105 protein-coding genes and 1 tRNA gene (2 of these 106 only partly in view) are annotated in these 113,550 nt (G+C 71.2%); 60 read left to right on the forward strand and 46 right to left on the reverse strand.

Annotated elements, in window-relative coordinates:
- From ACFY93_RS20295 to ACFY93_RS20315, 5 genes are all read left to right on the forward strand, one after another.
- On the forward strand, positions 1-1,682 hold the 3' portion of the coding sequence (locus tag ACFY93_RS20295; RefSeq protein ID WP_391360754.1) for a nitrate- and nitrite sensing domain-containing protein. The gene continues 1,432 nt to the left of window position 1, outside the view; only the last 1,682 of its 3,114 coding nucleotides appear in the window; its start codon lies beyond the left edge, outside the window; the stop codon is at positions 1,680-1,682.
- Positions 1,679-2,179 (forward strand): roadblock/LC7 domain-containing protein, encoded by a 501-nt coding sequence (locus ACFY93_RS20300; RefSeq protein WP_391360757.1) that lies wholly within the window; start codon positions 1,679-1,681, stop codon positions 2,177-2,179. Before ACFY93_RS20295 ends, ACFY93_RS20300 begins: the two co-directional genes overlap by 4 nt.
- 65 nt (positions 2,180-2,244) lie before the next feature.
- Complete coding sequence (locus ACFY93_RS20305; RefSeq protein ID WP_391361082.1) at positions 2,245-2,658, forward strand: DUF742 domain-containing protein; 414 nt, start codon at positions 2,245-2,247, stop codon at positions 2,656-2,658.
- Positions 2,639-3,277: an ATP/GTP-binding protein gene (locus ACFY93_RS20310; protein WP_391360759.1), complete on the forward strand. Its 639-nt coding sequence runs from the start codon at positions 2,639-2,641 to the stop codon at positions 3,275-3,277. The genes ACFY93_RS20305 and ACFY93_RS20310 overlap by 20 nt, the downstream gene beginning before the upstream one ends.
- A 102-nt stretch (positions 3,278-3,379) precedes the next feature.
- A complete protein-coding gene (locus tag ACFY93_RS20315; RefSeq protein WP_391360761.1) occupies positions 3,380-4,669 on the forward strand; it encodes a styrene monooxygenase/indole monooxygenase family protein in 1,290 nt (429 codons plus the stop codon).
- Here the strand turns inward: ACFY93_RS20315 and ACFY93_RS20320 are convergent.
- The 4 genes from ACFY93_RS20320 to ACFY93_RS20335 form a co-directional block, all read right to left on the reverse strand.
- Entirely contained in the window at positions 4,606-5,841 is a 1,236-nt protein-coding gene (locus ACFY93_RS20320) for an NlpC/P60 family protein (RefSeq protein WP_391360762.1), read from the reverse strand. The two genes, ACFY93_RS20315 and ACFY93_RS20320, sit on opposite strands and share 64 nt — an antisense overlap.
- 102 nt (positions 5,842-5,943) lie before the next feature.
- On the reverse strand, positions 5,944-6,324 hold the full coding sequence (locus ACFY93_RS20325; protein WP_391360764.1) for a hypothetical protein: 381 nt from the start codon (positions 6,322-6,324) through the stop codon (positions 5,944-5,946).
- Between the two features lie 10 nt (positions 6,325-6,334).
- Positions 6,335-7,060: a TetR family transcriptional regulator gene (locus tag ACFY93_RS20330; RefSeq protein ID WP_391360767.1), complete on the reverse strand. Its 726-nt coding sequence runs from the start codon at positions 7,058-7,060 to the stop codon at positions 6,335-6,337.
- A 50-nt stretch (positions 7,061-7,110) separates the two neighbouring features.
- Positions 7,111-8,040 (reverse strand): diiron oxygenase, encoded by a 930-nt coding sequence (locus tag ACFY93_RS20335; protein ID WP_391360769.1) that lies wholly within the window; start codon positions 8,038-8,040, stop codon positions 7,111-7,113.
- Between the two features lie 171 nt (positions 8,041-8,211).
- Here ACFY93_RS20335 and ACFY93_RS20340 point away from each other — a divergent pair, with 171 nt between their 5' ends.
- Both ACFY93_RS20340 and ACFY93_RS20345 read left to right on the forward strand, forming a co-directional pair.
- Positions 8,212-9,318, forward strand: coding sequence for a diiron oxygenase (locus tag ACFY93_RS20340; protein ID WP_391360772.1), 1,107 nt, complete (start codon positions 8,212-8,214; stop codon positions 9,316-9,318).
- A 105-nt stretch (positions 9,319-9,423) separates the two neighbouring features.
- The gene (locus tag ACFY93_RS20345; protein ID WP_391360775.1) at positions 9,424-10,029 is read left to right on the forward strand and encodes a Uma2 family endonuclease; all 606 of its coding nucleotides are present in this window, start codon (positions 9,424-9,426) and stop codon (positions 10,027-10,029) included.
- On the opposite strand, the gene ACFY93_RS20350 is transcribed toward ACFY93_RS20345, so the two are convergent.
- From ACFY93_RS20350 to ACFY93_RS20370, 5 genes are all read right to left on the reverse strand, one after another.
- Positions 10,026-10,556 (reverse strand): DUF3291 domain-containing protein, encoded by a 531-nt coding sequence (locus tag ACFY93_RS20350; RefSeq protein WP_391360778.1) that lies wholly within the window; start codon positions 10,554-10,556, stop codon positions 10,026-10,028. The two genes, ACFY93_RS20345 and ACFY93_RS20350, sit on opposite strands and share 4 nt — an antisense overlap.
- An 83-nt stretch (positions 10,557-10,639) precedes the next feature.
- Positions 10,640-12,115: a penicillin-binding transpeptidase domain-containing protein gene (locus tag ACFY93_RS20355; protein ID WP_391360781.1), complete on the reverse strand. Its 1,476-nt coding sequence runs from the start codon at positions 12,113-12,115 to the stop codon at positions 10,640-10,642.
- Complete coding sequence (locus ACFY93_RS20360) at positions 12,112-13,476, reverse strand: FtsW/RodA/SpoVE family cell cycle protein (RefSeq protein WP_391360784.1); 1,365 nt, start codon at positions 13,474-13,476, stop codon at positions 12,112-12,114. Before ACFY93_RS20360 ends, ACFY93_RS20355 begins: the two co-directional genes overlap by 4 nt.
- Before the next feature lie 26 nt (positions 13,477-13,502).
- Positions 13,503-14,087: an SH3 domain-containing protein gene (locus ACFY93_RS20365; RefSeq protein WP_391360786.1), complete on the reverse strand. Its 585-nt coding sequence runs from the start codon at positions 14,085-14,087 to the stop codon at positions 13,503-13,505.
- Between the two features lie 178 nt (positions 14,088-14,265).
- Positions 14,266-14,772: a protein phosphatase gene (locus ACFY93_RS20370; protein WP_391360788.1), complete on the reverse strand. Its 507-nt coding sequence runs from the start codon at positions 14,770-14,772 to the stop codon at positions 14,266-14,268.
- A gap of 94 nt (positions 14,773-14,866) precedes the next feature.
- Here ACFY93_RS20370 and ACFY93_RS20375 point away from each other — a divergent pair, with 94 nt between their 5' ends.
- Complete coding sequence (locus ACFY93_RS20375) at positions 14,867-15,670, forward strand: NERD domain-containing protein (RefSeq protein ID WP_391360790.1); 804 nt, start codon at positions 14,867-14,869, stop codon at positions 15,668-15,670.
- 61 nt (positions 15,671-15,731) lie between these two features.
- On the opposite strand, the gene ligD is transcribed toward ACFY93_RS20375, so the two are convergent.
- Positions 15,732-16,622, reverse strand: a complete 891-nt coding sequence (gene ligD / locus ACFY93_RS20380) for a non-homologous end-joining DNA ligase (RefSeq protein ID WP_391360793.1) — start codon at positions 16,620-16,622, stop codon at positions 15,732-15,734.
- 59 nt (positions 16,623-16,681) lie between these two features.
- Between ligD and ACFY93_RS20385 the strand changes: the two genes are divergently transcribed.
- Positions 16,682-17,902, forward strand: coding sequence for a Ku protein (locus tag ACFY93_RS20385; protein WP_391360796.1), 1,221 nt, complete (start codon positions 16,682-16,684; stop codon positions 17,900-17,902).
- Between the two features lie 36 nt (positions 17,903-17,938).
- Here ACFY93_RS20385 and ACFY93_RS20390 read toward each other — a convergent pair whose 3' ends face one another.
- From ACFY93_RS20390 to ACFY93_RS20415, 6 genes are all read right to left on the reverse strand, one after another.
- Positions 17,939-19,699, reverse strand: a complete 1,761-nt coding sequence (locus tag ACFY93_RS20390; RefSeq protein ID WP_391360799.1) for a beta-ketoacyl-ACP synthase II — start codon at positions 19,697-19,699, stop codon at positions 17,939-17,941.
- 451 nt (positions 19,700-20,150) lie between these two features.
- Positions 20,151-21,182, reverse strand: a complete 1,032-nt coding sequence (locus ACFY93_RS20395) for an asparaginase domain-containing protein (RefSeq protein ID WP_391360800.1) — start codon at positions 21,180-21,182, stop codon at positions 20,151-20,153.
- A 98-nt stretch (positions 21,183-21,280) separates the two neighbouring features.
- The gene (locus tag ACFY93_RS20400; protein ID WP_391360803.1) at positions 21,281-22,678 is read right to left on the reverse strand and encodes a glutamate synthase-related protein; all 1,398 of its coding nucleotides are present in this window, start codon (positions 22,676-22,678) and stop codon (positions 21,281-21,283) included.
- 55 nt (positions 22,679-22,733) lie between these two features.
- Positions 22,734-23,207, reverse strand: a complete 474-nt coding sequence (locus ACFY93_RS20405; RefSeq protein WP_391360806.1) for a PCC domain-containing protein — start codon at positions 23,205-23,207, stop codon at positions 22,734-22,736.
- Positions 23,208-23,240: 33 nt separating this feature from the next.
- Positions 23,241-25,439 (reverse strand): caspase family protein, encoded by a 2,199-nt coding sequence (locus ACFY93_RS20410; RefSeq protein ID WP_391360808.1) that lies wholly within the window; start codon positions 25,437-25,439, stop codon positions 23,241-23,243.
- A gap of 16 nt (positions 25,440-25,455) precedes the next feature.
- On the reverse strand, positions 25,456-25,815 hold the full coding sequence (locus ACFY93_RS20415) for a hypothetical protein (protein WP_391360810.1): 360 nt from the start codon (positions 25,813-25,815) through the stop codon (positions 25,456-25,458).
- A gap of 752 nt (positions 25,816-26,567) precedes the next feature.
- Between ACFY93_RS20415 and ACFY93_RS20420 the strand changes: the two genes are divergently transcribed.
- Positions 26,568-27,656, forward strand: coding sequence for a SpoIIE family protein phosphatase (locus tag ACFY93_RS20420; protein WP_391360813.1), 1,089 nt, complete (start codon positions 26,568-26,570; stop codon positions 27,654-27,656).
- 206 nt (positions 27,657-27,862) lie between these two features.
- Here the strand turns inward: ACFY93_RS20420 and ACFY93_RS20425 are convergent, their stop codons facing one another.
- Positions 27,863-28,657 carry a helix-turn-helix domain-containing protein gene (locus ACFY93_RS20425; RefSeq protein ID WP_391360816.1) on the reverse strand — a complete coding sequence of 265 codons (795 nt, stop codon included), beginning with the start codon at positions 28,655-28,657 and terminating at the stop codon, positions 27,863-27,865.
- A 143-nt stretch (positions 28,658-28,800) separates the two neighbouring features.
- Between ACFY93_RS20425 and ACFY93_RS20430 the strand changes: the two genes are divergently transcribed.
- The 3 genes from ACFY93_RS20430 to folE all read left to right on the forward strand — a co-directional run bounded on the left by ACFY93_RS20430 (position 28,801) and on the right by folE (position 30,630).
- Entirely contained in the window at positions 28,801-29,361 is a 561-nt protein-coding gene (locus tag ACFY93_RS20430; protein ID WP_391360819.1) for a DUF2231 domain-containing protein, read from the forward strand.
- Between the two features lie 80 nt (positions 29,362-29,441).
- Complete coding sequence (locus ACFY93_RS20435; RefSeq protein ID WP_391360821.1) at positions 29,442-29,924, forward strand: hypothetical protein; 483 nt, start codon at positions 29,442-29,444, stop codon at positions 29,922-29,924.
- A 160-nt stretch (positions 29,925-30,084) separates the two neighbouring features.
- A complete protein-coding gene (gene folE / locus ACFY93_RS20440; RefSeq protein ID WP_391361084.1) occupies positions 30,085-30,630 on the forward strand; it encodes a GTP cyclohydrolase I FolE in 546 nt (181 codons plus the stop codon).
- An 86-nt stretch (positions 30,631-30,716) separates the two neighbouring features.
- Here folE and ACFY93_RS20445 read toward each other — a convergent pair whose 3' ends face one another.
- Positions 30,717-32,735 carry a chloride channel protein gene (locus ACFY93_RS20445; protein ID WP_391360823.1) on the reverse strand — a complete coding sequence of 673 codons (2,019 nt, stop codon included), beginning with the start codon at positions 32,733-32,735 and terminating at the stop codon, positions 30,717-30,719.
- A 685-nt stretch (positions 32,736-33,420) separates the two neighbouring features.
- Between ACFY93_RS20445 and ACFY93_RS20450 the strand changes: the two genes are divergently transcribed.
- The 3 genes from ACFY93_RS20450 (at position 33,421) to ACFY93_RS20460 (ending at position 37,248) form a co-directional block, all read left to right on the forward strand.
- Positions 33,421-34,071, forward strand: coding sequence for a MarR family transcriptional regulator (locus ACFY93_RS20450; RefSeq protein WP_391360825.1), 651 nt, complete (start codon positions 33,421-33,423; stop codon positions 34,069-34,071).
- 174 nt (positions 34,072-34,245) lie between these two features.
- On the forward strand, positions 34,246-36,924 hold the full coding sequence (locus ACFY93_RS20455; RefSeq protein ID WP_391361087.1) for a LuxR C-terminal-related transcriptional regulator: 2,679 nt from the start codon (positions 34,246-34,248) through the stop codon (positions 36,922-36,924).
- A 126-nt stretch (positions 36,925-37,050) separates the two neighbouring features.
- On the forward strand, positions 37,051-37,248 hold the full coding sequence (locus ACFY93_RS20460) for a hypothetical protein (RefSeq protein ID WP_391360828.1): 198 nt from the start codon (positions 37,051-37,053) through the stop codon (positions 37,246-37,248).
- Between the two features lie 184 nt (positions 37,249-37,432).
- On the opposite strand, the gene ACFY93_RS20465 is transcribed toward ACFY93_RS20460, so the two are convergent.
- Positions 37,433-38,866: a DUF2252 family protein gene (locus ACFY93_RS20465; RefSeq protein WP_391360830.1), complete on the reverse strand. Its 1,434-nt coding sequence runs from the start codon at positions 38,864-38,866 to the stop codon at positions 37,433-37,435.
- A 45-nt stretch (positions 38,867-38,911) separates the two neighbouring features.
- The gene (locus ACFY93_RS20470; protein WP_391360833.1) at positions 38,912-39,406 is read right to left on the reverse strand and encodes an ion channel; all 495 of its coding nucleotides are present in this window, start codon (positions 39,404-39,406) and stop codon (positions 38,912-38,914) included.
- Between the two features lie 279 nt (positions 39,407-39,685).
- Between ACFY93_RS20470 and ACFY93_RS20475 the strand changes: the two genes are divergently transcribed.
- The 3 genes from ACFY93_RS20475 (at position 39,686) to ACFY93_RS20485 (ending at position 41,149) form a co-directional block, all read left to right on the forward strand.
- On the forward strand, positions 39,686-40,183 hold the full coding sequence (locus ACFY93_RS20475) for an SHOCT domain-containing protein (protein ID WP_391360834.1): 498 nt from the start codon (positions 39,686-39,688) through the stop codon (positions 40,181-40,183).
- Positions 40,180-40,617 (forward strand): hypothetical protein, encoded by a 438-nt coding sequence (locus tag ACFY93_RS20480; RefSeq protein WP_391360837.1) that lies wholly within the window; start codon positions 40,180-40,182, stop codon positions 40,615-40,617. The genes ACFY93_RS20475 and ACFY93_RS20480 overlap by 4 nt, the downstream gene beginning before the upstream one ends.
- Before the next feature lie 106 nt (positions 40,618-40,723).
- Positions 40,724-41,149 (forward strand): hypothetical protein, encoded by a 426-nt coding sequence (locus ACFY93_RS20485; RefSeq protein WP_391360840.1) that lies wholly within the window; start codon positions 40,724-40,726, stop codon positions 41,147-41,149.
- Here the strand turns inward: ACFY93_RS20485 and ACFY93_RS20490 are convergent.
- Both ACFY93_RS20490 and ACFY93_RS20495 read right to left on the reverse strand, forming a co-directional pair.
- Positions 41,136-42,167, reverse strand: a complete 1,032-nt coding sequence (locus tag ACFY93_RS20490; protein WP_391360843.1) for a substrate-binding domain-containing protein — start codon at positions 42,165-42,167, stop codon at positions 41,136-41,138. The genes ACFY93_RS20485 and ACFY93_RS20490 overlap by 14 nt on opposite strands.
- Positions 42,164-44,680 carry a glycoside hydrolase family 2 protein gene (locus ACFY93_RS20495; RefSeq protein ID WP_391360846.1) on the reverse strand — a complete coding sequence of 839 codons (2,517 nt, stop codon included), beginning with the start codon at positions 44,678-44,680 and terminating at the stop codon, positions 42,164-42,166. Before ACFY93_RS20495 ends, ACFY93_RS20490 begins: the two co-directional genes overlap by 4 nt.
- Before the next feature lie 370 nt (positions 44,681-45,050).
- Here ACFY93_RS20495 and ACFY93_RS20500 point away from each other — a divergent pair, with 370 nt between their 5' ends.
- Both ACFY93_RS20500 and ACFY93_RS20505 read left to right on the forward strand, forming a co-directional pair.
- Positions 45,051-46,031, forward strand: coding sequence for an ABC transporter permease subunit (locus tag ACFY93_RS20500; protein WP_391360848.1), 981 nt, complete (start codon positions 45,051-45,053; stop codon positions 46,029-46,031).
- Positions 46,028-46,978, forward strand: a complete 951-nt coding sequence (locus ACFY93_RS20505) for an ABC transporter permease subunit (protein ID WP_391360850.1) — start codon at positions 46,028-46,030, stop codon at positions 46,976-46,978. Before ACFY93_RS20500 ends, ACFY93_RS20505 begins: the two co-directional genes overlap by 4 nt.
- 202 nt (positions 46,979-47,180) lie before the next feature.
- Here the strand turns inward: ACFY93_RS20505 and ACFY93_RS20510 are convergent, their stop codons facing one another.
- On the reverse strand, positions 47,181-47,372 hold the full coding sequence (locus ACFY93_RS20510) for a DUF397 domain-containing protein (RefSeq protein ID WP_391360853.1): 192 nt from the start codon (positions 47,370-47,372) through the stop codon (positions 47,181-47,183).
- Complete coding sequence (locus ACFY93_RS20515) at positions 47,369-48,259, reverse strand: Scr1 family TA system antitoxin-like transcriptional regulator (RefSeq protein WP_391360856.1); 891 nt, start codon at positions 48,257-48,259, stop codon at positions 47,369-47,371. Before ACFY93_RS20515 ends, ACFY93_RS20510 begins: the two co-directional genes overlap by 4 nt.
- A gap of 162 nt (positions 48,260-48,421) precedes the next feature.
- Between ACFY93_RS20515 and ACFY93_RS20520 the strand changes: the two genes are divergently transcribed.
- Positions 48,422-48,880, forward strand: coding sequence for an ATP-binding protein (locus ACFY93_RS20520; protein WP_391360859.1), 459 nt, complete (start codon positions 48,422-48,424; stop codon positions 48,878-48,880).
- Positions 48,881-48,977: 97 nt separating this feature from the next.
- On the opposite strand, the gene ACFY93_RS20525 is transcribed toward ACFY93_RS20520, so the two are convergent.
- The 4 genes from ACFY93_RS20525 to ACFY93_RS20540 form a co-directional block, all read right to left on the reverse strand.
- Complete coding sequence (locus ACFY93_RS20525; protein ID WP_391360862.1) at positions 48,978-50,447, reverse strand: DUF6177 family protein; 1,470 nt, start codon at positions 50,445-50,447, stop codon at positions 48,978-48,980.
- 125 nt (positions 50,448-50,572) lie between these two features.
- The gene (locus tag ACFY93_RS20530; protein WP_391360865.1) at positions 50,573-51,433 is read right to left on the reverse strand and encodes an Imm49 family immunity protein; all 861 of its coding nucleotides are present in this window, start codon (positions 51,431-51,433) and stop codon (positions 50,573-50,575) included.
- A 10-nt stretch (positions 51,434-51,443) separates the two neighbouring features.
- Entirely contained in the window at positions 51,444-54,047 is a 2,604-nt protein-coding gene (locus tag ACFY93_RS20535; RefSeq protein ID WP_391360868.1) for a hypothetical protein, read from the reverse strand.
- Positions 54,044-54,436, reverse strand: a complete 393-nt coding sequence (locus tag ACFY93_RS20540) for a DUF6507 family protein (protein WP_391360871.1) — start codon at positions 54,434-54,436, stop codon at positions 54,044-54,046. Before ACFY93_RS20540 ends, ACFY93_RS20535 begins: the two co-directional genes overlap by 4 nt.
- A 474-nt stretch (positions 54,437-54,910) precedes the next feature.
- Between ACFY93_RS20540 and ACFY93_RS20545 the strand changes: the two genes are divergently transcribed.
- Positions 54,911-55,042: a hypothetical protein gene (locus ACFY93_RS20545; protein WP_391360874.1), complete on the forward strand. Its 132-nt coding sequence runs from the start codon at positions 54,911-54,913 to the stop codon at positions 55,040-55,042.
- A gap of 41 nt (positions 55,043-55,083) precedes the next feature.
- On the opposite strand, the gene ACFY93_RS20550 is transcribed toward ACFY93_RS20545, so the two are convergent.
- The 3 genes from ACFY93_RS20550 to ACFY93_RS20560 form a co-directional block, all read right to left on the reverse strand.
- Positions 55,084-55,497, reverse strand: coding sequence for a type II toxin-antitoxin system VapC family toxin (locus ACFY93_RS20550; RefSeq protein WP_391360877.1), 414 nt, complete (start codon positions 55,495-55,497; stop codon positions 55,084-55,086).
- Positions 55,494-55,757: a CopG family transcriptional regulator gene (locus ACFY93_RS20555; RefSeq protein ID WP_391360879.1), complete on the reverse strand. Its 264-nt coding sequence runs from the start codon at positions 55,755-55,757 to the stop codon at positions 55,494-55,496. Before ACFY93_RS20555 ends, ACFY93_RS20550 begins: the two co-directional genes overlap by 4 nt.
- A 264-nt stretch (positions 55,758-56,021) precedes the next feature.
- Positions 56,022-56,093, reverse strand: a tRNA-Arg gene (locus ACFY93_RS20560).
- A gap of 120 nt (positions 56,094-56,213) precedes the next feature.
- Here ACFY93_RS20560 and ACFY93_RS20565 point away from each other — a divergent pair.
- The 26 genes from ACFY93_RS20565 to ACFY93_RS20690 all read left to right on the forward strand — a co-directional run bounded on the left by ACFY93_RS20565 (position 56,214) and on the right by ACFY93_RS20690 (position 85,090).
- Positions 56,214-56,747 (forward strand): response regulator, encoded by a 534-nt coding sequence (locus tag ACFY93_RS20565; protein ID WP_391360882.1) that lies wholly within the window; start codon positions 56,214-56,216, stop codon positions 56,745-56,747.
- Positions 56,748-56,933: 186 nt separating this feature from the next.
- Positions 56,934-58,004 carry an ArgS-related anticodon-binding protein NrtL gene (gene nrtL, locus ACFY93_RS20570; RefSeq protein ID WP_391360885.1) on the forward strand — a complete coding sequence of 357 codons (1,071 nt, stop codon included), beginning with the start codon at positions 56,934-56,936 and terminating at the stop codon, positions 58,002-58,004.
- Between the two features lie 16 nt (positions 58,005-58,020).
- Positions 58,021-59,412, forward strand: coding sequence for a diaminopimelate decarboxylase (lysA, locus tag ACFY93_RS20575; protein ID WP_391360889.1), 1,392 nt, complete (start codon positions 58,021-58,023; stop codon positions 59,410-59,412).
- 172 nt (positions 59,413-59,584) lie between these two features.
- Positions 59,585-60,883, forward strand: coding sequence for a homoserine dehydrogenase (locus ACFY93_RS20580; RefSeq protein WP_391361090.1), 1,299 nt, complete (start codon positions 59,585-59,587; stop codon positions 60,881-60,883).
- A gap of 6 nt (positions 60,884-60,889) precedes the next feature.
- Positions 60,890-61,948, forward strand: a complete 1,059-nt coding sequence (gene thrC, locus ACFY93_RS20585) for a threonine synthase (protein ID WP_391360892.1) — start codon at positions 60,890-60,892, stop codon at positions 61,946-61,948.
- A gap of 530 nt (positions 61,949-62,478) precedes the next feature.
- A complete protein-coding gene (thrB, locus tag ACFY93_RS20590; protein WP_391360895.1) occupies positions 62,479-63,411 on the forward strand; it encodes a homoserine kinase in 933 nt (310 codons plus the stop codon).
- A 377-nt stretch (positions 63,412-63,788) separates the two neighbouring features.
- Entirely contained in the window at positions 63,789-65,861 is a 2,073-nt protein-coding gene (gene rho, locus ACFY93_RS20595) for a transcription termination factor Rho (protein WP_391360899.1), read from the forward strand.
- A gap of 213 nt (positions 65,862-66,074) precedes the next feature.
- Positions 66,075-67,886 carry a trypsin-like serine protease gene (locus ACFY93_RS20600; protein WP_391361093.1) on the forward strand — a complete coding sequence of 604 codons (1,812 nt, stop codon included), beginning with the start codon at positions 66,075-66,077 and terminating at the stop codon, positions 67,884-67,886.
- Positions 67,887-68,090: 204 nt separating this feature from the next.
- A complete protein-coding gene (locus ACFY93_RS20605; RefSeq protein ID WP_391360902.1) occupies positions 68,091-69,302 on the forward strand; it encodes an LCP family protein in 1,212 nt (403 codons plus the stop codon).
- Between the two features lie 203 nt (positions 69,303-69,505).
- Complete coding sequence (gene rpmE, locus ACFY93_RS20610) at positions 69,506-69,727, forward strand: 50S ribosomal protein L31 (RefSeq protein WP_391360905.1); 222 nt, start codon at positions 69,506-69,508, stop codon at positions 69,725-69,727.
- Between the two features lie 182 nt (positions 69,728-69,909).
- Entirely contained in the window at positions 69,910-70,986 is a 1,077-nt protein-coding gene (gene prfA / locus ACFY93_RS20615) for a peptide chain release factor 1 (protein ID WP_391360909.1), read from the forward strand.
- A gap of 169 nt (positions 70,987-71,155) precedes the next feature.
- Positions 71,156-71,995 (forward strand): peptide chain release factor N(5)-glutamine methyltransferase, encoded by an 840-nt coding sequence (prmC, locus tag ACFY93_RS20620; RefSeq protein ID WP_391361096.1) that lies wholly within the window; start codon positions 71,156-71,158, stop codon positions 71,993-71,995.
- A 52-nt stretch (positions 71,996-72,047) separates the two neighbouring features.
- Positions 72,048-72,695: an L-threonylcarbamoyladenylate synthase gene (locus ACFY93_RS20625; RefSeq protein ID WP_391360911.1), complete on the forward strand. Its 648-nt coding sequence runs from the start codon at positions 72,048-72,050 to the stop codon at positions 72,693-72,695.
- A complete protein-coding gene (locus tag ACFY93_RS20630; RefSeq protein WP_391360914.1) occupies positions 72,692-73,366 on the forward strand; it encodes a protein-tyrosine-phosphatase in 675 nt (224 codons plus the stop codon). Before ACFY93_RS20625 ends, ACFY93_RS20630 begins: the two co-directional genes overlap by 4 nt.
- A gap of 224 nt (positions 73,367-73,590) precedes the next feature.
- Positions 73,591-74,889: a serine hydroxymethyltransferase gene (gene glyA / locus ACFY93_RS20635; protein WP_391360916.1), complete on the forward strand. Its 1,299-nt coding sequence runs from the start codon at positions 73,591-73,593 to the stop codon at positions 74,887-74,889.
- A gap of 111 nt (positions 74,890-75,000) precedes the next feature.
- Positions 75,001-76,386 (forward strand): MraY family glycosyltransferase, encoded by a 1,386-nt coding sequence (locus ACFY93_RS20640; protein ID WP_391360918.1) that lies wholly within the window; start codon positions 75,001-75,003, stop codon positions 76,384-76,386.
- 280 nt (positions 76,387-76,666) lie between these two features.
- The gene (locus ACFY93_RS20645) at positions 76,667-77,104 is read left to right on the forward strand and encodes a hypothetical protein (RefSeq protein ID WP_391360921.1); all 438 of its coding nucleotides are present in this window, start codon (positions 76,667-76,669) and stop codon (positions 77,102-77,104) included.
- A gap of 225 nt (positions 77,105-77,329) precedes the next feature.
- Positions 77,330-78,151, forward strand: a complete 822-nt coding sequence (atpB, locus tag ACFY93_RS20650; RefSeq protein WP_391360923.1) for a F0F1 ATP synthase subunit A — start codon at positions 77,330-77,332, stop codon at positions 78,149-78,151.
- Positions 78,152-78,220: 69 nt separating this feature from the next.
- Positions 78,221-78,445, forward strand: a complete 225-nt coding sequence (gene atpE / locus ACFY93_RS20655; RefSeq protein ID WP_142213658.1) for an ATP synthase F0 subunit C — start codon at positions 78,221-78,223, stop codon at positions 78,443-78,445.
- A gap of 43 nt (positions 78,446-78,488) precedes the next feature.
- Positions 78,489-79,037 carry a F0F1 ATP synthase subunit B gene (locus ACFY93_RS20660; protein ID WP_391360927.1) on the forward strand — a complete coding sequence of 183 codons (549 nt, stop codon included), beginning with the start codon at positions 78,489-78,491 and terminating at the stop codon, positions 79,035-79,037.
- Positions 79,034-79,849: a F0F1 ATP synthase subunit delta gene (locus ACFY93_RS20665; protein WP_391360930.1), complete on the forward strand. Its 816-nt coding sequence runs from the start codon at positions 79,034-79,036 to the stop codon at positions 79,847-79,849. Before ACFY93_RS20660 ends, ACFY93_RS20665 begins: the two co-directional genes overlap by 4 nt.
- A gap of 177 nt (positions 79,850-80,026) precedes the next feature.
- Complete coding sequence (gene atpA / locus ACFY93_RS20670; RefSeq protein WP_391360932.1) at positions 80,027-81,616, forward strand: F0F1 ATP synthase subunit alpha; 1,590 nt, start codon at positions 80,027-80,029, stop codon at positions 81,614-81,616.
- A 21-nt stretch (positions 81,617-81,637) separates the two neighbouring features.
- Entirely contained in the window at positions 81,638-82,579 is a 942-nt protein-coding gene (locus tag ACFY93_RS20675; RefSeq protein WP_391360934.1) for a F0F1 ATP synthase subunit gamma, read from the forward strand.
- A complete protein-coding gene (gene atpD, locus ACFY93_RS20680) occupies positions 82,579-84,021 on the forward strand; it encodes a F0F1 ATP synthase subunit beta (protein ID WP_391360937.1) in 1,443 nt (480 codons plus the stop codon). The genes ACFY93_RS20675 and atpD overlap by 1 nt, the downstream gene beginning before the upstream one ends.
- Positions 84,022-84,130: 109 nt before the next feature.
- A complete protein-coding gene (locus tag ACFY93_RS20685) occupies positions 84,131-84,505 on the forward strand; it encodes a F0F1 ATP synthase subunit epsilon (RefSeq protein WP_391360940.1) in 375 nt (124 codons plus the stop codon).
- A 138-nt stretch (positions 84,506-84,643) separates the two neighbouring features.
- A complete protein-coding gene (locus ACFY93_RS20690; protein WP_391360943.1) occupies positions 84,644-85,090 on the forward strand; it encodes a DUF2550 family protein in 447 nt (148 codons plus the stop codon).
- A 92-nt stretch (positions 85,091-85,182) separates the two neighbouring features.
- On the opposite strand, the gene ACFY93_RS20695 is transcribed toward ACFY93_RS20690, so the two are convergent.
- Both ACFY93_RS20695 and ACFY93_RS20700 read right to left on the reverse strand, forming a co-directional pair.
- Complete coding sequence (locus ACFY93_RS20695; RefSeq protein WP_391360945.1) at positions 85,183-87,039, reverse strand: glycosyl hydrolase family 18 protein; 1,857 nt, start codon at positions 87,037-87,039, stop codon at positions 85,183-85,185.
- Positions 87,040-87,288: 249 nt separating this feature from the next.
- Positions 87,289-87,861: a cob(I)yrinic acid a,c-diamide adenosyltransferase gene (locus ACFY93_RS20700; protein ID WP_391360946.1), complete on the reverse strand. Its 573-nt coding sequence runs from the start codon at positions 87,859-87,861 to the stop codon at positions 87,289-87,291.
- Positions 87,862-88,091: 230 nt separating this feature from the next.
- Here ACFY93_RS20700 and ACFY93_RS20705 point away from each other — a divergent pair, with 230 nt between their 5' ends.
- The 3 genes from ACFY93_RS20705 to ACFY93_RS20715 all read left to right on the forward strand — a co-directional run bounded on the left by ACFY93_RS20705 (position 88,092) and on the right by ACFY93_RS20715 (position 92,113).
- Positions 88,092-88,940 (forward strand): 3-hydroxybutyryl-CoA dehydrogenase, encoded by an 849-nt coding sequence (locus ACFY93_RS20705; RefSeq protein ID WP_391360948.1) that lies wholly within the window; start codon positions 88,092-88,094, stop codon positions 88,938-88,940.
- A 156-nt stretch (positions 88,941-89,096) separates the two neighbouring features.
- Positions 89,097-89,420, forward strand: a complete 324-nt coding sequence (locus ACFY93_RS20710; RefSeq protein WP_391360950.1) for an anti-sigma factor antagonist — start codon at positions 89,097-89,099, stop codon at positions 89,418-89,420.
- Between the two features lie 239 nt (positions 89,421-89,659).
- Positions 89,660-92,113: an ATP-binding protein gene (locus ACFY93_RS20715; RefSeq protein ID WP_391360953.1), complete on the forward strand. Its 2,454-nt coding sequence runs from the start codon at positions 89,660-89,662 to the stop codon at positions 92,111-92,113.
- A 77-nt stretch (positions 92,114-92,190) separates the two neighbouring features.
- On the opposite strand, the gene nucS is transcribed toward ACFY93_RS20715, so the two are convergent.
- Positions 92,191-92,862 carry an endonuclease NucS gene (gene nucS, locus ACFY93_RS20720; RefSeq protein ID WP_391360955.1) on the reverse strand — a complete coding sequence of 224 codons (672 nt, stop codon included), beginning with the start codon at positions 92,860-92,862 and terminating at the stop codon, positions 92,191-92,193.
- A 366-nt stretch (positions 92,863-93,228) separates the two neighbouring features.
- On the opposite strand from nucS, the gene ACFY93_RS20725 reads away from it, so the two are divergent.
- Positions 93,229-93,621, forward strand: a complete 393-nt coding sequence (locus ACFY93_RS20725) for an SCO5389 family protein (RefSeq protein ID WP_391360958.1) — start codon at positions 93,229-93,231, stop codon at positions 93,619-93,621.
- A 132-nt stretch (positions 93,622-93,753) separates the two neighbouring features.
- On the opposite strand, the gene ACFY93_RS20730 is transcribed toward ACFY93_RS20725, so the two are convergent.
- On the reverse strand, positions 93,754-94,848 hold the full coding sequence (locus tag ACFY93_RS20730) for an LLM class flavin-dependent oxidoreductase (RefSeq protein ID WP_391360960.1): 1,095 nt from the start codon (positions 94,846-94,848) through the stop codon (positions 93,754-93,756).
- A 220-nt stretch (positions 94,849-95,068) separates the two neighbouring features.
- On the opposite strand from ACFY93_RS20730, the gene ACFY93_RS20735 reads away from it, so the two are divergent.
- Positions 95,069-95,398, forward strand: a complete 330-nt coding sequence (locus tag ACFY93_RS20735) for an ATP/GTP-binding protein (RefSeq protein WP_391360962.1) — start codon at positions 95,069-95,071, stop codon at positions 95,396-95,398.
- Between the two features lie 33 nt (positions 95,399-95,431).
- Here the strand turns inward: ACFY93_RS20735 and ACFY93_RS20740 are convergent, their stop codons facing one another.
- The 7 genes from ACFY93_RS20740 to mce form a co-directional block, all read right to left on the reverse strand.
- Complete coding sequence (locus tag ACFY93_RS20740; protein WP_391360964.1) at positions 95,432-96,277, reverse strand: ABC transporter permease; 846 nt, start codon at positions 96,275-96,277, stop codon at positions 95,432-95,434.
- A complete protein-coding gene (locus ACFY93_RS20745; protein ID WP_391360967.1) occupies positions 96,274-97,548 on the reverse strand; it encodes an ATP-binding cassette domain-containing protein in 1,275 nt (424 codons plus the stop codon). The genes ACFY93_RS20740 and ACFY93_RS20745 overlap by 4 nt, the downstream gene beginning before the upstream one ends.
- Before the next feature lie 131 nt (positions 97,549-97,679).
- Entirely contained in the window at positions 97,680-98,450 is a 771-nt protein-coding gene (locus ACFY93_RS20750; RefSeq protein WP_391360970.1) for an ABC transporter permease, read from the reverse strand.
- A 2-nt stretch (positions 98,451-98,452) separates the two neighbouring features.
- Positions 98,453-99,520, reverse strand: coding sequence for an ATP-binding cassette domain-containing protein (locus ACFY93_RS20755; protein ID WP_391360973.1), 1,068 nt, complete (start codon positions 99,518-99,520; stop codon positions 98,453-98,455).
- 107 nt (positions 99,521-99,627) lie between these two features.
- Positions 99,628-100,563, reverse strand: a complete 936-nt coding sequence (locus ACFY93_RS20760) for a cellulose-binding protein (RefSeq protein WP_391360976.1) — start codon at positions 100,561-100,563, stop codon at positions 99,628-99,630.
- Between the two features lie 184 nt (positions 100,564-100,747).
- Entirely contained in the window at positions 100,748-104,596 is a 3,849-nt protein-coding gene (scy, locus tag ACFY93_RS20765) for a polarized growth protein Scy (protein WP_391360978.1), read from the reverse strand.
- A 232-nt stretch (positions 104,597-104,828) separates the two neighbouring features.
- Positions 104,829-105,269, reverse strand: a complete 441-nt coding sequence (gene mce / locus ACFY93_RS20770) for a methylmalonyl-CoA epimerase (RefSeq protein WP_391360980.1) — start codon at positions 105,267-105,269, stop codon at positions 104,829-104,831.
- A gap of 202 nt (positions 105,270-105,471) precedes the next feature.
- On the opposite strand from mce, the gene ACFY93_RS20775 reads away from it, so the two are divergent.
- The 3 genes from ACFY93_RS20775 to ACFY93_RS20785 all read left to right on the forward strand — a co-directional run bounded on the left by ACFY93_RS20775 (position 105,472) and on the right by ACFY93_RS20785 (position 109,326).
- A complete protein-coding gene (locus ACFY93_RS20775; protein ID WP_391360981.1) occupies positions 105,472-106,674 on the forward strand; it encodes an acetyl-CoA C-acyltransferase in 1,203 nt (400 codons plus the stop codon).
- Positions 106,675-106,720: 46 nt separating this feature from the next.
- Positions 106,721-107,692, forward strand: coding sequence for a methylmalonyl Co-A mutase-associated GTPase MeaB (gene meaB, locus ACFY93_RS20780; protein WP_391360984.1), 972 nt, complete (start codon positions 106,721-106,723; stop codon positions 107,690-107,692).
- A gap of 428 nt (positions 107,693-108,120) precedes the next feature.
- Complete coding sequence (locus tag ACFY93_RS20785; protein ID WP_391360986.1) at positions 108,121-109,326, forward strand: MFS transporter; 1,206 nt, start codon at positions 108,121-108,123, stop codon at positions 109,324-109,326.
- A 196-nt stretch (positions 109,327-109,522) separates the two neighbouring features.
- Here ACFY93_RS20785 and ACFY93_RS20790 read toward each other — a convergent pair whose 3' ends face one another.
- The 4 genes from ACFY93_RS20790 to ACFY93_RS20805 all read right to left on the reverse strand — a co-directional run bounded on the left by ACFY93_RS20790 (position 109,523) and on the right by ACFY93_RS20805 (position 112,174).
- The gene (locus ACFY93_RS20790; RefSeq protein WP_391360989.1) at positions 109,523-109,999 is read right to left on the reverse strand and encodes a MarR family transcriptional regulator; all 477 of its coding nucleotides are present in this window, start codon (positions 109,997-109,999) and stop codon (positions 109,523-109,525) included.
- A 93-nt stretch (positions 110,000-110,092) separates the two neighbouring features.
- Positions 110,093-110,893: an AIM24 family protein gene (locus ACFY93_RS20795; RefSeq protein ID WP_391360992.1), complete on the reverse strand. Its 801-nt coding sequence runs from the start codon at positions 110,891-110,893 to the stop codon at positions 110,093-110,095.
- The gene (locus tag ACFY93_RS20800) at positions 110,890-111,540 is read right to left on the reverse strand and encodes an AIM24 family protein (RefSeq protein ID WP_391361099.1); all 651 of its coding nucleotides are present in this window, start codon (positions 111,538-111,540) and stop codon (positions 110,890-110,892) included. Before ACFY93_RS20800 ends, ACFY93_RS20795 begins: the two co-directional genes overlap by 4 nt.
- A 1-nt stretch (position 111,541) precedes the next feature.
- Entirely contained in the window at positions 111,542-112,174 is a 633-nt protein-coding gene (locus tag ACFY93_RS20805; RefSeq protein ID WP_391361102.1) for an AIM24 family protein, read from the reverse strand.
- Positions 112,175-112,376: 202 nt separating this feature from the next.
- On the opposite strand from ACFY93_RS20805, the gene ACFY93_RS20810 reads away from it, so the two are divergent.
- The 3 genes from ACFY93_RS20810 to ACFY93_RS20820 all read left to right on the forward strand — a co-directional run.
- Positions 112,377-112,721 carry a DUF3817 domain-containing protein gene (locus ACFY93_RS20810; RefSeq protein ID WP_391360994.1) on the forward strand — a complete coding sequence of 115 codons (345 nt, stop codon included), beginning with the start codon at positions 112,377-112,379 and terminating at the stop codon, positions 112,719-112,721.
- The gene (locus ACFY93_RS20815; protein ID WP_391360997.1) at positions 112,718-113,011 is read left to right on the forward strand and encodes an MTH1187 family thiamine-binding protein; all 294 of its coding nucleotides are present in this window, start codon (positions 112,718-112,720) and stop codon (positions 113,009-113,011) included. The genes ACFY93_RS20810 and ACFY93_RS20815 overlap by 4 nt, the downstream gene beginning before the upstream one ends.
- Before the next feature lie 109 nt (positions 113,012-113,120).
- Positions 113,121-113,550: the 5' portion of a MarR family transcriptional regulator gene (locus ACFY93_RS20820; protein WP_391361000.1), read on the forward strand. 80 nt of this gene lie beyond the right edge of the window; only the first 430 of its 510 coding nucleotides appear in the window; the start codon lies at positions 113,121-113,123; the stop codon falls past the right edge of the window.

The following is a 113,550-nucleotide window of genomic DNA, read 5'->3' on the forward strand; positions in this document are numbered from 1 at the left end:
ACGGCACCTTCGTCAACCTGGCGCTGCGCACCCTCGGTCTGGTGGAGCGCCAACTGGGTGTCATCGAGGGCCTGGAGGAGCGCGAGCAGGACCCCGACCGGCTCGCCACGCTCTTCAAGCTCGACCACTTCGCGACCGTCATGCGGCGCCACAGCGAGAACCTCCTGGTCCTCGCCGACGCCGAGCACGGTCAGCAGCACGGCGGGCCGGTGCCGCTCGTCGACGTCGTACGCGCCGCGGTCAGCGAGATCGAGCGGTACGAGCGGGTGCGCATCGCCGCGCTGCCGCCGCACGCGCACGTCCCCGGGTTCGCCGCGGACGACCTGAGCCACCTGGTGGCCGAACTGCTGGAGAACGCCACGTCGTTCTCGCCGCCCGACGTGCCCGTCGAGGTCTCCGGATGGCTGCTGGAGAACGGCGAGGTCATGCTCTCCGTGCAGGACGAGGGCATCGGCGTGCCGGCGGAGCGGATGAGCCGCCTCAACTCCCTGCTCGCCGGTCCCGACGCCGAGTACGACCAGGAGGACGGCGAGGGACTCGGGCTCGGCCTCTTCGTCGTGGCCCGGCTCGCCCACCGGCACGGAGTGCGGGTCCAGCTGCGCGAGCAGAAGCAGGGCGGTATCGCGGCGGTCGTCGTGCTCCCCAAGGCCCTGCTGGCCACGACGCCCGCGGTCACCGTGCCCACGGCCACCCCGGTCCTCGGCGGCGCGCCCGCGCTGTCCCTGCCCGGCGCCGACGCCGAGGCCAACTCCAACGTGCTGGCCGGGCGCCCCGGCCGCGACCCGCTGATCGCGGCGGCGGAGGAGGCGATGCGCGAGGGCGGCACGGAGGGCCCGAAGGAGCGGTCCGCGCGCGACGCCGAGCCGCGGGAGGCCGCACGGGCACCGGACCCGGCCGCCGAGCCGGACCCGGCCCGGCCCGCCGACCCGGCGACCGCCGTGACCGACGAGCCGGCCCCGGACACGGAGCCCGAGGCGGCCCCGGACACGGAGCCCGACGCGGCCCCCGAGGCGGCGTCCGACGCGACGGACGAGGCGGCCCCCGGCACGGCGTCCCACGCGACGGACGAGCCGGCGTCCGGGCCGGCCCCCGAGCCGACCGCGGACCCGGCCCCCGAGCCGGCGTCCGGCGAGCTGGACGACCCGGCCCCCGAGCCGACTCCCGAGACCACGATGGAGCTCTTCGCCCCACAGCCCCCGGCCGACGAGGCCGGACCCGCCGCATCTCACGCCGAACCCGCTCCCGAGCCGGAGCCCCAGCCCGCACCCCCCACGCTTCCGGCTCCCGAGGTGAGGCTCCCCGTCCCGCCCGCTCCCCGCGACCCCTACGCCATCGGCCCCGACACCCACGACCGCGCCCCCGACGAGGCGGCCCGGGAGTCCGGTGAGGAGCCTCAGCGGGTCACCGACAAGGGGCTCCCCAAGCGCACCCCGAAGATCGCCGCCCCCGTGCCCGCGCCCAGGGCGAAGGCGGGCGGTGTGGACGCCGACGCCCTGCGCCGCAGGCTCGGCGGCTTCCACCGGGGCGCGAAAAAGGGCCGCCGCGACGTCGAGGCGGAGATCGCGGAACAGACTGCCGAACAGGCCACGCCCACCGGCCCGGCGCAGCCGCCCGCTCCGGCGAGCGGCACCGCACGTACCGCAGAGTCCACGGGGGGTCCTGTCGAGGAGGCAAGCAGTTGACCGCGCCCAGTACCTTCGGACTGAGCAGTGAAGCCCGCAACCTGCACTGGCTGCTGACGAATCTCGTCGAGGAGGTGCCGGGCCTCCAGTCGGTCGCCGTGGTCTCCTCCGACGGCCTGCTGCTGCTCTCCTCGGACCGGACGAGGAACGCGCAGGCACGGCAGAACACCCCGCGGCCCAGCGGCCCGAAGGGCTCCGCCGCCGACCTCGCCACCGTCGTGTCCGGCATCGGCAGCCTCACCATCGGCGCCGCGGGCCTGATGGACGGCGGCGGCGTCAAGCAGACGATGGTGGCGATGGACGAGGGCAGCCTCTTCGTCATGTCGATCAGCGACGGCTCGCTGCTCGGCGCGCACGGCGCACCGGACTGCGACATGAGCGTGGTGGCGTACCACATGGCGCTCTTCGTCGGCCGCGCCGGTCACGTCCTGACCCCCGAACTCCGTAGCGAGCTACGCCAGTCACTGGAGGCCGAGTCGATGGGGAGTGCCCAGTGAGCACGTCCAGCACACCGAGCACGCCGGGTACGCCGGGCGGTCCGGGCGCTTCGGGTGCGCCCAGACTGCCGGTCCGCGGCGGCGACCGGAAGCCCGCCCGGGTACGCCCGTACTCGCTGACCGGCGGCCGCACCCGCTTCGGGCACGTGCTGCTCGTCGAGACCTTCGTCGCGGCGCTGGAGGCACCGGAGGAGCGGAAGGAGCTCACCGGCATCCCCGCCCAGCCCTTCGGCTCCGGGCCAGGCGCCCTCGCCGCCCGGCTCATGCCCGAGATGCGGGCCATCATCGAACTCTGCCGCCGGATGCGCACGGTGGCGGAGATCGCCGCGCTGCTGAGCATGCCGCTCGGTGTGGTCCGGGTCCTCCTGAGCGACCTCGCGGACCAGGGAAAGATCCGTGTGTACGGAACCGGTCACGGCCCGGGACAGCCGGACCGCGCTCTGCTGGAAAGGGTGCTGAGTGGACTCCGCCGTCTCTGACGCCGCCCCTGGCGTCTCCCCGCTCCTCGACGAGGAGGAGCAGCTCCGTCCCTGGCAGACGGACCGGACGCGCGCCCCGATCGCCACGAAGATCGTGGTGGCGGGCGGCTTCGGCGTCGGGAAGACCACGCTGGTCTCCACGGTCTCCGAGATCAGGCCCCTCCAGACGGAGGCGCTGATGACCCGGGCCAGCGAGGACACCGACGACCTCAGCGCGACACCGGAGAAGCTGACCACCACGGTCGCCATGGACTTCGGCCGGATCACGCTCGACGACGACCTGGTGCTGTACCTCTTCGGCACGCCCGGCCAGCAGCGGTTCTGGTTCATGTGGGACGACCTCGCGCGCGGGGCGATCGGCGCGGTGGTCCTGGCCGACACCCGCCGTCTGTCCGACTGCTTCCCGGCGCTGGACTACTTCGAGAGCTGCGGCCTGCCGTACGTCGTCGCGGTCAACCACTTCGACGGCAGCGAGCGGTTCGAGCCCGACGACGTGCGCGAGGCCCTCACGGTGCCCGCACACATACCTGTCATGATCATGGACGCGCGGCGCCGGATCACGGTGATCGAGACGCTTCTCGCCCTGGTCGGCCACGCACTCGAAGTCAGCCCCGAATAGCCGTACCCATGGACAGCCGCGCCGGTGCACAGCCGCACCGGTGTACAGACGCACCGGTGTACAGACGTACGGCCACGCACGTACGCAGAGTTGAGGACCCGTATGCGGAAGATACTCGTCGTCGGAGCCGGTCAGTCCGGTCTCCAGCTCGCCCTCGGCCTCCAGTCGCACGGGTACGAGGTCACCCTGATGTCGAACCGGACGGCGGACGAGATCCGTTCCGGCCGGGTCATGTCGACGCAGTGCATGTTCCACACGGCGCTGCAGCACGAGCGCGACCTCCAGCTGAACTTCTGGGAGTCCCAGGCCCCGAGGATCGAAGGGCTCGGCGTCTCGGTCGCGGCCCCGGGCTCCTGGGCCGAGGGCCCCGCGGCGCGCGCCATCGACTGGGTGGGCAGGCTCGACGGGTTCGCCCAGTCCGTCGACCAGCGGGTGAAGATGGCCGGCTGGATGGAGACCTTCGTCCAGCGCGGCGGCCAGCTGGTGATCCACGGCGCGGCGGTCTCCGACCTCGACTACTTCTCCCGTACGTACGACCTCGTGCTGGTCTCGGCGGGCAAGGGCGAGCTGGTCTCCATGTTCGGCCGGGACGCCTCCCGCTCCCCGTACACGGAGCCGCAGCGCGCCCTCGCCGTCGCCTATGTGCACGGCCTCGGCCCCCGTCCCGAGCACCCGGACTTCGACGCGGTGCGCTGCAACCTGGTCCCCGGGGTCGGCGAGCTCTTCGTGATGCCGACCCTCACCACGTCCGGCCGCGCCGACATCCTCTTCTGGGAGGGCGTACCCGGTGGCCCGCTGGACGCCTTCAAGGGTGTCAAGGACCCGGCGGAGCACCTCTCCCTGACCCTGGAACTCATGGAGCGGTTCACGCCCTGGGAGTACGCGCGGGCCACCAAGGTCGAGCTGACGGACGCGGGCGGCACCCTCGCCGGACGGTACGCGCCCACGGTCCGCAATCCGATCGGCCGGCTGCCCGGCGGCGGCCTGGTGCTCGGCGTCGCCGACGTGGTCGTCGCCAACGACCCGATCACCGGCCAGGGTTCCAACTCGGCGTCCAAGTGCGCCGCCTCGTACCTGGACTCGATCGTCTCGCACGGTGACGGGGAGTTCGACGAGGCCTGGATGACGCGGACCTTCGACCGCTACTGGGACACCGCCCAGCACGTCACCAAGTGGACGAACGCGATGCTCGGCGTTCCTCCGGAGCACGTGCTCGGCCTGATCGGCGCCGCCGGTCAGCTCCAGCCCGTCGCCGACCGCTTCGCCAACGGCTTCAACGACCCGGCCGACTTCGAGAACTTCTTCTACGACCCCGAGAGGACGAGTGCCTACTTGGCCTCGGTGACCGGGGCGGCGGGGGCGTCGGACGCCGGGGGCGTCGTCGCGGAGTAGCCCTCGTCCAGCCCGTTCGCCGCACCCGGGGGGAGCGCCGGCGGCGTGTACTGCGCCAGGGGCTCCCCGTCGGGGTCGGGCCGGACCGCGCCCAGCACCGGGTTGGCCGCGATCGGCGACACCTTGACCTTCGCCCCGGGGCGCGGGGCCTGGATCACCATGCCGTCGCCCAGGTACAGGGCGACGTGCGTGGCCTCCGGGAAGTAGATCACCAGGTCGCCGGGCCGCAGCTCGTCCAGCGGGATCCGCGGCAGCCGGGCCCACTGCCCCTGGCTGGTGCGCGGGATGCTCAGCCCGGCGCTCCGCCACGCCTGCGAGGTGAGCCCGGAGCAGTCGTACGCCCGCGGCCCCGCGGCGCCCCACACGTACGGCTTGCCGATCTGCGCCACGGCGTACCGCAGCGCCAGCTCGCCCTGGCGTGACGGGTTGCGCCGCTCGCCGAGCGCGCCGGACGCCACGAACGCCCGCTGCGCTACGGCCGTCCCGGACCTCTCGAACGCGGCAAGCTCGGCGAGCCGGGCGGGACTGAGCGAGCCGAGCAGTTCCTCGACCTCCCGCAGCTTCCGCTCGACCTCCTCCTTGGCCTTCTTCTGCCGCCCGGCGAGGGCGACGCGCTCGTCCAGCGCCTTCCTGGCGGCCCGGGCCAGCGCGTCGCGGCGCCGCTCGTCGCTGGTCAGCCGCTGGACCGTCTCGGCGCGGCCCTGCGCCACCTGCCGGATCACATGCCCCTGGTCGAGGGCCTGCTGCGGATCACGGGCCAGCAACAGCCGTACGTAGGGGGAGATCTGGGTGCTGCCCTGGTACTGCTGGCGGGCGAGCCGGCCCGCCGCGCCACGGCTGTCGTGCAGCGCGAGGCGGACCGTCGCGAGTTCCCGGTCGAGCCGGCCGACCTTCTCGCGCTGGGCCCGCAGTCTCTCCTCGGTCGCGTTGTACGTCTCGGTGGCCCGCTCCGCCTCCTGGTAGAGCCTCCGCAGATCCGCGAGGAGGGCGGAGACGGACCGTTCGCCCGCGCCGTCCCCCGCGCCGTCGCCCGCGTCGGGTGCGGGGGAGGCCGCGGTGGTCGTGGGCGTGGGCCCGGGAGCGGCCGTCGCGGTCGCGGGGGCGAGCAGCACCCCGGCCGTCACGGTCGCCATGGCGGCCGTGCACACCTGTCGCAGAAGCCTTCCTGACACGTCATCACCTCCGGTGCGAGGCGGCCCCTCCACCCCGCACCGTGAGCATGGGACGGGTCCGGCCGGCCCGCGCGCGGGCGGTGGGCGTTCGGCCCAAGCGGATCACTCGTCTGCGGCATCCGGCTTGCGGTCCGGCGCGGCGCCGTGCGCCCCGCCACCCTCACCGTCCGCGGTGCCGTCCGCGGTGCCGGCCGTGGTCCCGGGGGCGGTGCGGGGGGCGTCCGGCCTGGACCACGGCCACTTCAGGCGCGCGGTCGGGGGCGCGTCGGGCGCGTACTCGTACTTCCAGCCCAGGTGCAGGCCGAGCCGCTTGCTGCGGCGTGCCTGGACCCGCCGGTACACGTACACGGTGGGCGGGCCGCCGTCCGCGTCCGGCACCGGGACCCGGTACATCTTCGGCGGATGCCCGGTCGGCCCGAGCAGCACGGGCAGGACCCGGCCGTCCAGCGGGCCGCCCTCGAACAGGGTGTCTTCGCTCTTCACCGGACCAGTGTCACAGCAGGTGCGCCGCGTCCCCGACAACGGGCAGCACGCGCCGGGCGAGCGCGCCCACCGGGCCGTCGGACGTCTCCAGGGCGAGCGCGGTGCGCACCACCGAGGCGGACTGCGGATCACGTCCCGCGGTCACCGCGAGGGCGGCCACGAACTGCTCGACGAGCCAGTCCCGCAACTCCTCCAGCGGGGGCTCCTTGCCCTCGTCGAGCCAGATCAGCGACGCGGCCTCCACCGCGGTGATCCACATCCGGACGGTCATCCGCAGGCGCGGTCCCGGCTCCGGGACGCCCAGGTGACTGAGGATGTGCTCGGCGGCGGCCCGCCGGACTCCGTCCACGATCGCCGTGGTCCTGGACGTCTCGACGACGCTGCCGCCCTGCAGGAGCGCGCTGAACCCGGCGTCGTGCTGGTCGACGAAGGCGAGATAGCGGTCGAGGGCGCGGACGAGGCGCTGGGTGAGAGGGCCCTCGGGAGGCTCGGCGAAGCACTGCCGCAGTTCCTGGGCGGCGGAGCGCAGGGCGGCCTCGTACAGCTGCTGCTTGCCGCCGGGGAAGTAGCGGTACACCAGGGGGCGCGACACCCCGGCAGCCTCGGCGACGTCGTCGAGGGAGACCTCCTCGGGCGGGCGGTGCGCGAAGAGCGACAGGGCGGCTTCGAGCAGCTGGCTGCGCCGCTCCTCGACGCTCAGCCTGCGATACGCGCGCGTGGGAGCCTCGGAGGTCATACCCCGCAGCGTAACCGGGAGCGCACCGCCGCGGGCCGCTCCCGGGGCGCCTAAGCGAGCAGCCCCGACGACTTCCACAGCCGTCGTCCGACGCCCCGCAGCACCCCGATGTCGTCCAGGAAGTCGGTCAGGCGCTTCGCCCCCGTCTGCATGACCTCCCGCCGGTGTCCGCTCGCCTGCGCCTGCGCGAGCGCCTCGCGCTTGTCGAGGCCGACGTTGGTGTACACGTCGGGGTTGATGAACGCGACGGAGAAGACCCGGGCGAACTCTCCCGAGGTGACCCGGGTGAACTCCTGCGACCAGCGCGGCGCCGTCACCATCTGGCGCCGCAGCTCCTCACGGGCGTACCGCACGTGCCGCGCCTCCTCCACGACGTGGATGCGCGTGACGCCCCGGATCAGCGTCTGGACCCGCTCGTCGGGGAACGTCAGCCGCTGCATCCAGTCGAGGATCTCCTCGCCGAGCAGCGTGGCCGTGAACGACCCGGGCGTGGTGGAGATGGTCTTGAACAGCCGGCCGAGGTTCTGGTGGACGCGGCTGACCGGGTAGTACGGGGTGCCGCCCCGGGTGATGAGCCGGGCGAACATCTTCGAGTGACGGCACTCGTCCTCGATCTCGGTGAGCGCGTACCGCACGTGCGAGCTCGTGGCCGCCTTGTCGTAGATGTGCCGGCACAGCAGCTGCATCAGGATGATCTCGAACCAGATGCCCAGCGAGGCGAGCGCGGCGGCCTCGTGCTGCGAGAGCGCGATCCGCTGCTCCTCGCCCATCCGCTTCCACAGCGGGGTGTCGTACAGCGACACGAGCTCCGGCGGCCAGAACCACTTGCCCTCCTCGAAGGGCGCGTCCCAGTCCAGCTCCTTGTCCGGGTCGAAGGAGTGCTTGGCGGAAGAGTCGAGCAGCCGCTCGGCCACCTGCTCCCGGTCCTTGAGCAGGCCGAGCGCGTCGCGCAGCACTTCGGCTTCCGTCACGGTCGTCATGACAGTTCCACCTTTTCGTACGGGTTCGAGGGGGCCTCGGGGCGCTCGGCACGCGCGCTCCCGCGAGCGTTACCGGTGGTCACCTCTTATGAGACTGCTTGTCAGCAAGACCGTCAATCCCTTGTGCACGACTTGTTGACCGCGCGTCTACCACGTAGGAGCCTGCGGGGTATGCCGACGTATGAGCTGTACGCCAAGGACCCGGGAGACCCCCACTGGCAGGTGCCCGCCACAGGCGCCGCGCGCTTCAGCTGGGAGTACGACGACGGCCGCGACCGGCTGCTGGCCCTCTACCAGAAGGGCAAGGACAAGCAGTGGGACGGTCAGCGGCGGATCGACTGGGACCTGGAGGTCGACCCCCTCGACCCGCTCGGGACGCCGGACGAGGCGATGACCCTCTACGGCACCCGCCACTGGGACAGGATGACGGAACGGGACAGGGGTGAACTGCGCAAGCACTACGCCTCCTGGCAGTTCAGCCAGTTCCTGCACGGTGAGCAGGGCGCGATGGTGTGCGCGGCGCGCATCGTGGAGTCCGTGCCCGACCTCGACGCCAAGTTCTACTCGGCGACCCAGACCATGGACGAGGCCCGGCACGCGGAGATCTACGGCAGGTTCCTGCACGAGAAGATAGGGATGCTGTACCCGGTCAACGACAACCTCCAGTCGCTGCTCGGCGACACCCTCCGCGACAGCCGCTGGGACATGCCCTACCTGGGGATGCAGGTCCTGATCGAGGGCCTCGCGCTCGCCGCCTTCGGCATGATCCGCGACACCACCGACAAGCCGCTGCCGAAGCAGATCCTCGCGTACGTGATGCAGGACGAGGCCCGCCACGTCGCTTTCGGGCGGATGGCACTGCGCGACTACTACGCACAGCTCACGGACGCCGAACTGCGCGAGCGCGAGGAGTTCGTCATCGAGGGCTGCTACCTGATGCGCGACCGGCTGCGCGGCGTCGAGGTCCTGGAGAACTTCGGCATCCCGAAGGCGGAGGCCGAGGAGTACAGCGAGCAGTCCGAGTTCCTGCACCTGTTCCGCAAGCTGCTCTTCAGCCGCATCGTCCCCTGCGTCAAGGACATCGGCCTGTGGGGCAAGCGCCTCCAGGAGGCCTACGTCGACATGGGCGTCTTCGAGATGGGCGACTCCAACCTGGACCTCCTCATGACCCAGGACGAGGAGATCGCCGAACGCCTGGACGCGGAACGCTTCGCCGAGGAGGAGAAGGCCCGGGTGGCGGAGGTGGAGGACGCCGTCGAGGCGGGCGCGGACGCCTGAGACCGGTCAACACGGCGCTGGGCGATCACTCCGCGGGGGAGGATATCGGCGTATTGCCTGAGTACGCTGGGCCTGTCAGGCAGACTCCGCCGCATGGGAGTGATCATGAGCGCCGCACGCGAGTACGGGCTGGACGAGCAGTACGAGTGGGCTCGTCCGCCGGCCGGCGGCTGGACGGCGGACGACCTGGACCGGCTCCCCAATCTTCCTCCGCACACGGAGCTGATCGACGGGAGCCTGGTTTTCGTGAGTCCGCAGACGGAGTTCCACATGCGCATGATGCGGCTCCTGGAGAACGCTCTGCTGGACCAGGCTCCAGCCGATTTCGAGGTCTTCCGTGAATTCACCGTGGAGATCGACAGCCGTAACCGTCCGGAGCCCGATGTCGCGGTCGTCCGTGCCGGCGCGGACACGGGCGCACGGCGGACGCGGCTGCGATCCGAGGACGTCGTCCTCGCCGTCGAGGTCGTCTCACAGGATTCCGTGGCGCGCGACCGGGAGGTCAAGCCCGGGAAGTACGCGAAGGCGGGTATCCAGCACTTCTGGCGGATCGAGGAGGACGGCGGCCTTCCCGTGGTGTACGCCTTCGAGCTCGACCCCGCCACATCCGCCTACGGTCCGGTGGGCATCTTCCACAACCGGCTCAAGCTGACGCTGCCGTTCCTCATCGACATCGACCTCACAGCGATCAACCGGCGGGGACGGCTCTAGGCTCCCGCGGGCTCGCCCGCCCCCGCCGGCTCGAAGGCCCCGGCCGGGAACGCCGTCCGCAGGGTGAACGCGTGTCCCGTCGGTCCGTGTTCGCGCAGGTGGAGGAGGCGGGCCTCCGCCTCGGCGACCGTCGGGCGGTGGCCGGACGGGACCCACCACAGCGCGGTGACCGCCTCCTCCAGGCGGTCGAACCACTCCCTCCTGCGGGCCAGCAGCTCGCGGTGCAGTCCCTGGTACATGAACGTGGTGAGCGCCTCGACGTCGCGCCACACCGACAGGTTCACGATCAGCCACTCGTCACCGAAGACCGGGACGTCCGTCGCGTTGCCCGAGTCGCTCTGGAGGCGCCAGACGAAGCCGTCCGAGGCGTCCGCCGCGGCGTTCACCGGGTCGAGGCCGTCCACGAAACCCTTCAGCACGGGGGAGTCCAGCGGAGCCTTGAGACGGGCGATGTTGACCTGGGCGAGTTCGTACGCGGTGGATCCCGCGGGAGGTGTCGGGGGCGTCGGGGCTGTCGAGGTCGTCATGAACCGAACGATAGGTCGGTCGGCGTACGCGTCCCACCCCCGTCTCACGTACCGGGCAGCGCGTCCGGCGCGAAGCCGCTCCCTCAACGCCCGTTTCCAGACGCGCTGTTGAGTACCGCCTCCATCACCGCCCGGGCGACCGGGGCCGCGTCGCCGCCGCCGCTGATCTCGCCCCGGTCGTCGTCCGCGTCCTCCACGACGACCGCCACCGCGACCGCCGGCTCCATGGCGTCGTCCGCCCGCGCCCACGAGATGAACCAGGCGTACGGGATACCCGAGTTGCCGAGTCCGTGCTGCGCCGTGCCGGTCTTGCCGCCCACCGTCGCGCCCCGGATCGCCGCGTTCTCCCCGGTGCCCTTCTCCACCACGTCCCGCATCATCCGGCGCAGCCGGACCGCGGTCGAGGGGCGCATCGCCCGGTGCAGCGTCCGCGGCGTCGTGGACCGGACCGTGGCGCCGTTCGCCGTCGTCGTCCGCTCCACCAGATAGGGCGCCCTGACCGTGCCGCCGCCCGCCACCGCCGCCGAGACCATCGCCATCTGGAGCGGCGTGGCCCGCGTGTTGAACTGGCCGATGGAGGACAGCGCGAGCTGCGCCCGGTCCAGGCCCGAGTCGAAGTTGCTCGGCACGACGGGGAACGGGACCCGCAGCCGCCGGTCGTTGAAACCGAAGGCCGCCGCCGTCCGCGCCATGTCCCGCATCCCCACGTCCACGCCCAGCTTGGCGAAGACCGTGTTGCACGACCAGGTGAACGCGTACCGCAGCGAGGCGTCCTCGCAGCCCTCGACCTCGTTCGTCATCCGCGTCCTGGTGCCGGGCAGCCGGTAGGGGTCGGGGGACCGGGTCTTCGCGTCGAGGTCCTTCACCACGCCCGAGTCCAGCGCCGCCGCCGCCGTCAGCACCTTGAAGGTGGAGCCCGGCGGATACGTCTGCCGGATCGCCCGGTTGAGCATCGGCTTGCCCACCGCGCCGTTCAGCCTGTTCCACGCCGCCGCCACCGAGGCGCCCGTCCCCGACAGCACCGCCGGATCGTACGAAGGGGTCGAGACCAGTGCCAGGATCCGTCCCGTCGACGGCTCCACCGCCGCGACCGCGCCCCGGCGCGCGCCCAGCCCCTCGTACGCCGCACGCTGCGCCGCCGGGTCGATCGTGGTCACCACCCGGCCGCCGCTGCTGTGCTCACGCGTGACGTCGTTCCACAGCGGGAGCGGCATGAGCATCGGGTGCGTCCCGGACAGGATGTCGTCCTCGCTGTGCTCCAGCAGCGACGTCCCGTACACCTGCGAGGAGTAGCCCGTGACCGGCGCGTACAACGGGCCGTCGGTGTACGTCCGTTCGAAGCGGAACCGCTCGCCCGTGTCCACGGACCCGGTGACCGGCCCGTCCCCGACCACGATGGCTCCCCGGGGATGGCTGTAACGGGCCATGGGGGAGCGGCGGTTGGCCGGGTTGTCGTCGTACGTCGACGCCTGGATGACCTGGACGCGGGCGGCGTTCACGAGAAGCGCGACCAGCAGCAGCGCGCACAGCGCGGCGGCCCGGCGGATGCAGCGGGTCATGGCGCCGGTGTCCCCCCGGGCCGGCCGGGCCGCTCCGGGTCCGGGGCGTGCCGACGGGCCGAGTCGCTGAGCCGGATGAGCAGGGCCACGATGATCCAGTTGGTGACGACCGAGGAGCCGCCCTGCGCCAGGAACGGCATCGCCATGCCGGTGAGCGGGATCAGCCCGGTCACCCCGCCCGCGATCACGAAGACCTGGAGCGCCACGATCGAGGCGAGGCCCGTCGCGAGGAGCCGGCCGAAGGGATCGCGCAGACGCAGCGCCGTGCGGAAACCGCGCTCCACGAGCAGCGCGTACAGCAGGAAGATCGCGCTGAGCCCGGCCAGCCCCAGTTCCTCGCCCGCCGTCGCCAGGATGAAGTCCGACTTGACGGCGAACCCGATGAGAACGGAGTGGCCCACGCCCAGGCCGGTGCCGAGGACGCCCCCCGCGGCGAACGCGAAGAGCGACTGGGCGAGCTGATGGGGCCCCTCGCCCGCCTCGATCGACGCGAACGGGTGCAGCCAGTCCTCGACCCGGCTGTGCACATGCGGTTCCAGGCGGCCCACGGCGAACGCGCCGAGGACCGCGAGCAGCAGGCCCATCGCGATCCAGCCGGTGCGGCCGGTGGCCACGTAGAGCATGATCACGAACAGGCCGAAGAACAGCAGCGAGGTCCCCAGGTCCCGCTCCAGGACCAGTACCCCGACGCTCAGCAGCCAGATCGCGACGATCGGTCCGAGGACCCGCCCCGGGGGCACCCGCAGGCGGCCGAACCGCCAGATCCGGCGGCCCGTGTACGCGAGCGCGGAGCGGTTGGCCGCCAGGTAGCCGGCGAAGAACACGGCGAGCAGCACCTTCGCGAACTCGCCGGGCTGGATGGAGAAGCCGGCGACGCGGAGCCAGATGCGGGCGCCGTTCACCGAGGGGAAGAAGATCGGCAGGATGAGCAGGGCGAGCGCCGCGACGACGCAGATGTACGTGTACCGCTGGAGCACCCGGTGATCGCGCAGCAGGAGCACGACCCCGGTGAAGAGCGCGACGCCGAGCGCCGACCAGACGAGTTGCGTGGTGGCCGCCTGGTCGTCGGGCGTCTCCAGGTCGAGCCGGTAGATCAGGACCAGGCCCAGGCCGTTGAGCAGCACGGCGATCGGCAGCGGCAGCGGATCGGCGTCCGGCGCCCGCAGCCGCACGGCGATGTGCGCGAGAAGGGCGAGCACGCCGAGCCCGGCGCCGTAACCAGCGGCGCCGGGGGGAACGGTGCCGTCGTGGGCGAGGCCCACGGCGCAGTAGCCGTACACGGAGAGCAGGACGGCCAGGACGAGGAGGGCGAGCTCGACGCCGCGGCGCCGGGGCGGCGGGGCGGGCGGATCCGCCGCCATCGGCGTGCCGGTGCTCTTCGCCCGCGTCAGCACCAGCGGGGGGCCGGACCGACGTTGTCGATGTAGCGCGCGGAGCCCCAGGCCCAGGTTCCGTCGGTCAGCAGGTACCACAGCGGGTTGCCGTCCACCCGCTGGCCGGGGGCCTTGCAGTAGATGTTGACGATCTCGCCGTGGTGCGCGGTACGGATCACGGCGCTGCGCTGCGTCGGCGCGCTGCGCAGGACAAGACCGCCGCGAGCGGTGATCCGGCCCCGGTAGACGGCGTTGTCGTCCTCGTGCTGGTCACCGTGCGCGCTGTTGCTGTTGCTGTTGCTGTTGCTGTGGCCGTTGGCGGTGCCGGTGTTCGGCGCGGTGCCGGTGTCGCCGTTGCCCGGCTGGGCGTCGTTCTGGTCGCGTCCGGGGGTGGCGGTGGAGCCGTTGTCGTCGCGTCCGGTGCCCGCACCGGTGCCCGAGCCGTTGTCGTCGCGTCCGGTGTTCGCCGGGGAGCTGCTGGGGTTCTGCGCCGGCTCCCAGTCGTCGTCGGCGAGGGAGGGCGTCGCTCCGGCCAGGGCGACGAGGCTGCCCGCGGCGAGAGTCACGGCGAGACGGGTGCAGGTGGTCCGCAGGGACATGGAGGGCTCCTCCTGGAAGAGGCGGTACACAGGTGGATATCTGACTAATCGCCACATTACGGTCACGCCTGGGCTCACGCAGATCACGCTGCGCCATCGGAGAGTCGCGCGATGCGGGCATCGGGGCAGATGGGAAGGCGCCGTGGAACCTGGCCGGGCCCGGCCGCGCACCGGCGCGTCAGTCCCGCAGCTCCTCCAGCAGCCGCGCCGTCGCGAGACCGGCCCGCAGATACTCCACGAACAGCTCGTTGTGCAGGGCCCAGGGCGAGCGACGGGCCCTGATCAGCCGGATCGCGTCGTCCGTGTCGCGCCCCGCGCGGACCAGGGCGTGCGCCACCACCAGCCCCGAGCGGTTGTAGCCGTGGAAGCAGCGGACCAGCACCCGGCGGTCCTCGTCCAGACCGTCGCCCGCCGCCTGCGCGAGTCGCATCACGCCCGCCAGCTGCGTACCGTCGAGAGGACCGTCCGGGATCGGCCACACGTGGTGCTCGACGCCCGGATCGGGGCCGTACCCCGGGAGCCGCAGCATGGTCAGGACCAGGTCGAACTCGTCGTGCACGACGGCGAGCTCCCGCCCGCCGGAACCATCGCGGTACTCGTGTCCGCCCATCCACAGGCCGGGCACGATCTCGCTCCACGGGTGGTCCGGGGCCGGTACGTCGGACTGTTCTCGGCGGGTCCGCAACAGCGCCTCCCCAGCTCTCCAACTCCTCCCCACGGTAGCCGGGTTCTTGCCCCACGAGCACCCTGCCTGCTCCCATGGACCGGGGTGATGGTGCATGAAGGGACTGCGCGTCGTGCCGGCCCGGTGGCACGGGCAGGAACGTCTGTACGTCTGCCTCACCGACGGGAGGAACGTCGCCTGGTACGACCGTGAGACCGCCCGGGTCAGCCTGCTCCGCGAGGACTGCCGCGAGGACGTCCTCCACGCCCTGGCCCCCTTCCTCACCGGCACCGTCACCGTCGGGCCGCCCCCCGTCCTCACCGCCGCCGGACTCGCCGGTCTCACGCTCCCCCCGGACGACGACCTCGCCCCGAACCGGCCCGGCGAGGCGCTGCTGATCGACCTCGACCGTTTCCCCGGCCCGGCGCGCCGCCTGCGCCCCGACCCGCGCCGCCGGGCGCTCGCCGCCGAGCAGGCGGTGGGGGAGGCCCTCGACCGCCTCGCGGGCGCCGGCTGTCACACGCTGCACTCCATCCCCCTGCCGGGCGGCGACCGCATCCACCACCTGCTCATCGGCCCCGGCGGCCTGTTCTGCGTCCACACCCTCCACGCCCGCCGGCAGCGCGTCCTCGTCGCCGGCCCGATGGTCACCGTGGGCCGTCGTGAGGCACGTCCCCTGCTGCGCCGGGTACGGGCGGACGCCGACCGTGCCTCGTACGCCCTGACGGCCGAGGTCCACCCGGTCCTGGCCCTGGTGGGCTGCGACGCCCCGGCCGTCACGGCACCGGTGGCGGACGTGCGCGTGGTCCGGGACACCGACCTCACGGCGCTGACCGGGGCGGGCGGGGTGCTGAAGCCGGCGGACGTGGAGGCGCTGCACACGATGGCCAGGGACCGCAAGGCGTGGCTGCGGGTGTGAAAGCCGGGGACAGCGGGGTGTGGCTGCGGGGGTGAGCGGACGGTGGCGGCCCCGCGATCGATCACACCGGCCGGGGCAGCGGGTGGGTACGGTCCGGGTCGAGGAGGGGCGCGAGCAGGTCACCGTGCTCCCGCAGTCGCGCGGCCATGTCCCCGGCCCGTACGGCGAGGGCCTCCGGCTCCGCGCAGTCCTCGACCTCGTCCCAGGTCACCGGCGCGGACACGGTGGGCTCGGGGCGTGCCCGGAGGGTGTACGGGGCGGCGGTGGTCTTCCGCGCGGCGTTCTGGCTGAAGTCGACGAACACCTTGCCGGGGCGCAGGCTGCGGGTCATCCGGTGGACGACGAGCCCGGGCAGCTCCCGCTCCGCCTCGACGGCGAGCCGCTTCGCGTAGGCGCTGGCCTCGCCCGACGGGACCGGCTCCAGCGCGGCCAGCAGGTGCAGCCCCTTGGACCCCGACGTCTTCGCGTACGCCTCGATGCCGTCCTCGGCGAGCCGGGTCCGCAGCCAGAGCGCCACCTCGCAGCACTCGACGACCGTGGCCGGCGCCCCGGGGTCGAGGTCGAAGACGAGGCGGTCGGCGATGTCGGCCGCCTGGGCCCGCCACTGGGGCGTGTGGAACTCGGTGACGAGGTTCGCCGCCCACATCAGGCTGGGGAGGTCCTGGACGACCACCATCCGGGCCGGACCCTCGGCGCGGGGCACCTCGGTCGTGGTGACCCACTCGGGCGTACCGGGCGGCACGTTCTTCGTGAAGAAGACCTGGCCGTCCGGGCCGTCCGGGTAGCGCAGGAACGAGACCGGCCGGTCCCGCAGATGGGCCAGCAGCGGGTCGGCCGTCGTCGCGTAGTAGTGCAGCATCTCGCCCTTGGTGAAGCCGGCCGCCGGGTACAGGACCTTCTCCAGGTTGGACAGGGCCAGCCGCCGCCCCTCCACCTCCGTGATCGGCGTCATACGATGAGAATCCCACGAAAACAGCCGGTATTGCCTGTTCCGAGCGAAGGGTGCGGTACGTGCGATCCATCTGGAACGGCGCCATCTCCTTCGGCATGGTCAGCATCCCGGTCAAGCTGATGACCGCCACGGAGAGCCACTCGGTCTCCTTCCGCCAGATCCACCTGGAGGACGGCGGCCGCGTCCGCTACCGCAAGTTCTGCGAGCTGGAGGACCGCGAGGTCACGCCCGGTGAGATCGGCAAGGGGTACGAGGACTCGGACGGCACGGTCGTCCCGATCACCGACGAGGACCTGTCCCACCTGCCGCTTCCGACCGCCAGGACGATCGAGATCACGGCCTTCGTGCCGGCCGAGCGGATCGACCCCCTCCAGATGGCCACCGCGTACTACCTGTCGGCGAACGGGGCCCCGGCGACCAAGCCGTACACCCTGCTGCGCGAGGCCCTGAAGCGCAGTGGGAAGGTCGCCGTCGCGAAGTTCGCGCTGCGCGGGCGCGAGCGGCTGGGGATGCTGCGGGTGGTGGGCGACGTCATCGTGATGCACGCTCTGCTCTGGCCGGACGAGATCCGTGCCACCGACGGAGTGGCCCCCGACACCGGCGTCACGGTGCGTGACAAGGAGCTGGACCTCGCGGACGCGCTGATGGAGACCCTGGGCGGGATCGACCTGGACGAGCTGCACGACGACTACCGCGAGGCCGTCGAGGAGCTGGTCGCGGCCAAGGCGTCCGGTGCGCAGGTGCCCGCCGCCCCCGCGGAGGAGGGTGGCAAGGTCCTCGACCTGATGGCCGCGCTGGAGCGCAGTGTGCAGGCGGCCAAGGGCGCGAAGGGAGCCGGCGGCGACGAGGGCACCGGCGCGGACGCCGAGGTCACCCGGCTGCGGAACCGGAAGACGCCGAGGCGCGGGACCTCGGCCGGGAAGCCGTCGCGTGCGGCTTCTGAGGAGACGGCGGCCTCGGAGGAGACGGCCGCGTCGGAGGGGACGGCCGCCTCGAAGAGGTCCACGGCGAAGAAGACGTCCGGGAAGCCCGCGCCCCGCTCCGGCACCGGAGCCCGCGCCTCCGCCGAGAAGACGTCCGCGGCGAAGAGCGGGACCGCCGGGAGAACGGCGGCGAAGAAGACGGCGAAGAAGACAGCGGCGAAGAAGACAGCGGCGAAGAAGACGGCGGCGAAGAAGACGGCGAAGAAGACCTCCGCGAAGGGGACGGCGGCCGGGAAGACGGCGGCCGAGAAGACGCCGGCCAGGAAGACCGCCGCCCGCAAGCGCACGTCGGCGTAGGAGCCCCCGGGCCCGGTCCGCCCCCCCCGGAAGGGACTACGCGGTGCGCCGCAGCGCCAGTACGGCGTTGTGGCCGCCGAAACCGAACGAGTTGCTGAGGGCCAGGTCACCCGCGGTGGGCAGGGCCCGCGGGGTGTCTGTCACGACGTCCAGGCCGATGGCGTCGTCCTGCTCGGCGCAGCCCATGGTGGGCGGGATGACCCCGTGGTGCAGCGTGAGGACGGCGGCGACGGCCTCGACCCCGCCCGCGGCCCCCTGGAGGTGCCCGAGGCTGCCCTTCAGCGCGGTGACGGGCACGCCGTCGCCCAGGACCGTCCGCAGGGCCGTCGCCTCGGCGAGGTCGCCGTCGACGGTGGCGGTGGCGTGGGCGTTGACGTGGACGACGTCCACGGCGTGGGCGCCGGCGTCCTGGACGGCGCGGCGCAGCGCGAGCGCGACACCGCGGCCGGACGGGTCGGGCGCGGCCATGTGGTGGGCGTCGGCGGACAGCCCCCAGCCGGCCGCCTCGCAGTAGATGCGGGCGCCGCGGGCGCGTGCGTGCTCCTCGGACTCGAGGATCAGGAAGCCCGCGCCCTCGCCGTTCACGAAGCCGTCGCGGTCCTTGGCGAAGGGCCGGGAAGGGGTGCCGGCATCCAGGCCGTGCGCGGACAGGGCGCGCATCGCGGCGAAGGAGGCCATGATCGCCGGGGTGACGACCGCCTCCGCGCCCCCGGCGACGGCGACGTCGACACGGCCGAGGCGGATGCGGTCGATGGCCTGCCCGATGGCCTCCGTCCCGGAGGCGCAGGCGCTGGTCACGGTCCGGGCCTCGCCGGTGATGTGCAGGTCCAGCGACACCTGGGAGGCGGCCTGCGAGGGCACCGTCATCGGCGTGGTGAGCGGGGACACGGCACGCGCCCCCTTGTCCCGAAGCTTGCGGTCGCCGCCGACCAGGACGGAGGCGTCGCCGAGGATGGCGCCCACGGACACGCCGACCCGCTCGGGGTCGAGCCCGCTCCCGTCCGTGCCGGACGCGTCGAACCCGGCGTCCTGCCAGGCCTCCCGCGCGGCGATCACCGCGAACTGGGCGGCGCGGTTCATCCGCCGCGCCTGCGGCCGGGGCAGCACCTCGGCCGGGTCGACGGGCACGGTCCCGGCCACCCGTACGGGCAGCCCGGCGAACTCCTCGCCCTCCAACTCCCGTATGCCGCAACGGCCTTCGCTCAGCCCCTGCCAGAGTGCGTCCACACCGACCCCCAGGGGTGTGACGGCGCCCACCCCGGTCACGACGACGCGGCGCGGCGCGTGGGCGTCCGGCCGCTGCTTCGGCCGGGGATGGTGGCGCACGACACACTCCCGGCCGCCGGCCCGCTCGGCCAGGGAGCGCATCTCGTCGTCCGTCAGCGGCCGCTCGCCCGGCTGGTCCAGATCCCGGTGCCACAGCCCCCACCGCCGTGTGTGCGACTCCGCCTCGGCCGCGGGGTCGACGACGCGCAGCGAGGTGACCCGGTCGCCCTCGTGGAACTCCACCGATCCGAGGTCGCTGGAGGTGACCAGCGGGATCTCCTGGACGTTCATCCGCCGCGAACCCACCGTCACGGCACTGGCGCGCCCGAGCACCTCGTCATGATCCGTGCCGCCGAGCGGCGGCCGCAGCGTCATCCGGATCGTCTCCGGAGTCTCCGGAAGCGTGTGTGTCACGACGTACCACGTGTGCTCGGTCACGTCCTTCTCGCGGAGGGCGAGAAGGTCACCGGGTACGACCTCGGCGGCGGTGACGACGTGCGGCTGGACGGGGATGTCCCGGGAATTGCTCATGTCGGTCGGTGCTTTCCGTGGTTCGAGTGCGGGGGGTCGTGGCCACGCGCGGCCTTCGCGCCGCACAGCGGGCACGACGACAACACGCGGGTGACGAGCGGGAATTCGACAGAACGGACGGAGGCCGGAAAAGGCCGGGAACGCCCTGCGCGCGCTCCGGGGAGAGACCCCGAAGGCGGTACGTCCCCGGACACGGGTGCCCGGCTCCGTTCAACTGTCGACGACAAACAAGACATTGCCTAGGCCTCGCACCCGAAGAGTGGGCGATGTCACCGAATGCGCCCGAATCGGATGTACCCCCACCAAAGATCGCTTTTCGCGGCACCGCATCGGCGGGCATGACGTGGATCACGGAAGGGGGAGTCGCACCGTCATCGCCGAGTTCGGCGCTTCCCCCGTGAGGCGCCGTCGGCCCGGCTCGGCGATGCGCCGAGCGGGTCGGCGGGAGACGTCAGCTCGGTGTTTCCAGTTCCGCGAATGCGGCGCGGATGTCCGTGGACCCCGACGGGCCGAAGCCGGTGAGCAGGTGGATGAGCAACAGGCGCGCCTTGTACGGGGAGAGGGATCCGGCGCCGATGAGCCCTCGGGTACGCAGGTCCTTCTCGGACCCGGGGAAGCCGTATGTCTCCTTCAGGACGGGACCGTCGCCCACGCGGGAGCAGAGGACGACGGGCATCCCGGCGGCCAGGCGCTCCAGTGTGCCGACCATGCTCCGTGGCACATGACCCACGCCGAAGGCCGCGACCACCAGTCCGTCGTACCCGCCGGCGAAGGACTCCAGATGGGTGCCGTCATCCCCCAGCGTGACGGTGTACAGCCCCACTTGGGCGGTGCCGGCCGAACTTCGGGCCAGGCGGGGGAGGCTGGGCAGCAGTGGGCGGCAGACCATCGTGGGCCGCCCTTCGTGCACGCGGCCCACCGGCCCGGCGCCGGGGGACGTGAAGGCGCCCGTGCTGGTGGTGTGGGACTTTCGCACCTGGACGGCGCTGTGGATCTCGTCGTTGAGCACGACCACGCAGCCGAGTTCTCGGGTGGCCTGGTCCGCCGCGACGAGCACTGCGGCGTGGAGGTTCGCCGGCCCGTCCGCCCCGGGCAGAGTGGGGTTGCGCATGGCGCCGGTGACGACCACCGGCTCCGGCCGGTCGTGCAGGAGATGGAGGAGGAAGGCGGTCTCCTCGATGGTGTCCGTGCCCTGCGTCACCACCGCTCCGTCCGCGCCCGCGTCCAGCTCGGCCCCGATGGCCGATGCGAGGTCCACGATGTCCTCGATCCGCAGGGAGGCACCCGGAAGCTGCCGGAAGTCTTGAACCCGTACGACGACTCCCGTCTCCCGCAGCGCGGGAACCGCGGTCAGCAGGTCCTTCGCGGAGAGTGCGGGCACCACACCGCCGGTGACCGGGTCGGTGGTCATGGCGATCGTGCCGCCGAGCGAGAAGACAGCGACGGTCCGGCCGGCGAGCGGAGAGTTCGGGGAGAACGTCATGAGAGAGATGTCCTGAGTTCGTGTCGGGGTCGGCCGATGGTGACGGCGTGGGGGCGGAGCGGGAACGACCGGCCGATGCGGGCGGACGGACGCGGGTGCTAGCTGTAGGGGTGCCCGTCGGGCCGTATGAGGCACGAGGCGTCGAGCTCGCTCACGGTCCGTCGGCCGCAGGCACGCATCAGTTGGGCCAGGCCGTCCGTCACCGTTCGGTGGTAGGCGGCGAGTTGACGGCCCTGGGTCGGCGGATGCACTGCGGAACGGGACCAGAGCGACTGTGCCGCGATGCCGGACGGGCAGGTGCCGGTGTGACACAGGCGGGCCTGGACACATCCCATGGCGATCAGCGGTGCCCTGGTGAAGAAACAGGCGTCGGCGCCCAGGCACAACATGGTGAACAGGTCGAAGCCGTTCTTGACACCGCCCGACACGAACAGCCGCACCCGCTCGCGCTGCCCGGACTGCCCGAGTTCCTCGTGCAGCAGCCGCAGCGCCTCGAACGCCGGCATTCCCGCGTGGTCCTGCAACTCGCGGATCGACGTCCCGGTGCCACCTTCGGCGCCGTCCACGGTGATGAACGCCGGGCTGATCCCGGTCCGGATGATGGCGCAGACCAGCGCACGAGCCGAACGGCGCGAGCCGACGCACAGTTTGACGCCGACGGGCTTGCCCCCGGAGAGCTCCGTCATCAGCGCCACATGTTCAAGCATGGACTCCGTCGAGTCGAACGCCGAGTGCTGAGGGGGCGACACGACATCCGTGAACGGGGCGACACCGAGGGCACGGGCGACGCTTCGGGTGTTCTTGCGGGCCGGCAGCATCCCGCCGGCTCCCGGTTTGCCGCCCTGGGAAAGCTTCAGTTCGATGCAGTCGACCTGCGACAGGGCGGCAGTGCGGACGTAGGCATCGCGGCAGAAGGAGCCGTCGGCGTCGCGGCACCCCCAGTAGCCCGTCCCGATCTGCCACACGAACGGGGCGCTCGTCCCACCGTCCAGGTGGATGCCGAGGATGCCGAGGATGCCCTCCTCTCCCGTGTTCTGATGACAGCCGACGTCCGCGGCGGCCAACGCGACCGCGCGAATGGTGTTGGCGCTGACCGGCCCGTAGCCCATGGCGCCGAAGTTGAGGTGAGCCATGAGTCGCTCCCTGCCGTCGGAGCCGTCGAGCGTCACACCGCGCGACGGCAACGGAGCCACGGGAACGACCGCGATGTCCGCCGCGAGGGGCCGGGCGGGGCCGGTCGGCGGCGGAGGGCTGCCGAAGGAGGCGGCCGACGCGCCGGTGAGGGCCCGTGTCCTGATGTCCCGCATGTCGGACGACGTGAAGGGCCCCGCACGGTGCGACGAGGGGTCGACACGGCGGCTGAAGCGGACCACCAGCCGGGAGAACCGGCCGATCAGCGGATAGACGCGCAGCAGCGGTCTCCGTCGCTGCGCTCGGTCCCGGCAGCCCAGGAGGAAGAGCCCGCACAACGCGGCCATGGTCACATACGCCTTCACCGTGTCCCCCGTCCGGTCGTTCGTCGATCGCGTGAGGTGGTGGAGAGCCCCTTGTTCAAGGCAGGTCGTACGTCCCGAACGTGAGCCGTGGGACGTCGTACAGGCCGGGGTCGGCCGGGCGGCCCATCCGCGGTGATGTCACTTGTACGACCACCAGCTCCGCGATGAATTGGATACGCGCGCTCAGCAGGTGACTGGTGAAGCCGGTCGCCGACCTCTCCTTCAGGCCGACGGATGTGTGGATGTGCGGCAGGACGAGCCCGGTCTCAGGGTCGTGCGCGAGGGTGCCGCAGCCGATGGCCTCGACATTGGTCAGATGCACCGTGGACCACACCGGTGCGGAGGGGTTCTCGAGTTTCTCGCAGGTGCCGACCACCTCCACTTCGGAGAAGGCGGCGAGGAACATGGGAACGTAACCCTGCTCGATGCCCTCCTCGTGGCAGAACGTCCGCAGAGCCGGCAGGAAGTCCTCCCCCGGATCCAGGCGCAGACCGTAGGTGTGGCCAGTGGTCAGACGGTGACTTCGCACGCTGTGCCGTCCTCCTTCTCTCTTCTTGCTCTGTCAGTCCCGAGGGGGCTCTTCACCGAACGCGATGAAACGGCAGGCGGCGGTCAGCCCGTCGAGCGAGACGAGACGGCTGCGCGGGTGGACCACCCCGGCCGGTCCTGCCTCCGCGAGCCGCCGGCACCGGTCCTTCAGCCAGGCCCAGTCGATCCCGAGGTAGTCCGCCAGGGCCAGAAGCCGCTGAAGCGAACCGCCCTGCCGCTGGAGCATGGACCGGGCAGCCTCTCCGAGCGGATCCGAGAAGCTGGTCAGCGCCCGTGTGCCGGACTTGGTGTCCACGTGCCAGATGCCTTCGGACCGCACCCAGTTGGCGATCAGCGCACGGTTGCCGGGGATGAGGACGAAGCCCTCGACATCACTGAGCCGGGCGTCGGTCGCCACGAGCGCGTCGATACCGAAGGCCTCCATCAGCGCGGCGGCGAGGAAGAGCAGGATGCTCTCGTGCGGTCGGGCCTTGCGCACCACGTCCTCGGGGATGCAGAAGGCACGCGAGGACCGGACGGACGGGTCGCCGTCCAGCTGACTGGTCTGCTTGAGGTATTCAAACTTGTGAGCCACGAACAGCCAGAGGCAGGCCTCCTCACCGGTCTGCTCCCTGGTCCAGAAGGACGGCGGTCTCGGGTCGCTCGCCAGGTTCGCCGTGATGTAGTCCGCACAGAAGTCCGAGCCCAGCCAGGCGCGGGAGACCGGGTTCAGCTCGGTGATCAGATCCGTGCTCGCGGACGAACTGCGCAGGCTCTGGTACTGCGACAGGTCCACCTTGGTCTGGGCGAGGAGCCGGTCGTCCTCCAGGAGAGCGCTGTCGAGATTGTGCACCGCCCACAGGACTCCGTAGACGAAGTCGTCGACCTCGTTGGCCGCCGGGACGAAGACGCGGGCGCGTCCCTCGTCGCGCTGCCTGCGCAGCTGCTGCCGGGCGGCCTCCTTGGAGAGGACGAAGAACCGCTCGCCCGCCTCGTCGCGGCAGGCGCCGACCACGTACGAGGGCTGGGGACGGCGCAGGAACTCGCGGGCGTGCCCCGCCCGGGGAACGATCACGTGGACACCGTCCGCCCGTGCCACGGACTCGGAGTAGACCCGCATCTCTGATGAGGCGCCACAGAAGGTCCGTCCGCCGGGGAAGGAGACGTGGAAGTCGAAACTGTCGCCCGCCTGGTAGTTCGACACCTGGGTGCCGGGCCAGCGCTGCTCGATGTGACGGGCGAAGTCGACGCCCTGGTCGTACCGGTGCACCAGCTGCACGTCCCAGGACCGCGTCTCGTCGGCCGTCGTTCTCGCCGATGGGCGCACCAGAAGCCCGGCCGCCCCGAAGAGGACCGAGCGCCTGCCCAGGGAGACGTTCATGGTCCCGTCGGCGTCCATGGTGATCCTCAGCTCCTCCGGTGCGGTGGCTGTGGTGTCGGGCAGCGGCGGAGCCTGGCCGTGCCGGCTCCTCGCGATCACGAGCTTGCCCTCGAGCCGACTGCTGAACGTCGGAGTCTGCTCGGGAAGGCGGCTCTTCACCTCTCTGTAGACGTAGTCGTAGAGTTCGGCGGCGTCGATGAGACCGTCCCGGCCCAGATCGGCCGCGCCGGTTCTGATGCCGCTGATCAGGCACTCCGTGAAGATGGACGTCACGCCCGGCCCCCGGGACGAGGATGCGTCGTCACCGCTGCCCGGGAGGTCGGTCTTCTCGAAGGAGTACTCGATGGACGCGGACGACGCGATGATCGCCGTGCCCCGGCCGCCCAGGAAGGCCGGGGCGGCGGCCTCCAGGTACAGCCGTTCCTCAGCCGCGAAGGGGAAGGCCCCGGCGTAGCAGCAGTCGAGTATCACCAGCTTCCGCCGGCTCCGGCTGCGCATCAGTTGCTCGTACAGGAAGGACGAGGCCAGCGCGGTGGATCCGAGGCGGTCCCGGCGGGAATCGGTCATCGCGAAGTGGAGGCGGCCGCTCAGGTCCTTCACTCCGTGCCCGGACAGATAGAACACGAGGGTGTCGTCGACGCTTGACTCGGTGAAGAAGTCTTCAATGGCCAGATTCACCTCGGAGGCCCTGCTGTTGTGCAGCGGCTGGACGGTGAAATCACCGATCTCCTCGTCCCGCAGTACTTCCGTCAGCCCCTGACTGTCCGCCCCCGGTGCCCGCAGACGGTGGAAGAAGCTGTCCGCGTACTCGTCCGTCGAAACGAGAAGGGCCTTCCTTGCCCCGCTGTCCATGCGTGACACTCCCAGGCTATTCGCTGAGATTCCGGAGAAAGGCGGCGACAGCCTCTTGTTGTCGCTCGGTCTCGACGTCCTCGATCTCGAGTCGCCTGTTTCCATAGGTAATGGTCACTTTGGTTTTGTTGCGCCTCGATGTCCACTCGCGCACCAGTTGGACGAGCATGGGAATTATCCCGGAACCGGCCAGCAGAACCACGAGTTCGCCCAACTGGGAGGCATCACCCTTGCTGCCCTCCGGTGGCTCTCCGGACGTCCCGCGGTCGACCGCCTCCACGTCCAGACCGAGGATCTCGTCGCGTAACTGGCCGGTGATCTCGGCTGTTTCGTAGCTGTCCGCGCCCTCGATGTGCAGGAGGACCTGCTGCGTCATCGCTTGCTCCCATGCATATAAGCCTATTGAGGAGAGTCACTCTGAGTCGTACATTTTTGCGACGTGTATATGGTCGTACGGATGCACTGAAAAGGGTGGGTCAGGGCCGGGGTAAAAGGAGGGAACCCCTCCGCTATTGCTGTCCGTGCAGGCCCGTGACGGTCGCCCGAGTATAGAGGCCGCCTGAAATCACTGGCTATACGACCTTGAGCCGACTCCGGTGCCCGGGCTCGTGCTTCCGTTGCCCCGCTGCCGCCCTTCGTCGCCGCCCCATGGCGACGACAGTGCGGGCCGTGCGGTGCTGCCGGGCCGAGACATCCGGTGGGCGGCGACTGTGCCGCGCTCGGCCCCATTTACGCCTGGGTGGGCTGCGCGGCCGACGACGGTCGGACCATGCTGAAGTGCCGGGCGGCGAGGGCGCGTTCGGGATGGCGAGTGGCCGGCGCCTGTGGCGGTTCGAGGCCCGTCCGGCCCCAGGTGGCCGTCGCGATGGGAGGCGCGTCAACTGGGCCCGGTGCGGGACTGGTGGGGATCCGCCGGGCGGTGGTGGGCGTGTGTGCGGCAAGAGGCCGGGTGTGGTGCCGTCGCGGTGTCTTCGCGGGGCGGAAACAGGTGGTGCGGCCTCGATTGCGTAAAGGGTCGGGCGGGGTCCGTTTCACGCGGGGTGACCATTGCATAGTCTAAATGTCGGGGAGGGGCGCCGGGCAGCGGCGGCCTCGGGCACCCCGAGACCACTCACGCTGGAGAAGACCATGGCCGAGGAGAGACCGAGAGCCGGTTTCACGGCGCTGTCCTACATGCCGTTCGTGGTGATGGCGGTCGTCGCGGTCGCGGACGTGGCGGTCGGGGCGGGCGTGGGCTTCCTGCCCCTGGTGTCGCTCGGGCCCGCCTTCTCCGGACTGGTCGGCGGATGGCGTCGTACGGCCCTCATCGGCGCCCTGGCCCTGCTGCTGTGCGTCGCGCTCGGGCTGTACGACGGACTGTTCGAGGAACGCCGGGGCTTCTCGGCGATGGCGTCGGTCGTCGGCGTGACCGGCGCGGGTGTGGCCGCCGCGGTGATGCGGGGCCGCCGGGAAGCGGAACTGGCCAGCGTCCGGTCCATCGCGGAGGTCGCGCAACGGGTCCTGCTGCGCCCCGTTCCGCTGACGGCCGGCCCCCTGCAGGCGGCGGTGTCGTACACGTCGGCGGTCGCCGAGGCCCGCATCGGCGGAGACCTGTACGAGGTCGTCGCCTCGCCGCACGGCATCCGGGTGATCGTCGGTGACGTGCAGGGCAAGGGTCTGGCCGCCGTGGAGACCGCCGCCGTGGTGCTCGGCGCCTTCCGCGAGGCCGCTCACGACGAGCCCGGCCTGGTGGGGGTCGGCGAGCGCCTGGAGCGCAGTGTGGAGCGGGAGCTGGGCGGCGAGAAGTTCGTGACCGCCATCCTCGCCGAGGTCCGCGCCGGCGAAGGGGTGATCTTCCTCAACTACGGCCACCCGGCCCCGATGCTGGTCCGCGAGGACGGCACCGCGGACTTTCCGCAGCCCGCCGCCTTCGCCCTCCCGCTCGGCCTGGGCATCCAGGGCAGCGACGGGCCGAAACCGTTCCATGTGGACTTCGAGCCGGGCGAGCAGTTGCTGCTGTACACCGACGGCGTCACGGAGGCCCGCGACGAGCTGGGCGTCTTCTACCCCCTCGGCGACCGGGCCGACCTGCTGAAGGACCCCGACGCCCACAGCGCGCTGGCGACGCTCCGTGAGGACCTGGTACGGCACGCGGGCGGACCGCCTCACGACGACGCGGCGATGCTGCTGCTGCGCTACCGCGGCCAGGGCGAGGGGGAGCAGCCGGTCCTCGGCTGAGGGACGGCACGGTGGGCCGTTCCGCGGCGCGGACTCCTGCCGGCGGCGTCACCGGGCGCGGGCGGGGCCTGCCCACGGTCCGGAACCGTGGCGTTTCCCGCTCGGAGGGGCCGGACGGCGGCTCCCCCGGCCCGGAGCGGTGGCGTCCCGGCCCGGAAGGGCGGCCTTCTCCGGTCCGAGCGGAGCCGCCGACGGTGGTCCGGCCCTTACGCGTCCTCCGCCGCCCCGCTCTCCTCCGAGGCCGCCGCGCGGCGCAGCTCGACGCAGCACTCACCGGGCCGGGGTGCGAGGACGGCCTCCACGGCCGGTGCGCGCAGTCCCTCCAGGTACCCCGTGAGAAACGCGTGGTTCATGGTGCAGACGAGGTCCGGGGCCCGCTGGGCGAGGGGATGGAAGGGGCAGTTGCGCAGCCGCAGCCGGTCCGGTGCCTCCCGCGAGGGCTCGAAGCCATGCTCATCGAGCATGCGCTCGCACAGGGTCAGGCCACGCTCGGTGCCGAGCCGTCCGGGGCGCAGTTCGGTGCGCTCCCGTTCGCCGAGGGCGTGCCCCCGCTCCCTCGCGGCACGCGCGGCGGCCTGGGCGCCGGTCTCCTCCTCGCCCTCCGTCGTGACCGCCTGGACGAGCAGATCGGCCAGGAACTCGTGCCGCCGGTCCGGGATGCTCACGTGGATCGGCGTGGCGGTGGGCTCGTACACCTTGGGCTGCCTGCCGACCTTGCGGATGCCCGTGGGGGAGCCGTAGCGGGCGCGCAGCAGACCGGCGTCGACGAGCTTGTCCAGGTGGAACGCCGCGAGCTTGCGGGAGATACCGACGCTGGCGGCGGCCTCGTCGCGGGTGACCGGCCTGCGGGCCCGGCGTATGTACGCGAACATCTGCCGCCGGGTGCCCTCGCCGAGCGCGCTGACGGAGTCGATCGCGGCGTCACCGGTGGCCGGGGGCGGAGCGGAGGCCGCCTCCGGGGCCGGTGTGCTCTGAGGCGTCGGGGCGGTCGGTGGAGTCATGTCGGAGGTCACCTCTTCACCGTAACGCGTTAACGCCAACACGCATGGTCGAAGGGTGCCAGGACCCGGCCATCATGCTGCCCCACTTGACCACCGCCGCAAATAAGACCAAGATTTGTTGGTGAAACAAGGAGGTGGTCGCGATGACCCGTGCACTCCAGGCCAAACAGCCGGTCAGTGCGGCGCTCGCGGGCCCGTACGGACACCCGTTCCATCCCATGCTGGTCACCGTGCCGATCGGAGCGTGGGCGGCCGCCCTGGTCTTCGACATCGCCTCCCGCTTCGCGGACGACCCGCGGTTCCTCTCCCGGGCGGCGATGTGGCTGATCGCGCTCGGTGTGATCGGCGCCCTGTGCGCCGCCATGGTCGGCTTCCTGGACCTGCTCGCCATCCCGGCCGGCACCCGCGCGTTCCGGGTGGGCCTGCTCCACATGACGCTGAACCTGCTGGTGACCGCCGCGTACGTGGGCAACTTCCTGTGGCGGCACGCGGGCGTCGGCCCCACGGGAGCCGTTCCGGCGGGGCAGCTCGCCCTCAATGCCGCCACGTTCGTCGTCCTGGGCGTCTCGGGGTGGCTGGGCGGCAAGCTCTCCTACCGCTACGGCGTCCGGGTGGCGGACGAGGAGACGCAGGCGGAGGGGTTCCGGCAGGACGGCGGTGCCGACCCGGGCCCCGGTCCCCGCTCGGACCGTCACTCTGCCTGAACCCTCAGCCACGTCCCCGACTCGTCCCGGCCGATCCCGACCCGTTCCGGCGTCCCGGCCGACACCACACTGGAGCTCTCATGGACATCGCCGCACTCATCACCTGGGTGATCACCGCTCTCGGCGGCTTCTACCTGCTGGGTACCTGGCTCGCTAAGGGCGGCGCCCGCGGCGGAAACAGCCACCTTCCGGTTCCGGTGATCTTCGGCCACTTCGCCCTGGCCGCCATCGGCCTGGTCGTCTGGATCGTCTACGTCATCGCCGACAAGGACGCCCTGGCGTGGACCGCCTTCGCCCTGCTGGTACCGGTCGCCCTGCTCGGATTCGTCATGCTGGCCCGCTGGATCCCCGTGTACCGCGGCCGCGCGACCGCCTCGACGGCCCCTTCGACGACCGCTTCGGCATCCGCTTCGGCACCGGGTTCGACGTCCGTGTCCGCCGGCGGACAGGCCGCTCTGGCCGAGCGGCACTTCCCGCTCGCCGTGGTCGGCGCCCACGGGCTCTTCGCCGTGGTGACCGTCGTCCTCGTCCTGCTGACCGCCCTGGGTATCGGGGAGAGCTGACATGATCCAGTACACGCACCACACCCCGCACTCCACCGCCCTGCCCCTGCAGAGCGAGCCCGCCGCCGCGCAGCACGCCGAGCCGGGCGGTGAGCCGGAACCCGCGATACCGCGCAGGGCCCCGCTGCACGTGGTCGCTCCCGTCGGGGAGGGAGCCGACATGGCGGCGGCCGAGGAGGCCGCCGGACAGTTCCTGCGGGCGCTCGGCATCAGCACCGACTCCGAGAGTCTGCGGGGCACCCCGGGCCGGATGGCCCGCGCCTACGCGGAGCTGTTCACTCCGCGCCCGTTCGACCTGACGACGTTCCCGAACGACGAGGGCTACGACGAACTGGTCCTGGCGCGCAGCATCCCGCTCCGGTCGGTGTGCGAGCACCACCTGCTGCCGTTCGTCGGCACCGCCCACATCGGCTATCTCCCCGGACAGCGCATCCTGGGGCTGTCGAAACTGGCGCGCGTCCTGGAGCACTTCGCCTGCCGCCCGCAGGTCCAGGAACGCCTCACCAAGCAGGTCGCCGACTGGCTGCAGACGCAGCTGGACCCGAAGGGCGTCGGCGTCGTCATCCAGGCCGAGCACACCTGCATGACCCTCCGGGGAGTCCGGGCCGCCGGCACCACCACGGTGACCTCCACGCTCCTCGGCCTGCTGCGGACCGACCCCAGCTCGCGCAGCGAGTTCCTCACGCTGACCGGCCTGCACGGCTGAGCCCCCGCCCCGCTGCGGCCGGCCCTCCGCCTGAGTCCCGCCCGCTGCGGCCGGCCCTCCGGCGGAGTACCGGCCGCAGCGGCAGGTCAGCCGGTGAGCGCGTCGGCCGCCGTCTTCGCCGGAGCGGCCGCGACCGCCGAGACCGTCGCCCCGACCGCCTTGACCGCGGGGGGCGCGGGGGCCGCGGTGGCGGCCCGGCGGGGTCGCCGCAGGCGCAACAGCCGTTCGGCGTGGTGCTCCTCGTGCAGATCGATGCGGCGCGCCTCCAGCAGATGGCGCAGGCTGATGATGCCCTCGACCCGTCCCGCGTCCCCGGCCTCGGGACCCGGGTCCCGCCGTCCGCCGTCCCGCCCGACGACGAGCAACCGGGTCACCCCGTGCCGTGCCATCCGGTTGGCCAGCGTCCGCAGCGTCTCGTCGGGATGGGCGGTGACCGCCGTGGCGGCGAGCTCGGCCAGCGGGGTCGGATCGGCGGGGTCGGCGTGCAGCAGCTCGCGGCGGGTGACCACGCCGACGAGGCGGTCGTGCTCGTCCAGCACCGGATACAGGCGCTGGGCCAGCAGCCGGTCGGCGTCCGCCGCGTCATGGGCGCGACGCAGCCGCGCGGTGGCCGCACCCGCCGTCTCGTCGTGGCGGAAACTGACCGCGACCGGCGTCTCCAACTGCCGTACGAGGTGGACCTCCAGCGGGTCGACGGAGTACTCCCGGCTCAGGTGCAGACCGCGCCGGGCGAGCTTCTCGGTCAGGACCGACCTCTTGAGCAGGGTGACGGACAGCAGATAGGCCGTGGAGGCCGTGATCACCATGGGGATCACGGCGTTGAGCTCATGGGTGAGCTCCAGGCAGAACACGATCCCGGTGAGCGGCGAACGCATGACACCGCCCAGGACACCGGCGAGCGAGACGAGCGCCCAGAAACCGGGGCTGACGTGCGGGAAGACGAGGCCCTCGGCCGCGCCGAGCGCACCGCCGACCATGAACATGGGCGCGAGGACGCCGCCCGAGGTGCCGGAGCCGAGCGACAGCCCCCAGATGAGGGTCTTCACGACGAGGATGCCGAGGATGAGCCCGGTCGTGGTGTGGCCGGTGAGGAGCCCGCCGATGACGCCGTACCCGACCCCGAGGGCACGCGGCTCGATGAGGCCGCCGACGCCGATGATCGCGCCGCCGATGGCGGGCCACCACATCCAGTGCAGGGGCAGCCGCTCGAACAGGTCCTCGGAGAAGTAGACGAGAGCCGTGGCGCCGAGCGCCAGCAGACCCGCGGTGACACCGGCGACGACACACAGCCCGTAGGCGGCCGGGGCGATGTGCACGGGGACGTGGGCGCCGCCGAAGAGCGGACCGTCGCCCAGGAAGGGGCCGCGGACCAGCGTGGCGGTGACGGCGGCCACGGCCACGGGCAGGTAGGAGCGGGGCCGCCACTCGAAGAGCAGCAGTTCGACGGCGAGCAGGATGGAGGCCAGCGGCGCGTTGAAGGTCGCCGCCATGCCGGCGGCGGAGCCGGCCACCAGCAGGGCCTTGCGTTCGTCGGTGGTGACCCGCAGCAACTGGGCCGCGAGGGAGCCGATCGCGCCGCCGGTCATGATGATCGGGCCCTCGGCGCCGAACGGGCCGCCCGTGCCGATGGATATCGCGGCCGACGTGGGCTTGAGCACGGCGATCCGGGGCTGCACCTTGCTTCCCCCGACGAGGATCGACTCGATCGCCTCGGGCATCCCGTGCCCCCGGATCTTGTCCGAGCCGTAGCGGGCCATCAGACCGATCACGAGACCGCCGAGCACGGGCATGACGAGCAGCAGCGAGCGGTGCGCGGTGTCGCCGGGCACGGTGTCGCCGAATCCGGGGCGCCCGAGGAAGCTGAGGTTGGTGATGAAGGCGATGAGCTTGAGCAGCCCGACGGCCACCAGAGCGGCGGCGGCCCCGATCGGTACGGCGAGGGCGGTGATCGCGACGACGCGCGGCGGCACGTGGAAGTCGCCGAGGTGGGGGACCTTCAGCCCGACGTGCGGACGGGTCCCGCCCGCGGGCGGGGACGGCGACTTACGCGTGGACGGCGACGGACGCGTGGAGGGGGACCCGGCGGGGCGGGGCGAGGGCAGCACGAACGGGCTCCGGGGGTGCGGTGTGACGAGGGTGGGTGGTCGGCTCACGTACGGGGCCCGCCGCACGCGGGCGCACGGACACGGCGGATGGGCCGGCCCGGGCACGGTGCGCCCACGCGAAGCGGGTCGATGCCCCGCACGTCAGCGGGTGAGCACGGGCGGCACTGCCCGTGGGCTGACTGCGGTACGAGCGCGGACGCGCGTCCTCGCGCCTCCGCACCCTGTGCACAGGTCGACAACCGAACCGGGCCCGACGTCAGTCGAGACGAGGACGGGCGGACCGCACACGGCCGGGACGGAGGATCCTGATGGTTCCTCCGCAGCACACCCGGCAGGTGTTCTCGGTCAGGGGCGAAGGGACCTTGAGGCCCCGCACGTAGTAGTCCGCGCGGGGCCGGCCGTCGCCGTCGAGGGCATGCCGGATCTCGTACGAGCCCTCCCAGGCGTGTCCGCAGCGCAGGCACGCGAACGAATAGGCTTCGTGTATCGACTTGGCCTTCACCATGATCACGCCCTTGTCGCCGGAACCGTACGGTTCGCACGGGGGCCGGTCGGGATGTCGAACACATCGTACCATTGCATTCTGCAATGATCGCAACGGGTGAAGGACCGACGCCGTACGGTCAGACCGCGCGGCGGGCGTACGGTGGCGGCGACGGAGCGACGAAGGCATGGAGCGAACCCGATGACGCGGCAGAACCCCGACTCCCCGCAACCCCCCGCGTCCGAGCCCCCCGAGCCCCCCGCGGCGCCTTCCTCCCCGCCTTCCTCTCCCTCTCCCTCGGACCTGGACCGGGAGGCCGAAGAGGTCACCGTCGCCGTGATGGCGGCGTCCCGGCTCGTCGTCGCGATCTCGGCCCGCGCCCTGGCGTCGACGGCCGACGTCCTGACCCTGCCGCAGCTGCGGGCGCTGGTGGTCCTGAGCACCTGCGGACCCGTCAAGCTCGCCACGATGGCCTCGACCCTGGGAGTCAACCCCTCGACGGCCCTGCGCATGGCGGAACGCCTGGAGTCCCTCGACCTCGTCGACCGCAAGACCAACCCCGACAACCGCCGCGAGGTCGTCCTCCGGCTGACTCCCGCCGGACAGGACATGGTGGACCGCGTCCTCACCCACCGCCGCACGGAGGTCCGGGCCCTCGTCGAACGCCTCCCCGACGAGACCCGAGCGGTCCTCGTCCCCGCCCTGAAGGCGCTCACCGAGGCCGCGGACGTCCTGGCCGCGGACTACTTCGACGAAGTACGCCGAGTGGGCGCCCTCATAGAGGACCCCCTGAACCCCGCCCCGCCGACCACCCCCCACTCCGCCCGAAGCGCGCGAGGGAGCCGCGGCTGAGATGCTGGGCGAGGGATGTCCTGCCCACAGCCTGAACGGACAGTCGCCGTGAGCATCAAGGCAGTGACCGACGGCCACGATCCCGATTCCGAGCACGATCACGACCCCGGTCGGGATCAGGGTTCCGTCGCGCCGGGGACGCGGGGAGTGCGGGACCAGAGCACCGGCACACCCATGGCCCGTCCCGGCGGTGACCCGATCCTGCGTGCCCGGTTCGCATTGCCGACGAGGCCCGCCGCGTTCCTCGGCAGGGAAAGGCTGGCCGAGCATCTGAACCGGGCGCTGCTGACACCGCTGACGATGGTCAACGGGTCGGCGGGCGCGGGCAAGACCTGCCTGGTCGCCGACTGGGCCGCCGGCCTGGACACACCCGTCGCCTGGCTCACCGCCGACGCGACCGACCGTGCCCCCGGGCTGTTCTGGGCGTACGTACTGGAGGCCCTGCGCGGCGCCGGGGTGCCGGTGCCCCCTGAGGTCGGCTGCCCGGCGGAGGCCGGCCGTGTGGACGACCGGATGCTGGCGCGCCTCGCCGCCGAACTGGAGCGGCGCGAACGCCCCGTCGTCCTGGTGCTCGACGAGTACGACCGCGTGACCGCGCCCGAGATCGCCGGGCAACTGCGGTTCGTCCTGCACCACGCGGGCGGGGGCCTGCGTCTGGTGCTCATCACCCGCACGGATCCCCTGCTGCCCCTGCACCGGTACCGGGCGTCCGGCGACATGACGGAGATCCGGGACGCCGAACTCGCCTTCACCTGGGAGGAGGCCACGGCACTCCTGACCCTGCACGGTCTGGCACTGCCCGACAGCGCCGCGCGGGCCCTGGTGGCGCGCACCCAGGGGTGGGCGGCGGGTCTGAGACTCTGCGCCCTCGCGGCCCGGCAGAGCCCGGATCCCGAGCTGTACGTGAAGCAGTTCGAGGCCAGCCGCAGTACGGTGGCCGACTTCCTGCTGGCCGAGGTGCTCGGGCTGCAGACACCCGACACGCAGGACCTGCTGCTGCGCAGCAGCGTCCTGGAGCGGTTCAGCCCCGATCTCGTCAACGCGCTCACGTGCCGGACCGACGCCGAACCGATCCTCGTCGCCCTGCACCGCGACAACGCCTTCGTCCAGTACCTCGGCCACTCGTGGTACCGGCTGCACCCCCTGTTCGCGGAGATCCTCCGCGCCCATCTGCGCGAGTGCGCCCCCGGACTGGAACCGGAGCTGCGCCGTCGGGCCGCCCAGTGGCTGCGGCACTCCGGTGCCCTGCCCGAGGCGCTCGCCCAGGGGGCCGCCGCGGACGACTGGGAGTTCACCGCGGGCGCCGTCGTCGACGATCTGGCGATCGGCCAGCTCTTCGGCGGCCTGCGCTGCGAGGACCTGTCCCACCTGTTCGCCCGGATGGACCCCGCGACCAGGGGCCCGGCCGCCGACCTCGTCCGCGCGGCGCGCGAACTGGCGCACCGCGACCTCGACCACGGACTGCGCCACCTGCACCGCGCCAAGGAAACCCTCGACCAGGAAACCCTCGGCCGGGAGACCTCCGGCAGCGACGCGTCCGCCCTGGCCGCCCCCCGGCTGAGCTGTGCGCTGCTCGAAGCACTGGCGGCGCGGCTCATGGGCGCTCCCGGCAGAGCGGAGCGGGCCGCCGAGGCGGCCCGGGGCCTGCGGCTGGAGGTGCCCGGACACCTCCTCGACGCGCACCCCGAGCTCACCGCCCTCCTGCTCACCCACCTCGGCTCCGTCCGCCTGTGGACCGGCCGCTTCGAGGACGCGCGCGTCGCCCTGTCGGCGGTCGCCACAAGCGGCGGCGGGGCTTCGATGGCGCTGCCCCGCCTGGAGTGCCTCGGCCACCTGGCGCTGATCGACTATCTGCAGGGCTGGCCCGGCCGGGCCGAACACCGGGCCCTGGAGGCGGTGAGCGAGGCGGAGCGGTACGGGCTGCCCCAGCGGTCGGGCTCCGGCGTCGGCCGGCTCGTCCAGGCCGCCGTGCACATCGAACGCGACGAACTCGACGAGGCCGAAGCCCTGCTCGCCGAGAGGAGAGAGGACCCCACGGCCCTGGAGGACCCGGTGGTCCGGGCGACCCGGGCCCTCGCCGAGGGGCGCCTGCGGCTCGCCAGGGGAGACACCCGGGCCGCGCTGGCGGCGGTCGACTCCGCCGTACCGGCGGCCGTGCCCTCGCCCTGGGCGCGGGACCACGCCGCTCTGATCGCCTCCGCCGCACACCTGGTGCAGGACCGCCCGGAGACGGCCCGGAAGCTACTGGAGAACGTGGCGCACCACCGGCCGGCCTGCACGGTCGAGGCGGCCCGCGCCCGGCTCGCCGCCGGTCGCCCCGACCAGGCACTGGACCTGATCGACAGCCTCCCGGACGGCGACCGGCCCGGCCCGGCGGTCACGGTCCGGGCCACGCTGGTCCGCGCCCAGGCCGCCCACCGGACAGGGGACCACGCCGCCGCACGCCGCCTCGTCACCCGGGCGCTCCAGGACGCCCGGCGCGAGCGGCTGCGCCGCCCGTTCCTGGAAGCCGGCCCCTGGATCGGCCCGCTGCTCTGCACCGACCGGCCGCGCGCCCTGGCCGCGGGCTGGCTCCCGGTCGGCCCCGGCGGGCACGGCCACCCTGTTCACCCCGGCCACCGAGGCCGTTCCACGCCCCGACAGCCCTCGGCGCTGGTCATCGAGGAGCTGAGCGGACGCGAGCGCGACGTCCTGCGGCTGCTGGCCCAGATGATGTCCACGGACGAGATCGCCGCCGACCTCTACGTCTCCGTCAACACCGTGAAGACCCATCTCAAGAGCATCTACCGCAAGCTGGCGGTCAACCGGCGCACCGACGCCGTACGCAGGGCACGGGAGCTGCGGCTGCTGTGATGCGGGGTCACCTGTTGCGGGTGAGGGCAGGCGCGGCGGCGGGGCGGAGGCTCGCAGTAGGGGCTCGCTGCGGGACGCGGCCCGTCCGCCCCGAGCAGCCCCCGAGAAGCCTGGGAAGAGCGGCCCATGCACTATGAGATCCGCGTCGACGGACACCTCTCGGAGACGCTGTCCAAAGCGTTCCCGGAGCTGGACCACGTCACGATGTCCGGCCAGACCGTCCTGTACGGCCCTGTCGTCGACGAGGCTCACCTGTACGGGCTTCTGGCCCGCTGCCGGTCGCTGGGGCTGCGGGTGCTGGAGATGCGCCAGGTTCCCGAGTGATCCGAGTGATACGAGCGATCCGGCAACGTGATCCGAGCGATCCGGCAACGCGGGGCACGCACGCGCGGAGCACCCACGCGCGGGGCTTTCACGAGCGAGGCTCGCACGCGCGGAGCGCGCAGGCGACGGCCTCAGGCCTCACCTCGCCGGTAACCCCGCCCCGTACCCCCCCTGACACCGCACCTCACAAATTCTTCGTATGAATCCTGCCCCAGCGGGCCGCGCTGCCCAGGGCCCGGAAGTCCCGCTCGTTCTGGTCGGCGTACGTCTGGGCGAACGCGCTGAGGGCGTGGTCGAAGCGGTCGCCGCTGCCGAGGTAGGCGGCGATGGCGACGGGGTCGCCGGAGCGGGCGTGGGCCCGGGCCAGACTGAATCCGCACAGCCGCGCGAACAGACGCAGCAGGCCGGGGCTCATGGTCTCCGGTCGCGCGATGCCCTTCCAGTCCCGCAGCTGGCGCACGTAGAAGTCCCGGTCGCGCCCGTCGAGCCCCACGACGTGGGTCCAGCCGAGGAAGATGTCGCCCGCCGTCTGGATCAGCCGCTGCCCGGCCACCACCCGCCGGCCCTGGTTGTCGTAGCGGTCACCGCCGGTGTGGGCCGCCAGCACCGAGTCCTGGGCCTCCTTGGCCTGGAGGAGCAGGGGGTCGTCGTCGTCCCGGCCGAGCAGGAGCAGGATCCAGCAGCGGGTGCCGACGCTGCCGACGCCGACCACCTTGCGGGCTATGTCCACGAGACGGTAGCGGCGCAACAGGTGCCGGCGTTCGGAGGCCAGTGTCCGCGCGTACCCCTCCAGCACGGTCCGCAGCTCGTTCTCCTGATCCTGGCTCCGCCCCGGCTCCTCCCGGTTCCCGGAGGAAGCGGGCAGGAGATCCCGGAGCGGGGTGATCAGGGGCGGGTCCGGCGCGATGCGCAGCCCCTCGGCCGTGACCCGGGTGAGTTTCGCGAAGGCCTGGAGGTGGGTGCGGGTCCGGGCCTTCGCGGCCGCCTCGGCGGTACGGCGCCTGGCCTCCTTGCCCATCGACGAGGCCATCAGCTCCCGCAGGTGGTCGGCGTCGTCCTGCGCGTACCAGACGTCCAGCGTGCGCATGCCGGCGAACTCGCGCATACGCCGCCGGTAGGCCCGTACGCACGTCTCGACCGCGAGGTTCTGCTCCGCGACGGGGAAACCGTTCGCGCGGGCCGCGATGACGAAGCTGGTGGCGAGGCGTTTGACGTCCCACTCGAAGGGGCCGGGGAGCGTCTCGTCGAAGTCGTTGATGTCGAAGACGAGATGCCGCTCCGGCGAGGCGAGCAGCCGGAAGTTCAGCAGGTGGGCGTCTCCGCAGAGCTGCACCGTCAGACCGGTGTCCGGGGCGGCCCCGAGGTCCGCGGCCATGATCGCCGCCGCACCCCGGTAGAACCGGAACGGCGACTCCAGCATCCGGCCGTAGCGGATCGGCACCAGTTCGGGTACGCGGGTGGCCGACTGCCGCTCCAGCAGATCGACGGGGTCCGGCCGTCGCGGGCCCGCCTCGAAGCAGCCGTGACCGGAGCGCGGGCAGCGCTTGCGCGCGCTCCTGCCGTACGCCGCCCTCTCGGCCGGTGTCAGTGAGGCCGTCAGAGCGCTCGGTGTCGTCATGGTCAACCTCCAGGGTGGGCGGCCTCCTGCCGGAGGCCCGGCCGCTCAATCCGGCGAAGCATCCCGGTGCTGCCGCCGCAGACCCGTCTCCACCGCGCCCGCGAGCACCCTCGCGGCGACACCCACGAGCAGCAGCCCGCCCGCCATCTGCACCATCACCACGACCCGCCCCGTCTGGGAGCGCGCCGTGATGTCGCCGAACCCGACGGTGGCGAACGTGGTCAGCGTCAGATAGAGAGCGTCGGTCCTGGTCAGCGGCTCACTGAAGGTGCCCGGGGTGTAGTGCTCCAGCAACTGGTACACGTTGGCGAAGAGCACGAGATACAGCGCCAGCGTGACGGCCAGCGCCTCGACGGCCTTCAGCCGGGGGTGGGGGGAGCGCAGGATCGCCCGCACCTCCCACAGGAAGAGCAGCAGGACGAGGAGCAGGCCGCCCGAGAGGACGGCCGCGGCTCCGATCGAGTCGATCCGGTCCATGGGCAGCAGGTAGTAGGCCGACACGAGGGCGGCCGCGAGGCACACGGCGCGGGCGACGGCCACGACCGTCGCCCGCGGGCCCGGGCCAGGTCCCCGCGCGCGCGGACCTCGCGTGTCCGCGCCTTCCACCTGTGCAGATGCCGATGGAGGATCGCTCGTGTCGCCCCGTGCGGGATCGCTCATCTCGTCGTGGTCTTTCCGTCGGGTACTGAGATCCCACCTCATCAGTCGGTGCGCGCGGAGGGATCACCCGCTGAGGGTGATCCCGACGGCCGGGAACGGGAGCACGCTGAGAATCACACGGATCGCCTGCTGGGCCCATGCCCGGGACGGAGAAGAGACATGAGCGATCAGATGTACCTCGCGTACGACTTTCCCCTGCTGGGCGCGTTCTGGACCATGCTGTGGTTCTTCCTGTGGGTGATGTGGTTCGTCCTGCTCTTCAGGATCGTCGTCGACATCATCCGGGACGACTCGATGACCGGCTGGGCCAAGGCCGGCTGGATGGCGTTCGTCATCTTCCTGCCCTTCCTCGGCGTGCTCGTCTACGTGCTCGCCCGGGGCAAGAACATGGGCCGCCGCGAGATCGCCCAGGCACGCGCGCAGCAGGAGGAGTTCGAGAGCTATATCCGGGACACGGCCGGCCGTGGCGAGGCACCGCGCAGCAGTGTCGACGAGCTGGCCCGGCTGTCCGAGATCCGCGCACGCGGTGACATCACGGAAGAGGAGTTCGACAGGGCGAAGAAGCTGGTGCTGAGCGGTGCCGGCGCCAGGCACAGCACGGGCTCCGGACACGGAACCGGGTCCACGACCTCGACCTCGAAGGGGGCGGCACGATGAGCGCCACACACCCGACCCAGTCGGCACACACCTCCCGCGGGCACACGGCCAAGCAGGCATGGGCCGGCGGCCTGACGACCTTTGGCGCAGTCATGCTCATGATCGTCGGAGTGCTCGACCTTCTGCGAGGGATCTCGGCGATCCTCAAGGACGACGTCTTCCTGGCCACGCGGAACTACGTCTACGAGTTCGACCTCACCGGCTGGGGCTGGATCCACCTCGCCCTGGGCGTGGCCGCCGTGATCATCGGCATGGGCCTCTTCCAGGCCTCGACGTGGGCACGCGTGGCGGGCGTCGGCATCGCGGGGCTCGTCCTGATCGCCAACTTCCTCTCCCTGCCGTACTACCCGGTCTGGTCCGTCATCATGATCGCGATGTCGGGGTTCATCATCTGGGCCCTGTGCGTGGTGAAGAGGAACGAGATGACCGGCTGACCCGGGCCCGCGGGCGATGTCAGTGCCGTCCCCTACGCTGCGCGTCACCCGGGCGAACCGTTCGGGACGGACGACTGGGCGCGACAGCGCGGACGGGAAAGACCCGATGGGTGGCAACGCATGGACCGACACCGGCCCCTACCAGCCCGACCTGGCGGCCGCCTTCCGGCGGGCCCAGGAGGAGGAGCTGGCGAAGGACGACCACGGCTTCCCCGGCCGGACCATGGAGGAGCTGTGGCGCGATCCGGAGTGGCACGAGTACGTCTTCACGGGCGGTACGGGGACGGTGCTGGACTTCCCCGCCATGATCGAGGCCACGGAGACCGACGACGGCCCGTATCTGCGGCCCCTGACCGATGGTGAGATACGGACCTGGGCTCCCCACGGCCGTCCCACCATGGCCGAGTGGGACGACGCCCTCGACTCGGAGCGCCTCGGCTTCCCGGACCGCGCCCAGGGCAACTGCACGGTCCTGTACGACGCCGACGGCCGGCCGACGCGGATCGGCTACTGGGGCGTCACCGCCGACTAGGCGAGGCGGTCGACGCCCGCGGTACCAGCGACGGGGTCGCGACCGGCCGCGACGGGACGTCCTCGCCGGACAGCACCTCGAACAGCACGCGGGCGACCTGCGCCCCGAAGCCGTGGACGTCGTGGCTCATCGCCGACAGCGTCGGATGCGTCAGGCGGCACAGCTGGGAGTCGTCCCACGCGAGCAGCGACAGGTCGTCGGGCACGGAGACGCCCATCTCGGCGGCGACACCGAGCCCGGCGACCGCCATGATGTCGTTGTCGTAGAGGATCGCCGTGGGCCGCTCGGCGGACACCAGCAGCGAGCGCGTGGCCCGGGCGCCGTCCTCACCCGAGAAACCCGTCTCCACGTGCGGACCGCGTTCGAGGCCGAGTTCGCTCATGGTCCGCTCGAACGCGGTCGTCCGGATCGCGCTGTGCCCCAGTCCGCGGGGACCGCCCACATGCGCGATGCGGCGGTGGCCCAGTACGGCCAGGTAGCGCACCGCCTCGGCGACGGCGGCGGCGTCGTCGGTCCACACCGAGGGGAAATCCCCGGTGAGGGAGGGGTGCCCGACCGCCACGGCCGGGAGGCCGATCTGCCGCAGCGGGGCGATCCGCGGATCGTCCTGGTGGAAGTCGACCAGGATCGAGCCCCCGACCTGCCGCTCGCGCCACCAGCGTTCCTGGAGCCGGATCTCCTCGTCCAGGGAACCGACCAGACGCAGCAGCAACGAGCAGTCACGCTCGGCCAGCACGCTCTCGATGCCGGAGATGAACTCCATGTAGAACGGCTCGAGGCCCAGCAGCCTGGCCGGCCGGCAGATGGCCAGTCCGACGGTGTCGACGGACTGGCGCGAGAGGCTGCGGGCCGAGGAGTTCGGCGCCCAGCCCAGCTTCTTGGCCGCCGCGAAGATCCGCTCCCGGGTGGCGTCGGAGACTCCCGGTTTGTGGTTGAACGCCAGCGACACGGCGCCCTTGGACACGCCTGCGGCCGCGGCGACGTCCTTGATGGTGACGCGTACGGGAGGTGCGCTCACGCCGGTTCCACGCAGAACAGTGCCGCTCGCACGGCGTTGGCACCGGTCTCGGCAGCCCCGGTGACCCGCAGGCGCACCTGCTCGCCGGGGAGCAGCGTACGCAGCCCGGTGTCGCACGCCGCGTCCGGTCCGAGCCGGTCGGCCTGCAGCAGAAGGTCACGTACGAGGGTGTGCGCGGTCACCACGACCTCGACATTACCCGCCCTGGCCCCCACCGGGGACTCCACGACCACGTCGTACCGCGGAGCCGGGTAGGCGAACTCCTTGTCCACGACCGGGAAGTGCACGCTGCGCAGCTCCGCGCTGTCGGCGACGAGGAATTCCCCGGCCGACCGCGCGGCCGGAGCCAGGTCCTTCGGCACGGTCCGCCGGTGCACCGAGCGGGCGGCGACGGTGACATCGAGGACCTGGTCCGCCGCCTCGGCGCCGTCCGCCCGCATCCGGCGCAGCCGCACGTGTGCCTCCCACGGCTCGGCGGACTGGTTGACGACGGCGAGCACCGGCCCGTCGTCGCCCGGCTGGAGTGTGAGGAGGCGGTCCGCGTAGACCCGGCGCAGCTCGTGGTGGAGCGGCTTGAGCCGGCCGTCGCCGTCGATGGCCGCCCAGGAGCTGACCGGCCAGCAGTCGTTGATCTGCCAGACGATGGTTCCGGCGCAGACCGGCCAGTGCGAGCGCCAGTGCTCGATCCCGGTGGCGACCGCCCGGGCCTGCACGACCTGGGTGAGGTAGTGCCAGCGGTCGAAGTCGCCGTCGGGCAGCTCGAAGTGGCGCTCCACGCCCCGGTTCAGCTTGCCGTTGCCGTCCTCCGCCTTCTGGTGGTGCGCCATGCCGGGGGAGTCGGGGGCCAGCTGTTCGCCGGGCAGCGCGCGCCGCAGCGTCGCCATCGCGGGCGGCGCCTGCCAGCCGAACTCCGACACGAAGCGGGGCACCGAGTCCCGGTACTCGGCGTAGTCGCGTCGGTTCCAGACCTCCCACGAGTGGTGGGTGCCGTGCGCCGGGTCGTTGGGGTGGTGGTTCCAGGAGCCCGACCAGGGGCTGCCGGCGGTATACGCGCGGACCGGGTCGCATGCGGCGACGACCCGCGGCAGCAGGTCCAGGTAGTAACCGCCTCCCCACGAGTCGCCGTTCAGCTCCGGCTCCCATCCCCAGTCGCGGAAACCCCACAGGTTCTCGTTGTTTCCGTTCCACAGCACGAGGCTGGGATGCGGCATGAGCCGGACAACGTTGTCGCGCGCCTCGGCCTCGACCTCCCCCCGCAGCGGCTGCTCCTCGGGGTACGCGGCGCAGGCGAAGAGGAAGTCCTGCCAGACCATGAGCCCCAGCTCGTCGCAGGCGTCGTAGAAGGCGTCGTCCTCGTAGATGCCGCCACCCCAGACGCGCACCAGGTCCACTCCGGCGTCGGCCGTCTGACGCAGCCGGGTGCGGTACCGCTCGGGCGTGACGCGCGAGGGGAGGACGTCGTCGGGGATCCAGTTCACCCCGCGGACGAAGGTCCGTACGCCGTTGACGACCAGGGTGAAGCCGGTGCCGTGCTCGTCCGCGGAGCGGTCCAGCTCCACGGTCCTGAAGCCGATCCTCCGGTGCCAGGAGTCCAGCGGCCGCTGCTCGGGGCCGTCCTCGACGAGCGTCAGCTCCAGGTCGTACAGGGGCTGCTCGCCGTAGCCGCGCGGCCACCACAGGGAGACGTCGGGCACCTCCAGTGTCAGCACGGCGGCCGTGCCCTCGACCGTGCCGCGCGCCTCGAAGCCGCCTTCGACGGCGGCGTGTACGGCGAGCGGGCGGGCCGCCCCCTGCGCGGTCCGCTCGACCTCCACCCGTACCTCGACGCGGCCCGTGCCGGCCTCGACCGTCACCAGCGGGCGTACCTCGGCCAGCCGGGCCGTCGACCAGCGTTCCAGTCGGACCGGGCGCCACATGCCGGCGGTCACCAGCGTCGGACCCCAGTCCCAGCCGAAGGCGCACGCCATCTTGCGGATGTACTGGAACGGCTCGGGATAGACGTTGGGACGCTCTCCCGTCAGCGCCCGCACCGACGCGGCCTCGTCGTAGGCGGAGGCGAAGTCCACCTCCAGGAGCCCGTGCCTGCCGGTGACGTCGAAGCGGTAGCGCCGGTGCATGTTCCGGGTGCGCCCCAGCTCGTGCCCGTCCAGCGTGAGGGTCGCGGCGGTGTCCAGCCCGTCGAAGACCAGGTCGGTCCGCTCGTGCCCTCGCCGGGTGGTGCCGGTGCCGGTGCCGGTGTCCGTGCCGGTTCGGGTGGCGGCGTCCGTACCCATGCCGGTGCCCGTGCCCGTCCCGGTGGCGGCGTCCGTGTCCGTCTCCCGCAGGTCCCGGACATACGTCCAGGCCCGCTGCCCGACCCAGGCCACGTCCGCCTCGTTGGTGCCGAGGAAGGGGTCGGGGATCAGACCGGCCGTGAGCAGATCGGTGTGGACGCAGCCGGGAACCCGGGCGGGCAGCAGCTCCTCGCTGTGGCGCAGGCTCCAGCCCTCGGCGAGCTGGACGGCTTCCTTCATGTGCGGCTCCTTCGGCGGGACGGACCTGGATCATGGGTGACCGGCTTAACCTAACTCCTGCGAATGAACCGGTCTAGTACCGCCGGGACCATCAGTCGGGCCTACGAGAGCGCGGTGCACCCCGCGCACACGCGGGCGCGGTCTTCGCTCTCCGTAACGATTAAGTATCGCGGAGGCGGAGGCAGCTTTACCGGTTCACGGACGACTGACATAGTCGCCGTCATCCATCGGAGCCCGAGCTGCGACCCCCGGAAGGAGCTGGCTGCGTGGGAAGGGAAAGAACACGGCGTGACAACGATGTCAAAGTGAAGGGGGGCGGAGCCCCGGCGCCCTGAACCCATTGGAGACGACGAAAGGCCCTGGCTCCGCAATGACCCGAACCGCTTCCACCGCGTCACCGCCCCCCGTGGCCACCGAGCCGGCCCGGATCGACAAGCGAGGCTTCCGGCGCCGTCGCCGCCCACCGGCCGGCAGCCCGCGTAGCGGCCGCCTCCTGCGCGGGATCACCCCGTGGCTGTTCCTGCTCGTCCCGCTCGTCCTGCTCGTCACGTTCACCTACGTGCCGGTGGGCAACATGATCTATTACAGCTTCACCGACTGGGACGGCGTCAGCCCCGACCGCGACTACGTCGGGACGGACAACTACACCGAGATCTTCACCCGCCCCGAACTGTTCCGTGTGTTCGCGGTGAGCCTCTACTACCTGGCGGCCTCCGCGGTACAGATCGTCATCGCCCTGTACTTCGCCACCGTCCTGAGCTTCGACCTGCGCTTCAGGAACCTGTTCAAGGGCATCCTGTTCTTCCCGTACCTGATCAACGGCGTCGCGATCGGCTTCGTCTTCCTGTACTTCTTCCAGGACGGCGGCACCCTCGACTCGGTCCTGTCCTGGTTCGGCGTCGGCACCGATCACGCCTGGCTGGGGACTCCCGAGTCGGCCAACACGTCCATGGCGGGCGTCTCCGTGTGGCGCTTCACCGGCCTGAACTTCGTGCTCTTCCTCGGCGCCGTCCAGTCGATCCCCGGAGAGCTGTACGAGGCCGCCCAACTGGACGGCGCGAGCCGGTGGCAGCAGTTCCGGCACATCATCGCGCCGAGCATCCGGCCGGTGCTGAGCCTGAGCGTCATCCTGGCGATCTCCGGCTCCCTGTCCGTGTTCGAGATCCCGTACATCATGACCGGCGGCGCGACCGAGACCTCGACGTTCGTCATCCAGACGGTGAAGTTCGCCTTCCAGTTCAACAAGACCGGCCTGGCCTCCGCCTGCGCCGTGGTGCTGCTGGCCATCATCCTGGTGATCACCTGGATCCAGCGCCGCCTCGTGCCCGACGAGAAGGTGGACCTCGTATGAGCCTCACCGCCCGCACCACCACCGCCCGCACTCAGGAACGGCCGCGCCGGCGCTTCCGCCCGGGCACTCAGGAACGGCCGCGCCGGCGCCTCCGCCCCGGCATCCAGGAACGGCCGCGAAGGCGCTTCCACCTCGCCACGCCCCTGACGTACCTGTCGCTGATCGTCGCCTCGCTCGTGGTGCTGCTGCCGCTCGCCGTGGTCTTCCTGACCTCGCTGAAGTCCTACGACGAGATCTCCGACGGCCAGGGCGCCCTGGCCCTGCCGGACGACTGGCTGAACTTCTCCAACTACGTCACGGCCTTCGACGACGGCCACATGCTGACCGCGTTCGGCAACACGGCCTTCATCCTCGTCTTCTCCATCACCGGCACCGTGATCATCGGCTCGATGACCGCGTACGCCATCGACCGCTTCGACTTCCGCCTCAAGAAGCTCGTGATGGCTCTGTTCCTGATCGCCACGCTCGTCCCGGCCGTGACCACCCAGGTCGCCACCTTCCAGGTCGTCAACAGCTTCGGCCTGTTCAACACCCGCTGGGCGCCGATCCTGCTGTACATGGGCACGGACATCGTGTCGATCTACATCTTCCTGCAGTTCATCCGGGGCATCCCGAAGTCCCTCGACGAGGCCGCGCGGCTCGACGGCGCCAACTCCTTCACGATCTACCGGAAGATCATTTTCCCGCTGCTGAAGCCGGCGATCGCGACCGTGGTCATCATCAAGGGCATCACCACGTACAACGACTTCTACATCCCGTTCCTCTACATGCCCTCCGAGGACCTGGGGACCATGTCGACGGCCCTGTTCCGCTTCAAGGGCCCCTTCGGAGCGCACTGGGAGAACATCTCCGCCGGAGCCGTCCTCGTCATCATCCCGACCCTGGTGATCTTCCTGTTCCTCCAGCGCTACATCTACAACGGCTTCTCTCAGGGGGCGACGAAGTAGCGGAACGGGGGTAGGGGGCCGGAGCGCGGGGGGTACGGGCTCGGAGCGGGGGAGGCGGGGGCGGTGAACGACGGCGCCCCGCACCGGAGGCTTCCGGCCGGGGCGGGGTCGTTCGGCAGGGGAGGCTGCCATGGAATGGTGCTGTGGACGTCGCCGTGGGACGTCGCCGTGGGACCGTCGCCTGGGGCGACCGCCGTACGGGTCAGAGCTGGGCGGCGTAGCCGACGAAGTCGCTCCAAGCGGTGGGGGAGAGGGCGAGTTCGGGGCTGGTCCGGTCCTTGGAGTCCCGGACGTGGATCGCCGCCGTACCCCTCGCCACCTCGACGCAGTCATCACCCTGCGAGCCGCTGAAACTACTCTTGAACCAGGCCAGTTCGGACGTGTTCGTGCTCATAGCGCTCCTCGCAATCGCTTCAACAAGCCCAAGGAGTCCTCGGGGGTCAGGGCCTGTGAACGCAGTTTCGCATAGCGTTGCTGGAGCAGGCTGATCTCTTTCGCGTGCGCGATCAACCGTCCGTTCTGCTGCCCTTCGGAGTAGGCGAACCACTGATTGTCCGGAGTCTCCGCCAGACGCATGGGTCCATCCGCCCCCGCATGTGACGGCTGCCGAGTGGGCATCACCTGAAACTCCACATTCCAGTTGCGCTCGATCAACTCCAGGAGCCGGTCGAACTGTTCCCGCGTGACGTCCTCGCCGCCGGTCCACCGCTCCAGCACGGACTGTTCGATGATGAAACTGAACGCTGTGGGAGGCTCCCGAGTCACGGCCAGCAGTCCCTGGCGAGCCATCCGCGCGGCGATCCGCTGCTCCAGTTCCTCGGGTCCGGGCAGTGGGGGCACGGCGAGGGACACGGCTCGCGCGTACGTCTCGGTCTGCAGCAGACCCGGCACGACCCGGCATTCGTACGTGTAAAGACTGATCGCCGCCGCCTCCAGCCGGGCCCACTGCCGGAACCAGCTGGCCAGCCCTTCCTGCCGGGACAGGTGGGGCGCGGCCTTCCGTAGTGCGCCCGTGTTGCCGAGGGCGTGCTCGGCGCGTTCGACGAACTCGCGGTCGGGCATGCGCCGGCCCTGTTCGACGGAGGCGACCGTGTGCTTCGAGAAGCGGACGAGGGTGGCGAACTCCTCGCGGCTCAGGCCCGCGTGCTCCCGTAGGGCCTGGACGAACGCGCCGAAGGTGCGCAGACTGTCCGAGACGCCGGGCTCGGCACCGGTCGCGGCTCCCGTTCCTCCCGCCGCCGCCTCGGCCGTCGTCCCGCCGTCCGTGTTCTCGTAGGCCACTGTCGGCCACCTCCCGCGCACCCGCCACGCCGTACTGCTTCTGACACGGCCCCATCGTTACGCGGAGTGACAGGTACTGTCTACCGAACGTGCGCGTACGCTGACCCTGCGTACGCGGCCCGATGCTGGCGAACCCCACGGAACACCAGCCACATTGGGCACATGACCCGACCGCCACTCCCCACGACCGGCCAAGTACCGGTGACCGTACGTGTGTTCAACCAGCGGTTCAGCTCCACCCCGCGAGGCGCCCGGCTCGCCCGACGGCTCACGCTGCACCAACTCGACGCCTGGGGCGTGCCGCACGGCAGCGCGACGTCGGAGACCGCGGCCCTGCTCGTAGCGGAACTGTCCGCCAACGCGGTCACGCACGGCCGTGTCCCCGGCAGGGACTTCGAGGTCACCGTCAGGCTGCTGGACCGGACGCTGCGGATCGAGGTCTCCGACGCCCGGGGCGAATGCGGTCCTCCGACCCCTGGCTCGGCCCACCCCGCGCCGGACCCGCTCGCGGAGACAGGCAGGGGCATGCTCCTGGTGGAGACACTGGCGGACCGATGGGAACACCTGGACCGCACCTCCGTGGGCAAGACGATCGCAGCCGAACTGGACCTGCCGGACTAGGGCTGCCCAAGGCGAAGCCTTCGCTGTCGAGGACGACGGTGCCATCGGGGGCTGCGGGGGAGCGGGTCACGCGACGCTCGCTCCGCGGTGTGCCTGTTCACGTCGTGCCTGGCTGAGTTGACTGCGCAGGGACCGGATCGCTTCGTCCCTGTCTGGTGGTCGTCTTCTTGAGGTGGGCGGTGAGCTGCCGCAACTGGGCCCACGCGTCGGCGCAGGTGCCGTCGCCCAAGGGGTAGTGCAGGGCCGGGCGGGCGGCGGTGCCGAGTCGCTCGGGCTCCACGGCGATCGGAGGGCGGCCGGCGTGTGCGAGTCCGACGGCGTCGGTGTCCCGCGGGCCGAGCGTGAAGGAGACGGGGACGGGCGGGCCCTCAAGGTGCGGGGGCTGTGTGAGGTCGGCTCGGGCTGCGCGGAGCGTGGTGAGCATCGTCGCCAGGTTGTGCTTGTCGACCAGGGCTGCCGCGAGGGAGCTGATGGCCTCCAGAGGTACGTCTTCGCCGCGGCCGTAGCCCAGAGTGAACGTGACGTCCTCCGCGACGCCGACCGTGGTGCGGGTCGTACGGAGGGTGGCGATGGCTGGGCGGTCGGGGTGGCCGACCGCGAGGAAATGGGTGGGGGAGGGCGCACGGTGGCGAGCCAGTCCGGTCAACTGACGTGGTGACCAGGGCAGGTTGATCGGCTCGGCGGTCCCCCAGCCAGAGGGCGCCGAGTCGGTCAGGTGCTGCCAGGCTGCCGCCAGTCCCCGGCCCAGGCAGAGGTCCGGGGCGGGAGCGTGTACGGAACGGAAGGAGACGGTCAGTTGCCGTTCCTGGGTGGGCTCGGTGTGGGCGGTGAAGGCGCCGGCGAGCGTGGTGCCCGTCTGGGCGAAGGTTCCGCCTCGCCAGGCCAGGGGGACACCGGACAGTCCGTCGTAGTAGCCGCCTGCGGGGTCCTGGATCACCCAGCGGTTGGGTACGCCGGACAGCGCGGTGCGCAGGGGCAGGGTCAGGCGCACGTGGGGTGGTGTGACCAGGTGCAGGGCGCGATTCGCGTCGGCTGCGGCGCGTAGTACGTCGGAGAGCCAGGCTGTGAAGCTCAGGAGAGGGCGGTCGGCGAGGACGACCGCGGTGGAGTCGGTCAGCACGTCGACCGCGGGGACGGCAGGGGCCGGTGCCGCATCGACCGTCTCCCCTTCGGTGGCGGGGACTTCCTCAGCGTTGATCACCCGGGTGGTGGCGCTGCCGGTCGGCCAGACGGTACCGCCGAGCAAGGTGGTGAGGCGTCCGCAGACGGAACCCGCGAGGGCTTCGGCCCCGGGGACGGCGGTGGACGCACGGGCCTCGGTCCACCAGAACGGCAGCGCTGGTGGGGTGACTTCGGGGCCGAGGAGCCGCTCCGCTTCGCCTGGAGTATGGACAAGGAGAGGCGTTTCGACGGAGACCAGAGGGCGCCCCGCCCGTGTGCGCAGCTGGAGGACCGCGCCGTCGTCGGCAGCTGTCAACGAGAGCTCGGGGCCGCCCGCGTACAGGCCGGCGAGCAGTGCCCAGGTGTCGGGCATCTTGGGAGTGAGAGCGATGACGTCCCGGGTCATGCGGAGGGCTCCGTGATGGCTGGGGCTGATGAGGTCTCTCAGCGCGGTGGTGGGAGACCATGACGTCGCGTGGGATGGCGGGCCTTGCCGGGTTGGGTCGACGAGGCGCACGCGGCGCACGCGGCTCAGACCTCGAACTCCCCGACCCAGGTGCGCTCCACCAGATGCTTGGGCAGGTAGTCGGACTCCACCTCGACGGGGATGCCACCGTCGTAGGCCAGGCACGTGATGGCCAGCGGACCGAGAGCGAGAAGTCCCTCGACGCTCTCCTCGCGGTCCTCGGTCTCGGTCCAGTACGTCTTGTGGTGCTCCAGGGCCTCGACGAGCGCCTCGTTGAAACCGGCCTCGTTCTTGCGAACGAACTTGTGGAACAAGTTGATCGGCTGGTAAAGGATCTTGTTCAACAGGTCTCGATCGGCGATCCGCGCGATATCGGGATGTGACTGCTGAATCGCGGCGGTAAAGGCTTCCACCATGTTGGGGCGTTTCAGCCAGTACGCTTGCAAGGTGTCGATCCAGTGGTAGATGTATTCGTCGTACTCGTGCCCCGACTCACGCAGCAGGCTCTGCGGGACTGCGCACAGATCGGTCATACGGCGCTGATCGCGACAGACGATGGCGAACCAGAATGCGTTCAACCAGTTCCCGGCGTCTGCATACGGCTGGGAGCCCGTGGCGGGGATGAAGCGAACTTCACGGTCGATGCGGCACGGAACCGTCCCCTGGTCGACGCCGGCCGTGGCAAAGATCGCCGAACCGACCTGCATCGCGTTGACGGTGGCTTCCCACGTTTCGAGCGCGATGGCCTTGGGGTCGATGGCGCAGCGGGCCTGTACGGTCATCACCGTCTTGTCGAAGGTGATGTCGAACATGCGGGGTGACCGCTCGAGACGGCCGATCGACCGTGCCGTACCGTCGGCCAGTCGCTTGGCGTAGCCCTCGTCGTCAGGTCCGGCCACGCCGTGCCGCGCAATGTGAATTCTCACCGATTCTCCGTCACCCGATGTCGAACTTGTCCATGGTGTAGCCAGTGTAGTGGCCTGTGTTTACGTTACCCTTGACAGCGATGTAGTCCAACTTTCCATCCGCGAGCGCCTCTTCGAGTTGTTCGGCCAGCTCCTGCTCGCGTGGATTCTTCTTTCCCCGCTCATACATTTCCCGAAGAATGTCGTTGAAATACTCGCGAGTGCCCTGAGACACGCGTATCCCGCTGGGCAGGTTCCGCGCACCCAACCGGGTGTTGACGCTGCTCTTCGCCTCGACGACAACCACCCTGCCATCCGGATGGCGCCACACCTGGTCGAACTGGTCGTTGCCGTTCCTCGGCCCGTCCAGTTCCATCCGTTCGTAACCGGGGTAGTGCTCGGGGACCGCATGGTGCTCGGCGATGGCTTCGCCGTAGGCCTCGGCGGATTCCCCCATGTGCCGGTGCAGCGGCTTGTGTGCCTTGTCGGCCGCCGCGACGGCGTCCAGGTTGGCCTGGGAGTGGTGCTGCGCCAGGGCCTCCTTCGCGGCCGTGAGGCGATTCTCGGCCGTCTTGTCCGCGGCGATGGCCTCGTGACGGGTGTGTGAGGAGTCGTCGAGCGTGTCGATGGCGTGGGCCTGGGCGGTGCCGCGCGTCCCCTTGATGCCACGGGCGAGGTAATCCGGCGGGATCGGGTCCGCGGCATCGGAGACAGAGATCCAGGGGCCGTTCGGTTCAGACCTGACCAGCTGCGGCGGAATCAGCCCTGTTTCGTCGGGGACGACGAACTTGCGGTTGCCGTTCTTCTTGTATACGTCCTTGAAGTACTGCTTGTCGCTGTTGGCGCGCTCCACCTGCTGACGCGCGATCTCCTGGCGTTCGGCCTGCGTGTAGTGACGCGCGGCGTCAGCTCTGGCGTCGTCCTGGTCGAGACCGGAGTCTCCGTCCCGGCTCTCCTCGCGGGGTCTCGGCAGGTCGTCCCCATGGGACCCGGTGCCGTTGCGGCCGGAGCCGACGGCACCCTCCCGGGCACGGCCAAGGTCGTCCAGGGACGTGCCACCCACAGTGTGTCCTGCGCCGGATGGGGCATGAGCCGTTCCTCCGGTAGGCGCCGTCTCCGGTCCCGTTGGCCCGAGGTCGCGTGCGCCACCGCCCGTCGCGTGGGCGCCGGTACGCCCAGTGCCACCGGCCGTGTTGCTCCCGGCGTGCGCGCCGACCGGTTCCGGCCTGCGTGCCGTTTGACTGGGCGCTGTCGTGTCGGCGTGGACCGGAGGCCGTTCCTTGACCGCGTCATCGACGTGCTGGTGGATGGTGCCGTCCGCGTTGAGCAGGTGCCCGGTCTCCGTGTCGAGGTAGACGGTCCGGCCGAACTCGTCGGTGCCCGGGATGGCGCGCTCGGGGATGGCCGCGGGCCGTTCCGGCAAGCCGGCTGTGGCCTCGTGCGGGGTGAACGAGCCGCCGTCCGTGAGGTGCAGGGGTGTCGGGCTGCCGGAGAGGTTCTTGAGCGCGGTGAACGCGTCACCGACCTTCACCACGGCGAAGCTGCCCGCCTTGCCGATGTACGTCATGGGGTCGACGAGGCGCCCGGCCTTGCCCAGGGCCGACAGGGCGCGGGCCCCGGCCCCGCTTCTTGCCCCGGCTCCCGTGCCCGCACCGGCGGCGAGGGTAAGTGCGTTGAATCCGAGCGTTCCGGCGGCCCGTGCGGGATTTTCCTTCCAGTCGTCGTAGGCGACGAAACCCTTGAATAAGTTCCTGGCGGCTTCCTTCTGCCGCTTCTCGCCCGCGCTCTCCTCATCAGGACCGATGGTGTGGTCCATGACCCAGTCGTACGGCGTCATCGTGTACTGGCCGATGCCGCCCACCGCATCGCCCAGTCCTTTCCACGCCGCGCCGGCCTGGTCCCAGCCGCGTAAGCCGGTCAATGTGGCCAGGCCGTCGAGCGTTCCGTTCAGGCCGTTGATGACGAAGCCGTCCCACACCAGACTTTTACTCTGGTGCCACAGCCACTCCACGCCCTCGTATTCGCGCTCGACGGGCGAGCCCCATGGAGTCTTCTCCGCGTGCTCCCATGCCTCGGCGTCGTAGCCGTTGAACTGAGCGTTCTTGGGGATCAGCGCTGTGTCCCCGGTCGGCGTGAGCATGTACTCGGGGCCGCCGACCAGACGGCTGATCTTGGTCGCGCAGTCGTTCTGCGCGGTCGCGAAGTCCTCCAAGGCATCAGCCAGGTCGTGACGCAGCCCTCTGTTCTTCGAGACCTTGTCGGCGTCCTTGTGCCAGTCGTCGTCCCCCTCCACGCTCGCGGCGAACGTGGTGGCCTGGGCGCGGATGTGCTCGATCCGAACGACGATCGGACGCACCGCCGCGGCGTACTCCTCCAACGCCGAGGCGACGGTGAACAGTTCAGCCTTGAGTGTGTCGGCCTCCTCAGGGATCGTATGCGTCGAGGCGAACAGCTTCTCCGCCTCAGGAGCCTGGTAAAAGGCAGACAGGCCCTGGAAGGTGGAGTGAACCCCGTGGCTGTGCTCGGCCAGGTTCTCGGCCGCCGTGTGCACTCCGGCGGCGCTCTTCTCGACATCGTCCAGATTTCCGGTGAAATGGGGTATGCCCGCCGGATCGATCGCCCCGCCGGTGGTCACTTGGCCGCCTGTGCCTTCATCGCCTTCAGGAACGCCTCGACGTCCGGCTCCTTCGAAGCTTCCTTCTGGGCGTTGGCGGCCATCTCGAGGCTGCCGTTCTGGTACGCCTGAGTGGCGGTCGAGGCGCCCTGGGTCGAGCTCCAGGTGCGCGCCGCCAGATAGAGGAGGGAGTCCTTGCGCGCCTTGAAGTACTCGCCCAACGCCGCCGCGACCGCCCCCAGCCCGGGAACGTACGGTCCGTAGCCCTGCGCCATCGAGCCCGCGGACATCGCCGCCCCCTGGATGTGCTCGCCGAGCGCCTCGCCGGCCTTCGCCAGTCCCTCGGCCTCATCCCCGGTGTGGCGCAACACGCCGTACACCCCGCCCGGTTCAATGTCCCACTTCCTCATACTGCTTGCCCGCCCCCGTCCCCGTAAGAGCTCTCGTCGCGTCGCCGCGTGAAGGTACTCCGCGATCGGCCGATGGTCTGGATCAGCGTGCCCGGGTCGTCGATCGAACCGATCCCTTGACGAGATCCGCCAAGGTCGACGACCTCATGCCGAACCTCATGCACCCACCCCACCCCCGCACCCGCGTCGCATAGCGTGACCGCGCAGCCCGTCACGGCGTCCCCCTGCGTCACGTACTCCTCACCGTGAGTCGAACACTCTCTCGTACAACGCGTTGCAGGCGCAACGAGGTTGGACCTTGAGTGGCGCGATCTGACACATGCGCGACGGTGATGGCCGGTTCTCTCTGCGCCCCGGCTCCGCGCGTCTCCCCGTAACCGGGGGACCGCTCCGGGCTCAGCGGAGGCGTGATTCCGTGAGGACCGAGTCATGGCACGGCTGTCGAAGCATCCCGTTGAGCTATGCCGTCATGCAGTGCGCGGAAACGCCGAGCTGCGGCCGGGGATTCCGGCCGAGTGGGCCGCGATGAAGGCGGTCACGGTGGAGCTGGGGATCGGGGCGACCGGAACGCGGTGGAACTGGGACGTCAGGAACAGGTCGATGTAGGTCAGCCGCCTCCGTCGCTCCCAGGCGCTCAACGCCCGCCGTCAGATTCTGATCACTGTGGCACGCCCGCCGCACAGCGCCGCGATGTCCTCCGTATCAGAGGTGAGGACCGTTACGGGACCGGGCGCCGCGAGGGCGGTGGCGCTGAGCATGGCGTCGATGGCGTACTTGTGGCCGTGACGGCCGGCATCGGCGAGCAGGACGGCCGCGTGACGCGCGACCGACTCGGTGACCGGTTCGACGACGAGGCGGGAGAGCGTCCACTCCAGGGCCGGGCGGTTGATGCGGGGATGGACCACTTCGACGAGGGTGGCTGCGGACGTGATCACCCGCAGGTCGTCGGCGCGAGCCAGGGCGAGCCAGTTCGTGACCGCGCGTTCACGCAGGACGGCCTGGGCGAGCCCTTCGCTGTCGAGGACGAGGGTGCCACCGGGGACTGCGGGCGAGCGGGTCACGCGGCGCTCGCTTCGCCCTGTGTCTGATCACGTCGTGCCTGGCCGAGCTGGTCGCGCAGGGCCTGGATCTCCTCGTCCGTGATGGGACCGTGCTCGGCTTCGGCCACGGCGATGAGTTCGTTGAGGTTGTCGCGTTCGATCTGACGGGCAACGGCTGCCGCCACGTAGGCGGACAGCCCCGAGGGGCCGCCGCGGGCCTTGGCCGCTTCGGCGATGTCGCGCGGCATCGTGATCGAGTACTTCCCGGTAGGCTCGCTCATGCTACTGATCCTACTCTTCATCCTCCCCGTTGTATCCTTGCTGCGGGGGTGGCCACTCCACCGGCGCTCCATGCCCCAGGGGGTCGGCGAACCAGGATCAGGAGGCGGTCTGCGAACTGCGCTGAAACCTGAGATCCGCCGACGCCTCATCCGGAGACCCGGCTCTCCCGGCTCGCTCTGGGCCTGCATCCGCCTGCACATACGCGAAGACCCCGGCCTCAGCGTTGCCGCTGGTGACGGGGTCTTTGGGCACCTCATGCTGGGTGCCCCCGGCAGGATTCGAACCTGCGCACACGGCTCCGGAGGCCGTTGCTCTATCCCCTGAGCTACGGGGGCGTGTCCGTCGCGGGTGATCGCGGCGACGGGTAGAACCCTACCAGCTCTGGTGGGGGTGCCATGAACAGGTTTCCGCGGTGCGGTGCGGGGCGCTGACCTGGGGGGCGCCACCCGGACGGGGTGGAAGTGGGGAAAACCCGGACGCGGTGGCGGGGGCCGACCTACTCTCGAGTTGTGCCAGGCGCCACTGGCCGGGTTCTTGTTGTAGACGACAACAAGGTCATCCGGCAGCTGATCAGGGTCAACCTCGAACTGGAGGGTATCGAGGTCGTGACCGCCGCCGACGGTGCCGAGTGTCTGGACGTCGTGCACGAGGTCCGGCCCGATGTCGTCACCCTGGATGTGGTCATGCCCCGGCTGGACGGGCTGCGGACCGCCGCGATCCTCCGGGCCGACCCCCGGACTCGGGACCTGCCCCTCGCCATCGTCAGCGCCTGTACGCAGTACGAGGTCGAGAACGGGACCGATGTCGGTGTCGACGCCTTCCTCGCCAAGCCCTTCGAGCCCAGTGAACTGGTCGCGCTCGTGCGGCAGTTGATCGAGCAGCGGCCGTCGGCCCAGCAGCGGCCGTCGGTCGAAGAGCGCGGCGCCGACGAGGGCGGGGCCTGTGGGGGCGGCGGGGGCGCCGAGTGCGCGGGGCGCGCCGGATCCTGACCTCGTCAGCCTCGTCAGCCTCGTCAGCCTCGTCAGCCTCGTCAGCCTCGTCAGCCTCGTCGGCCTCGTCGGCGTGCGGGCTCGCGGGATGCACCGCACCCGAGCGGCAGCGGGGCTCCGTCCACATCGCGGGACCCTGCCGAATCGGGTCGCCTACCCACCCCCCTCCTCCCCTACGCTTGTCCCGTGACCCCCGTCGAGCTCTCCCGTACCGTGCTGCGCGCGGTGCGGTGTGCTGTGGAGGCGGGAGAGCTGAGCGTGGCCGTGCCCGAGCGGGTGGCGGTGACCGTGCCGGGGCCCGGTGGCTGGGGGGACTACGCCACCAACGTCGCGCTGCAGCTGGCCCGGGACGCACGGCGCACGCCCCGCGACGTGGCCGAGATCGTGCGGGCGCACCTCAATGAGCAGGACGGGGTCGCCGGCGTCGAGATCACCGGGCCCGGGTTCATCAACGTGCGGGTCGAGGCAGGTGTGCGCGACCTCGTGGCGGAGATCGCGGGCGGGGAGTACGGGCTCGGTGACGCCCTCGCGGGCGAGACCGTCGTGCTGCGGATCACGGACGGGGACGTACGGGCCCAGGTCGTCGCCGACAGTCTCGTGCGGATCGTCGCCACCCAGGGCGGCCGGGCCGACATCACCCCTGTACCTGGACCGGTACCGGTAACTGTCCCCGTGTCTGGCGGGAGCGCCGCCCCCGCCCCCGCCCCCCACTCCCGCCCCACCACCCACGTGACCCTCCGCCCCCACCCCGCCCCCCGGGACCCCGCCCCTCTCGGCCCCGACGCCGCCCGCTGGGCCCTGCTGCACCCCGCCGGGCACGACCGGCCCCGTGTCGGCGGTGATGTCCTCGTGCAGCGGGAGAGCAACCCTCTCTTCCGGGTGCGGTACGCCCACGCCCGCGTCCGGGCCCTGCTGCGCAACGCCGCCGATCTCGGGTTCGGGCCCGTGCCCGGCGAGGTGTCCGGGGCCGGGGAGCCCCCCAGCGAGGTCCCCGGGACTGGCGCGCTCGTCGGTGCGCTCGCCGGGTATCCCGTCGCGTTGCGCGCCGCGGCCGTGCAGCGGGCGCCCGACCGGCTCGCCCGGCATCTCGTCGCCGTCGCCGACGCCCTCCTCGGTTTCCAGCACACCGTGCTGCCGCTCGGCGACGAGAAACCCTCGGCCGCCCACCGCTCCCGGCTCGCGCTCGCCGAAGCCGCCGGGACGGTGCTGGCCGGCGGCCTGACACTGCTCGGCATCGACGCACCCGAACACATCTGAGAGAGCACACGACGACATGAGCCGTTCCGCACACCCCGCCGGGCCCCGCCACGCCGATGTCCTGCCCGAGGGTCACTACTCCGCCCCGCCGGCCGACCTGAACGCCCTCGACCCGAAGGTCTGGGCGCAGACCGTCACCCGTACGGATGACGGAGTCGTCAGCGTCGGGGGCATCGGTGTCACCGAGCTCGCCGAGCGGTTCGGCACCCCCGCGTACTTCGTCGACGAGGCGGACTTCCGCTCCCGTGCCCGCGCCTGGCGGACCGCCTTCGGGCACGACGCCGACGTCTTCTACGCCGGCAAGGCGTTCCTGTCCCGTGCCGTCGTGCGCTGGCTGCACGAGGAGGGGCTCAACCTGGACGTGTGCTCCGGGGGCGAGCTGGCCACCGCGCTCTCCGCGGGGATGCCCGCCGACCGCATCGCCTTCCACGGCAACAACAAGTCGGCGGGCGAGATCCGTACGGCCGTCGAGGCCGGTGTCGGGCGGATCGTCCTCGACTCCTTCCAGGAGATCGTGCGCGTCGCCCACATCGCCCAGGAGCTGGGCAAGCGGCAGCGCGTGCAGATCCGCGTCACCGTCGGCGTGGAGGCCCACACCCACGAGTTCATCGCGACGGCCCACGAGGACCAGAAGTTCGGCATCGCGCTCGCCGACGGCCAGGCCGCCGAGGCCGTCCGCAGGGCCCTGACCCTCGACGGGCTCGAACTCATCGGCATTCACAGCCACATCGGCTCGCAGATCTTCGACATGGCCGGCTTCGAGGTGTCGGCGCGCCGCGTCGTCCAGCTGCTCGCCGAGGTGCGCGACGAGCACGGCGTCGAACTCCCCGAGATCGACCTCGGCGGCGGCCTCGGTATCGCCTACACCAGCGACGACGACCCCCGTGAGCCGCACGAGATCGCCAAGGCGCTCGGCGAGATCGTCACGCGCGAGTGCGAGGCCGCCGGGCTGCGGACCCCCCGTATCTCCGTCGAGCCCGGGCGCGCCATCGTCGGGCCCACCGCGTTCACGCTGTACGAGGTCGGCACCATCAAGCCGCTCGAAGGGCTGCGCACCTACGTCTCCGTCGACGGCGGCATGTCCGACAACATCCGTACGGCCCTCTACGACGCCGAGTACAGCGTCGCCCTCGCCTCGCGCACGAGCGACGCGGAGCCGATGCTCGTCCGGGTCGTCGGCAAGCACTGCGAGAGCGGCGACATCGTCGTCCGGGACGCGTTCCTGCCCGCCGACCTGGCACCGGGCGACCTCATCGCGGTCCCGGCGACCGGCGCGTACTGCCGGTCCATGGCCAGCAACTACAACCACGCGCTGCGGCCGCCCGTCGTCGCCGTGCGCGACGGCGAGGCCCGCGTGATCGTGCGGCGTGAGACGGAGGAGGACCTGCTCCGCCTCGACGTCGGCTGACGACGGAGAGAAACAGAAGAGAAAGGCCGGAGGGGACGGGTGGAAGATCTCCTGTCTTTCGCCTCCGCGAAAATGAAATAGACATCTCACGATCCGGACGAGGGATAGAAACTCCCGTCCGGTGAGTGAGACTGGTCCAACCGATGACGGTATGAGGAAACGAGGTCGGATGATGCGTACGCGTCCGCTGAAGGTGGCGCTGCTGGGCTGTGGGGTTGTCGGCTCAGAGGTGGCGCGCATCATGACGACGCACGCCGACGACCTCGCCGCGAGGATCGGGGCGCCCGTCGAGCTCGCGGGCGTCGCGGTCCGCCGCCCCTCCAAGGTCCGCGCCGGCATCGACCCCGCGCTCGTCACCACCGACGCCACCGCGCTCGTCAAACGCGGGGACATCGACGTGGTCGTCGAGGTCATCGGCGGCATCGAGCCCGCCCGCACGCTCATCACCACCGCCTTCGAGCACGGCGCTTCGGTCGTCTCCGCGAACAAGGCGCTGCTCGCCCAGGACGGCGCGGCCCTGCACGCCACCGCCGAGGAGCACGGCCGGGACCTGTACTACGAGGCCGCCGTCGCCGGTGCCATCCCGCTGATCCGGCCGCTGCGCGAGTCCCTCGCCGGTGACAAGGTCAACCGGGTGCTCGGCATCGTCAACGGCACCACCAACTTCATCCTCGACAAGATGGACAGCACGGGCGCCGGCTACCAGGAGGCGCTCGACGAGGCCACCGCGCTCGGATACGCCGAGGCGGACCCGACCGCCGACGTCGAGGGGTTCGACGCCGCCGCCAAGGCCGCGATCCTCGCCGGGATCGCCTTCCACACGCGCGTGCGGCTCGACGACGTGTACCGCGACGGCATGACCGAGGTCACCTCCGCGGACTTCGCCTCGGCGAAGGAGATGGGCTGCACCATCAAGCTCCTCGCCATCTGCGAGCGGGCCGCCGACGGGGCGTCCGTCACCGCGCGCGTGCACCCCGCGATGATCCCGCTCAGCCACCCGCTCGCCTCCGTGCGCGGCGCGTACAACGCCGTCTTCGTGGAGTCCGACGCGGCCGGGCAGCTGATGTTCTACGGTCCCGGCGCGGGCGGCGCGCCGACCGCCTCCGCCGTCCTGGGCGACCTGGTCGCCGTCTGCCGCAACCGGCTCAGCGGGGCCCGCGGGCCCGGCGACTCCGCGTACGCCCGGCTCCCCGTCAGCCCGATGGGCGAGGTCGTCACGCGGTACCACATCAACCTCGACGTGGCCGACAAACCGGGCGTCCTCGCCCAGGTCGCCACGGTCTTCGCCGAGCACGGGGTCTCCATCGACACCGTGCGCCAGCAGAGCCGACAGGACGGGGTCGGCGAGGCGTCCCTCGTCGTCGTCACCCATCGTGCGTCGGACGCGTCCCTGGTCGGGACCGTCGAGGCGCTGCGCAACCTCGACACCGTGCGGGGTGTCGCCAGCATCATGCGGGTTGAAGGAGAGTAACCAGCAATGACCCACCAGTGGCGCGGAATCATCGAGGAGTACCGGGACCGGCTGCCCGTCTCCGACAGCACGCAGGTCGTGACGCTCCGGGAGGGCGGCACGCCGCTCGTACCCGCGCAGGTGCTCTCCGAGCGCACCGGCTGCGAGGTGCACCTCAAGGTCGAGGGCGCCAACCCCACCGGGTCCTTCAAGGACCGCGGGATGACCATGGCCATCACCCGGGCCAAGGAGGAGGGGGCGAAGGCGGTCATCTGCGCCTCCACCGGCAACACGTCGGCCTCCGCCGCCGCGTACGCCGTACGGGCCGGGATGGTCTGTGCCGTTCTCGTGCCGCAGGGCAAGATCGCGCTTGGCAAGATGGGCCAGGCCCTCGTGCACGGAGCGAAGATCCTCCAGGTCGACGGCAACTTCGACGACTGCCTGACGCTGGCCCGCAGCCTCTCCGACAACTACCCGGTGGCGCTGGTCAACTCCGTCAACCCGGTGCGCATCGAGGGCCAGAAGACGGCCGCGTTCGAGATCGTGGACATGCTCGGGGACGCGCCCGACATCCACGTCCTGCCCGTGGGCAACGCCGGCAACATCACGGCGTACTGGAAGGGGTACTCCGAGTACGCCGCCGACAGGATCGCCGGGAAGAGGCCGCGGATGTGGGGCTTCCAGGCGTCCGGCTCCGCGCCGATCGTGCGGGGCGAGGTCGTCAAAGACCCGTCGACCATCGCCACGGCCATCCGGATCGGCAACCCGGCCTCGTGGCAGTTCGCGCTCGCCGCGCGCGACGAGTCGGGCGGCCTCATCGACGAGGTGACGGACCGTGAGATCCTGCGCGCCTACCGGCTGTTGGCCGCGCAGGAGGGCGTCTTCGTCGAGCCCGCCTCCGCCGCGTCCGTCGCCGGTCTGCTGAAGGCCGCCGAGCAGGGCAAGGTCGACCCGGGCCAGACCATCGTCTGCACGGTCACCGGCAACGGCCTCAAGGACCCGGACTGGGCCGTCGCGGGCGCCCCGCAGCCGGTCACGGTCCCGGTGGACGCGGTGACGGCGGCCGAGCGGCTGGGACTGGCGTAGCCGACGCACGGGCGGGGGACGGGCGCCGTACGGCGGATCGCCCCGGACCCCGCCGTACGTCCCGTACATCCTGTACGCCGGGGCCCACACGCCGGACGTGAGGGCAGGGCGCGTACGTCCCGCACGAACGGCCGGCCTCACGCCCGCCTCCCGTGCCGCGCAGGAGTCCACGCGGAGTCCGTCGCCCCGCGGCCGGGGCCCGTCGCCCCGGCCACCCGCACGGCGGGCGGCCGCACGGGCCTCACGCAGGCCACGCGGGGGTGCACGCAGGGCTTTCGACACGCATCGTGCGCCTCCTGTGCGCCCTGTGTCGCCACAGAACCTGTCTTCGATAAGCTGTAGGAACCCGCCCACCGCATATGCCGCGGTGCGCGCCGCCGTTGCGGGATTCGGGTGCAGAGGTACGTGCCGCGAGTCCATTCAGCAAGTCATTTGAAATCCCGCCGGATTCCTGACTGAATCTGTCCCAGTCCCCACACGGATCAAAGTCCCCACAGAACATCACGCAGCTCAAGGAGAGTCATCGAGCGATGGCCGGTCCAGCGTTCCGTGCCGCCGCCGTCCGGGTGCGCACCCCCGCCACCAGTGCCAACCTCGGGCCGGGCTTCGACGCCTTCGGCCTGTCCCTGGGGCTGTACGACGACGTGGTCGTCCGGGTGGCCGACTCCGGGCTGCACATCGACATCGCGGGTGAGGGCGGCGAGACCCTCCCGCGCGACGAGAGCCACCTTCTCGTCCGTTCCCTGCGCACCGCCTTCGACCTGCTGGGCGGACAGCCTCGCGGCCTCGAGATCGTGTGCGCCAACCGCATCCCGCACGGCCGGGGCCTCGGCTCCTCGTCGGCCGCCATCTGCGCCGGGATCGTCGCTGCGCGGGCGGTGACCATAGGCGGGGACAGCAAGCTCGACGACGCGGCCCTGCTGGAGCTCGCCACCGAGATCGAGGGCCACCCCGACAACGTCGCCGCCTGTCTGCTCGGCGGCTTCACGCTCTCCTGGATGGAGGGCGGCGCCGCGCGGGCGATCCGGATGGGCCCCGCGGATTCCGTCGTCCCGGTGGTCTTCGTCCCGGGCAGGCCGGTCCTCACCGAGACCGCCCGCGGCCTGCTACCGCGCACCGTCCCGCACGTCGACGCCGCCGCCAACGCGGGCCGCGCCGCACTGCTCGTCGAGGCCCTGACCAGGCGCCCCGAGCTGCTGCTGGCCGCCACCGAGGACCGGCTCCACCAGGAGTACCGCGCCCCCGCCATGCCGGAGAGCACGGCGCTGGTGGAGCGACTGCGGGCCGACGGGGTCCCCGCGGTGATCTCCGGCGCCGGACCGACGGTCCTAGCGCTGGCCGACGAGGCGACGGCCGACAAGGTCGCCCGTCTCGCGGGGGAGGGATGGGCCGCCAACCGCCTGGACCTGGACGCCTCCGGAGCGTGCGTACTGCCGCTTGCTCCATTCAGCGTCCATCAGTAGCTGACGGTTGCCGGATTTCGAGAGGGGGAATGTTTGTTGGATCCGGTAGTGTTAACCTCAAGTCTGCACCCGACCTCACCATGGCGAGGTGCTTCGTGTCCCCGTCAGGGACAGCCTTTCTTCCGGGAGCCTCCCAAGCCGCACTGTGTCTCGCACTGAGCGGTTTGCCGAGCACGCTCCGGAACCGGCGTGACCGAGCCGCGTAACCCAGGCACCGAGTGCCCAAGGCTCCGGGAATCGCCATCATCCAGTCATGTCTTCCGCCGCGTTGGCGGACCACCGCCCCGGCCCGGTCCACACAGCAAGGACCAAAGCCGGACAGCACAACCGGTCGCCGAGCCAGACAGGCCGACGTCCGCTCCAGGGAAGGACCCTTCGTGAGCGACACCACCGATCTGATGGGCGCACGTGTCGAGGAGACCGCTGCCGCGCCCGCCACGGACGCCTCCGCGCCTGCCTCCGGTGCCGGCTCCCGGCGGCGCCGCGGTACCGGCCTCGAGGGCATGGTGCTGGCCGAGCTGCAGCAGGTCGCGTCCGGCCTCGGTATCAGGGGCACCGCGCGGATGCGCAAGAGCCAGCTGATCGAGGTCATCAAGGAGGCGCAGGCCACAGGGGGCGCCCCGGCGAAGACCGCCGACGCCGCCGAGACCAAGCCGAAGCGCCGGGCCACCTCCAAGGCGCGCACGGGCGACGAGCCGGCCGCCGAGAAGAAGGCGGAGAAGGCCGAGAAGCCCGCCGCCGCCGAGAAGGCCGTGGCCCAGCAGCAGATCGAGATCCCCGGCCAGCCCGACGGCGGCCCCTCCCGTGCCGGCGGAGAGAGCGAGCGTGCGGGTGACGAGGCCCCGGCCGGCGAGCGCCGCCGGCGCCGCGCCACCGCCGAGGCCGGCAGCCCCGACGCGCAGGGCGGCACGGCCACCGAGGTCAAGACCGAGGTGAAGACCGAGCAGAGGACCGAAGGCGCCGCCGACGGCCGTGGCGACGCCGGTGACGGCGCCGAGGGCCGTCAGGGCCGCCGTGACCGCCGTGACCGTGACCGCGACCGGGGCCGTGACCGCGACCGCCGCGGCAAGGGCGACGACCAGCAGGGCGGCGGCGGTCAGCGCCAGGACCGTCCGGACCGACAGGACCGCCAGGACCGCCAGCAGGGTGGTGGCGGTGGCCGTCAGGACCGTCAGCGCGACCGTGACAACGGGCCGCAGGACGACGACGACTTCGAGGGCGGCCGGCGCGGCCGTCGCGGCCGCTACCGCGACCGCCGGGGCCGTCGCGGCCGCGACGAGATCGCCGAGCCGCAGGTCGCCGACGACGACGTCCTGATCCCCGTCGCGGGCATCCTGGACATCCTCGACAACTACGCGTTCATCCGCACATCCGGCTACCTGCCGGGCCCGAACGACGTGTACGTCTCCCTCGCCCAGGTCCGCAAGAACGGCCTGCGCAAGGGCGACCACGTCACCGGCGCGGTCCGCCAGCCGAAGGAGGGCGAGCGCCGCGAGAAGTTCAACGCGCTGGTCCGGCTGGACTCCCAGAACGGCATGGCGCCCGAATCGGGGCGCGGGCGGCCGGAGTTCAACAAGCTGACGCCGCTGTACCCGCAGGACCGCCTCCGCCTGGAGACGGACCCCGGCGTGCTGACGACCCGGATCATCGACCTCGTCGCGCCCATCGGCAAGGGCCAGCGCGGCCTGATCGTGGCCCCGCCGAAGACCGGCAAGACCATGATCATGCAGGCGATCGCCAACGCCATCACGCACAACAACCCCGAGTGCCACCTGATGGTCGTCCTGGTCGACGAGCGTCCGGAAGAGGTCACCGACATGCAGCGGTCGGTGAAGGGCGAGGTCATCTCCTCGACCTTCGACCGCCCCGCCGAGGACCACACCACCGTCGCCGAGCTCGCCATCGAGCGCGCCAAGCGCCTGGTGGAGCTGGGTCACGACGTCGTCGTGCTGCTCGACTCGATCACGCGTCTGGGCCGTGCGTACAACCTCGCCGCCCCGGCCTCCGGCCGCATCCTGTCCGGTGGTGTCGACTCGACCGCGCTCTACCCGCCGAAGCGCTTCTTCGGTGCGGCCCGCAACATCGAGGACGGCGGTTCGCTGACCATCCTCGCCACCGCCCTGGTGGACACCGGGTCCCGCATGGACGAGGTCATCTTCGAGGAGTTCAAGGGCACGGGCAACGCCGAGCTCAAGCTCGACCGGAAGCTCGCCGACAAGCGCATCTTCCCGGCGGTGGACGTCGACGCGTCCGGTACCCGCAAGGAAGAGATCCTGCTCGGCAGCGACGAGCTCGCCATCACCTGGAAGCTGCGCCGTGTGCTGCACGCGCTCGACCAGCAGCAGGCGATCGAGCTGCTCCTGGACAAGATGAAGCAGACGAAGTCGAACGCCGAGTTCCTGCTCCAGATCCAGAAGACCACGCCGTCGCCGGGCAACGGCAACGACTGATCCGGCAAGCAGACGGCGAAAGGGCCGCCCCGGCACGTGTCTCACGTGCCGGGGCGGCCCTTTGTGCTCCCTGTGACCGGTGTACGATCGCGCCCTCACACTTCGTCGAAGAGATGTTCGCCCTCGGTGCACCGGGATTCCCCCGGCAGCCCCCGGCGGCTCTCCGGTCCGACGAACTCATGACTCTGAGGGGGGACTTGAGTGACCACACCCATGTCCGGGGGCGGTCGTCACAGACGCCGGATACGGATCGCGCTGCCCGTCGGGGCGGCCGCTGTCGCGGCCGCCGTCGCGGCCGCGCTCCTGATGTCGTCCGCGGACGCCGCGAGCGCCCTGCCGACGCCGACCGTCAAGCCGCACACCAGCTCACCCACGCTCACCGAGCTGCAGAAGCGGGTCGCCGGCGCGGTCGCCGGTGACGACACGGCGGGACGGACGACGAAGAAGTCGTCGCTGAGCGCGGACACGAGCGCCCAGACGTCCGGTTCGAGGATCGACCCGAAGATCATCGGCGGCTCCGAGACCACCATCACGTCGGCCCCGTGGATGGCCCAGCTCTGGTACTTCGACGACCGGGGCACCACCGACGAGGGCGACGACCTCGGCTTCTTCTGCGGCGGCGCCGTGGTGTCGCCGACGAAGATCCTCACCGCCGCGCACTGCGTCAAGGGCTACGACTGGCACGCCAACGGCGCGATCGTCACCAACAGTTCGCAGCTGCCGACCACCGACGCCTCCGGTGACACCGACCTGCACGGCGGCACCGTCTCCGGTGTCTGGCGGCAGTGGAACCACCCCTCGTACAGCGCGTCGACGATCGACAACGACATCGCCGTCCTCACGCTGCCGAACCCGGTCACGGCCAAGCCGATCCGGATGACCACCTCGACCGACACGGCCTCGTACGCGAGCGGTACCCAGGCCAAGGTCTACGGCTGGGGCCGGACCACCTCCACCAGCGAGGACGTGTCCGAGACCCTGAAGACGGCCACCCTGCCCGTCCAGTCCGACAGCACCTGCGCCGGCGCCTACGGCTCCGACTTCGTCAAGGGCCACATGGTCTGCGCGGGCACCCCGGCCACCGGCAGCGACACCGGCACCACCAGCGCCTGCAACGGCGACTCCGGCGGCCCGCTGGTCGTGGGCGGCCGCATCGTCGGCGTCGTCTCCTGGGGCGTCGAGGACTGTGTCGAGGCGGGCGCGTACAGCGTCTTCTCGAAGGTCAGCACCTACGTCGGTGCCGCCTATCCGCGCGTCGAGGACACCAACCTCGACGGCGACCACAAGGCCGACCTGTTCGTGCGCGAGGACTCCGACAACGAGGGGTTCGAGAAGGACTCCAAGGGCACGTCGTTCTCCGCGCGGGAGTCCTGGGGCGACTGGAGCGGCGTCAACGTCATCCTGCAGACCGACCTGAACCGGGACGGCTACCAGGACCTCGTGGTCCGCAGGAGCGCCGACGGCGCCGTCTTCTGGATGCACTACGTGACCTCCAGCGGCACCTGGGCCACCAAGCAGATCTTCGACAACTGGAAGACGCGCACCCGCACCGTCGCTCCCGGCGACGTCACCGGGGACGCGCTGCCCGACCTGATGTCCGTCGACTCCGCCGGCGTGCTGTGGATCTACCCGGGCAAGGGCACCGGCTCCTTCTCCACCCGCGTCAAGGTCGGTTCGGGCTGGAACCAGTACAACTCGGTGCGCGGACACGGCGACTTCACCGGCGACGGCAAGGCCGACCTGATCACCCGCAGCAGGAGCAACTCGAACATCTACCTGTACAAGGGGACCGGCAAGGCGGGCAGCGGCGCCTTCTCCTCCCGCATCAAGGTGCGCGACTGGAGCAGCTACAACGCCTTCGACGCCCCCGGTGACGTGACCGGCGACGGCAAGGCCGACTTCCTGGCCCGCACGCCCGGCGGCACGCTCTACCTGTACAAGGGGACCGGCAAGGCGACGAGCGAGATCTTCGCCACAAGGATCTCCGTCGGCACCGGATTCCAGCAGTACGACATCTTCGGCTGATCCGCAGGTGAGCCGGTCCCGTCCGGCTCCCACCGTCACGCACCGTGCCCACCGCTCCACGCGGTGGGCACGGTGCGTTGTGCAACCCTTTCCCGGGTTTCCCCGTCCCTGTCGACGGGGCGACGATGGAAGGGCAAGGGTCTCCCCGACCGCGCCTGTGCCTGAAAGCAGGGGGTAACCGACCGGACGAGAACTGAGGAGCACATGCCTGCCGAGAGCACCCCGGACCCCGGCATACCCGCCGAGCCCGGCCCCAGCGGTACCGACGGCCCCAGCGGTCCCACCGGCGCGAGCCACCCGGCCGGCGCCGACGGCACGCGGGACGCGAGCGCCCGGCGCCCCGGCGCCACGGGACGCCGCCGCAAGCCGCGCGCCAAGCGGCGCAAGGCCCTGCTGGCCGCGGCCTGGACCGCGGCGGGCGTCGTGGTGCTGGGCGGCACCGGAGTCGGGTACCTGTACTTCAAGCTCAACGGCAACATCAAGAGCGTCGACATCGACCAGGCCCTCGGCACCGACCGGCCCCTGAACGTCGACAACGGCTCCCAGGACATCCTCGTCCTCGGCTCCGACACCCGCTCCGGCACCAACCGGAAGCTGGGCGGCGGCACCGACGACGGCAGCGCCCGCTCGGACACGGCGATGATCGTGCACGTGTACCAGGGCCACAAGAAGGCGAGCGTGGTCTCCGTGCCCCGCGACACGCTCGTCGACCGCCCCGAGTGCACCGGCACCGGGGGCGGCGTCCACGCCGCCGCCTCCCAGGTGATGTTCAACTCCGCGTACTCCACCGGCGGGGCCGCCTGCGCGGTGAAGACCGTCGAGTCGATCACCGGCATCCGCATGGACCACTACATCGAGGTCGACTTCAGCGGTTTCCAGAGGCTCGTCGACGACCTCGGCGGCGTGGACATCACCACCGGCGAGGACATCTCCGACCCGGACAGCCATCTCAGACTGAAGGCCGGCGCGCACACCCTCACCGGCAAGCAGGCGCTCGGCCTGGTCCGTACCCGGCACGGCGTCGGCGACGGCTCCGACCTCGGCCGCATCCAGCTCCAGCAGGCGTTCATGAAGGCCCTGGTCAAGCAGGTCAAGGACATCGGCGTACTGACCAGCCCCAAGAAGCTGTACGACCTCGCCGACACCGCGACCAGGACGGTCACCACCGACTCCGACCTCGGCTCCGTCAAGAACCTGGCGTCCTTCGCGAGCGGCCTCAAGGGCATCGGCGCGTCGAAGATGGACATGGTGACGATGCCGGTCCAGTACGACAGGGCCGACGCCAACCGCGTCCTCGTCGACAAGGCCAAGGCACGGCTCGTCTGGAACGCCCTGAAGAACGACGAGGCGATCCCCGCCGCGGCCACCGAGGGCACCGCCACCGGCGAGGCGAAGGGCGTCGTCAGGTCCTCCTGAGCGCCGTACGGGGCCCCGGCCGGCCCGTCGGCCGGGCCCCCGCCGGCCGTCGGCGTCCCCCAGGCCGGGGCCGGGGAATAGAACGCCGCCCACCCCGGTTTTGGGGGATGCGGCCAGTCCTGGCAGACTGGTACGTCGGCCCCGGTTCACGCCCCCGCATCCCGCGGCTGCGACCCGGAGCCCTCCCGAAACTAGGAGACACCTTGAAGCGCGACATCCACCCCGAGTACGTCGAGACGCAGGTCAGCTGCACCTGTGGCGCGTCGTTCACCACCCGCAGCACGATCGACAGCGGCACCGTCCGCGCCGAGGTCTGCTCCGAGTGCCACCCGTTCTACACGGGCAAGCAGAAGATCCTCGACACCGGTGGCCGCGTGGCCCGCTTCGAGGCCCGCTTCGGCAAGGCCGCCGCTGCCAAGAAGTAGCGAGCCCCCAGCGCCGGTTCCCGGTGCCCCCGTCGCGGGGCACCGGGACCGGCGCTTTGCGGTGCAGCAGCAGTGCAGCCCCTTCCCCCTGGGCCTCCGGCTTCGCCCGGACCGGGGGACCCCCACGTCGTACCCGCGTCCCGTGCTCCCCGTGAGCGGGGGACAGCCCATTGGAGCCGGAGATGTTCGAGGCCGTCGAGGACCTCATCGGTGAACACGCCGATCTCGAGAAGAAGCTCGCCGACCCGTCGGTCCACGCCGACCAGGCCAACGCGCGCAAGCTGAACAAGCGCTACGCCGAGCTGACCCCGATCGTCGCCACGTACCGCTCCTGGAAGCAGACGGGCGACGACATCGGGACGGCGAAGGAGTTCGCCGCCGACGACCCCGACTTCGCCGCCGAGGTCAAGGACCTGGAGAAGCAGCGCGAGCAGCTCACCGAGAAGCTCCGCCTGCTCCTGGTCCCGCGCGACCCCAGCGACGACAAGGACGTCATCCTCGAGATCAAGGCGGGCGCCGGAGGCGACGAGTCCGCCCTGTTCGCGGGCGACCTGCTGCGCATGTACCTGCGCTACGCCGAGCGCGTCGGCTGGAAGACCGAGATCATCGACTCCACCGAGTCCGAGCTCGGCGGCTACAAGGACGTCCAGGTCGCCGTGAAGACCAAGGGCGGCCAGGGCGCCACCGAGCCCGGCCAGGGCGTCTGGGCCCGCCTCAAGTACGAGGGCGGCGTGCACCGCGTGCAGCGCGTCCCCTCGACCGAGTCGCAGGGCCGCATCCACACCTCCGCCGCCGGTGTCCTCGTCACCCCCGAGGCCGAGGAGGTCGACGTCGAGATCCACGCCAACGACCTGCGCATCGACGTCTACCGCTCCTCCGGTCCCGGCGGCCAGTCCGTCAACACCACCGACTCCGCGGTGCGCATCACGCACCTTCCGACCGGAGTCGTCGCCTCCTGCCAGAACGAGAAGAGCCAGCTGCAGAACAAGGAGCAGGCGATGCGTATCCTGCGCTCCAGGCTCCTCGCCGCGGCACAGGAGGAGGCGGAGCGGGAGGCCGCCGACGCCCGGCGCAGCCAGGTCCGCACCGTCGACCGCTCCGAGAAGATCCGCACGTACAACTTCCCGGAGAACCGCATCTCCGACCACCGCGTCGGGTTCAAGGCGTACAACTTGGACCAGGTGCTCGACGGTGAGCTCGACGCCGTGATCCAGGCCTGCGTCGACGCGGACTCGGCGGCCAAGCTCGCCGCCGCGTGAGCCCGTCCGTGTGCAGCCCGTCCGCGTGAGCCCGTCCGCGTGAGCCCCGCACCACCGGCGGGTCCCGAGCCGTACGGGACCCGTACCGCACAGCCGTAAGACAACAGCTCAGCCCCGGAGGACCAGCGTGCAGCAACATTTCGGAGGGCGGCCCCCGAACGGCCGCAGCGTGCTGCTCGCGGAAGTCGCCCAGGCCACCCAGCGGCTGGCCGACGCCGGCGTGCCGTCGCCGCGCAACGACGCGGAGGAGCTCGCCGCGTTCGTGCACGGCGTCAAGCGGGGCGAGCTGCACACCGTCAAGGACGCGGACTTCGACGCCCGTTACTGGGAGGTGATCGCGCGCCGCGAGGCCCGCGAGCCCCTCCAGCACATCACCGGCCACGCCTACTTCCGCTATCTGGACCTCCAGGTCGGACCCGGTGTCTTCGTGCCCCGGCCCGAGACCGAGTCCGTGGTCGGCTGGGCCATAGACGCCGTGCGCGCGATGGACGTCGTCGAGCCGCTGATCGTCGATCTGTGCACGGGCTCCGGTGCCATCGCGCTCGCCCTCGCCCAGGAGGTCCCGCGCTCCCGCGTGCACGCCGTGGAGCTGTCCGAGGACGCCCTGAGGTGGACGCGCAAGAACGTCGAGGGGTCCAGGGTCGACCTGCGCCAGGGTGACGCCCTGGAGGCCTTCCCCGACCTCGACGGCCAGGTCGACCTGGTCATCTCCAACCCGCCCTACATCCCGCTCACGGAATGGGAGTACGTGGCCCCGGAGGCCCGGGACCACGACCCTGAACTCGCCCTGTTCTCGGGCGAGGACGGACTCCACCTGATCCGCGGCATCGAGCGCACCGCGCACCGGCTGCTGCGTCCCGGCGGCGTCGTCGTCGTGGAGCACGCGGACACGCAGGGCGGCCAGGTTCCGTGGATCTTCACCGAGGAGCGGGGCTGGGCCGACGCGGCCGACCACCCGGACCTCAACAACCGGCCGCGCTTCGCGACCGCCCGCAAGGCACTTCCGTGAGCACCCCCACCTGTTCTTCGACCCCGCAGTACGTGTACGAGGAGGCCCGCTGATGGCACGGCGATACGACACCAACGACGCGACCGAACGCACGACCGGTCTGCGCGAGGCCGCGTCCGCCGTCCGCCGTGGCGAGCTCGTGGTGCTGCCCACCGACACCGTGTACGGGATCGGCGCCGACGCGTTCAGCTCGGAGGCCGTCGCCGACCTGCTGGACGCCAAGGGCCGGGGCCGCAACATGCCCACGCCCGTCCTCATCGGCTCCCCGAACACCCTGCACGGCCTGGTCACCGACTTCTCCGAGATGGCCTGGGAGCTCGTCGACGCGTTCTGGCCGGGCGCCCTCACGCTCGTCGCCAGGCACCAGCCGTCCCTCCAGTGGGACCTCGGCGACACCCGTGGCACCGTCGCCGTACGGATGCCGCTGCACCCGGTGGCCATCGAACTGCTCACCGAGGTCGGCCCGATGGCCGTCTCCTCCGCCAACCTCACGGGACACCCCGCCCCCGAGGACTGCGACGCCGCGCAGGGGATGCTCGGCGACTCCGTCTCCGTCTACCTGGACGGCGGACCGACGCCCGGCATCGTGCCCTCCTCGATCGTCGACGTCACCGGCAAGGTGCCCGTGCTGCTGCGCCAGGGCTCGCTCTCCGCGGACGAGCTGCGCAAGGTGGTACCCGACCTCGAGGTGGCGAATTGACAGCCCCTGACCCGGGGCGTGGCATAGGCACGGGGTTCACGGGGATCACGGGGGCCGAAGGGTCCCCCGGAGGATCCTTCCGCATCCTCCATGTCAGCACCGGCAACGTGTGCCGCTCGCCGATCACCGAGCGGCTGACCCGGCACGCCCTGGCCGACCGGCTCGGCGACCCCCTGTGGGGCGGCCTCGTCGTGGAGAGCGCCGGCACCTGGGGCCACGAGGGCGCGCCCATGGAGTCCAACGCGGAGACCGTCCTCGCGGACTTCGGCGCGGACCCCTCCGGCTTCGTCGGACGGGAACTGCTGGACGACCACGTCATCCGCGCCGACCTCGTGCTGACGGCCACACGCGACCACCGCGCCCAGGTCATCTCCATGGGGCACTCGGCCGGCCTGCGCACCTTCACGCTGAAGGAGTTCACCCGCCTGGTCAGGGCCATAGACCCGGCCACCCTGCCGCCGCTGGACGACGGCGTGATCGAGCGCGCCCGCGCCCTGGTCCGCGCCGCCGCCGCGCTGCGCGGGTGGCTGCTGGCGCCCACGGCGGAAGCCGACGAGGTCTTCGACCCGTACGGCGCCCCCCTGCCGTTCTTCCGCTCCATCGGCGACGAGATCCACGAGGCCCTGGACCCGGTGGTGACGGCCCTGACGGGAGTACCGGCGAGGGCCTGAGGGTCTCGCCCCGTCAGGGGCGCGGGGAACCGCGCGCTCAGCCCCCGCCGTCCCGCGGCCGGGGTCCCGGGGGCGGCAGCCCCGGCATCGGGACGGGAAGGGGCGGAGGGGGCGAGAAGCAACATCCCGCGCACCCCGCGCCGGGCGCCCCGCTCCCGACAGGCGCCCCCCGCTCCGCGGGCCTATCGTGAGCGGTACGTCACCCTCCTCGTCCGGAGCACCCCATGGCGGCCGTGAGCCACGCCCCCGAGACCGAGTCCGCCCGTCGCCAGGACCCCGGGCCCGCCGCACTGCGCCGCCAGGACCCCGAACTGGCCGACATCCTCTCCGGCGAACTCACCCGCCAGTCGACCACGCTGCAGCTGATCGCCGCCGAGAACTTCACCTCGCCCGCCGTGCTCGCCGCCCTCGGCTCACCGCTGGCCAACAAGTACGCCGAGGGCTATCCGGGCGCCCGCTACCACGGCGGCTGCGAGATCGCCGACGTCGCCGAGCGGGTCGCCGTGGAGCGCGCCAAGGCCCTGTTCGGCGCCGAGCACGTCAACGTCCAGTCCCACTCGGGCTCCTCGGCCGTCCTGGCCGCCTACGCCGCTCTGCTGCGCCCCGGGGACACGGTCCTGGCCATGGGCCTGCCGTTCGGCGGGCACCTCACCCACGGCTCGCGGGAGAACTTCTCCGGCCGCTGGTTCGACTTCGTCGGCTACGGGGTGGAGGCGGAGAGCGGGCTCATCGACTACGAGCAGGTCCGCGCCCTGGCCCGCGCGCACCGCCCGAAGGCCGTCGTGTGCGGGTCCATCTCCTATCCCCGGCACATCGACTACGCGCTGTTCCGGGAGATCGCCGACGAGGCGGGCGCCCATCTGATCGCCGACGCCGCGCACCCCATGGGTCTCGTCGCCGGGGGAGCGGCGCCCAACCCGGTGCCTTACGCGGACATCGTCTGCGCGACCACGCACAAGGTGCTGCGGGGCCCACGGGGCGGGATGATCCTGTGCGGCGGCGGCCTCGCCGAACGGGTCGACCGGGCCGTCTTCCCGTTCACCCAGGGCGGCGCCCAGATGCACACGATCGCCGCGAAGGCCGTCGCGTTCGGCGAGGCGGCGACGCCGGCCTTCACCGGGTACGCGCACCAGGTGGTCGCCAACGCGAAGGCGCTCGCCGGGGCGCTGGCCGAGCGCGGTCTCGAGGTCGTCACCGGCGGCACGGACACCCACCTGATCACCGTCGACCCCGCCCCGCTCGGGGTCGAGGGCCGCGCTGCCCGCGGCCGGCTCGCCGCGGCGGGGATGGTTCTCGACACCTGCGCGCTGCCGCACCCGGACGCGCGCGGTCTGCGGCTGGGCACGGCGGCGGTGACCACGCAGGGGATGGGCGAGGCGGAGATGACGCGCATCGCGTCGCTGTTCGCCGGGGTGCTGACGGACGAGACCGACCCGAGGTCGGCCCGTGAGGAAGTGCGGGAGCTGGCCGGGAGATTCCCGCCGTATCCCGGATCGGAGAGCCGCGGCGGGGCAGGCGCGTGAGCGTGCGCGGGCACGCGTGCAACCATCGTCGCTACCCGGAAGTCCACAACCATATGCCCGCGAAGCTAGGGTGTGAGGCTGTGATGGCCGGCGAGACCTGTGGGGAAGCCCGTGCGTGAATATCTGCTGACGCTCTGCATCACGGCCGCGGTGACGTATCTGCTGACAGGGCCGGTACGGAAGTTCGCGACCGTGGCCGGAGCCATGCCGCAGATCCGTGCGCGCGACGTGCACCGTGAACCGACGCCGCGGCTCGGCGGCATCGCGATGTTCTTCGGGCTGTGCGCGGGACTCCTGGTCGCCGACCACCTGACCAACCTCAACGCGGTCTTCGCCAACTCCAACGAGCCGCGCGCGCTGCTCTCCGGGGCGGCGCTGATCTGGCTGATCGGTGTCCTCGACGACAAGTTCGAGATCGACGCGCTGATCAAGCTGGGCGGTCAGATGATCGCCGCGGGCGTCATGGTCGTCCAGGGCCTGACGATCCTGTGGCTGCCCATTCCCGGCGTCGGCCTGGTCGCGCTCACCTCCTGGCAGGGCACGCTGCTGACCGTCGCCCTCGTCGTGATCACCATCAACGCGGTGAACTTCGTCGACGGACTCGACGGGCTCGCCGCCGGCATGGTGTGCATCGCGACGGCCGCCTTCTTCCTGTACGCGTACCGCATCTGGTACAGCTACGGCATCGAGGGCGCCGCCCCCGCGACCCTCTTCGCGTCGATCCTCATGGGCATGTGCCTGGGCTTCCTGCCGCACAACATGCATCCCGCGCGGATCTTCATGGGCGACTCCGGGTCGATGCTCATCGGGCTCGTCCTCGCCGCCGGCGCGATCTCCATCACGGGGCAGATCGACCCCGACTCGCTGCGGCTGTTCTCCGGTTCCGAGCGCAACACCGTGCACCAGATGGTGCCGGCCTACATCCCGCTGGTGCTGCCGCTGACGATCATCGCCATCCCGTTCGCCGACCTGGTGCTCGCCATCGTGCGCCGTACCTGGCGCGGGCAGTCGCCGTTCGCCGCGGACCGCGGGCATCTGCACCACCGGCTGCTGGAGATCGGTCACTCGCACAGCAGGTCCGTGCTGATCATGTACTTCTGGTCGGCGCTGATCGCCTTCGGCGCGCTGGCGTACTCGGTCAACGCGGCGTCCATGTGGATCGTGCTGGGCGTCGTGGCGCTGAGCGCGGTCGGCCTCGTCCTGCTGTTGCTGCCCCGCTTCACCCCGCGCGCCCCGCGCTGGGCCGAGCACTTCGTCCCGCCGCGCTACCGCCGCAGGAGGGCCGCCGCGGCCGGGCACGACGCAGAGGCCGGGACCTCCACGGCGCACGAGGCGGCCGGCCGCGACGAGGCGGAGGAGCCGGGGGCGGAGGGGGCCCGCGAGCACCGCGCGCCCGTCACGGCGGGGGTCTCCGGTGTCTCAGGAGTCAACGGAGCGACGGCACTTGGCCCCCGTTCGCGTCTGTCGGACCGACGGCGTGCCGGTTCCTCGCGCTGACGAAGGTAAGAGTTCGGCAAGCGCCCCGCAGGCAAATCGCCCCATTACCAGACAAGTCGACGCTGTTCTTGCACAGACGCGCGGGTTCACTCTCATGTGTGACAGTGGGCACACCTTCGAGGTAAAGACCTCATCAAATAGTTTGTGATACCGTTCACGAGAACCCGGGACAGAGCCGACGGACCGCGAATGCGACGGTCCTGCGGCGTGAGGTTCGCTCTCATCCCGGGACTACGCTCGTCCATGACGACACGCCCCCTTAGCAAGCGGAGTTGCCGCCATGCCGTCCAATGACGCCCGGATTCTCCTTCAGGCCGCCGTGCCCACGGCTGCCGTCGGCGCGATCGCCGCCGTCGTCAGCGGTGTGGTCGCCGGTGGCGAAGGAGCGGTCGGTGCTGTCGTCGCGACGCTGGTCGTGATCCTCTTCATGGGGATCGGGCTCTACGTTCTGCAGCGCACCGCCAAAACGCTTCCACATCTGTTCCAGGCCATGGGTCTGATGCTCTACGCGGCGCAGATCCTGCTGCTGTTCATGTTCGTCGCCGTGTTCAAGCACACGTCGTTGTTCCACCCCAAGGCCTTCGCACTGACCCTGGTCGCCACCACCCTCGCGTGGATCGGCGCACAGACCCGGGCCCACATGAAGTCCAAGATCCTCTACGTCGAACCCGAGTCCTCGAAGGGCGACAAGCCCGAGAAGACAGGGCACTCGTCGTGAGGAGTAGGGCCGGGATAAGTGCGCGTAGGAGATCCTGCTATCGTCCGGTGCCAACTGCGGCATCGCGGGCGCGGGCATCCGAGCTGACGCCTGCTCATTCGCGAGGCTTGATGCCCCCCAGCCGCCCTCACATCCGTAACACCAGTCCAGTGCCGAACCGCGGCTGCGCGCCGCGCCGACACAACGAGGTTGCCGTACCCATGCGCCACGCTGAAGGAGCCCGCGGTGAGTGCTGATCCGACGCAGGTGCTCGCCTTCGAGACCGACTGCCACCTCTTCGACGGTTGTGGCTTCCCGGCTCCCGGCCTGCACTCGTTCCTGTTCGAGCCCCTCGTGGGCGACGCGGACAGCAGCGTCTATTTCAACAAGACGATGCTGCTGGCGCTGCTCGGCTCGCTGGTCATCGTCGGGTTCTTCTGGGCCGCCTTCCGCAAGCCGAAGGTCGTCCCGGGCAAGCTCCAGATGGTCGCCGAGGCGGGCTACGACTTCGTCCGCCGGGGGATCGTCTACGAGACGCTCGGCAAGCGCGAGGGCGAGAAGTACGTGCCCTTCATGGTCTCGCTCTTCTTCTTCATCTGGATGATGAACCTCTGGTCGATCGTCCCGCTCGCCCAGTTCCCGGTCACGGCGATCATCTCGTACCCCCTGGTACTGGCCGTGATCGTCTACGTCACCTGGGTGTCGCTCACCTTCAAGCGCCACGGCTTCGTCGGGTTCTTCAAGAACGTGACGGGCTACGACAAGACGCTCGGCCCGGTGCTGCCGCTGTCGATGACCATCGAGTTCTTCTCGAACCTGTTCGTCCGGCCGTTCACGCACGCCGTCCGGCTCTTCGCGAACATGTTCGCCGGCCACACCCTGCTGCTGCTCTTCACGATCGCCAGCTGGTACATGCTCAACGGCATCGGGATCGCCTACGCCGGCGTCTCGTTCGTGATGGTCATCGTCATGACCGCCTTCGAGCTCTTCATCCAGGCCGTCCAGGCGTACGTCTTCGTCCTCCTCGCCTGCAGCTACGTCCAGGGCGCGCTCGCCGAGCACCACTGAGCCCCCTCCCACCCCCGAATCGTCCGGTGGCCAACCCCCACCGGTCCGTAAAGAGAAGGAAGAACTGGCATGTCCCAGACCCTTGCTGCTGTCACCGGTGACCTCGGCTCCGTCGGTTACGGCCTTGCTGCCATCGGTCCCGGCGTCGGTATCGGCATCATCTTCGGCAACGGCACCCAGGCCCTCGCCCGTCAGCCCGAGGCCGCCGGTCTGATCCGCGCCAACCAGATCCTCGGCTTCGCCTTCTGTGAGGCGCTCGCCCTCATCGGTCTGGTCATGCCGTTCGTCTACTAGGACGAACGACGACGACCAGCCGTATTAGACGAAAGGCACTGATGTGAACCCCCTGGTTCAGCTGGCGGCCGAGGCGGAGAAGGAGAACCCCCTCGTTCCGCCGATCCCTGAGCTCATCATCGGCCTGATCGCCTTCGTCATCGTCTTCGGCTTCCTCGCCAAGAAGCTCCTCCCGAACATCAACAAGGTTCTGGAGCAGCGTCGCGAGGCCATCGAGGGCGGTATCGAGAAGGCCGAGGCCGCTCAGACCGAGGCCCAGAGCGTGCTCGAGCAGTACAAGGCTCAGCTCGCCGAGGCCCGGCACGAGGCCGCGCGTCTGCGCCAGGAGGCGCAGGAGCAGGGCGCCACGCTCATCGCGGAGATGCGCGCGGAAGGCCAGCGGCAGCGTGAGGAGATCATCGCCGCCGGCCACTCCCAGATCGAGGCCGACCGCAAGGCCGCCGCGTCCGCGCTGCGCCAGGACGTCGGCAAGCTCGCGACCGACCTGGCCGGCAAGCTCGTCGGCGAGTCCCTCGAGGACCACGCCCGGCAGAGCCGCACCATCGACCGCTTCCTCGGTGAGCTTGAGGAGAAGGCCGAGGCCGCGCGATGAACGGAGCGAGCCGCGAGGCCCTGGCAGCCGCACGTGAGCGTCTCGACGCGCTGACGGACTCCACGTCCGTGGACGCGGCCGCGCTCGCCGACGAGCTGGCCGCCGTCACCGCGCTGCTCGACCGCGAGGTGTCGCTGCGTCGGGTCCTCACCGACCCGGCGCAGGCCGGTGAGGCCAAGGCCGGGCTGGCCGGGCGCCTGCTCGGCGGCCAGGTCGGCGGCACCACCGCCGACCTGGTGTCCGGCATGGTGCGCTCCCGCTGGTCGCAGTCCCGCGACCTGGTGGACGCCCTGGAGGAACTGGCCGCCACGGCCGACCTCACCGCCGCGCACAAGGCCGGCGCACTCGACGACGTCGAGGACGAGCTGTTCCGGTTCGGCCGGATCGTCGCCTCCAACACGGAGCTGCGCGCCGCGCTCACCGACCGTGCCGCCACCGGCACGGCCAAGGGCGAGCTGCTGCGCAGCCTGCTCGGAGGCCGCGCCAAGCCCGCGACCGAGCGACTGGTGACGCGCCTTGTCACCGCGCCGCGCGGACGTAGCCTGGAGGCGGGACTCGAGTCCCTGTCCAGGCTCGCCGCCGACCGCCGGGACCGGATGGTCGCCGTCGTCACGTCGGCGGTTCCGCTGAGCGACGGACAGAAGCAGCGCCTCGGCGCCGCTCTGGCGAAGCTCTACGGCCGCCCGATGCACCTCAACCTCGACGTGGACCCCGAGGTCCTCGGCGGAGTGCGGGTGCAGGTCGGTGACGAGGTCATCAACGGTGGCATCGCGGACCGGCTGGACGAGGCCACCCGCCGCATGGCGGGCTGACGGCGCAACTTCATACGTAGCAACACCCGTACCGGACACGGCAGCACCCGTGGCGCGTACGGCGCAAGACCTACGGCCCTGGTTGGGCCGTGCAGAGGATTCACCTCTTACTTGGGGGGAGTCCCCATACCCCCCAAAGTGAAACTTCGGGCCCAACAAGGAGAGCAGGGAACCCAGATGGCGGAGCTCACGATCCGGCCGGAGGAGATCCGGGACGCGCTGGAGAACTTTGTCCAGTCGTACAAGCCGGACGCGGCCTCGCGCGAGGAGGTCGGTACGGTCACCCTTGCCGGCGACGGCATCGCGAAGGTCGAGGGCCTCCCCTCGGCCATGGCCAACGAACTGCTGAAGTTCGAGGACGGCACCCTCGGCCTCGCCCTCAACCTCGAAGAGCGCGAGATCGGTACCGTCGTGCTCGGCGAGTTCAGCGGCATCGAGGAGGGCCAGCCGGTCACCCGCACCGGAGAGGTTCTGTCCGTCGCGGTGGGCGAGGGCTACCTCGGCCGCGTCGTCGACCCCCTCGGCAACCCGATCGACGGCCTCGGCGAGATCGAGACCACCGGTCGCCGCGCCCTCGAGCTGCAGGCCCCCACGGTCATGCAGCGCAAGTCGGTGCACGAGCCGATGGAGACCGGCTACAAGGCCATCGACGCGATGACCCCGATCGGCCGCGGTCAGCGTCAGCTGATCATCGGTGACCGCCAGACCGGCAAGACCGCCCTGGCCGTCGACACGATCATCAACCAGCGCGACAACTGGCGCTCGGGCGACGTGAACAAGCAGGTCCGCTGCATCTACGTCGCCATCGGTCAGAAGGGCTCCACCATCGCCTCCGTGCGCGGTGCCCTCGAAGAGGCCGGCGCGCTCGAGTACACGACCATCGTCGCCGCCCCGGCGTCCGACCCGGCCGGCTTCAAGTACCTGGCGCCGTACACCGGTTCGGCCATCGGCCAGCAGTGGATGTACGAGGGCAAGCACGTCCTCATCATCTTCGACGACCTCTCGAAGCAGGCCGACGCCTACCGCGCCGTGTCCCTGCTGCTGCGCCGCCCGCCGGGCCGTGAGGCCTACCCGGGTGACGTCTTCTACCTGCACTCCCGTCTGCTCGAGCGCTGCGCGAAGCTCTCGGACGAGATGGGCAAGGGCTCGATGACCGGTCTGCCGATCGTCGAGACCAAGGCCAACGACGTCTCGGCGTTCATCCCGACCAACGTCATCTCCATCACCGACGGCCAGTGCTTCCTGGAGTCGGACCTCTTCAACGCCGGTCAGCGCCCCGCGCTGAACGTCGGTATCTCCGTCTCCCGAGTCGGTGGTTCCGCGCAGCACAAGGCGATGAAGCAGGTCTCCGGCCGTCTGCGCGTGGACCTCGCCCAGTTCCGTGAGCTGGAGGCGTTCGCCGCCTTCGGTTCCGACCTGGACGCCGCGTCGAAGTCGCAGCTGGAGCGCGGTCAGCGGATGGTCGAGCTGCTCAAGCAGGCTCAGTACCAGCCGATGCCGACCGAGGACCAGGTCGTCTCCGTGTGGGCCGGTACCACCGGCAAGATGGACGACGTACCGGTCAACGACATCCGCCGCTTCGAGAAGGAGCTCCTGGAGTTCCTGCACCGCAAGGAGCAGGGCCTCATGACCTCCATCAAGGAGGGCGGCAAGATGTCGGACGACACCCTCACGGCCGTCGCCGACGCCATCGCGGACTTCAAGAAGCAGTTCGAGACCTCGGACGGGAAGCTTCTCGGCGAGGACGCTCCGGCCGCCGCCAAGTGACGTAAGGAAGGGACCTGACTCATGGGAGCCCAGCTCCGGGTCTACAAGCGTCGCATCCGATCCGTCACCGCGACCAAGAAGATCACCAAGGCGATGGAGATGATCGCCGCCTCGCGTGTCGTCAAGGCGCAGCGCAAGGTGGCGGCCTCCATGCCGTACGCGACCGAGCTCACCCGGGCGGTCACGGCGGTCGGAACCGGTTCGAACACCAAGCACCCGCTGACCACGGAGGCGGAGACGGCGACCCGTTCCGCGGTGCTGCTCCTCACGAGCGACCGTGGACTGGCCGGCGCCTTCAACTCCAACGCGATCAAGGCGGCGGAGCAGCTGACCGCCCGCCTCGTGGCGGAGGGCAAGGAGGTCGACACGTACATCGTCGGCCGCCGCGGTGTCGCCCACTACAACTTCCGTGAGCGCAAGATCTCGGAGCAGTGGACCGGCTTCACCGACGAGCCCACCTACGCGGACGCGAAGAACGTAGCGGGTCCGCTGATCGAGGCGATCGAGAAGGAGACGGCGGAGGGCGGCGTGGACGAACTCCACATCGTCTACACCGAGTTCGTCTCGATGATGACGCAGGAGGCGGTCGACGCCCGACTGCTTCCGCTCAGCCTCGAAACCGTGACATCAGCGGCTGCCGCCGCGGGGGCGGAGGAGTCGCCCGCCAAGGGCGAGATCCTTCCGCTGTACGACTTCGAGCCGTCGGCGGAGGACGTCCTCGACGCCCTGCTGCCGCGCTACGTCGAAAGCCGGATCTACAACGCGATGCTCCAGTCGGCTGCCTCCAAGCACGCCGCCACGCGGCGCGCGATGAAGTCGGCGACCGACAACGCCGGGGATTTGATCAACAGCCTCTCCCGGCTTGCCAACGCGGCCCGCCAGGCCGAAATCACCCAGGAAATCAGCGAGATCGTCGGTGGCACTGCTGCCCTGGCCGACGCGACCGCGGGGAGTGACAAGTAATGACGACCTCTGTTGAGACGGCCGCCGCCACGGGCCGCGTCGCCCGGGTCATCGGCCCGGTCGTCGACGTGGAGTTCCCCGTCGACGCGATGCCGGAGATCTACAACGCCCTTCACGTCGAGGTGGCCGACCCGGCCAACGCCGGCGAGAAGAAGACGCTGACCCTGGAAGTCGCCCAGCACCTGGGTGACGGCCTGGTCCGCACGATCTCGATGCAGCCCACCGACGGCCTGGTCCGCCAGGCCACGGTGACGGACACCGGCACGGGTATCTCGGTGCCGGTCGGCGACTTCACCAAGGGCAAGGTGTTCAACACCCTGGGCGAGGTCCTGAACCTCCCCGAGGAGAACGCCAACGTCGGTGAGCGCTGGACCATCCACCGCAAGGCCCCGGCCTTCGACCAGCTCGAGTCCAAGACCGAGATGTTCGAGACCGGCCTGAAGGTCGTCGACCTTCTGACGCCGTACGTCAAGGGTGGAAAGATCGGTCTGTTCGGTGGTGCCGGTGTGGGCAAGACCGTGCTGATCCAGGAAATGATCATGCGTGTGGCCAAGCTGCACGAGGGCGTTTCCGTCTTCGCCGGTGTCGGCGAGCGCACCCGTGAGGGCAACGACCTCATCGACGAGATGAGCGAGTCCGGCGTTCTGGACAAGACCGCGCTGGTCTTCGGCCAGATGGACGAGCCCCCGGGCACCCGTCTGCGCGTCGCCCTGGCCGGTCTGACCATGGCGGAGTACTTCCGCGATGTGCAGAAGCAGGACGTGCTGTTCTTCATCGACAACATCTTCCGCTTCACCCAGGCCGGTTCCGAGGTCTCGACCCTGCTGGGCCGTATGCCCTCGGCCGTGGGTTACCAGCCGAACCTCGCCGACGAGATGGGCCTCCTCCAGGAGCGCATCACCTCGACGCGCGGTCACTCGATCACCTCGATGCAGGCGATCTACGTCCCCGCGGACGACCTGACCGACCCGGCGCCGGCGACCACCTTCGCCCACCTCGACGCGACGACGGTTCTCTCCCGTCCGATCTCCGAGAAGGGCATCTACCCCGCGGTGGACCCGCTGGACTCCACGTCCCGCATCCTGGACCCGCGTTACATCGCGCAGGACCATTACGACGCCGCCATGCGCGTCAAGGGCATCCTGCAGAAGTACAAGGACCTCCAGGACATCATCGCGATCCTCGGTATCGACGAGCTGGGCGAGGAGGACAAGCTCGTTGTCCACCGTGCCCGTCGCGTCGAGCGCTTCCTGTCGCAGAACACCCACGCGGCGAAGCAGTTCACCGGCCTGGACGGCTCGGACGTGCCGCTCGACGAGTCGATCGCCGCGTTCAACGCGATCTGCGACGGCGAGTACGACCACTTCCCCGAGCAGGCGTTCTTCATGTGCGGTGGCGTCGAGGACCTGAAGGCCAAGGCCAAGGAGCTCGGCGTCTCCTGAGCCCCGTGCTCTCCCGAGGGGGCGGGCGCGTCCCGCCCCCTCGTCCACGCCCATTAGAATTGACCCAACACCCGGCGAGCCCGCCGGGTGGTGACCCGAGGAGCCTGTCTTGGCTGCTGAGCTGCACGTCGAGCTGGTCGCCGCCGACCGCCAGGTCTGGTCCGGCGAGGCCACCCTGGTCGTGGCGCGTACCACGTCCGGCGACATCGGCGTCATGCCCGGTCACCAGCCGCTGCTCGGTGTGCTGGAGTCGGGCCCGGTGACCATCCGTACGAGTGAAGGCGGAACGGTCGTCGCCGCGGTGCACGGCGGTTTCATCTCGTTCGCGGACGACAAGCTGTCGCTGCTGGCCGAGATCGCCGAGCTGTCGGACGAGATCGACGTCCAGCGCGCGGAGCGGGCGCTCGAGCGCGCGAAGTCGGACGCGGACGCGTCCGCCGAGCGTCGTGCGGACGTCCGGCTGCGTGCGGTGGCGGCGCGCTGACCCCAGCACGCACGTAATGACGTGACTCAGCCGCGGCCAGGACCGGAGCAATCCGGACCGGGTCGCGGCTGAGGCGATGCGGGTGCTTTTTTCCGTTCCATTACCTGCTTTACCTAAGAGACGAGGAGGTCGGTGTCGATGATCCTCGCTCTGACTGTGTGCGGTGTGGTCGTCGCGCTGGCGGTCGTGGGTCTCTTCGTCTTCGGGCTCCGCCGCCGGCTGATCCAGCGCTCCGGGGGCACCTTCGACTGCAGCCTCCGCTGGGATGTCTCCGAGAAGGGCGACCCGGGCGGCAAGGGCTGGGGGTACGGGGTCGCCCGCTACAGCGGTGACCGCGTCGAGTGGTTCCGCGTCTTCTCCTACGCCTACCGCCCGCGCCGCGTCCTGGAGCGCTCCGCGATCGAGGTGTCCGGCCGTCGCCTCCCCGAGGGCGAGGAGGAGCTGGCGCTGCTGTCCGACGCGATCATCCTGGTCTGCGTCCACCGGGGTACGCGGCTGGAGCTGGCGATGAGCGAGGACGCGCTGACCGGCTTCCTCGCCTGGCTGGAGGCGGCGCCTCCCGGGCAGAGAGTGAACGTGGCCTGAGGCGACGCCCCCCCGGAACAGAACAACGCGTCGGCCCTCCCCCGTGATCACGGGGGAGGGCCGATGTCGTGCGTCGGTGCGGTGGCGGCCGGTTACTTCAGACCGTTGCTGATGGCGCTCACGAGCTCGCCGTTGCTGGTGTCACCGCTGAACTCCCAGAAGAACGCCCCGCCCAGACCCTGGTTCTTCGCCCAGGTCATCTTGGTGCCGATGGTGGCCGGGGTGTCGTAGCTCCACCAGTTGCTGCCGCAGTGGGCGTAGGCGGTGCCGGCGATCGTCCCGGTGGCCGGGCAGGAGTTCTTGAGGACCTTGTAGTCCTCGATGCCCTGCTCGTACGTGCCCGCCGCGGGCCCGGTGGCGGTGCCGCCGGGAGCGTCCTGGGTGACGCCGGTCCAGCCGCGCCCGTAGAAGCCGATGCCGATCAGCAGCTTGCTCGCGGGCACGCCCTTGGCCTTGAACTTCGCCATCGCGTCGGCGGTGGTGAAGCCCTGCTTCGGGATGCCGCTGTAGGAGGTGAGCGGCGAGTGCGGGGCGGTCGGGCCCTTGGCGTCCCAGGCGCCGAAGAAGTCGTACGTCATGACGTTGTACCAGTCGACGTACTGGGCGGCGCCGGCGTAGTCGGCGGCGTCGATCTTGCCGCCGTCGGTGCCGTCCGCGGTGGTGGCCGCGGTGACGAGGTTCTTGCTGCCGAACTTGGCGCGCAGGGCCTGCATCAGGTTCTTGTAGGCCGCCGCCCCGCTGGTGTCGCAGGACAGGCCGCAGGCGTTCGGGTACTCCCAGTCGATGTCGATGCCGTCGAAGACGTCGGCCCAGCGCGGGTCCTCGACCAGGTCGTAGCAGGACTGCGCGAACGCGGCCGGGTTCTTGGCGGCGTCACCGAAGCCGCCGGACCAGGTCCAGCCGCCGAAGGACCACAGGACCTTGAGGTTCGGGTACTTGGCCTTCAGCTGGCGCAGCTGGTTGAAGTTGCCGCGCAGCGGCTGGTCCCAGGTGTCCGCGACACCGCTCACCGACTGGTCGGCGGTGAACGCCTTGTCGTAGTCGGCGTAGGAGTCGCCGATCGCGCACTTGCCGCCGGTGACGTTGCCGAAGGCGTAGTTGATGTGCGTGATCTTGGCGGCGGAGCCGGACGTCACCAGGTTCTTGACGTTGTAGTTCCGGCCGTAGATGCCCCACTCGGTGAAGTAGCCGAGCTTGACGGTGTCACCGGTGCCGGTGCCCGGGTCGGTGCCGCCGCCGGTGGTGTGCACCTTGACGGCGCCGCTCGCCGGGCCGGTCTGGTCGGCGGTGTCACGGGCCTGCACGGTGTACGAGTAGTCGGAGCCGGCGCTCAGCCCGTTGTCGGTGTACGACGTGGACGTCACGGTGGCGACCTTGCTGCCGTCACGCAGGACGTCGTAGTTCTTGACGCCCTTGTCGTCGGTGGCCGCGTTCCAGGAGAGCTTCACCGAGGTGTCGGTGACGGAGGAGGCGGTCGGGGTGCCCGGGGCGGAGGGTGCCTCGTCGCCGGGGACGCTGGGTCCGCCGTCGCAGGAGCCGCCGTTGACCGTGCAGTTGGAGGGGGAGCCGGAGCCGGTGCCGTTGAACCCGAAGGAGACGGAGGCGCCGGGGGCGAGCGTGCCGCTCCAGGACTTGTTCTTGGCCGTCCAGTGGTCGCCGGAGTGGGTGACGTCCGCGTCCCACGCGGAGGTGACCGACGTACCGGAGGGGAAGTCCCACTGGATGGTCCAGGAGCTGATGCTCGTGGTGCCGGTGTTCTTGACGGTCCACTTGCCTTCGAAGCCACTGCCCCAGTCCTGGGTCTTGGCGTAGGTGGCGGTGGCCGTGGAGGCCTCGGCGTGGGCGGGTGCCGAGAGGCCGACGAGAGCGGCGAGCGGGAGGAGCATCGTGGTGAGACCGGCGACGACTCTGCGTCCGGAGCCGGCTGCGGATCTGGGCCTGAAGCGCATCGAGCGCCTCCTCGTGTGTCGGGAGCATGACCAAGCGCAGTGCCGCGAGAATAGAAAGGTCTGGACCAGAGGTCAATAGGTCTGGACCAGTTGCGCACGCACTCTTCCCGAACCCGCTACCGCGTCGGCCGGATCCCCAACTCCTCCGCCACCGCCGCCCCTTGTGTCCCGCCGCGCGGACCGGTCCGCCCCGGCGGACGGCTGACGTGCGTCTTCCCCGCCGCCTCCGCCGGGCCGGGCGGCCCTGGGTCAGCGCTCGCCGCCCGGCACCCACAGCACGTCGCCCACGTCCTTGTTGGCCGTCCGCGCCAGGATGAAGAGGAGGTCGGAGAGGCGGTTCAGATAGGTCGCGGTGAGCGGGTTCATGACGGGACCGTGCACCTCGAGCGCCGCCCACGTCGAGCGCTCGGCGCGCCGGACCACCGTGCACGCCTGGTGCAGCAGGGCCGCGCCCGGGGTGCCGCCGGGAAGGATGAAGGAGCGGAGCTTCTCCAGCCGCTCGTTGAAGCGGTCGCAGTCCGCCTCCAGCTTGTCCACGTAGAACTGCTCGACCCGCAGCGGCGGGTACTCCGGGTTCTCGGCGACCGGCGTCGACAGGTCCGCGCCCACGTCGAACAGATCGTTCTGGACGCGGGTGAGGACCGCGACGACCTCCTCGTCGAGCCCGCCGAGCGCGATCGCCGTGCCGATCACCGCGTTCGCCTCGTTGCTGTCGGCGTACGCCGAGATCCGGGGATCGGTCTTGGGGACCCGGCTCATGTCACCGAGGGCGGTGGTGCCCTGGTCGCCGGTACGGGTGTAGATACGCGTCAGATTGACCATGCGGCCACCCTATTCAGGCGGGGGTCCTCCGGGGGCCGCGTGTGCCCGCCGTCACGGCCCGGGACCGCCGGAAGGCCCCCAACTACGCCGTACGGGCCGTGGAATGAGCCGTGCCGGTGTGATGTCCGCCAGATGAGACGTGACGCGCGTTACTTAGCGGTCACACGAGCCCTCACGAGCGCTATCGTCCGCCGGAGAGACGTACTGAACAGTGTGTGAGGGGAGTCGGAGTGGCACGGAAGCTTGCCGTCATCGGAGCGGGACTCATGGGGTCCGGCATCGCCCAGGTGTCCGCGCAGGCGGGCTGGGACGTCGTGCTGCGCGATGTCACCGACGAGGCGCTCACCCGTGGCACCGACGGCATCAAGGCGTCGTACGACAAGTTCGTCGGCAAGGGCAAGCTCGCCGCCGAGGACGCCGAGGCCGCGCTCGCCCGCATCACCGCGACCACCGATCTGGACGCCGCCGCGGACGCCGACATCGTCGTCGAGGCCGTCTTCGAGAAGCTCGAGGTCAAGCACGAGATCTTCCGGGCCCTCGACAAGATCGTCCGCGACGACACCGTACTCGCCTCGAACACCTCGGCCATCCCGATCACCAAGATCGCGGCGGCCACCGCACGCCCGGAGCGGGTCGTCGGTGTCCACTTCTTCTCGCCGGTCCCGATGATGCAGCTGTGCGAGCTGGTGCGCGGCTACAAGACGAGCGACGAAGCGCTCGCCACCGCGCGGGAGTTCGCCGAGTCCGTCGGCAAGACCTGCATCGTCGTCAACCGCGACGTCGCCGGCTTCGTCACGACCCGGCTCATCTCGGCGCTCGTCGTCGAGGCGACCAAGCTGTACGAGTCCGGCGTGGCCAGCGCCGAGGACATCGACCTCGCCTGCAAGCTGGGCTTCGGACACGCCATGGGCCCCCTCGCCACGGCCGACCTGACGGGCGTCGACATCCTGCTGCACGCCACCGGCAACATCTACACCGAGACCCAGGACGAGAAGTTCGCGCCGCCCGAGCTGATGCGCCGGATGGTTGACGCCGGTGACATCGGCCGCAAGAGCGGGCAGGGCTTCTACAAGCACTGACGTCCGCACGGGCCTCACGGCCTTCACCCGACAGGGTGAATTCGGTATCGGTTCGCTCACGGACGGCAACCTCTCTGCCCCAGAAGCAGTCAGAGGTTGCACAAAGACAGACGCGGAGCAAGACGCGGAGTAAAGACGCACTCTCGGGGAGCGCATATGTACATCAGGGGCGACCACGCCGGGCTGGTCGTCGGGGGCCGCCTCGACGTGCGCAGCGCGGCGGACGCCCGTACGGTCCTGCACTCGGCCGTCGACGACGGAGTCGGCGACCTGGTGCTGGACCTGTCCGACCTGGACTCCTGGGACGCCACCGGACTCGGCGTCATCATGGGAGCCCACCGGCGGGCGGGGCGGTGCGGCCGTCGGCTTGTGCTGCGCGGCGTCCCGCCGCAGATGCAGCGCCTGCTGGTGGCCACCCGGCTGCACCGGATCCTGGCGATCGAGGGCGGTATCGGAGTCGACTCCCTGCCCAGGGTGTGAAGACGGCTGCGAAGCCGCCCTTCACCGGGGTGAATGGCGCGCCGCACGCAATCCTCACGAACCCGTGACGTCTCGGACCGCGCGGTACCCCGGCTGTTCCTGAATACTGTGCGAAGGTTTAGGGTTCGGCTGCCCGCTGCCTGTCACCCTCGAAGCGGGCACCGGACCAGAAGCGACAGCGCGGTGTGCGGCAAGGCCGGGAGGGGCTCGGCACACGACGCTTTTGGGGGGCTTGGAACATGGACCCGAACAACCGGGGACCCGAGGAGTACGGCCATGACGACGGCCGGGCGCCTCGCCCGCGCCCGCCGCGGGACGCGCTCACCACCGACTTCACCCCGCACGCGCCGGTCCCCGCCCGCACCGTCCGACTGGTGTCCGGCGACTACCTGCTGACCGTGAACCCTGTCGACGGCAGCGAGATCGAGGCCTGCCCGCCCGGCGAGCGGCCCCCGCGCCCCGTCAAGCTCGACGCCGCCGAACGCGCCGAGCGCACGCGCGCCGCCCAGCCGCCCGTCCCCCCGGGCCCGCCCCAGCCCCGGCTGCCGCTTTTGGAGCGCCAGGACGAGCGCGAGCGGCTCGTACGCCTCCTCGCGCGCGGCCGTTCGGTGCGCCTCACCGGCGCCGCCGGCTCCGGCCGCACCAGCCTCCTCGACGCCGTCGCCGACGACTGCGCCGACCTCGCGCCCGACGGCGTCGTCCGCCTCTCCGGCCACCGCCGCAGCGCCGGCGACCTCTTCCTCGACCTCCTCCACTCCGTCTACGACGCCCCCCGGCACCGGCCCGGCCCCGAGGAGCTGCGCGCCCTCGTCGGTGAGATCGGCGCCGTCGTCGTCCTCGACGACCTCGAGTTCGGCGGCTCCGCGCTCGACGAACTCCTCGACGCCACCCCTGAGTGCGCCTTCCTCGTCGCCGCCACCCCCGACGTCCCCCCGCCGTCCGCCGAGTCCCTCGTCGAGGAGGTCCACCTCGGCGGCCTCGACCGCGCCGGCGGCCTCGAACTCCTGGAGCGGTCCGTCGGACGCGCTCTCACCGAGGAGGAGTCGAACTGGGCGGGCGACCTCTGGTTCGAGTCCGAGGGCCTGCCCCTGCGCTTCGTCCAGGCCGGCGCCCTGCTGCTCCAGCGCGACCGGCTGAACGCGGGCCCGGACGTCTTCGACGACTTCGGCTACGGGGACGACGAGCCCGCCGACGCGCCCGTCGAGGCGGAGGCGGACGACGCCGTACCGCTGCCGTCGCTCGCCGAGGGCGCCGCCCCCGCCTCCCTGCTGGCCTCCCGGCTCAGCGAGTCCGCCCGGGCCACCCTGCGCTTCGCCGTCGCCCTCGGCGGCGAGGTGCCGCACCAGGCCCACCTGCCCGCCCTCGTCGGCGACACCCACGCCGACGCCGCGCTCGCCGAACTCGCGGGCTGCGCCCTGCTCTCGCCGGTCGGCCCCCGCTACCGCCTCGCGGCCGGGGTCCAGGCCCAGCTGGAGGCCGCCGGATACGCCTCCGACGCCGAGGACCAGGCGCTCGCCGCCGCCCGGCACTACGCCTGGTGGGCCGGGCACCCCTCCGTCACCCCCGAGCGGGCCTGCGCCGAGGCCGACGCCCTGCTCGCCGCCCTCTCCGTCCTGGTGCCCCTCACCACCGCCCCTCTCGACGACGACGAGAGCATCGCCGTCCAGCTGGCCCGCACGGCCGCGCCCGCCTTCGCGGCGGGCCTGCACTGGAGCGCCTGGGAACGCGCGCTGCGCTTCGGTGCGGAGGCCTCCCGGCTCTCCGGCGAGGTGTCCGAACAGGCCTATTTCCACCACGAGTTGGGCGTCCTCGCGCTCTGCGGCGACCGGCCCGACCGGGCCCGCGCCGAGCTGGAGGCCTCCATCGGGCTGCGCGGCGCCCTCGCCGACAAGCGGGGCACCGTCGCCGGCCGGCGTGCCCTCGCCCTGGTCGCCGACCGCACCGGTGCCGCCGTGCCCGGCGGCCGGACCGGCGAGGAGGCGGCCGACGCGCGGTACGAGGAGCCGGCGTCGCCACCCGGCGGCGTCCCGGCCGCGTTCGCGCTGCCCCCGGCGCCCGCCGAGGCCGCGACGCTCGTCACCCACCAGGCCGCCCCGGCTCCCGCGCCCGCGGGACGCGGCGGGGCCGCGTCCGGGATGAAGCGCCTGGTGAACGGCACCCGGCGCAACCTGGTGGCGGCCGGCGCGGGCGCGCTCCTCGCCGCCGTGCTCGGCACCGTGGTGACGCTCGGCGCGACCTCCGACCACAACGAGAACCCGTCCGAGCAGGTCGGCGTCAACCCGTCCACCAGCCAGGACGCGGACGACGACAGCCTCGACGCGGACCCGGCGCGCGAGGACGACGACGCGAAGACGTCGGGCAGGCCGACGGCCACCGGTACCTCGGGAGCCCCGACACCCACCGAGAGCGGGAAGGCGTCGGACGACCCGAGCGGCTCGACGAAACCGAGCGACTCGAAGAAGCCGTCTCACTCGACACCGAAGCCGTCGACGTCGCACAAGCCCCCGACGTCCCCGAAGCCGACCTCCTCGTCGCCGAAGCCGTCGACCAGCGGTCCGACACCGTCCGGCAGCACGTCCGCCACGACGGACCCGACCACCTCCGACTCCGCCAGCGGCCCCGCGTCGGGCAGGGCGAGCACCACCAGCTCCATGAGCGCCCCGGGTACTCCGGACGCGCCGCCGGTGATCTGAGCACACGAGGGGCCCGGGTCCGTACCGCGGACCCGGGCCCCTCGTGTGGACGCGCGCTCGCGGGCGCGTACGCCGCGTCAGAAGAGCCGCAGCTTGTCGTCCTCGATGCCGCGCAGCGCGTCGTAGTCGAGGACCGCGCAGCCGATCCCGCGGTCCGTGGCCAGCACCCTGGCCTGCGGCTTGATCTCCTGGGCGGCGAAGACGCCGCGTACCGGGGCGAGGTGCGGGTCGCGGTTGAGGAGTTCCAGATAGCGGGTGAGCTGTTCCACACCGTCGATCTCGCCCCGCCGCTTGATCTCGACGGCGACGGTCCGCCCCTCTCCGTCACGGCAGAGGATGTCGACGGGGCCGATGGCCGTCATGTACTCGCGGCGGATCAGCGAGTAGCCCTCGCCGAGGGTCTCGATGCGGTCCGCGAGCAGTTCCTGTAGGTGCGCTTCCACGCCGTCTTTGATCAGACCGGGATCGACGCCGAGTTCGTGCGAGGTGTCGTGGAGGATCTCCTCCATCGTGATGATGAGCTTCTCGCCCGCTTTGTTGACGACGGTCCAGACGTCCTTCTCGTCGCCCGAACCCTCCTTCAGCGTGCAGGGCGGCGACATCCAGTTGAGGGGCTTGTAGGCCCGGTCGTCCGCGTGGATGGAGACGCTGCCGTCCGCCTTCACGAGGATGAGGCGGGGGGCCGACGGGAGATGGGCGGTGAGCCGGCCCGCGTAGTCCACGGAACAGCGGGCGATGACGAGACGCATGGTCGGCAACGCTACTCGACCGAAAGCGCCGCACGCGATTCGCCCGTTCGCGCACCCGCCCCGACCGGCGTGGAGTCCGCGCGGAATATCCCGTTCACCGCTTTCGTCACCCCGTACCCCGGGTGTCACAGAGGACCGCCGAGTCCAACGGGGCGCCCCTTTGCTCCCCAAAGACACCTGTTCGAGGGTTGGCCGATTGTGAGCACAACCAGGGCCCGCTGTGTGTGCATTCTCCTGGTGCGGCCCCCTCGCGGTGCTTACCTTATAAACGGGAGGTCGCGATACGTGCACGCTGCGTGTTCACATGCGCGGGCTCCCTTGCTGTCCGTCAACCCCCGCTCCACCGGGGGTGCGAGAGGAGAACCCATGTCGCTCGACGTCTCACCGGCCCTACTCGAACAGGCCGAGCGAGGCGAGGTCGACGAAGCTGACTTCGTCGACTGCGTCCGGACCTCCCTGCCCTACGCATGGGAGATGATCAGCTCCCTGGTGGCCCAGCTGAAGGTCGACGGCGGCCCGTTCGCCGACAACCAGACGCCCCCGCCGGACGAGCAGGCACGTGGCCAGCTGCTGCGTGCGCTCGCGAGTGACGCGATACGCGGCGCGCTGCAGCGGCACTTCGGCGTACGCCTGGCGTTCCAGAACTGCCACCGGGTGGCGGTGTTCCCGCTGGACGCCTCGGTGGACGACACGCTGGCACGCTTCACCTCGGTGCGTAACCAGCTCCTCAACCAGTCGCCGGAGTTCAGGGACTGCTGAGGCGGTGACGCCACTTGACTTGCCGCTCCGTACGCGGGAGGTGCATCGGTACCGGGGCGGCAAGCTCTCCGCCGGGCGCGCGCGTTCGGCGGCGCCGGGCACCCCGGCCCGGCCGCCTGCCGCGCCCGCCGCTCAGCGGAGCCGGGGGAGCACCTCCGCACCGAGCCGTCGTACGTTCTCCTCGGTGGCCGCGAGATCGCCCGAGCCCTCGACCAGCAGCGCGAACCGCGAGATCCCGGTCCGCTCCGACGTCGCCGCGAGCCGGTCCGCGCACAGCCGGGGCGTCCCCACCGGGTGCAGCCCGCAGAGCAGTTCGGTGTACGCGAGCGGGTCCCGCATCCCCCGGGCCCGGCCGTCGACCGTCACATGCGCGTCCAGCCCCTGCTTCAGCCAGCCGGGCATCGCCTTGAGCAGGGTCTCGGCCGCGTCGGTGTGGCGGTCCGCGATCTGGCAGACCCCCGCCGAGACGTGTGCCGCGCCGAGGATCTCTCCGGACGGCCGCCCCGCCGCGCGGGCGCACCGCCGCCACAGCGCGACCATTTCGGCCTTCTCCTCGTCACCCACGTGCATGCCCAGCAGCATCGGCAGCCCCCGCTCGGCCGCGAGCCGCACGCTCGCCGGCGAGGTGCAGGCGACGACGACCTCCGGCCCCGCCGCGTCCCCGTCCGCGCCGTGCGCCTCCGGGCCGGGACCGGACAGCGGAGACCCCCAGGACCCGCCCGGCGCCGTCAGCGCCTCCGACGGCCGTGGCACGACGGGGACTTCACGGAAGCGGAACCGGTCCCCGGTGCCCGCGACGGACGGCTCCCGCAGCCAGCGGACCAGCAGATCGAGTGATTCCGGGAAACCCGTCTCGTACGCCTCCAGGCCCGCGCCGAAGACCTCCAGGTCGACCCACGGCCCGCCGCGCCCCACGCCCAGCGAGAACCGCCCGCCGGACGTGACGTGCAGCAGCGCGGCCTGTTCGCCGAGGGCGACCGGGTGTGCCGTGGGCAGTACGCTCACCGCCGTGCCGACCCGGATCCGCCGGGTGCGGCCGAGGAGCAGCGCGGCCAGCGTGACGGCCGAGGGGCACGTTCCGTACGGTACGAAGTGGTGCTCGGCCAGCCATACGGAGTCGAGCCCCGCCTCCTCCGCCACCTCGGCCGACCGCACCGCACGGTGCAGCGCCTCCCCCTGGCCCTGTCCGGGGAACTGGGCCGCCAGTAAAAAACTTCCTACGCGCATCGCGCTCCTGCCTCCTTGGTACCGACGCGGAGCTCCCCCCGTCCGGCATAACCCCCCGACACGTGCCGAAGTCACGGGTGAACGGGGGAATTTGCCGATTGTCTGCAGAATGCGCCGGACGGGGGGCGGTCTGTGGGGGTTGGTGACGTACGCGTACCCCTGTGCGCGCCGCGTAGGCTGGACGCCACCATTGCTCCCTGACAGCTCGGTGAGGTGTCCCGTGTCCCCGCGTCGCAACCGTCCCAAGGACGCCGGTCCGGCCCGCAGCGCGGACGAGGACCCGCCCGGCCGTTACGGCGGCTGGCAGTCCACGGAGAGCTGGCGGGGCGAGGAGTGGAGCGTGCGCCACGTGGCGGGCGCGAGCGCGCAGGGCAAGGCGTACCGCTGCCCGGGCTGCGACCAGATGATCCCCTCCGGTGTGCCGCACGTGGTGGCGTGGCCGGAGCACTCCGGCGTCGACGAGCGGCGCCACTGGCACAAGGCGTGCTGGAACGCGAAGGACCGCCGCACCTCGCGGGTGCAGCGGTCCCGTAACGCGCCGAGGTTCTAGGTCCGGACAGGACCTGGCGGCCTCGGATCGGGCTCAGACGTCGCGGCGCTCCAGCAGCGCGAAGGCCCCGGCGATGGCCACGCCGGTCACCCCGGCGAGCAGGCCCAGCTGGGAGCCGCCGCCCGCGCCCTCGCTGTCCAGCTCGAAGATCTTGGCGAGGGCGTTGGGGGCGTTGTAGTCCATCATCTTCTCGCCGAGGGTGCGCATGCTCTCGGACATCATCAGGAACGCGGGCAGGATCGCGGGGACCAGCACGACGCCCAGCATCGTGGTGATCGCGCCAGCCGAGTGCCGCAGCATCGAGCCGACCGCGAGCGCCAGCACGCCGAGCAGCGACACGTACAGCGAGCCCTTGAGGACCGTGCCGCCCCACGAGACCTCCGAGGCGCCGCTGTGCATCCCGGACGCCATCAGGCCGACCAGGCCGATGGCGAAGGCGGAGACGACGAAGGCGACCGCGAAGAAGATCAGCAGCTTCGCGGCGAGCACCCGGTACCGCTGCGGCGACGCCGTGAACGTCGTACGGATCATGCCGGTGCCGTACTCGGACGAGACCACCAGGACGCCCAGGGTGATCAGGCAGATCTGGCCGAGGATCAGGCCGAAGAACGCCGGGATCGTGTACGGGACGTCGACGTAGTCGATGTCGTCGGTCTGGGTGGCGACCAGGAAGCCGATGCCGACGACGAGGAGCAGGAACGTGCCCAGCGTCCACATCGTGGAGCGCACCGACTTGATCTTCGTCCACTCGGAGGTGAGCGCGTGACCGAGGTGGGTGCGCGTGATCGGGATCGGCGAGGTGTACGAAGCGCCGGGCGCCGCCTGCCAGTTGGGGGCAGGAGCGGCCTGCTGCGGCATCTGGGGCTGCGGCGTGCTCATCGGGGGTCCTCGTTGTCGCGCTTGGTCAGGTCGGGGGCGGGAGCGGCGGGCGTGGACGCGACCGGCGAGGGCGGCTGCGCCGGCGCCGCGGGGGCGGCCGGTTGCGCGGGCGTGTGCGCGGGCGCCTGGGGCGCGTTCTGGGCGTACGGGTTGGGCTGACCGGCGCCCGGTGCGCCGGACGCCGGCGGGGCCCCGTACGGGCCCGCGGGGGGCTGTCCCTGCGGCATGGCGAACGGCTGACCGCCCTGCTGGGGCGGCGGCGGGGCGTACCAGCCGGCCTGCCCCTGACCGGGCACCGGCACCGGCTGCTGGACGCCCGGCGCGGGGAGCTGCATGAGCCCCTCCTTCTGGTCGATCGTCGAGCGGTAGTCGACGACGCCCTGCGTCATCCGCATGTACGCCTCCTCCAGCGAGGCCTGATGCGGCGACAGCTCCCACAGCCGGACGTCGGCCGAGTGCGCCAGGTCGCTGATGCGGGGCAGCGGCAGACCGGTCACCCGCAGCGCGCCGTCCTGCTCGGGCAGCACCTGGCCGCCCGCCTCGGTCAGCGTGGCCGTCAGCTTCTCGCGGTGCTGCGGCTCCGAGTCGGGCGTCCGCACCCGGGCGAAGTCCGCCGAGTTGTGCGAGATGAAGTCCTTGATGTTCATGTCGGCGAGCAGCTGCCCGCGGCCGATCACGATGAGGTGGTCGGCGGTCAGCGCCATCTCGCTCATCAGGTGGCTCGACACGAAGACCGTACGGCCCTCCGCCGCCAGCGACTTCATGAGGTTGCGCACCCAGAGGATGCCCTCGGGGTCGAGGCCGTTGACCGGCTCGTCGAAGAGCAGTACCTGCGGGTCGCCGAGGAGCGCCGCGGCGATGCCGAGCCGCTGCCCCATGCCGAGCGAGAAGCCCTTGGACCGCTTCCTCGCCACGTCCTGCAGGCCGACGACGCCGAGGACCTCGTCCACCCGGCGGGCCGGGATGCCGGAGAGCTGTGCGAGGCAGAGCAGGTGGTTGCGGGCGTGCCGGCCGCCGTGGACGGCCTTGGCGTCGAGGAGCGCGCCGACCTGGCGGGGCGCGTTGGGCAGCCTGCGGTAGGGGTGGCCGCCGATCGTGACCTGGCCCGACGTCGGGTTGTCCAGACCGAGGATCATCCGCATGGTCGTCGACTTGCCCGAGCCGTTGGGCCCGAGGAATCCGGTGACGGCTCCGGGCCGCACCTGGAAGGAAAGGTTGTACACGGCCGTCTTGTCGCCGTAGCGCTTCGTCAGGCCGACTGCCTCGATCATGCTCCGCACCCATCGAAAGGTTCAGGACGTCGGGGCGCACGCCCCCGTAAGGGTTAGGAGGATAACGGGGCGCTGACGGTTCCACTCAAGAGAAAGTAAAAGGACGCAGGTCGCGGGGGTGCCCCGGGCCCTCACGCGTCCCGCTTCCGAAGTACCGCATAACCACCGATCAGTGCCGCGATCACCCACAGGGCCATGATGCCGAGCCCGCCCCAGGGGCCGTACGGGGTGTCGTCGTCGAACGGCGTCACCACCTGCATGATCCTGCTCCCCGCCTGGTCGGGCAGGTACTGGCCGACCTTTTTCGTGGCCGAGACGTTACCGAGGATGTTGGAGATCAGGAAGAAGAACGGCATCAGGATGCCCAGCGACAGCATCGGACTGCGCAGCATCGCGGCGACCCCCATCGAGAAGACGGCGATGAGGGTCATGTAGAGCCCGCCGCCGATGACCGCGCGCAGCACGCCGGGGTCGCCGATCGACGCCTTGTGGCTGCCGAGCATGGCCTGCCCGAGGAAGAAGGTGACGAAGCTCGTCACGATGCCGACCAGGAAGGCGAGCAGGGTCGCCACCGCGATCTTGCTGAACAGGAACGTGCCGCGCTGCGGTACGGCGGCGAGCGAGGTGCGGATCATCCCGGTGCTGTACTCGTTCGAGACGACCAGCACCCCGAACACGATCATCGCCAGCTGGCCCAGGCTCATCCCGGCGAAGCTGATGAACGTCGGGTCGAAGGACGCCCGGTCGCGGGCGCTCATGTTGTCGAACTCGTTCTTCGACAGCACCGAGATCAGGATGCCGAGCGCGACCGTGACCACGGCCGCGAGCGAGAGCGTCCACACCGTGGACGCCACCGACCGGATCTTGGTCCATTCGGACGTGATGACCTGGGTCGCCGCCATGTTCAGCCCTTCTTCCAGTCGCTGCCCCACTGCCGCCGGGGCGGCGGGGCGCCCCCTCCCGCCGGGTCCGGCGGGGCTCCCGGCCCCGTGGTCCCCGCGCCCGCGGTCCCCGCGCCCGGGACCGCCGCGCCCGGAGCCCCCGCCCCCGGGACGTCGTACGGGGCGTCGGAGTGCGCGTGGTACTCCACCGACCCCGCGGTCAGCCGCATGAACGCCTCCTCCAGGGAGGCCTGCTGCGGACTCAGCTCGTGCAGCACGATCCCGTGCCGTGCGGCGAGCTCGCCGAGGCGCTCCGGGGAGCCGCCGTCCACCTCCAGCACCCCGCCGCCCGTCTCCACGGCGGTGACCCCCGCGCCGCGCAGCACGTCGAGGAGCCGCTCCCGCTGCGGGGAGCGCATCCGCACGAACGAGCGGGAGTTCTTGTCGATGAAGTCGGCCATGGAGGTGTCGGCGAGCAGCCGCCCCTGGCCGATGACGACGAGATGATCGGCGGTCAGCGCCATCTCGCTCATCAGATGGCTCGACACGAAGACCGTCCGGCCCTGGGCGGCCAGCGACTTCATCAGATTGCGGATCCAGTGGATGCCCTCGGGGTCGAGACCGTTCACCGGCTCGTCGAACATCAGGATCCGCGGGTCGCCGAGCAGCGCGCCCGCGATCCCGAGCCGCTGCCCCATGCCGAGCGAGAAGCCCTTCGCCTTCTTGCGGGCGACCGCCGTCAGTCCCACCGTGTCCAGCACCTCGTGCACCCGGGCCCGCGGGATGCCGTTGCTCTGCGCGAGGCACAGCAGATGGTTGAAGGCGCTGCGCCCGCCGTGCATGGCCTTCGCGTCCAGCAGGGCGCCGATGAACCGCAGCGGGTCCTTGAGGGCGTCGTAGCGCTGCCCGTCGATGCGGACGTCACCCGAGGTCGGCCGGTCCAGGCCCAGCATCATCCGCATCGTCGTGGACTTGCCCGCCCCGTTCGGCCCCAGGAAGCCGGTCACGATGCCGGGTCTGACGGCGAAGGTCAGGTTGTTGACCGCCACAGTGTCCCCGTACCGCTTCGTCAGCCCCTCGAGCTCGATCATGCGGTCACGCTAGAACGGGACAAAGCCCCCTGCCACCGGAGTGACAGGGGGCTCGCGCACGAGGAGCCCGGCCCCGGCCGGCGTCATCCGCCGGCCGGAGACCCGCCTCAGCGGGACTGCTGCGCCGGAACGCCCCGCGAGACCGGCTCGTCCTCGGCCGGCGTGCCGGCCGCGGCCACCGCGGCGCCCGTGAGCGTCGCGAGCATCTCGCGGACGTTCGTGAGCTGCGCGTTGATCGAGTCGCGGCGGTTCGTCAGCGCGGCGAGCTCCCGCTCGGACTCCGAACGGATGCGGTCCGCCTTGGCGTTCGCGTCGGCCACGATGTCCTCGGCCTGGCGCTGAGCCGTCTCCACCGTCTGGCGGGCGCGGCGCTCGGCGTCCGTACGGAGCTTCTCGGCCTCCAGACGGAGCTGCTCCGCCCGGTGCTCGATCTCCGCCAGCCGCTTCTCGGCCTTCGCCTGACGCGACGCCAGGTCGCGCTCGGACTGCTCCCGGCGCTTGGCGAGGTTCGTCTCGAAGTCGGCGGCGGCCTGCGCGGCCTTCGCGCGGGTCTCCTCGAAGAGGGCGTCCGCCTCCTCACGCTTGGACTGCGCGTCCTTCTGCGCCTCGGAGCGCAGCTGGGACGCGTCGCTCTTGGCCTTCTCGACGATCCGGACGCCCTCGTCCTCGGCCTTCGCCTTGCGCTCCGAGGCGAACGACTCCGCGTCGTTGCGCACCTGCTGGGCCGCCGACTCGGCGAGGTCACGGTGCTGCTCGGCCGCGCGACGGGCCTCCTCGCGCAGGTCCTTCGCCTCCTCCTCGGCGAGGCGGAGGATCTTCTCGACGCGCGCGCCGAGACCCGCGTACGACGGCTCCGCGTCGCTGACCTGTGCCTGGGCGTTCTGCGTCTCGAGGTGGAGCTCCTCGATGCGCTTCTCGAGAGCGGTGATACGGGCCAGAGCGCTGTCACGGTCGGAGACGAGCTTCGAGATGCGTTCGTCCACCTGAGCGCGGTCGTACCCACGCCGCACAAGCTCGAAGCCGTAGGGGGAAGTGTCGCTCATGGGGTTCCTGTCGAATGAGACCGGGTGAGGTGATAGAGGGAATCCTAGGCGCCAAAGCGGTGTGTCATCGAGCGGATACGTGTTTGATCTGGAGAATGACACCTCTTTTGGGTGGCCGACGGCCGGAACGCTTGCCAGAGCCCGTCTCCGCCGTCCTCACCGAGCACGGAATCAACCGCTTTGGCTAGCCTTCTGACGTCTTGCCACCCGAACGAGTCGCCCCGGCCGCCGCACCCGCCTTGACGCCGCCGTCCTTTCCACCGGACGGGGCCTCAAAGGACTCCAACGCCTCCAGGACGTCCTGGACACGGGAGATCTCCGTGTTGATGTCCTCACGCCGGCGGACCAGCACCTCGAGCTCGCGCTTGCCCTCCTCGACCGTACGCCGCGCCTCCTGCTCCGCGTCGGCCTTGATCTTCTCCGCCTCGGCGACGAGCGAGCTCTTCTTCTGCTCGGCCTCCTTGAGCAGCCCCTCCGCCTTCTTCACGGCGGCGATCCGCACCTTGCTCGCCTCCGAGTTCGCCTCGGAGACCACGTCCTTCGCCTTGGCCTCCGCCTCGGCCAGCTGATCCTCGGCCGCCTTCACCAGCGCGTCGCAGCGCTCACCGGCCGACTTCATCGTCTCCGCCGACTCCCGGCGCGCCCGCTCGTGCAGCTCCTCGATCTCGGTCGTGATCCGGTCGCGCAGCTCCTCCGCGCGCTCCCGGATCGCGGTGGCGTCCCGCCGCGCGCCGACCAGCAGCTCGTCCGCGTCCGTACGCGCCCGCTCCACCAGCGTGTTGCCCTCGACCGTCGCCTCCGACACCAGCCGCTCGGCCTCGTTGCGCGCCGCGCCGACCATCGTGTCCGCCTGCGTCTCCGCGTCCGCGGTCGTCTTCTGCGCCGCCTCGCGCGCCTCGGCCGTCAGCTTCTCGGCCTCCGCCGACGACTCGTTGATGAGCGTGTCGACCTGCTCGGCCGCCTCCGACCGCCGCTTGTTGGCTTCGCGCCGCGCCTCGTCCAGCGTCCGCTCCGCCTCCTCGCGCGCCCGCGTGACGACCCGCTCGGCCTCGGCCGCCGCCTCCGCCTTGACACGCGCGGCCTCGCCGCGGGTCCGCTCGGCGTGCTGCTGCGCCGAACCGACCGTGTCGGCGGCCTCCGCCCGCAGCCGCTCGGCGTCCCCGGTGGCGTCCGCGATCAGCTTCTCCGCCTTCGCGACCGACTCGGCCCGCAGCCGCTCGGCCTCCGCGGCCGTCTCGGTCGTCAGCCGCTCCGCCTCGGACGCCGCCTCCGTGATCAGCGTGTCCGCCTGCGTCGCCGCGTCCGAACGGATCCGGTTCGCGTCCTCCCGGGCGTCCGCCCGCGTCCGCGAGGCGTCCTGCTCGGCGTTCGCGATCGTGTCCGACGCGTCCGTACGGGCGCGCTGCGCCTGCTCCGCCGCGTCCGCCCGCAGCCGGTCCGACTCGGTGATCGCCTCCGAGACCGTCCGCTCCGCCAGCGTCTTGGCGGCCTCCGACTCCTCCGCCGCCTCACGCCGCAGCCGGTTCGCGTCCTCCGCGGCCCGCTCCCGCTCCGCGTACGCGTCCGCGCGGACCCGGTCGGCCTCCTCCTGCGCCTCGGTCCGCGTCCGCTCCGCCGCGTGCTCGGCGGCCGAACGCAGCCCGGTGATCTCCTCCTGCGCCTGCTCGTGCAGCCCCGCGACCGCGTCACGGACCTGCTGCGCGGTCTGCTCGGCGGCGGACACCATCTCCGTGGCGCGCCGGTCGGCCTCCTCGACCAGCCGGACCGCCTCGGCCTGCGCCTCCTCGACCCGCTTGCGCGCCGACGCCAGCAGCTCCTCGCTCTGCTCGCGGGCCCGCTCGCGCTCCTGGCCGGCCTCCTCGCGCGCCGAACCGAGCAGCTCCTCCGCCTCCCGGCGGCGCCGCGCGGCCTCCTCCTGGGCCGCCGCCAGCGCCTCCGCGCCCTCCGTCGCCAGCCGCTCGGCGGCCGCCTGCGCCTCCGCCCGTACCCGGTCCGCCGAGTCCTGGGCCTCCGACTTCAGCCGCTCGGCCTCCGCCGCCGCCTCCGAACGCAGCCGTACGGCGATGTTCTCGCCCTCGGCGCGCGACGCCGAGGCGTCCGCCGCGGCCTCCGTGCGCAGCCGGTCCGCCTCCGTCTCGGCCTGCGCCGTCAGCGTCCGGATGCGCTCGGCGGCCTCCGACCGCAGCCGCTCCGTCTCCTCGGCGGCCTCACGGCGGATCCGCTCGGCCTCCGCGCGGGCGTCCGTCAGCCCCTGCTCGGCCGACGCCAGCCGCTCCTCGGCCTCCGTGTGCAGCCGGGTCAGCTCGTCGGCCGCCTCCGTCCGCCGGGCCGCGATCGCCCGCTCGGCCTCCTCACGCAGCTCCTCGGCGGCCCGCTCGGCCTCCGCCTTGATGCCCTCGGACTGCTCGACGGCCTCCGCCCGGTGGCGCTCCGCCTCGTCACGGGTGCGCTGCAGGGTCTCCTCGGCCTGGCGGCGCAGCGTGGTGGCGCGCTCGATGGCCTCCGTACGGACGCGCTCGCTCTCCGCCGTCGCCGCCGTCCGCAGCTCGTCCGCGTCCGCCTTCGCCTTGGCCAGCAGCTCCTCGGCGGTCTTCGCCGCCTCCTCGATCTGCTGGACGGCCTCACGCCGGGCCTCGCCGCGGATCCGCTCGCCCTCGGCGACCGCCTCCGACCGCAGCTGCTCGGCCTCGCCGCGCAGTCTGCGCGCCTCCTCCTGCAGCTCGACCGTCTTGGCGCGGTACTCCTTGGTGTCGTCCTTCGCCGCGCCCTTGAGCTCCTCGGCGATGTCGTGCGCCTGCGACCGCAGCCGGTCCGCCTCGGCCTCGGCCTCGGAACGGATCCGCTCGGCCTCCTCGGACGCCGCCCTGGTCGTCGCCTTGGCGTCCTCCGACGCCTTGTTCAGCACGTCCTCGGCCGTACGGGCCGCCTTGGACAGCTGGGACGCCGTCTCCTCCGCCGTGAGGCTGCGGGCCTTCTCGCTCGCCTCCGCGATGATCTTCTCGGCCTCGGCGCGGGCGTCCGCGACGACCTGCTCGGCGTCCGCCTTGGTGGTCTCGGCCTCCTTCGTGGCCTCACCGACCAGCCGGGCGACCTGCTCCTTCGCCGTACGGGTGCGCTGCTCGTTGACCGACTCGGCGCCGGAGATCGCCTTGGCGGCGGCCTCCTTCGCCTCGGTGAGGACCTTCTCCGCCTCGGCCCGCGCCTCGCGCAGCGCCGTCTCGGCCTCGGACATCCGCTGCTCGGCGGCCCGGCTCAGCTCCGTCGCCTGGCGGCGGGCGCTGTCCGACTCCGTCGCCGTCGAGCTGCGCAGCTGCTCGGCGTGCTCGGTGGCCTCCTGGGCCTGCGTCGACGCCGCGTTCAGCAGCCGCTCGGCGTCCGTACGGGCCCGGCGCAGCAGCGCCTCGGCCTCGGCGCGCGCCGACTCCGCCTCGTTCGTCAGCCGCTGCCGGGCCTCGGCGGTGACCCGCTCGGCCTCCGCGCGGGCGGCGGCCAGCGCCTGGTCGGCCTCGGCGCGCGACTCCTCGAGCAGCCGGCGGGCCTGCTGCTCGGTGCGCGCGCGCAGCTGCTCGGCCCAGGCCACGTTCTCGTTGACGTGCGACTCGACGGTCTGCCGGCGCTCGGCCAGCTCCTGGTCGAGCTGCTGGCGCCGGGACACCGCCTCGGCGTGCAGCTCCGACTGGAGCCGGGCGGCCTGCTCGGCGTGCTCCTGGAGGATGCGCTGCGTCTGCGCCCGGGCCTGGCTCAGCTCCCGCTCGGCGTCCGCCCGCAACTGGTCGGCCTGGATCTGGGCATTACGGAGCAACTGCTCGGCCTGGTAGCCGATGTCGGCCCCGTCGTAGGCAGGCCGGGTCGCCAGACTGCGCCGCGCCTCGTGCAGCTTGGCGCGCAGCACCTCGACCTGATAGCCGAGGTCCTCGGCGTGCTGGACGGCCTTCTCCCGCTCGGTCTTCAGCCGTTCCATCTCGGCCTCGAACCGAGAGAGGTGGTCGACGTCAGCCGCCGGCTCTCGCTCCTGGCGTTCGTAGCCCCGCACTGCGCGGTCCCATCCGTCCCCTGGTCGCAAGTCTCTCCAAACGAGCTCCGTCCATCCGCCGAACGGGGCCCCCGGGGAATGGTGTCAGATCAACGACGGAGCATGGGCTGCTGCCCCGACGCTCGTCCCCCGAAACCTGGACCCCGGCCCTCGGTCCCGTCGCCGACGAGACCTCGGCCGCCCCGGCAAGGCGACGGCCGCCCCCAACCCTACCGGCCCAGATATACGGGAGTCAGTGCTCAGGTGACTCAACGGCCGCCGAAGTGACCAGTTCTGTCAGAACACCGTGACAGTCCTTCGGATGCAGGAACGTGATCCGCGAGCCCATCGAACCCGTGCGCGGCTCCTCGTACAGGACCCGGACCCCCTTCTCCTTGATGCCGGCGGCGTCGGTGTCCACGTCCGCCGTGCCGAAGGCGATGTGGTGGACACCCTCGCCGTTCTTGGCCAGCCACTTGCCCACCGCGGAGTCCTCGCGGGTCGGCTCCAGCAGCTGGAGGTAGGAGGCGCCGCCGTCGGACGTCTCGTTGATCTTGAGCATGGCCTCCCGGACGCCCTGCTCCTCGTTGACCTCGGAGTGGAACACCTCGAAGCCGTATGTCGCCCGGTAGAACTCGACAGTCCTGTCGAGGTCGAAGCAGGCGATCCCGATGTGGTCGATTCGCGTCAGCATGGAATCAGTCCAGCGCTACCGGAGGTGGTTACGCAACGTGCGCGCGATCACACTCGCCGCCGGGTGACGGGTGGCGTACCGCTCAGTACATTCAAGTAAACCCTCGTTCACCACAGTCAAGTACACCCTCATCCGGGGGATCTCTCAGACCTCCCGACTCGTTCACTCCTCAGCTGTGCAAGCTGGAAGGGGATCGCACCTCATGTCTGGAACGAACAGCACGACCTCCGTGATCGTCGCGGGTGCCCGCACCCCGATGGGACGGTTGCTCGGCTCGCTGAAGTCCTTCTCCGGAGCCGACCTCGGCGGCTTCGCGATCAAGGCCGCCCTCGACCGCGCGGGCATCGGCGGCGACCAGGTGCAGTACGTGATCATGGGCCAGGTCCTGCAGGCCGGGGCGGGGCAGATCCCGGCGCGGCAGGCCGCGGTCAAGGCGGGCATCCCCATGAGCGTCCCGGCGCTCACGATCAACAAGGTGTGCCTCTCCGGGCTCGACGCGATCGCCCTCGCCGACCAGCTCATCCGTGCGGGTGAGTTCGACGTCGTCGTCGCCGGCGGCCAGGAGTCCATGACCAACGCCCCGCACCTGCTGCCGAAGTCCCGCGAGGGCTTCAAGTACGGCGCGATCGAGATGCTCGACGCGATGGCGCACGACGGTCTGACCGACGCCTTCGAGAACATCGCCATGGGCGAGTCGACGGAGAAGCACAACACGCGGCTGGGCATCGCCCGCCCCGAGCAGGACGAGATCGCCGCCCTCTCGCACCAGCGCGCGGCCGCCGCCCAGAAGAACGGCGTCTTCGAGGCCGAGATCACCCCCGTGGAGATCCCGCAGCGCAAGGGCGAGCCCGTCGTCTTCAGCAAGGACGAGGGCATCCGCGCCGAGACGACCGCCGAGTCCCTCGGCAGGCTGCGGCCCGCGTTCACCAAGGACGGCACGATCACGGCCGGCACCTCCTCGCAGATCTCGGACGGCGCGGCCGCCGTCGTCGTGATGAGCAAGGCCAAGGCCGAGGAACTCGGCCTGGAGTGGATCGCCGAGATCGGCGCCCACGGCAATGTGGCGGGACCCGACAACTCCCTCCAGTCCCAGCCGTCGAACGCCATCCTGCACGCGCTGAAGAAGGAGGGCCTCGGAGTCGAGGACCTCGACCTCGTCGAGATCAACGAGGCCTTCGCCGCGGTCGCCGTCCAGTCGATGAAGGACCTCGGCGTCTCCACCGACAAGGTGAACGTCAACGGCGGCGCGATCGCCCTCGGCCACCCCATCGGCATGTCCGGCGCCCGGCTCGTCCTGCACCTCGCCCTCGAACTGAAGCGGCGCGGCGGCGGCGTCGGCGCGGCCGCCCTGTGCGGCGGCGGCGGCCAGGGCGACGCGCTGATCGTGCGCGTGCCCAAGGCCTGACCCGGCCTCTTCGCCGGTACGAACAACGACTCGGAACGGAGCTGTGATGCAGGACGTCTCCTCACTGGTGGCCCAGGCCAGGGAAGGCCGGCCGCGAGCCGTGGCCCGGCTGATCTCCCTGGTGGAGGGGGCCTCCCCGCAGCTGCGTGAGGTGATGGAGGCGCTGGCCCCGCTGACCGGCGGGGCGTACGTGGTGGGCCTGACGGGCTCTCCCGGCGTGGGCAAGTCGACGTCCACGTCGGCGCTCGTCAGCGCGTACCGCCGGCAGGGCAAGCGGGTCGGCGTCCTCGCCGTCGACCCCTCGTCCCCGTTCTCCGGGGGCGCTCTGCTCGGCGACCGCGTCCGGATGTCCGACCACGCCTCCGACCCGGGCGTGTACATCCGTTCGATGGCGACGCGGGGGCACCTGGGCGGGCTCGCCTGGGCCGCGCCGCAGGCCATCCGCGTCCTCGACGCGGCCGGCTGCGACGTGGTCCTCGTCGAGACCGTCGGCGTCGGACAGTCAGAGGTGGAGATCGCCTCCCAGGCCGACACGTCGGTGGTCCTGCTCGCCCCCGGCATGGGCGACGGCATCCAGGCGGCCAAGGCCGGAATCCTGGAGATCGGCGACGTCTACGTCGTCAACAAGGCCGACCGCGACGGAGCGGACGCGACCGCGCGAGAGCTGAACCACATGCTCGGCCTCGGCGAGTCCCGCGGGCCCGGCGACTGGCGGCCCCCGATCGTCAAGACCGTCGCCGCGCGCGGCGAGGGCGTCGACGAGGTCGTGGAGGCGCTGGAGAAGCACCGGGCGTGGATGGAGGAACGCGGCGTCCTCGCCGAACGCCGGCTGTCCCGCGCCTCCCGCGAGGTCGAGACCATCGCCGTCACCGCGCTGCGCGAACGCATCGGCGACCTGCACGGCGACCGCCGGCTGAGCGCGCTGGCGGAACGCATCGTCGCGGGCACGCTGGACCCGTACCGGGCGGCGGACGAACTGGTGGCCGGCGTGACCTCCGGCGGGGGCGCGAACGCCTGAGCCCGGTGGCGGGCCGGGGCGGGCGCCTCTCCGGCGGGGGTGCGGGTCGCCTTGCCGGCGGGGGTGCGGGTCGCCCACCCCGGGTAGTGGGTCGGGGCCGTGCCGGTACATCCGGCCGCCGCTCTCGGGCACTCGGGTCCGCCTTCCAGCGGGCCCGCGGAGTGACCGGCTATGCGGCGGCCATCTGATGTACCGGCACGGCCCCTTCCGCTCGTGGGCGGCTCTCCTGCCGTGCCGGGTCGCGCCCACTGCCCATGAGTGGGGCCCTCGGTGGGGCGATTTCTCCGCTGTCGTGCCGTTGGCCGGCTGGTAGGTTGGCGGGCATGTTCCTTCTTTTGGCGTAGGGCCCGTACGGGGCCGCGGTCGACAGGTGCTGTCGTCGCGGCACTCAGGCGTCCCCTGTTGCCACTCGTTGAGGAACTTCACGCATGTCTGCGTCATCCTCGCGGCCCTCGTATGCCGCGGTTCTCCGTCTTTCCCATGCCCGCCGGACCTTCGGCGCCGCCCTGCTGGGACGGCTGTCGTACGGGACGGTCTCGCTCGCCATGATGCTGGCCGTGAACCGGGCGACCGGTTCGTACGTCGTGGCCGGCACCGTCATGGCCCTGTTCGGCGTCATGAGCGTGCTGCTGTCACCGGCACGGGCGGCGCTCGTCGACCGGTACGGTCCCCGGCGCGCCCTGGGGCCCATGGCCATGTCGTACGCGTCGCTGCTCGCAGTGCTCGCGGCGGTCAGCTGGCGTCCGGGCGCCCCGGTGGCCCTGGTGGCGGGCGCCGCCGTCGCCGCCGGTGCCTGCACGCCGCCCCTCGGTCCGACGATGCGTGCCGTGTGGGGCGAAGTCGTCCGGGACAAGGCGCTGTTGCAGCGCGCGTACGGCCTGGACGGGGTCGCCGAGGAGGTGCTCTTCGTCTCCGGGCCGTTGGTGGTGGGAGGCCTGCTGAGGTTCGCCCCGCCCGCCGCGGGGGTCGCGCTGAGCGCCGTACTGGTGGCCTCGGGCACGCTCGCCTTCGTCTCGTCCCCGGTCGTCCGCGGCGTCCGGCCCACGCCCGCGGTGAAGTCCGCGCGGCGGCCGCGGGGCGGGCGCGCGCTCCTTCAGCCCGTCGTCGTGGCCGGGGGAGTCGGGCTGTCGCTGGGAGCCGTCGACCTGCTCGTCGTCGCCTTCGCGGAGCAGCGGCACCACGGGGACGACGTGGTGGCCTGGGTGCTCGCGGCGCTCTCGGCGGGCAGCGCGCTGGGCGGTCTGCTCAACGGCGCCTTCGAGTGGCGTACGAACGCCCGGGTACGCCTGCCGCTGCTCGCGGCCGGCCTGGGGCTCGCGCTGGCAGCGGCCGGCCTGGCGCCGGGCCTGCTCGCCCTGACCGTGGCCGTCGCCTGCGCCGGGCTGTTCGTCGCTCCGGCGCTGACCACGGCCTACCTGATCGCCGACGAGTCGGCCCCGCCCGGCTTCCGCACCCAGGCCGGCGCCTGGGTCAACACCGCCGTCAACGCCGGCGGCTCGGCGGGCGCGGCAACGGTGGGCCTCCTGGTCACCCACGCCCCGCTGGGCCTGTGCTTCGCCCTGGCCGGCACGGTGGCCCTGCTGGCGGCGGCGGTACCCGCCGGGAGCAGGATGCCGACGCCCACCACCGCCTGAGACCAGCACCCCCACGGCGGGTGAGCCGCCTGCACACGGAAGGGGCCGTGCCGGTACATCGCATGGCCGCCGCACAGCCGGTCACTCCGCGGGCCCGCTGGAAGGCGGACCCGAGTGCCCGGGAACGGCGGCCGGATGTACCGGCACGGCCCCGACCCACCACGGCAGGGTGGGCGGCCCGCACCCCGGCCGGAGGCTACGGCTTGCCGCGCTGACCCCTGAGGTGCTGCGCTATCGGCTGGAGCGACTTGTGGAGGCAGTCCATGTCCTCGGGGGAGAGGAGGTCGATGAAGTGCCTGCGGACGGAGGCCACATGGTGCGGCGCGACCTTCCGCATCGTCTCCATGCCGTGGTCGGTGAGGACCGCGTACAGCCCCCGCCGGTCGGACTCGCAGTTCTCACGGCGCACCAGGTCCGCGTTCTCCATCCGCGTGATCTGGTGCGACAGGCGGCTCTTGGACTGGAGGGTGGCCGACGCCAGGTCGCTCATCCGCATGCGGACGTCGTCCGACTCGGAGAGGTTCACCAGGATCTCGTAGTCGTTCATCGTCAGGCCGAACGGCTGTAGATCCTTCTCGAGCTGGTACGTCAACAGCCTGTTGACCTCCAGGTGGGTACGCCAGGCGCACTGCTCCGCATCGGTCAGCCAGCGTGTGGCCGTCTCTGTCTCCATGTATGCAGTCTACCTAAAATGTTGAAAGGTGAACTAGTGAGGGCGTTTGTGACTGCGTGCACGCGTTCGACGTCACACTCCGCAGACTACCGCTCACAGCCCGAAGCGACGCTGGAGGTCCCCCAGCTGTCCGGGAAGGCGCGGTGAGCCGCCTTGCGCTCCGTGCGGTCCCGGCGCTCCGCCGCCGCCCGGCACCCCGGGCTGCTGCGGGGTGCCTCCCGTCGCCTGCTCGGGCATCGGTGTCTCGGTGGACTGCAGCAGCACCGTGCCGGCCCCCACGAACTCGAACTGGTGCTCCTCGCCGGACGCCCCGCCGAGGCCCGTCATCGCACGTAGACCGCCCATTACGCCGGTCATGTACCCATGGTCGTAGTGGTGGCAGGGGGACGGGCAGTCGGCCCACCCGACGAGCGCCTGGGGGTCCACCCGGATCGGTGGTTCCATGAAGACCACGGGGCCGTTCGACGCCGCCACGAACTTGCCCGTTCCGATCAGCGTCAGGAAGCCGGGCACGATTGATTGTTTCAGCGCGAGACTTGGCTGAAAAGCAAGCAAGTTGCCCGAGCGAATGGTCAGGTTGCCCTCATCCAGGTCGTACGAATTGACGTCGAAGGCCCGGTCGGCGAGGAGCATCTTGCCCGAGCCCTCCGCCACGACCCAGTCGCTCGCGTGCAGTGGCGAATGGAAGGAAGTGCGCACCAGACGGTCCAGCCGGCCGTGCCCGACGCCGTTGAACTCCATCGAGCCGTAGTACGCGATCATCTTCCCCTTCTGCAGGAACCACTGGCTCCCCTTGAGCTCCACGCAGAAGGTGTAGTTGTTGACGTTGTCGTCGGCCGGCAGCGTCAGGGGGTCGTGGACGACCGGGCCGCCGTGGGTTCCGTACGCGCTCACAGCTTCTCCTCCGAGGCCTGGACGTACACCGCGCCGCTGCCGCTCAGCTCCAGCTGGAACGCCTCGCCCGAGCCGCGGCCCACCATGTCCCGCCAGCCGAGCGCCGTGGACAGCTTGTTGCGCACGTCGCCGTGGTGCGCCACGTACGCCTGCGGATCGACGTGCACCGGGCGCTGCGGGGCGATCGGGACCTCGATCACGCCGCCGTGCGCCATCACGGCGACCGAGCCGTGACCCTGCAGCGTCGTGGTGAACAGGCCCTGGCCCGTCACCTGGCCGCGCACCATGCCCATGACGCCGCCCTGCGACCCCATGAACATCGTCCCCTGCTGGAGCGTCCCGTCGAAGGCGAGCAGCCGGTCCGCCTCCACGTACAGGGTCTCGCCCGTCAGGGCGATCACCTGGATGTGGTGGCCGCCGTGCCCGAACAGCACGGTGCCGGAGCCCTCGACGCTCATCAGCGGCGTCGCCTCGTTCGCCAGGCGGCGGCCGATCATCGACATCACACCGCCCTGCCCGCCCTGCGTGTTGGGCGTGAAGGACACCTCGCCCTTGTACGCGAGCATCGCCCCGCGCTGACTGAACATGCGCTGACCGGGCAGCACCGTCGCCTCGACCATCTTCGAGTTGACCTCACGGAACGGCATGTCACACATCACCCGCGATCGTGTTGCGCTCACTGGGCTGCACATAGACCAGGCCGTCGCCCTCGAAGCGGATCTGGAACGCCTCGCCGCCGCCCTCGCCCAGGAACGTGCGGAACGTCACGCCGGACTGGAACGACTGCCGGAGGTCGCCCTGGTGCGCGACGTACGCGCCCGGATCGACGGTCAGCGGGTACTGCGCGCTCACCCGCAGCACCACCGCCGGACCGTCCGACATGATCGCCGCCTGCCCGTGCCCCTCGACGGTCGTCGTGAACAGCCCGTTGCCCTGCGAGGCCCCCCGCATCCCGGTGAACGACGTCCCCGTGCGCAGCCCCGCGTCCGTCGCGAGCAGGTTGCTCGACTCGACGTAGAGCTTGTCGCCCCGGAGGCTCACCAGGTTGATCTCGGAGGCCCGGTCGGCGAACCAGCAGGTCCCCTGTCCCTTCACCTCCATCATGATCATCTGCTCGCCGGTGAGCCGCCGGGTCACCATCCCCCGGATGCCCTCACCGCCGCCGCTCAGCTTCTTGAAGGCCATCTGCCCGTCGTACGCGACCATGGAGCCGTTCTTCGCCTTCACGGCGTCCCCGGTCATGTCGACGGCCAGCACCTTGCTGCCTTGAAGTCGGAACATCGCCACGGTGCGAAGGTAGCCGTCGGGCCCGTCGCCGCACAGCCCCCGACACCCCGGGCCAGGCCGGGGGCGCGCCGGGTGCCACAATGGGACGGCGCTTGTGCTTTCCTTCACAAGATCAGGCGCGACAGCCCCGCACGACAGACCCGCGAAGAGCCCGGCCACCGACCGGGCCGACGACCCGATCCACCGAAGGTGACCCGTGGACATAAAGACCGCCACCGCCCTCCGCCGCCTCCGCCTGGTCTCGGCCCCCGAGGCCGTCTCCTTCCTGCTGCTGCTCGTCTGCTCGGTCCTGAAGCGGACCACGGACTTCAACGCGGTGCCCGTCATGGGCGCGATCCACGGCGTCCTCTTCGTCCTCTACGTGATCTTCTGGGCCGACGCCTGGAACCGCGCGAAGTGGCCCCTGGGGACCGCGGCTCTCTACTTCGTCCTCTCCGTGCTGCCGACCGGCGGTTTCTTCGCCGAGCGCAGGCTCACGCGCGAGGCCGAGAGCGCGGTCATCGCCTCGCGCGCCCGCCGGGAAGGGATCGTGAAGACGTGATCGTCGCCTTCTCCGTGACACCGCTCGGTGTCGGCGAGGACGTGGGGGAGTACGTCGCCGACGCCGTCCGGGTCGTCCGCGAGTCGGGGCTGCCCCACCGCACCGACGCCATGTTCACCTCGGTGGAGGGCGACTGGGACGAGGTGATGGACGTCGTGAAGCGCGCCGTCGCCGCGGTCGAGGCCCGCGCGCCCCGCGTCTCCGTCGTCATGAAGGCGGACATCCGCCCCGGCGTGACCGACGGCCTCACGTCCAAGGTGGAGACCGTGGAGCGTCATCTGTCGGCCTGAGCGCCGGGCGGCCCCTCGTCCGTCGCCCTTCACCCGTAGCCCCTCGCCCCTCGGACCGAAGGGCGAGACGGGGCTGACCACCATGTGACCGGCCGGTAAGGTCTCTGCCGTGCCGAAGCCGCTCAGCCTTGCCTTCGATCCCATCGCCCGCGCCGACGAACTCTGGAAGCGGCGCTGGGGATCCGTGCCCTCCATGGCCGCGATCACCTCGATCATGCGCGCGCACCAGATCCTGCTCTCCGAGGTCGACTCGGTCGTCAAGCCGTACGGGCTGACCTTCGCGCGCTACGAGGCACTGGTGCTGCTCACCTTCTCCAAGGAGGGCGAGCTGCCGATGTCCAAGATCGGCGAGCGGCTCATGGTGCACCCCACGTCCGTGACCAACACCGTGGACCGCCTCGTGCGCTCCGGCCTCGTCGCCAAGCGGCCCAACCCCAACGACGGGCGCGGCACCCTGGCCTCCATCACCGACAAGGGCCGCGAGGTCTGCGACGCGGCCACCCGCGACCTGATGGCGATGGACTTCGGGCTCGGCGCGT

The organism is Streptomyces sp. NPDC008313, from assembly GCF_042956125.1.
Classification (GTDB): domain Bacteria; phylum Actinomycetota; class Actinomycetes; order Streptomycetales; family Streptomycetaceae; genus Streptomyces.

Excerpts from the sequence above, each read along its gene's own strand:
- ACFY93_RS20315 (WP_391360761.1), top strand. The coding sequence starts at position 3,380 with ATGCGGAAGATACTCGTCGTCGGAGCCGGTCAGTCCGGTCTCCAGCTC.
- ACFY93_RS20330 (WP_391360767.1), bottom strand. The coding sequence starts at position 7,060 with ATGACCTCCGAGGCTCCCACGCGCGCGTATCGCAGGCTGAGCGTCGAG.
- ACFY93_RS20335 (WP_391360769.1), bottom strand. The coding sequence starts at position 8,040 with ATGACGACCGTGACGGAAGCCGAAGTGCTGCGCGACGCGCTCGGCCTG.
- ACFY93_RS20340 (WP_391360772.1), top strand. The coding sequence starts at position 8,212 with ATGCCGACGTATGAGCTGTACGCCAAGGACCCGGGAGACCCCCACTGG.
- ACFY93_RS20345 (WP_391360775.1), top strand. The coding sequence starts at position 9,424 with ATGAGCGCCGCACGCGAGTACGGGCTGGACGAGCAGTACGAGTGGGCT.
- ACFY93_RS20350 (WP_391360778.1), bottom strand. The coding sequence starts at position 10,556 with ATGACGACCTCGACAGCCCCGACGCCCCCGACACCTCCCGCGGGATCC.
- ACFY93_RS20355 (WP_391360781.1), bottom strand. The coding sequence starts at position 12,115 with ATGACCCGCTGCATCCGCCGGGCCGCCGCGCTGTGCGCGCTGCTGCTG.
- ACFY93_RS20360 (WP_391360784.1), bottom strand. The coding sequence starts at position 13,476 with ATGGCGGCGGATCCGCCCGCCCCGCCGCCCCGGCGCCGCGGCGTCGAG.
- ACFY93_RS20365 (WP_391360786.1), bottom strand. The coding sequence starts at position 14,087 with ATGTCCCTGCGGACCACCTGCACCCGTCTCGCCGTGACTCTCGCCGCG.
- ACFY93_RS20375 (WP_391360790.1), top strand. The coding sequence starts at position 14,867 with ATGAAGGGACTGCGCGTCGTGCCGGCCCGGTGGCACGGGCAGGAACGT.
- ligD (WP_391360793.1), bottom strand. The coding sequence starts at position 16,622 with ATGACGCCGATCACGGAGGTGGAGGGGCGGCGGCTGGCCCTGTCCAAC.
- ACFY93_RS20390 (WP_391360799.1), bottom strand. The coding sequence starts at position 19,699 with ATGAGCAATTCCCGGGACATCCCCGTCCAGCCGCACGTCGTCACCGCC.
- ACFY93_RS20395 (WP_391360800.1), bottom strand. The coding sequence starts at position 21,182 with ATGACGTTCTCCCCGAACTCTCCGCTCGCCGGCCGGACCGTCGCTGTC.
- ACFY93_RS20410 (WP_391360808.1), bottom strand. The coding sequence starts at position 25,439 with ATGGACAGCGGGGCAAGGAAGGCCCTTCTCGTTTCGACGGACGAGTAC.
- ACFY93_RS20415 (WP_391360810.1), bottom strand. The coding sequence starts at position 25,815 with ATGACGCAGCAGGTCCTCCTGCACATCGAGGGCGCGGACAGCTACGAA.
- ACFY93_RS20420 (WP_391360813.1), top strand. The coding sequence starts at position 26,568 with ATGGCCGAGGAGAGACCGAGAGCCGGTTTCACGGCGCTGTCCTACATG.
- ACFY93_RS20425 (WP_391360816.1), bottom strand. The coding sequence starts at position 28,657 with ATGACTCCACCGACCGCCCCGACGCCTCAGAGCACACCGGCCCCGGAG.
- ACFY93_RS20430 (WP_391360819.1), top strand. The coding sequence starts at position 28,801 with ATGACCCGTGCACTCCAGGCCAAACAGCCGGTCAGTGCGGCGCTCGCG.
- ACFY93_RS20435 (WP_391360821.1), top strand. The coding sequence starts at position 29,442 with ATGGACATCGCCGCACTCATCACCTGGGTGATCACCGCTCTCGGCGGC.
- folE (WP_391361084.1), top strand. The coding sequence starts at position 30,085 with ATGGCGGCGGCCGAGGAGGCCGCCGGACAGTTCCTGCGGGCGCTCGGC.
- ACFY93_RS20450 (WP_391360825.1), top strand. The coding sequence starts at position 33,421 with ATGACGCGGCAGAACCCCGACTCCCCGCAACCCCCCGCGTCCGAGCCC.
- ACFY93_RS20455 (WP_391361087.1), top strand. The coding sequence starts at position 34,246 with ATGGCCCGTCCCGGCGGTGACCCGATCCTGCGTGCCCGGTTCGCATTG.
- ACFY93_RS20460 (WP_391360828.1), top strand. The coding sequence starts at position 37,051 with ATGCACTATGAGATCCGCGTCGACGGACACCTCTCGGAGACGCTGTCC.
- ACFY93_RS20465 (WP_391360830.1), bottom strand. The coding sequence starts at position 38,866 with ATGACGACACCGAGCGCTCTGACGGCCTCACTGACACCGGCCGAGAGG.
- ACFY93_RS20475 (WP_391360834.1), top strand. The coding sequence starts at position 39,686 with ATGAGCGATCAGATGTACCTCGCGTACGACTTTCCCCTGCTGGGCGCG.
- ACFY93_RS20480 (WP_391360837.1), top strand. The coding sequence starts at position 40,180 with ATGAGCGCCACACACCCGACCCAGTCGGCACACACCTCCCGCGGGCAC.
- ACFY93_RS20485 (WP_391360840.1), top strand. The coding sequence starts at position 40,724 with ATGGGTGGCAACGCATGGACCGACACCGGCCCCTACCAGCCCGACCTG.
- ACFY93_RS20495 (WP_391360846.1), bottom strand. The coding sequence starts at position 44,680 with ATGAAGGAAGCCGTCCAGCTCGCCGAGGGCTGGAGCCTGCGCCACAGC.
- ACFY93_RS20500 (WP_391360848.1), top strand. The coding sequence starts at position 45,051 with ATGACCCGAACCGCTTCCACCGCGTCACCGCCCCCCGTGGCCACCGAG.
- ACFY93_RS20505 (WP_391360850.1), top strand. The coding sequence starts at position 46,028 with ATGAGCCTCACCGCCCGCACCACCACCGCCCGCACTCAGGAACGGCCG.
- ACFY93_RS20510 (WP_391360853.1), bottom strand. The coding sequence starts at position 47,372 with ATGAGCACGAACACGTCCGAACTGGCCTGGTTCAAGAGTAGTTTCAGC.
- ACFY93_RS20520 (WP_391360859.1), top strand. The coding sequence starts at position 48,422 with ATGACCCGACCGCCACTCCCCACGACCGGCCAAGTACCGGTGACCGTA.
- ACFY93_RS20525 (WP_391360862.1), bottom strand. The coding sequence starts at position 50,447 with ATGACCCGGGACGTCATCGCTCTCACTCCCAAGATGCCCGACACCTGG.
- ACFY93_RS20540 (WP_391360871.1), bottom strand. The coding sequence starts at position 54,436 with ATGAGGAAGTGGGACATTGAACCGGGCGGGGTGTACGGCGTGTTGCGC.
- ACFY93_RS20555 (WP_391360879.1), bottom strand. The coding sequence starts at position 55,757 with ATGAGCGAGCCTACCGGGAAGTACTCGATCACGATGCCGCGCGACATC.
- lysA (WP_391360889.1), top strand. The coding sequence starts at position 58,021 with ATGAGCCGTTCCGCACACCCCGCCGGGCCCCGCCACGCCGATGTCCTG.
- ACFY93_RS20580 (WP_391361090.1), top strand. The coding sequence starts at position 59,585 with ATGCGTACGCGTCCGCTGAAGGTGGCGCTGCTGGGCTGTGGGGTTGTC.
- thrC (WP_391360892.1), top strand. The coding sequence starts at position 60,890 with ATGACCCACCAGTGGCGCGGAATCATCGAGGAGTACCGGGACCGGCTG.
- thrB (WP_391360895.1), top strand. The coding sequence starts at position 62,479 with ATGGCCGGTCCAGCGTTCCGTGCCGCCGCCGTCCGGGTGCGCACCCCC.
- ACFY93_RS20600 (WP_391361093.1), top strand. The coding sequence starts at position 66,075 with ATGTCCGGGGGCGGTCGTCACAGACGCCGGATACGGATCGCGCTGCCC.
- ACFY93_RS20605 (WP_391360902.1), top strand. The coding sequence starts at position 68,091 with ATGCCTGCCGAGAGCACCCCGGACCCCGGCATACCCGCCGAGCCCGGC.
- prfA (WP_391360909.1), top strand. The coding sequence starts at position 69,910 with ATGTTCGAGGCCGTCGAGGACCTCATCGGTGAACACGCCGATCTCGAG.
- ACFY93_RS20625 (WP_391360911.1), top strand. The coding sequence starts at position 72,048 with ATGGCACGGCGATACGACACCAACGACGCGACCGAACGCACGACCGGT.
- glyA (WP_391360916.1), top strand. The coding sequence starts at position 73,591 with ATGGCGGCCGTGAGCCACGCCCCCGAGACCGAGTCCGCCCGTCGCCAG.
- ACFY93_RS20645 (WP_391360921.1), top strand. The coding sequence starts at position 76,667 with ATGCCGTCCAATGACGCCCGGATTCTCCTTCAGGCCGCCGTGCCCACG.
- atpE (WP_142213658.1), top strand. The coding sequence starts at position 78,221 with ATGTCCCAGACCCTTGCTGCTGTCACCGGTGACCTCGGCTCCGTCGGT.
- ACFY93_RS20665 (WP_391360930.1), top strand. The coding sequence starts at position 79,034 with ATGAACGGAGCGAGCCGCGAGGCCCTGGCAGCCGCACGTGAGCGTCTC.
- atpA (WP_391360932.1), top strand. The coding sequence starts at position 80,027 with ATGGCGGAGCTCACGATCCGGCCGGAGGAGATCCGGGACGCGCTGGAG.
- ACFY93_RS20675 (WP_391360934.1), top strand. The coding sequence starts at position 81,638 with ATGGGAGCCCAGCTCCGGGTCTACAAGCGTCGCATCCGATCCGTCACC.
- atpD (WP_391360937.1), top strand. The coding sequence starts at position 82,579 with ATGACGACCTCTGTTGAGACGGCCGCCGCCACGGGCCGCGTCGCCCGG.
- ACFY93_RS20690 (WP_391360943.1), top strand. The coding sequence starts at position 84,644 with ATGATCCTCGCTCTGACTGTGTGCGGTGTGGTCGTCGCGCTGGCGGTC.
- ACFY93_RS20695 (WP_391360945.1), bottom strand. The coding sequence starts at position 87,039 with ATGCGCTTCAGGCCCAGATCCGCAGCCGGCTCCGGACGCAGAGTCGTC.
- ACFY93_RS20700 (WP_391360946.1), bottom strand. The coding sequence starts at position 87,861 with ATGGTCAATCTGACGCGTATCTACACCCGTACCGGCGACCAGGGCACC.
- ACFY93_RS20710 (WP_391360950.1), top strand. The coding sequence starts at position 89,097 with ATGTACATCAGGGGCGACCACGCCGGGCTGGTCGTCGGGGGCCGCCTC.
- ACFY93_RS20715 (WP_391360953.1), top strand. The coding sequence starts at position 89,660 with ATGGACCCGAACAACCGGGGACCCGAGGAGTACGGCCATGACGACGGC.
- nucS (WP_391360955.1), bottom strand. The coding sequence starts at position 92,862 with ATGCGTCTCGTCATCGCCCGCTGTTCCGTGGACTACGCGGGCCGGCTC.
- ACFY93_RS20725 (WP_391360958.1), top strand. The coding sequence starts at position 93,229 with ATGTCGCTCGACGTCTCACCGGCCCTACTCGAACAGGCCGAGCGAGGC.
- ACFY93_RS20730 (WP_391360960.1), bottom strand. The coding sequence starts at position 94,848 with ATGCGCGTAGGAAGTTTTTTACTGGCGGCCCAGTTCCCCGGACAGGGC.
- ACFY93_RS20740 (WP_391360964.1), bottom strand. The coding sequence starts at position 96,277 with ATGAGCACGCCGCAGCCCCAGATGCCGCAGCAGGCCGCTCCTGCCCCC.
- ACFY93_RS20745 (WP_391360967.1), bottom strand. The coding sequence starts at position 97,548 with ATGATCGAGGCAGTCGGCCTGACGAAGCGCTACGGCGACAAGACGGCC.
- ACFY93_RS20750 (WP_391360970.1), bottom strand. The coding sequence starts at position 98,450 with ATGGCGGCGACCCAGGTCATCACGTCCGAATGGACCAAGATCCGGTCG.
- ACFY93_RS20755 (WP_391360973.1), bottom strand. The coding sequence starts at position 99,520 with ATGATCGAGCTCGAGGGGCTGACGAAGCGGTACGGGGACACTGTGGCG.
- ACFY93_RS20760 (WP_391360976.1), bottom strand. The coding sequence starts at position 100,563 with ATGAGCGACACTTCCCCCTACGGCTTCGAGCTTGTGCGGCGTGGGTAC.
- mce (WP_391360980.1), bottom strand. The coding sequence starts at position 105,269 with ATGCTGACGCGAATCGACCACATCGGGATCGCCTGCTTCGACCTCGAC.
- ACFY93_RS20775 (WP_391360981.1), top strand. The coding sequence starts at position 105,472 with ATGTCTGGAACGAACAGCACGACCTCCGTGATCGTCGCGGGTGCCCGC.
- meaB (WP_391360984.1), top strand. The coding sequence starts at position 106,721 with ATGCAGGACGTCTCCTCACTGGTGGCCCAGGCCAGGGAAGGCCGGCCG.
- ACFY93_RS20785 (WP_391360986.1), top strand. The coding sequence starts at position 108,121 with ATGTCTGCGTCATCCTCGCGGCCCTCGTATGCCGCGGTTCTCCGTCTT.
- ACFY93_RS20790 (WP_391360989.1), bottom strand. The coding sequence starts at position 109,999 with ATGGAGACAGAGACGGCCACACGCTGGCTGACCGATGCGGAGCAGTGC.
- ACFY93_RS20800 (WP_391361099.1), bottom strand. The coding sequence starts at position 111,540 with ATGCCGTTCCGTGAGGTCAACTCGAAGATGGTCGAGGCGACGGTGCTG.
- ACFY93_RS20805 (WP_391361102.1), bottom strand. The coding sequence starts at position 112,174 with ATGTTCCGACTTCAAGGCAGCAAGGTGCTGGCCGTCGACATGACCGGG.